This window comes from Mesorhizobium sp. CAU 1741 (genome assembly GCF_039839275.1).
In the GTDB taxonomy this organism is placed as follows: Bacteria; Pseudomonadota; Alphaproteobacteria; order Rhizobiales; family Rhizobiaceae; genus Aerobium.
Window position 1 is genome coordinate 1,016,188 of record NZ_JBDOQP010000001.1, and the last position, 112,754, is coordinate 1,128,941.

At 63.1% G+C, this 112,754-nt stretch carries 112 protein-coding genes (1 of these 112 running past the window's edge); 63 read left to right on the plus strand and 49 right to left on the minus strand.

Annotation, left to right across the window (positions count from 1 at the left end; all coding sequences use genetic code 11):
- From AAFN84_RS04840 to AAFN84_RS04865, 6 genes are all read right to left on the minus strand, one after another.
- Positions 1-589, minus strand: partial view of an alpha/beta hydrolase gene (locus AAFN84_RS04840; protein WP_347513367.1) — the 5' portion only. The gene continues 296 nt to the left of window position 1, outside the view; 589 of the gene's 885 nt are visible here — the first part of the coding sequence; it begins with the start codon at positions 587-589; the stop codon falls past the left edge of the window.
- 49 nt (positions 590-638) lie between these two features.
- Complete coding sequence (locus AAFN84_RS04845) at positions 639-2,708, minus strand: ASKHA domain-containing protein (RefSeq protein WP_347513368.1); 2,070 nt, start codon at positions 2,706-2,708, stop codon at positions 639-641.
- A gap of 18 nt (positions 2,709-2,726) precedes the next feature.
- On the minus strand, positions 2,727-3,692 hold the full coding sequence (locus AAFN84_RS04850; RefSeq protein ID WP_347513369.1) for a methyltetrahydrofolate cobalamin methyltransferase: 966 nt from the start codon (positions 3,690-3,692) through the stop codon (positions 2,727-2,729).
- A gap of 78 nt (positions 3,693-3,770) precedes the next feature.
- Positions 3,771-4,073, minus strand: a complete 303-nt coding sequence (locus AAFN84_RS04855; RefSeq protein ID WP_347513370.1) for a virulence factor — start codon at positions 4,071-4,073, stop codon at positions 3,771-3,773.
- A gap of 92 nt (positions 4,074-4,165) precedes the next feature.
- Positions 4,166-4,687 carry a DUF4893 domain-containing protein gene (locus AAFN84_RS04860; RefSeq protein WP_347513793.1) on the minus strand — a complete coding sequence of 174 codons (522 nt, stop codon included), beginning with the start codon at positions 4,685-4,687 and terminating at the stop codon, positions 4,166-4,168.
- A 100-nt stretch (positions 4,688-4,787) separates the two neighbouring features.
- Positions 4,788-5,414, minus strand: coding sequence for a DUF1638 domain-containing protein (locus AAFN84_RS04865; protein WP_347513371.1), 627 nt, complete (start codon positions 5,412-5,414; stop codon positions 4,788-4,790).
- 42 nt (positions 5,415-5,456) lie between these two features.
- Here AAFN84_RS04865 and AAFN84_RS04870 point away from each other — a divergent pair, with 42 nt between their 5' ends.
- Complete coding sequence (locus tag AAFN84_RS04870) at positions 5,457-5,615, plus strand: entericidin (protein ID WP_347513372.1); 159 nt, start codon at positions 5,457-5,459, stop codon at positions 5,613-5,615.
- Between the two features lie 22 nt (positions 5,616-5,637).
- Here AAFN84_RS04870 and AAFN84_RS04875 read toward each other — a convergent pair whose 3' ends face one another.
- The gene (locus tag AAFN84_RS04875; RefSeq protein WP_347513373.1) at positions 5,638-6,336 is read right to left on the minus strand and encodes a B12-binding domain-containing protein; all 699 of its coding nucleotides are present in this window, start codon (positions 6,334-6,336) and stop codon (positions 5,638-5,640) included.
- Positions 6,337-6,601: 265 nt separating this feature from the next.
- On the opposite strand from AAFN84_RS04875, the gene AAFN84_RS04880 reads away from it, so the two are divergent.
- The 3 genes from AAFN84_RS04880 to AAFN84_RS04890 all read left to right on the plus strand — a co-directional run bounded on the left by AAFN84_RS04880 (position 6,602) and on the right by AAFN84_RS04890 (position 9,717).
- A complete protein-coding gene (locus AAFN84_RS04880; RefSeq protein ID WP_347513374.1) occupies positions 6,602-8,176 on the plus strand; it encodes a trimethylamine methyltransferase family protein in 1,575 nt (524 codons plus the stop codon).
- A 154-nt stretch (positions 8,177-8,330) separates the two neighbouring features.
- The gene (locus AAFN84_RS04885) at positions 8,331-9,074 is read left to right on the plus strand and encodes a dienelactone hydrolase family protein (RefSeq protein WP_347513375.1); all 744 of its coding nucleotides are present in this window, start codon (positions 8,331-8,333) and stop codon (positions 9,072-9,074) included.
- On the plus strand, positions 9,049-9,717 hold the full coding sequence (locus tag AAFN84_RS04890) for a hypothetical protein (RefSeq protein WP_347513376.1): 669 nt from the start codon (positions 9,049-9,051) through the stop codon (positions 9,715-9,717). Before AAFN84_RS04885 ends, AAFN84_RS04890 begins: the two co-directional genes overlap by 26 nt.
- A 2-nt stretch (positions 9,718-9,719) precedes the next feature.
- On the opposite strand, the gene AAFN84_RS04895 is transcribed toward AAFN84_RS04890, so the two are convergent.
- Positions 9,720-10,814 carry a GGDEF domain-containing protein gene (locus tag AAFN84_RS04895; RefSeq protein WP_347513377.1) on the minus strand — a complete coding sequence of 365 codons (1,095 nt, stop codon included), beginning with the start codon at positions 10,812-10,814 and terminating at the stop codon, positions 9,720-9,722.
- 218 nt (positions 10,815-11,032) lie between these two features.
- Between AAFN84_RS04895 and AAFN84_RS04900 the strand changes: the two genes are divergently transcribed.
- Both AAFN84_RS04900 and AAFN84_RS04905 read left to right on the plus strand, forming a co-directional pair.
- The gene (locus AAFN84_RS04900; protein WP_347513378.1) at positions 11,033-11,593 is read left to right on the plus strand and encodes an RNA polymerase sigma factor; all 561 of its coding nucleotides are present in this window, start codon (positions 11,033-11,035) and stop codon (positions 11,591-11,593) included.
- A 2-nt stretch (positions 11,594-11,595) separates the two neighbouring features.
- Entirely contained in the window at positions 11,596-13,593 is a 1,998-nt protein-coding gene (locus AAFN84_RS04905) for a von Willebrand factor type A domain-containing protein (protein WP_347513379.1), read from the plus strand.
- Positions 13,594-13,611: 18 nt separating this feature from the next.
- Here AAFN84_RS04905 and bmt read toward each other — a convergent pair whose 3' ends face one another.
- Both bmt and AAFN84_RS04915 read right to left on the minus strand, forming a co-directional pair.
- Complete coding sequence (gene bmt / locus AAFN84_RS04910) at positions 13,612-14,625, minus strand: betaine--homocysteine S-methyltransferase (RefSeq protein ID WP_347513380.1); 1,014 nt, start codon at positions 14,623-14,625, stop codon at positions 13,612-13,614.
- Positions 14,626-14,687: 62 nt separating this feature from the next.
- The gene (locus AAFN84_RS04915; protein WP_347513381.1) at positions 14,688-15,539 is read right to left on the minus strand and encodes a helix-turn-helix transcriptional regulator; all 852 of its coding nucleotides are present in this window, start codon (positions 15,537-15,539) and stop codon (positions 14,688-14,690) included.
- A gap of 142 nt (positions 15,540-15,681) precedes the next feature.
- Between AAFN84_RS04915 and AAFN84_RS04920 the strand changes: the two genes are divergently transcribed.
- The 3 genes from AAFN84_RS04920 to AAFN84_RS04930 are packed head-to-tail and all read left to right on the plus strand — an operon-like array spanning position 15,682 to position 17,755.
- Positions 15,682-16,692 (plus strand): fatty acid desaturase, encoded by a 1,011-nt coding sequence (locus AAFN84_RS04920; protein WP_347513382.1) that lies wholly within the window; start codon positions 15,682-15,684, stop codon positions 16,690-16,692.
- On the plus strand, positions 16,689-17,477 hold the full coding sequence (locus AAFN84_RS04925) for a PhnD/SsuA/transferrin family substrate-binding protein (RefSeq protein WP_347513383.1): 789 nt from the start codon (positions 16,689-16,691) through the stop codon (positions 17,475-17,477). Before AAFN84_RS04920 ends, AAFN84_RS04925 begins: the two co-directional genes overlap by 4 nt.
- Positions 17,478-17,533: 56 nt before the next feature.
- On the plus strand, positions 17,534-17,755 hold the full coding sequence (locus AAFN84_RS04930) for a hypothetical protein (RefSeq protein WP_347513384.1): 222 nt from the start codon (positions 17,534-17,536) through the stop codon (positions 17,753-17,755).
- A 9-nt stretch (positions 17,756-17,764) separates the two neighbouring features.
- Here the strand turns inward: AAFN84_RS04930 and AAFN84_RS04935 are convergent, their stop codons facing one another.
- On the minus strand, positions 17,765-20,338 hold the full coding sequence (locus tag AAFN84_RS04935; RefSeq protein WP_347513385.1) for an FAD-dependent oxidoreductase: 2,574 nt from the start codon (positions 20,336-20,338) through the stop codon (positions 17,765-17,767).
- Between the two features lie 30 nt (positions 20,339-20,368).
- On the minus strand, positions 20,369-21,946 hold the full coding sequence (locus tag AAFN84_RS04940; protein WP_347513386.1) for a trimethylamine methyltransferase family protein: 1,578 nt from the start codon (positions 21,944-21,946) through the stop codon (positions 20,369-20,371).
- Between the two features lie 189 nt (positions 21,947-22,135).
- Between AAFN84_RS04940 and AAFN84_RS04945 the strand changes: the two genes are divergently transcribed.
- From AAFN84_RS04945 to AAFN84_RS04955, 3 genes are all read left to right on the plus strand, one after another.
- The gene (locus AAFN84_RS04945; RefSeq protein WP_347513387.1) at positions 22,136-23,302 is read left to right on the plus strand and encodes an MFS transporter; all 1,167 of its coding nucleotides are present in this window, start codon (positions 22,136-22,138) and stop codon (positions 23,300-23,302) included.
- A 209-nt stretch (positions 23,303-23,511) separates the two neighbouring features.
- Positions 23,512-24,888: an aspartate aminotransferase family protein gene (locus tag AAFN84_RS04950; protein WP_347513388.1), complete on the plus strand. Its 1,377-nt coding sequence runs from the start codon at positions 23,512-23,514 to the stop codon at positions 24,886-24,888.
- Between the two features lie 95 nt (positions 24,889-24,983).
- Positions 24,984-25,391 carry a carboxymuconolactone decarboxylase family protein gene (locus AAFN84_RS04955; protein ID WP_347513389.1) on the plus strand — a complete coding sequence of 136 codons (408 nt, stop codon included), beginning with the start codon at positions 24,984-24,986 and terminating at the stop codon, positions 25,389-25,391.
- 301 nt (positions 25,392-25,692) lie between these two features.
- On the opposite strand, the gene mmsB is transcribed toward AAFN84_RS04955, so the two are convergent.
- Together mmsB and AAFN84_RS04965 are read right to left on the minus strand one after the other, a co-directional pair.
- Complete coding sequence (mmsB, locus tag AAFN84_RS04960; protein ID WP_347513390.1) at positions 25,693-26,577, minus strand: 3-hydroxyisobutyrate dehydrogenase; 885 nt, start codon at positions 26,575-26,577, stop codon at positions 25,693-25,695.
- Positions 26,578-26,581: 4 nt separating this feature from the next.
- Positions 26,582-27,751, minus strand: coding sequence for an isobutyryl-CoA dehydrogenase (locus tag AAFN84_RS04965; RefSeq protein ID WP_347513391.1), 1,170 nt, complete (start codon positions 27,749-27,751; stop codon positions 26,582-26,584).
- Positions 27,752-27,868: 117 nt separating this feature from the next.
- Here AAFN84_RS04965 and AAFN84_RS04970 point away from each other — a divergent pair, with 117 nt between their 5' ends.
- Complete coding sequence (locus AAFN84_RS04970) at positions 27,869-29,350, plus strand: cobyric acid synthase (RefSeq protein ID WP_347513392.1); 1,482 nt, start codon at positions 27,869-27,871, stop codon at positions 29,348-29,350.
- A gap of 2 nt (positions 29,351-29,352) precedes the next feature.
- On the opposite strand, the gene AAFN84_RS04975 is transcribed toward AAFN84_RS04970, so the two are convergent.
- The 3 genes from AAFN84_RS04975 to AAFN84_RS04985 form a co-directional block, all read right to left on the minus strand.
- Entirely contained in the window at positions 29,353-29,781 is a 429-nt protein-coding gene (locus AAFN84_RS04975) for a VOC family protein (RefSeq protein ID WP_347513393.1), read from the minus strand.
- An 81-nt stretch (positions 29,782-29,862) separates the two neighbouring features.
- Positions 29,863-30,720 (minus strand): AraC family transcriptional regulator, encoded by an 858-nt coding sequence (locus tag AAFN84_RS04980; RefSeq protein WP_347513394.1) that lies wholly within the window; start codon positions 30,718-30,720, stop codon positions 29,863-29,865.
- Between the two features lie 40 nt (positions 30,721-30,760).
- Positions 30,761-31,516, minus strand: coding sequence for a TSUP family transporter (locus tag AAFN84_RS04985; RefSeq protein WP_347513395.1), 756 nt, complete (start codon positions 31,514-31,516; stop codon positions 30,761-30,763).
- Positions 31,517-31,626: 110 nt separating this feature from the next.
- On the opposite strand from AAFN84_RS04985, the gene AAFN84_RS04990 reads away from it, so the two are divergent.
- On the plus strand, positions 31,627-32,064 hold the full coding sequence (locus AAFN84_RS04990) for a TerB family tellurite resistance protein (protein ID WP_347513396.1): 438 nt from the start codon (positions 31,627-31,629) through the stop codon (positions 32,062-32,064).
- A gap of 26 nt (positions 32,065-32,090) precedes the next feature.
- Here the strand turns inward: AAFN84_RS04990 and AAFN84_RS04995 are convergent, their stop codons facing one another.
- From AAFN84_RS04995 to AAFN84_RS05015, 5 genes are all read right to left on the minus strand, one after another.
- Positions 32,091-33,719 (minus strand): dipeptide ABC transporter ATP-binding protein, encoded by a 1,629-nt coding sequence (locus AAFN84_RS04995; RefSeq protein WP_347513397.1) that lies wholly within the window; start codon positions 33,717-33,719, stop codon positions 32,091-32,093.
- On the minus strand, positions 33,716-34,567 hold the full coding sequence (locus AAFN84_RS05000) for an ABC transporter permease (RefSeq protein WP_347513794.1): 852 nt from the start codon (positions 34,565-34,567) through the stop codon (positions 33,716-33,718). The genes AAFN84_RS04995 and AAFN84_RS05000 overlap by 4 nt, the downstream gene beginning before the upstream one ends.
- 17 nt (positions 34,568-34,584) lie before the next feature.
- The gene (locus AAFN84_RS05005; protein WP_347513398.1) at positions 34,585-35,532 is read right to left on the minus strand and encodes an ABC transporter permease; all 948 of its coding nucleotides are present in this window, start codon (positions 35,530-35,532) and stop codon (positions 34,585-34,587) included.
- 52 nt (positions 35,533-35,584) lie between these two features.
- Entirely contained in the window at positions 35,585-37,066 is a 1,482-nt protein-coding gene (locus AAFN84_RS05010) for an ABC transporter substrate-binding protein (protein WP_347513399.1), read from the minus strand.
- 138 nt (positions 37,067-37,204) lie between these two features.
- The gene (locus tag AAFN84_RS05015) at positions 37,205-38,476 is read right to left on the minus strand and encodes an acetylornithine deacetylase/succinyl-diaminopimelate desuccinylase family protein (RefSeq protein ID WP_347513795.1); all 1,272 of its coding nucleotides are present in this window, start codon (positions 38,474-38,476) and stop codon (positions 37,205-37,207) included.
- A gap of 169 nt (positions 38,477-38,645) precedes the next feature.
- Between AAFN84_RS05015 and AAFN84_RS05020 the strand changes: the two genes are divergently transcribed.
- From AAFN84_RS05020 to AAFN84_RS05035, 4 genes are all read left to right on the plus strand, one after another.
- Entirely contained in the window at positions 38,646-39,071 is a 426-nt protein-coding gene (locus AAFN84_RS05020; protein ID WP_347513400.1) for a L,D-transpeptidase, read from the plus strand.
- Positions 39,072-39,172: 101 nt separating this feature from the next.
- Positions 39,173-42,010, plus strand: a complete 2,838-nt coding sequence (locus tag AAFN84_RS05025; protein ID WP_347513401.1) for a molybdopterin oxidoreductase family protein — start codon at positions 39,173-39,175, stop codon at positions 42,008-42,010.
- Between the two features lie 247 nt (positions 42,011-42,257).
- Positions 42,258-43,019 carry a 4Fe-4S dicluster domain-containing protein gene (locus tag AAFN84_RS05030; protein ID WP_347513402.1) on the plus strand — a complete coding sequence of 254 codons (762 nt, stop codon included), beginning with the start codon at positions 42,258-42,260 and terminating at the stop codon, positions 43,017-43,019.
- Positions 43,020-43,025: 6 nt separating this feature from the next.
- Complete coding sequence (locus AAFN84_RS05035) at positions 43,026-43,949, plus strand: DmsC/YnfH family molybdoenzyme membrane anchor subunit (RefSeq protein WP_347513403.1); 924 nt, start codon at positions 43,026-43,028, stop codon at positions 43,947-43,949.
- Positions 43,950-43,952: 3 nt separating this feature from the next.
- On the opposite strand, the gene AAFN84_RS05040 is transcribed toward AAFN84_RS05035, so the two are convergent.
- The 6 genes from AAFN84_RS05040 to AAFN84_RS05065 all read right to left on the minus strand — a co-directional run bounded on the left by AAFN84_RS05040 (position 43,953) and on the right by AAFN84_RS05065 (position 49,427).
- Positions 43,953-44,894 carry a lipid A biosynthesis lauroyl acyltransferase gene (locus tag AAFN84_RS05040; RefSeq protein ID WP_347513404.1) on the minus strand — a complete coding sequence of 314 codons (942 nt, stop codon included), beginning with the start codon at positions 44,892-44,894 and terminating at the stop codon, positions 43,953-43,955.
- Positions 44,894-45,922 (minus strand): zinc-binding dehydrogenase, encoded by a 1,029-nt coding sequence (locus AAFN84_RS05045; RefSeq protein ID WP_347513405.1) that lies wholly within the window; start codon positions 45,920-45,922, stop codon positions 44,894-44,896. Before AAFN84_RS05045 ends, AAFN84_RS05040 begins: the two co-directional genes overlap by 1 nt.
- A 40-nt stretch (positions 45,923-45,962) precedes the next feature.
- A complete protein-coding gene (locus AAFN84_RS05050) occupies positions 45,963-47,237 on the minus strand; it encodes a beta-ketoacyl-ACP synthase (RefSeq protein WP_347513406.1) in 1,275 nt (424 codons plus the stop codon).
- 16 nt (positions 47,238-47,253) lie between these two features.
- Positions 47,254-48,444, minus strand: coding sequence for a beta-ketoacyl-ACP synthase (locus tag AAFN84_RS05055; RefSeq protein ID WP_347513407.1), 1,191 nt, complete (start codon positions 48,442-48,444; stop codon positions 47,254-47,256).
- 33 nt (positions 48,445-48,477) lie between these two features.
- Positions 48,478-48,759: an acyl carrier protein gene (locus AAFN84_RS05060; protein WP_347513408.1), complete on the minus strand. Its 282-nt coding sequence runs from the start codon at positions 48,757-48,759 to the stop codon at positions 48,478-48,480.
- A 107-nt stretch (positions 48,760-48,866) separates the two neighbouring features.
- On the minus strand, positions 48,867-49,427 hold the full coding sequence (locus AAFN84_RS05065) for a histidine phosphatase family protein (protein ID WP_347513409.1): 561 nt from the start codon (positions 49,425-49,427) through the stop codon (positions 48,867-48,869).
- 123 nt (positions 49,428-49,550) lie between these two features.
- Here AAFN84_RS05065 and AAFN84_RS05070 point away from each other — a divergent pair, with 123 nt between their 5' ends.
- The 3 genes from AAFN84_RS05070 (at position 49,551) to AAFN84_RS05080 (ending at position 53,143) form a co-directional block, all read left to right on the plus strand.
- Positions 49,551-50,501, plus strand: coding sequence for an AEC family transporter (locus AAFN84_RS05070; protein ID WP_347513410.1), 951 nt, complete (start codon positions 49,551-49,553; stop codon positions 50,499-50,501).
- 130 nt (positions 50,502-50,631) lie between these two features.
- The gene (locus tag AAFN84_RS05075) at positions 50,632-52,089 is read left to right on the plus strand and encodes an NAD-dependent succinate-semialdehyde dehydrogenase (protein WP_347513411.1); all 1,458 of its coding nucleotides are present in this window, start codon (positions 50,632-50,634) and stop codon (positions 52,087-52,089) included.
- 34 nt (positions 52,090-52,123) lie between these two features.
- A complete protein-coding gene (locus tag AAFN84_RS05080) occupies positions 52,124-53,143 on the plus strand; it encodes an aldose epimerase family protein (protein WP_347513412.1) in 1,020 nt (339 codons plus the stop codon).
- A 2-nt stretch (positions 53,144-53,145) separates the two neighbouring features.
- Here the strand turns inward: AAFN84_RS05080 and AAFN84_RS05085 are convergent, their stop codons facing one another.
- A complete protein-coding gene (locus AAFN84_RS05085) occupies positions 53,146-54,063 on the minus strand; it encodes a sugar kinase (protein ID WP_347513413.1) in 918 nt (305 codons plus the stop codon).
- 112 nt (positions 54,064-54,175) lie between these two features.
- On the opposite strand from AAFN84_RS05085, the gene AAFN84_RS05090 reads away from it, so the two are divergent.
- Entirely contained in the window at positions 54,176-54,607 is a 432-nt protein-coding gene (locus AAFN84_RS05090) for a FixH family protein (protein ID WP_347513414.1), read from the plus strand.
- 6 nt (positions 54,608-54,613) lie between these two features.
- Positions 54,614-55,810, plus strand: coding sequence for a cytochrome c peroxidase (locus AAFN84_RS05095; RefSeq protein ID WP_347513415.1), 1,197 nt, complete (start codon positions 54,614-54,616; stop codon positions 55,808-55,810).
- A gap of 9 nt (positions 55,811-55,819) precedes the next feature.
- Here AAFN84_RS05095 and AAFN84_RS05100 read toward each other — a convergent pair whose 3' ends face one another.
- Positions 55,820-56,272 carry an Lrp/AsnC ligand binding domain-containing protein gene (locus tag AAFN84_RS05100; RefSeq protein WP_347513416.1) on the minus strand — a complete coding sequence of 151 codons (453 nt, stop codon included), beginning with the start codon at positions 56,270-56,272 and terminating at the stop codon, positions 55,820-55,822.
- A gap of 142 nt (positions 56,273-56,414) precedes the next feature.
- Between AAFN84_RS05100 and putA the strand changes: the two genes are divergently transcribed.
- Complete coding sequence (putA, locus tag AAFN84_RS05105; protein WP_347513417.1) at positions 56,415-60,017, plus strand: bifunctional proline dehydrogenase/L-glutamate gamma-semialdehyde dehydrogenase PutA; 3,603 nt, start codon at positions 56,415-56,417, stop codon at positions 60,015-60,017.
- Between the two features lie 34 nt (positions 60,018-60,051).
- Here the strand turns inward: putA and AAFN84_RS05110 are convergent, their stop codons facing one another.
- From AAFN84_RS05110 to AAFN84_RS05140, 7 genes are all read right to left on the minus strand, one after another.
- Positions 60,052-60,366, minus strand: coding sequence for an antibiotic biosynthesis monooxygenase (locus tag AAFN84_RS05110; RefSeq protein ID WP_347513418.1), 315 nt, complete (start codon positions 60,364-60,366; stop codon positions 60,052-60,054).
- Positions 60,351-60,641 carry a hypothetical protein gene (locus AAFN84_RS05115; RefSeq protein ID WP_347513419.1) on the minus strand — a complete coding sequence of 97 codons (291 nt, stop codon included), beginning with the start codon at positions 60,639-60,641 and terminating at the stop codon, positions 60,351-60,353. Before AAFN84_RS05115 ends, AAFN84_RS05110 begins: the two co-directional genes overlap by 16 nt.
- Positions 60,642-60,651: 10 nt before the next feature.
- Positions 60,652-61,857: a TonB family protein gene (locus AAFN84_RS05120; RefSeq protein WP_347513420.1), complete on the minus strand. Its 1,206-nt coding sequence runs from the start codon at positions 61,855-61,857 to the stop codon at positions 60,652-60,654.
- Positions 61,854-62,345 (minus strand): TonB system transport protein ExbD, encoded by a 492-nt coding sequence (exbD, locus tag AAFN84_RS05125; RefSeq protein ID WP_347513421.1) that lies wholly within the window; start codon positions 62,343-62,345, stop codon positions 61,854-61,856. The genes AAFN84_RS05120 and exbD overlap by 4 nt, the downstream gene beginning before the upstream one ends.
- Before the next feature lie 11 nt (positions 62,346-62,356).
- Positions 62,357-63,349, minus strand: a complete 993-nt coding sequence (gene exbB / locus AAFN84_RS05130; protein WP_347513422.1) for a tonB-system energizer ExbB — start codon at positions 63,347-63,349, stop codon at positions 62,357-62,359.
- Positions 63,350-63,486: 137 nt separating this feature from the next.
- Positions 63,487-63,939 carry a hypothetical protein gene (locus AAFN84_RS05135; protein WP_347513423.1) on the minus strand — a complete coding sequence of 151 codons (453 nt, stop codon included), beginning with the start codon at positions 63,937-63,939 and terminating at the stop codon, positions 63,487-63,489.
- A 2-nt stretch (positions 63,940-63,941) separates the two neighbouring features.
- The gene (locus AAFN84_RS05140; RefSeq protein WP_347513424.1) at positions 63,942-66,128 is read right to left on the minus strand and encodes a TonB-dependent receptor; all 2,187 of its coding nucleotides are present in this window, start codon (positions 66,126-66,128) and stop codon (positions 63,942-63,944) included.
- 207 nt (positions 66,129-66,335) lie between these two features.
- Between AAFN84_RS05140 and AAFN84_RS05145 the strand changes: the two genes are divergently transcribed.
- From AAFN84_RS05145 to AAFN84_RS05165, 5 genes are read left to right on the plus strand one after another with little or no spacing between them, the layout of a single operon-like run.
- Complete coding sequence (locus tag AAFN84_RS05145; RefSeq protein WP_347513425.1) at positions 66,336-66,551, plus strand: hemin uptake protein HemP; 216 nt, start codon at positions 66,336-66,338, stop codon at positions 66,549-66,551.
- A gap of 19 nt (positions 66,552-66,570) precedes the next feature.
- A complete protein-coding gene (locus AAFN84_RS05150; protein WP_347513426.1) occupies positions 66,571-67,626 on the plus strand; it encodes a ChuX/HutX family heme-like substrate-binding protein in 1,056 nt (351 codons plus the stop codon).
- Positions 67,627-67,639: 13 nt separating this feature from the next.
- Positions 67,640-68,518, plus strand: coding sequence for an ABC transporter substrate-binding protein (locus AAFN84_RS05155; protein WP_347513427.1), 879 nt, complete (start codon positions 67,640-67,642; stop codon positions 68,516-68,518).
- 8 nt (positions 68,519-68,526) lie between these two features.
- On the plus strand, positions 68,527-69,630 hold the full coding sequence (locus AAFN84_RS05160) for an iron ABC transporter permease (RefSeq protein ID WP_347513428.1): 1,104 nt from the start codon (positions 68,527-68,529) through the stop codon (positions 69,628-69,630).
- 12 nt (positions 69,631-69,642) lie between these two features.
- On the plus strand, positions 69,643-70,434 hold the full coding sequence (locus tag AAFN84_RS05165; RefSeq protein WP_347513429.1) for a heme ABC transporter ATP-binding protein: 792 nt from the start codon (positions 69,643-69,645) through the stop codon (positions 70,432-70,434).
- Positions 70,435-70,737: 303 nt separating this feature from the next.
- Here the strand turns inward: AAFN84_RS05165 and gloA are convergent, their stop codons facing one another.
- The gene (gene gloA / locus AAFN84_RS05170; RefSeq protein ID WP_347513430.1) at positions 70,738-71,178 is read right to left on the minus strand and encodes a lactoylglutathione lyase; all 441 of its coding nucleotides are present in this window, start codon (positions 71,176-71,178) and stop codon (positions 70,738-70,740) included.
- Positions 71,179-71,402: 224 nt separating this feature from the next.
- On the opposite strand from gloA, the gene AAFN84_RS05175 reads away from it, so the two are divergent.
- Genes AAFN84_RS05175 through AAFN84_RS05190 form a run of 4 tightly spaced genes read left to right on the plus strand, consistent with a single transcriptional unit; the run spans position 71,403 to position 74,195 of the window.
- Positions 71,403-71,996, plus strand: a complete 594-nt coding sequence (locus AAFN84_RS05175; protein ID WP_347513431.1) for a cold-shock protein — start codon at positions 71,403-71,405, stop codon at positions 71,994-71,996.
- A 30-nt stretch (positions 71,997-72,026) separates the two neighbouring features.
- Positions 72,027-72,530 (plus strand): DUF192 domain-containing protein, encoded by a 504-nt coding sequence (locus AAFN84_RS05180; RefSeq protein WP_347513432.1) that lies wholly within the window; start codon positions 72,027-72,029, stop codon positions 72,528-72,530.
- A gap of 31 nt (positions 72,531-72,561) precedes the next feature.
- Positions 72,562-73,332, plus strand: coding sequence for an alpha/beta hydrolase (locus AAFN84_RS05185; protein ID WP_347513433.1), 771 nt, complete (start codon positions 72,562-72,564; stop codon positions 73,330-73,332).
- Positions 73,329-74,195 (plus strand): alpha/beta hydrolase, encoded by an 867-nt coding sequence (locus AAFN84_RS05190; protein ID WP_347513434.1) that lies wholly within the window; start codon positions 73,329-73,331, stop codon positions 74,193-74,195. Before AAFN84_RS05185 ends, AAFN84_RS05190 begins: the two co-directional genes overlap by 4 nt.
- Positions 74,196-74,202: 7 nt before the next feature.
- On the opposite strand, the gene AAFN84_RS05195 is transcribed toward AAFN84_RS05190, so the two are convergent.
- Together AAFN84_RS05195 and AAFN84_RS05200 are read right to left on the minus strand one after the other, a co-directional pair.
- Positions 74,203-75,393: a crosslink repair DNA glycosylase YcaQ family protein gene (locus tag AAFN84_RS05195; protein WP_347513435.1), complete on the minus strand. Its 1,191-nt coding sequence runs from the start codon at positions 75,391-75,393 to the stop codon at positions 74,203-74,205.
- 104 nt (positions 75,394-75,497) lie between these two features.
- On the minus strand, positions 75,498-76,292 hold the full coding sequence (locus AAFN84_RS05200) for an enoyl-CoA hydratase-related protein (protein WP_347513436.1): 795 nt from the start codon (positions 76,290-76,292) through the stop codon (positions 75,498-75,500).
- A gap of 116 nt (positions 76,293-76,408) precedes the next feature.
- Between AAFN84_RS05200 and cysE the strand changes: the two genes are divergently transcribed.
- Together cysE and AAFN84_RS05210 are read left to right on the plus strand one after the other, a co-directional pair.
- Positions 76,409-77,230: a serine O-acetyltransferase gene (gene cysE / locus AAFN84_RS05205; protein WP_347513437.1), complete on the plus strand. Its 822-nt coding sequence runs from the start codon at positions 76,409-76,411 to the stop codon at positions 77,228-77,230.
- 103 nt (positions 77,231-77,333) lie between these two features.
- Positions 77,334-77,543, plus strand: coding sequence for a DUF3126 family protein (locus AAFN84_RS05210; RefSeq protein WP_347513438.1), 210 nt, complete (start codon positions 77,334-77,336; stop codon positions 77,541-77,543).
- A 5-nt stretch (positions 77,544-77,548) separates the two neighbouring features.
- Here AAFN84_RS05210 and AAFN84_RS05215 read toward each other — a convergent pair whose 3' ends face one another.
- Positions 77,549-78,226 (minus strand): hypothetical protein, encoded by a 678-nt coding sequence (locus tag AAFN84_RS05215; RefSeq protein WP_347513439.1) that lies wholly within the window; start codon positions 78,224-78,226, stop codon positions 77,549-77,551.
- A 192-nt stretch (positions 78,227-78,418) separates the two neighbouring features.
- Between AAFN84_RS05215 and AAFN84_RS05220 the strand changes: the two genes are divergently transcribed.
- The 3 genes from AAFN84_RS05220 (at position 78,419) to AAFN84_RS05230 (ending at position 81,024) form a co-directional block, all read left to right on the plus strand.
- Positions 78,419-78,946, plus strand: coding sequence for a gamma carbonic anhydrase family protein (locus AAFN84_RS05220; protein WP_347513440.1), 528 nt, complete (start codon positions 78,419-78,421; stop codon positions 78,944-78,946).
- A gap of 144 nt (positions 78,947-79,090) precedes the next feature.
- Positions 79,091-80,509 (plus strand): magnesium transporter, encoded by a 1,419-nt coding sequence (gene mgtE, locus AAFN84_RS05225; protein ID WP_347513441.1) that lies wholly within the window; start codon positions 79,091-79,093, stop codon positions 80,507-80,509.
- Between the two features lie 128 nt (positions 80,510-80,637).
- Positions 80,638-81,024, plus strand: coding sequence for a MerR family DNA-binding transcriptional regulator (locus tag AAFN84_RS05230; protein ID WP_347513442.1), 387 nt, complete (start codon positions 80,638-80,640; stop codon positions 81,022-81,024).
- A gap of 15 nt (positions 81,025-81,039) precedes the next feature.
- Here the strand turns inward: AAFN84_RS05230 and AAFN84_RS05235 are convergent, their stop codons facing one another.
- Entirely contained in the window at positions 81,040-81,516 is a 477-nt protein-coding gene (locus AAFN84_RS05235; protein WP_347513443.1) for an isoprenylcysteine carboxylmethyltransferase family protein, read from the minus strand.
- Complete coding sequence (locus AAFN84_RS05240) at positions 81,513-82,493, minus strand: DUF1624 domain-containing protein (RefSeq protein WP_347513444.1); 981 nt, start codon at positions 82,491-82,493, stop codon at positions 81,513-81,515. Before AAFN84_RS05240 ends, AAFN84_RS05235 begins: the two co-directional genes overlap by 4 nt.
- An 88-nt stretch (positions 82,494-82,581) precedes the next feature.
- Between AAFN84_RS05240 and AAFN84_RS05245 the strand changes: the two genes are divergently transcribed.
- A complete protein-coding gene (locus AAFN84_RS05245) occupies positions 82,582-83,412 on the plus strand; it encodes an aldo/keto reductase (protein WP_347513445.1) in 831 nt (276 codons plus the stop codon).
- A gap of 2 nt (positions 83,413-83,414) precedes the next feature.
- Here AAFN84_RS05245 and AAFN84_RS05250 read toward each other — a convergent pair whose 3' ends face one another.
- From AAFN84_RS05250 to pncB, 6 genes are all read right to left on the minus strand, one after another.
- Positions 83,415-84,353: an ABC transporter permease gene (locus AAFN84_RS05250; RefSeq protein WP_347513446.1), complete on the minus strand. Its 939-nt coding sequence runs from the start codon at positions 84,351-84,353 to the stop codon at positions 83,415-83,417.
- Positions 84,354-84,360: 7 nt separating this feature from the next.
- Complete coding sequence (locus AAFN84_RS05255; RefSeq protein WP_347513447.1) at positions 84,361-85,374, minus strand: ABC transporter permease; 1,014 nt, start codon at positions 85,372-85,374, stop codon at positions 84,361-84,363.
- Between the two features lie 102 nt (positions 85,375-85,476).
- Positions 85,477-87,183, minus strand: a complete 1,707-nt coding sequence (locus tag AAFN84_RS05260; protein WP_347513448.1) for a peptide ABC transporter substrate-binding protein — start codon at positions 87,181-87,183, stop codon at positions 85,477-85,479.
- Positions 87,184-87,388: 205 nt separating this feature from the next.
- Complete coding sequence (locus tag AAFN84_RS05265) at positions 87,389-88,399, minus strand: oligopeptide/dipeptide ABC transporter ATP-binding protein (RefSeq protein ID WP_347513796.1); 1,011 nt, start codon at positions 88,397-88,399, stop codon at positions 87,389-87,391.
- 1 nt (position 88,400) lies between these two features.
- Complete coding sequence (locus AAFN84_RS05270) at positions 88,401-89,384, minus strand: ABC transporter ATP-binding protein (protein WP_347513449.1); 984 nt, start codon at positions 89,382-89,384, stop codon at positions 88,401-88,403.
- A 154-nt stretch (positions 89,385-89,538) separates the two neighbouring features.
- Positions 89,539-90,843: a nicotinate phosphoribosyltransferase gene (gene pncB, locus AAFN84_RS05275; protein WP_347513450.1), complete on the minus strand. Its 1,305-nt coding sequence runs from the start codon at positions 90,841-90,843 to the stop codon at positions 89,539-89,541.
- Between the two features lie 162 nt (positions 90,844-91,005).
- Between pncB and AAFN84_RS05280 the strand changes: the two genes are divergently transcribed.
- The 24 genes from AAFN84_RS05280 to AAFN84_RS05395 all read left to right on the plus strand — a co-directional run bounded on the left by AAFN84_RS05280 (position 91,006) and on the right by AAFN84_RS05395 (position 112,619).
- Positions 91,006-92,058 (plus strand): aldo/keto reductase, encoded by a 1,053-nt coding sequence (locus AAFN84_RS05280; protein WP_347513451.1) that lies wholly within the window; start codon positions 91,006-91,008, stop codon positions 92,056-92,058.
- A 139-nt stretch (positions 92,059-92,197) separates the two neighbouring features.
- A complete protein-coding gene (locus AAFN84_RS05285) occupies positions 92,198-92,476 on the plus strand; it encodes a hypothetical protein (RefSeq protein WP_347513797.1) in 279 nt (92 codons plus the stop codon).
- Positions 92,477-92,559: 83 nt separating this feature from the next.
- Positions 92,560-92,808 carry a ParB N-terminal domain-containing protein gene (locus AAFN84_RS05290; protein WP_347513452.1) on the plus strand — a complete coding sequence of 83 codons (249 nt, stop codon included), beginning with the start codon at positions 92,560-92,562 and terminating at the stop codon, positions 92,806-92,808.
- A 36-nt stretch (positions 92,809-92,844) separates the two neighbouring features.
- Entirely contained in the window at positions 92,845-93,354 is a 510-nt protein-coding gene (locus AAFN84_RS05295) for a tyrosine phosphatase family protein (RefSeq protein ID WP_347513798.1), read from the plus strand.
- A 247-nt stretch (positions 93,355-93,601) separates the two neighbouring features.
- Entirely contained in the window at positions 93,602-93,967 is a 366-nt protein-coding gene (locus tag AAFN84_RS05300; protein ID WP_347513453.1) for an NADH-quinone oxidoreductase subunit A, read from the plus strand.
- On the plus strand, positions 93,958-94,539 hold the full coding sequence (locus tag AAFN84_RS05305) for an NADH-quinone oxidoreductase subunit B (protein ID WP_347513454.1): 582 nt from the start codon (positions 93,958-93,960) through the stop codon (positions 94,537-94,539). The genes AAFN84_RS05300 and AAFN84_RS05305 overlap by 10 nt, the downstream gene beginning before the upstream one ends.
- 9 nt (positions 94,540-94,548) lie before the next feature.
- The gene (locus tag AAFN84_RS05310) at positions 94,549-95,154 is read left to right on the plus strand and encodes an NADH-quinone oxidoreductase subunit C (RefSeq protein ID WP_347513455.1); all 606 of its coding nucleotides are present in this window, start codon (positions 94,549-94,551) and stop codon (positions 95,152-95,154) included.
- Positions 95,155-95,162: 8 nt separating this feature from the next.
- Positions 95,163-96,353, plus strand: coding sequence for an NADH-quinone oxidoreductase subunit D (locus tag AAFN84_RS05315; RefSeq protein ID WP_347513456.1), 1,191 nt, complete (start codon positions 95,163-95,165; stop codon positions 96,351-96,353).
- Positions 96,354-97,604 (plus strand): NADH-quinone oxidoreductase subunit E, encoded by a 1,251-nt coding sequence (locus AAFN84_RS05320; protein WP_347513457.1) that lies wholly within the window; start codon positions 96,354-96,356, stop codon positions 97,602-97,604. It begins immediately after the preceding gene.
- A gap of 9 nt (positions 97,605-97,613) precedes the next feature.
- On the plus strand, positions 97,614-98,918 hold the full coding sequence (gene nuoF, locus AAFN84_RS05325; protein WP_347513458.1) for an NADH-quinone oxidoreductase subunit NuoF: 1,305 nt from the start codon (positions 97,614-97,616) through the stop codon (positions 98,916-98,918).
- Between the two features lie 63 nt (positions 98,919-98,981).
- On the plus strand, positions 98,982-99,524 hold the full coding sequence (locus AAFN84_RS05330; RefSeq protein ID WP_347513459.1) for an NADH-ubiquinone dehydrogenase: 543 nt from the start codon (positions 98,982-98,984) through the stop codon (positions 99,522-99,524).
- A gap of 61 nt (positions 99,525-99,585) precedes the next feature.
- A complete protein-coding gene (nuoG, locus tag AAFN84_RS05335; protein WP_347513460.1) occupies positions 99,586-101,667 on the plus strand; it encodes an NADH-quinone oxidoreductase subunit NuoG in 2,082 nt (693 codons plus the stop codon).
- Between the two features lie 10 nt (positions 101,668-101,677).
- A complete protein-coding gene (nuoH, locus tag AAFN84_RS05340; RefSeq protein WP_347513461.1) occupies positions 101,678-102,727 on the plus strand; it encodes an NADH-quinone oxidoreductase subunit NuoH in 1,050 nt (349 codons plus the stop codon).
- On the plus strand, positions 102,724-102,915 hold the full coding sequence (locus AAFN84_RS05345) for a hypothetical protein (RefSeq protein WP_347513462.1): 192 nt from the start codon (positions 102,724-102,726) through the stop codon (positions 102,913-102,915). Before nuoH ends, AAFN84_RS05345 begins: the two co-directional genes overlap by 4 nt.
- A gap of 2 nt (positions 102,916-102,917) precedes the next feature.
- The gene (gene nuoI, locus AAFN84_RS05350; protein WP_347513463.1) at positions 102,918-103,409 is read left to right on the plus strand and encodes an NADH-quinone oxidoreductase subunit NuoI; all 492 of its coding nucleotides are present in this window, start codon (positions 102,918-102,920) and stop codon (positions 103,407-103,409) included.
- A gap of 134 nt (positions 103,410-103,543) precedes the next feature.
- Positions 103,544-104,164: an NADH-quinone oxidoreductase subunit J gene (locus tag AAFN84_RS05355; RefSeq protein ID WP_347513464.1), complete on the plus strand. Its 621-nt coding sequence runs from the start codon at positions 103,544-103,546 to the stop codon at positions 104,162-104,164.
- Between the two features lie 2 nt (positions 104,165-104,166).
- The gene (gene nuoK, locus AAFN84_RS05360) at positions 104,167-104,475 is read left to right on the plus strand and encodes an NADH-quinone oxidoreductase subunit NuoK (protein ID WP_347513465.1); all 309 of its coding nucleotides are present in this window, start codon (positions 104,167-104,169) and stop codon (positions 104,473-104,475) included.
- A gap of 7 nt (positions 104,476-104,482) precedes the next feature.
- The gene (nuoL, locus tag AAFN84_RS05365) at positions 104,483-106,465 is read left to right on the plus strand and encodes an NADH-quinone oxidoreductase subunit L (protein ID WP_347513466.1); all 1,983 of its coding nucleotides are present in this window, start codon (positions 104,483-104,485) and stop codon (positions 106,463-106,465) included.
- Positions 106,465-107,973 (plus strand): NADH-quinone oxidoreductase subunit M, encoded by a 1,509-nt coding sequence (locus tag AAFN84_RS05370; RefSeq protein ID WP_347513467.1) that lies wholly within the window; start codon positions 106,465-106,467, stop codon positions 107,971-107,973. The genes nuoL and AAFN84_RS05370 overlap by 1 nt, the downstream gene beginning before the upstream one ends.
- Positions 107,974-107,988: 15 nt before the next feature.
- The gene (gene nuoN, locus AAFN84_RS05375; protein WP_347513468.1) at positions 107,989-109,425 is read left to right on the plus strand and encodes an NADH-quinone oxidoreductase subunit NuoN; all 1,437 of its coding nucleotides are present in this window, start codon (positions 107,989-107,991) and stop codon (positions 109,423-109,425) included.
- Positions 109,426-110,244, plus strand: coding sequence for a biotin--[acetyl-CoA-carboxylase] ligase (locus AAFN84_RS05380; RefSeq protein ID WP_347513469.1), 819 nt, complete (start codon positions 109,426-109,428; stop codon positions 110,242-110,244).
- Positions 110,245-110,256: 12 nt separating this feature from the next.
- Positions 110,257-111,924, plus strand: coding sequence for a ribonuclease J (locus AAFN84_RS05385; protein ID WP_347513470.1), 1,668 nt, complete (start codon positions 110,257-110,259; stop codon positions 111,922-111,924).
- A gap of 13 nt (positions 111,925-111,937) precedes the next feature.
- Positions 111,938-112,342, plus strand: coding sequence for a methylmalonyl-CoA epimerase (mce, locus tag AAFN84_RS05390; protein WP_347513471.1), 405 nt, complete (start codon positions 111,938-111,940; stop codon positions 112,340-112,342).
- Positions 112,343-112,349: 7 nt separating this feature from the next.
- A complete protein-coding gene (locus AAFN84_RS05395) occupies positions 112,350-112,619 on the plus strand; it encodes a DUF1467 family protein (RefSeq protein WP_347513472.1) in 270 nt (89 codons plus the stop codon).
- Positions 112,620-112,754 lie beyond the last annotated feature (135 nt).

Below are 112,754 nucleotides of genomic sequence, written 5' to 3' on the forward strand. Positions count from 1 at the left end.
GCCAAGGATCGATTCGTGCGACTGCGTGGGTTTCCTCGTCTTGCAGCGTCATGTCGACCCCCGGCGAGATCAGCGCGAGCCGTCGTGGCAGGGGCCAGCCTTCTTCGGCCGCCATCATGGTCAGCACGAGCGCCATATTGCCGCCAGCCGAGTCGCCTGCCAACGCTACCTCGCTTCCCTCTGCCATCACGTCCCGGTAGACGGCGCGCACCATGCCGTAGATCGCGTTGAACTGATGCTCCGGCGCTAGCGGATAGATCGGAACGGTGACATGCGCGTCGAGACGCTCGACCAGTTCGGCGACGAGCCTCCAGTGAAACGACGTCATCTCGAAGCAGTAGGCGCCGCCGTGCAGGTAGAGCATCCGGCGGGTGCCTTCGCCGGATTTCGGGCGCACCTCGTAGACGGGGCAACCTTCGACCGTCCTGACGGTGATCCGCAGCCGTGCTGCGACCTTGATCGGCGGGCGATGGTCCTGTGTGGGGCGTGACTTCGCGATCCAGGCATGCAGCCCTTCAGCGCTGGCGAAAGCCTTCTTGCGCGTGTGCTTGAGCACGAAGGCATAGAGGTGGCTCTTGAAGCTCGGCATGGCGTCTCCTGGTGATCGGCCGGGAGATGAATGTCTTTGTCTACCGACGTCAAGAACGGCTTCGCCGTGCCGCACGCTCCTCGCGCGAGCGCCGCCGTGGTGCCCCGTCACTCGTGCCGGGTTCGTCGGGGCTCGTCTTGCGAGCCGGTAGTGTCACGGATCTGGCAAGCTCGGGAAATGCATCGACCTTGTTGGGCAACGCCATCGCGTCGATGAAGAGCTGCTGGAAATGCGGCTCCAGTGCAGTCTCGATCTTCTCGATCCTGCGCACCGTGTCCTCGATCTCGCGTCTATAATCGCGGTTGAGCAGCGCCATCAGCGCTCCTTGGCCGGCCGCGTTGCCCACGGCGGACACCTCTTTGAGGTCGCAGTCCGGGATCAGGCCGAGAACCATTGCGTATTTCGGATCAATGAAGGAGCCGAACGCGCCGGCGAAGCGGATCGTGTCGACGCGCTGCACGCCAAGCTTTTCCATGAGCAGCTTGATGCCTGCGTAGAGCGCGGATTTGGCGAGCTGGATGGCGCGCACGTCGTTCTGCGTGACGGTGATGCGTTGCTTTCCGTCATGGAGCAGGTACGACCACGTTCGCCCGCTCTGCAGGATGCGCGGGCTGCGCGTTGCAAGGCTGCCATCGACGACACCATCTTCCGAGATGATGCCGGCAAGATACATCTCGGCAACCACCTCGATGATTGCGGATCCGCAGATGCCGGTGACGCCGAGGGCGCTCGATTCTTCAGCGAAGCCTTCCTCGTCGGACCATTTCTCGGAGCCGATGATACGGAAACGCGGTTCAAGGGTTTCGGGATCAATGCGCACGCGTTCTATCGCGCCGGGCGCCGCCCGCTGGCCGGAGGAAATCTCAGCACCTTCGAAAGCCGGGCCGGTGGGAGACGAGGCAGCGACCACGCGCTCCCTGTTGCCCAGCACGATCTCCGCGTTGGTGCCGACATCGACCAGCAGCATCATGCGGTCCTGCCTGTGCGGCCCCTCCGACAGGGTCGCGGCCGCAGCGTCGGCGCCGACATGGCCCGCGATGCATGGCAGAACATAGACGCGCGCACCGTGATTGATCTTGAGGCCGAGTTCGCTGCCCCAGGTGTGTACGGCGCCGGAGACGGCCAGGGCAAACGGAGCTTGCCCGAGTTCCGTCGGATCGATGCCAAGGAACAGGTGGTGCATGATCGGGTTGCCGACGAATACCGCGTCCAGGATGTCATCGGCCGACACGCCGCCTTCCGCGCAGACCTTGCTGACCAGCCCGTTGATCGCCTCGCGCACTGCCGTTGTCATCGCCTGGCGACCCTCCGGATTCATCATCACGTAGGAGACGCGGCTCATCAGATCTTCGCCAAAGCGGATCTGCGGATTGGACGTGCCCGACGTCGCGACCACGCGTCCCGACAGCAGCGACACGAGATGCATCGCGATGGTGGTGGAGCCGATATCGCAGGCGATGCCGTAGGCTTCGTTGTGCAGGCCGGGCCACAGGGCGATGATCGAAGGGCGTGAACTTTCCAGATCCCTGTGGATCGCCGCCGTAACCCCCCACTGGCCCTTGCGCAGGATCGACTGGGTTTGCGGCAGAAGGTGCTGCGAGACCAGCAGGTCCTGCCAGCCCCAGTCCTTCTCCAGCATCACCTTCAGCCGGTCGAGATCGCCCAGCGGCTTGTGCATGTCGGGCTGGTCGACCTCGACGTAGCAGAGCTGGAGTGCCGGACTGCGCTCGATGACGCGGTCGAGAGCCGCCTTGCGGACCACCTGCGCGTTGATGACCGTGTCCTGCGGCACGTCGATGACGAGGTCGCCCTCGATGGTCGAGGAACAGGACAGCCGGCGGCCGTCTGCCAGCCCGCGGATGCGCTCATAGCGCTCTTCTTTGGCGCCCTTGGCCGATATGTGGTCGTTCGACGAGACGATCTTGTGCTTGGCGAAGCTGCCTTCCTGCACGATCACCTGACAGCGCCCGCATGTGGCGCGGCCGCCGCACACGCTCTCGACATAGACCCCGAGCTCGCGTGCCGCGTCGAGCACGGTCGTGCCTTTCGGGAACCGTCCGCGCTTGCCGGACGGCATGAAAAGGACGAGTGGGTCCGTGTGATTCAGGGGAGCGTTCATCGACCGCGCAATCAGCCTCTATCCCCGTGCCAGCCTGGCTTCGCGGCCGCCGCGGCGCCGCCCTCCGGCCGCGCTTTCGCCCGGTGCGCTCACTGCGACCGGGGCCGCGGTGGCGTGTTCGCCTGGCTTGTGGTCCTTGTACGTCCTGATCCAGGTCGCGCAGTCCCTGTCGGTGCCGTTGAGCACGTTTGCGCCACGCACCGCTTCCATCTCCTGCGGCCGGCATGGATTCATGATGGCGCTCGTCATGCCAGCGCCGATGACCATCGGAATGAAGGCCGCATTGATGCCGTGGCGGTGCGGCAGGCCAAAGGAAATGTTGGAAAGGCCGCAGGTGGTGTTGACCTTGAGTTCCTCGCGCAGCCGCCGCAGCAGCGCGAAGACCTGCCGGCCAGCGTCACCCAGGGCACCGATCGGCATCACCAGCGGATCGACGACGATATCTTCCGGACTGATGCCGTGATCCATCGCGCGTTCCACAATCTTCTTGGCGACGGCGAAGCGCACGTCAGGGTCCATGGAGATGCCGGTCTCGTCATTCGAGATGGCGACGACCGGGACATTGTATTTCTTGACCAGCGGCAGGATTGCCTCAAGCTTCTCCTCTTCGCCGGTGACGGAATTGACCAGCGGGCGCCCCTTGGCGACCTTCAGCGCCGCTTCGATGGCGGCGGTGACCGACGAATCGATCGACAGCGGCACGTCGACCAGGCCCTGCACGATCTCCAGCGTCTGTACCAGCAGGGCCGGTTCCGTTGCGTTGGGATCGACGGCGGTGACGCCGGCATTGACGTCGAGCATCGTCGCGCCGGCCTGGACCTGCTCGATGGCGTCCTTTCGCACCGTGTCGAAATTGCCTTCGACCATCTCGGCGGCGAGCTTCTTGCGGCCGGTCGGGTTGATGCGTTCGCCGATGACGCAGAAGGGTTGGTCGAAGCCGATCACGATTTCCCTTGTCGCGGACGCGACGATGGTGCGGGTCATGCAGGTGTCTCCGTTCTCAGATCGGGTGATTTCCCGAATGTCAGGGGCGCTGGTGCGCGAATTTTCGTCGAAAGAGCCTTAGCTGCCCGTCCGCCCGCCCGCTTTCACGAGTGCGACGAGGCTGTCCCGGTCGAACTGGGCATCGAGATCGGCGGCAGCCTTGTCTGCTTCCGCTTCGAGATCGTCAGAGACCCCGATCGGCTCGCCCTTGCGCCACTCCGCGAGGTAGGCATCGGTTTCGCCCGCACCGGTGCGCATGGCGCACATGTCGATGGCTTCGGTGAAGCGCAGCGGCAATTCGCGCTTGGCGCTCTGCCGGCCCTTCTTGACAATCACCTGCGCGGGGATGTCGCGCCAGTACACCACGATGAGATCGGCCATCGGTTCAATTCCTCATTCTGTACGAGGAATGCCGGAACGGCCACCATCCTGCTTGTTGCCGGACGACGCGCGTGCATTCAAAAGCGACGCGATCAACGCCGCAATTCAAGTATGTCGAGCTTCGATTCGTAGGTCTGCGCCGGAAACTCGATATGCCACCGGTCTTCACCGGTTCGGTAGGCATATCCGACCTGGTCGGAGGCCGGTCCCGCGCCATAGGGCGGGGAAGGTTGGTCATTGACGCTGCCGACGCCCAGATAGGTGAGCCTGGTATCGGAATCGGTGAAGAAGCGCCCGGTGGTCCGTTGCGATCCGCTCAGCTTTTCGAGCCGCCAGCCGGAGCCGTCGTCGGTCACACGGCAACGGAACCAGGAATAGATCACGAGTTCGGAAAGTCCGCCGAGCTTGGCGGTGCGACACTGCCAGTCGCCGGTCATGTCGAAGCCTTCGAATGAAAGCTGCGGCGCGGAGAGGATGCTGTCGACGATGGCGACGTCCTCTTTCGTGCCACCGGTGCGTGCGGCTTCGGCAGCCTCCCTCCGCGTCGCGTCATAACCGTCGAGACGCTGCTGGTCCGCATCGGTGATCAGGCTGAGTATCTCGCCGGTCGCCATTGCCGGGCTTGCAAGCAGGAGTGCGAACAGGAGAAAGCATATGCGGGTCACGGGCGGGCTCCATCTGTCTGTCCGACCCGACCGCGCAATTCCGGCCATTTCAAGGTTTGGCCGCTGTGGCCTGGCGGAGCGCTGTGGCGAGGTCGCCGTATCCGGTCAGGCGCTTTTCATAGGCAAGGCCCAACATCGATGCCGCAGCCTTGGCGACGTCTTCCAGGTCCGATTCGTCGGTCTGCGCCAGGTAGATGACCCTTTCGTAGTTGCCGAAGAAATCCTTCGCCAGTTCGGGATGTCTGTCGAGGCCCAGCGGCTTCATGAAAAAAGCGTTGAACTGCCTGCAGAGGAAATCGGTCATGTAGAAGGCGGTCATGTCGCGCTCTTCGGTCTGCGCGAAGGCATCGAGCCCTTGATAGAAGGCAAAGCAGTGGGGACCAGCGAGCCGTTCGACGCTGTGTTTCTCGCAGACGCGGTCGAGTTGGCCGCCGGTCCCGCAATCCGCGTAACCCACCAGGATGTTCTCGTAGCCTTCGGCTTTCGCCTTCTCGATTGCCACATCCATCGCAGGTGCGATCCGGTCGGGGCGGTAATGGTAATCGGCCGGAAGGCACCTAAGCTCAAGATGTGTAAGGCCGTGAATCTCTCTCACGGCCAGAATCTCTCGCGCCAGCATTCCGCACGCGATCACGAGAACCTTTTCGGGCTCCGCGCGTTGCACATGCGTTACCATGTCGCGCGCCGTTCCGGCGCGGCGAAGAAGCGGAGAGCCAAGATGACTTCAAAGACCTTTACCAAGATTGCCGCCATCGTCCTTATTGCGGGCTTTACCGCTGGCTGCGCCAACACAATCCGTGGTGCGGGGCGGGATACCGCCAATGCCGTAGATGCGACACAGGATGCAGGTCGCACCGTAGAGCGCGCAACTTACTGATCCCGCTTCGAGCGTCCGCGTCTCACACCGAGGCGCGGACGTTATGCTTCCTTTTCATGAAGTCCTTGGCGGTCTCGACGGCCACTGCGGCATCCCGGCAATAGGCATCCGCGCCGACAGCCTTGCCGAATTCTTCATTCAGCGGCGCGCCGCCGACAAGCACGACGTAATCGTCGCGGATGCCCTTTTCCTTCATCGTGTCGATGACGACCTTCATGTAGGGCATCGTCGTCGTCAGCAGTGCTGACATGCCGACGATATCGGGCTGGTGCTCTTCGATCGCCGCGAGATAGTTCTCGACCGGATTGTTGATTCCCAGGTCGATCACGTCGAAACCGGCACCCTCCATCATCATGCCGACAAGGTTCTTGCCGATGTCGTGGATGTCGCCCTTGACGGTGCCGATCACCATCTTGCCCTGCTTGGGCGCGCCGGTCGCCGCGAGCAGCGGTCGCAGGATGAACATGCCGGCCTTCATCGCGTTGGCCGAGAGAAGCACCTCGGGCACAAACAGGATACCGTCGCGGAAATCCTCTCCGACGATACGCATGCCTTCCACGAGTGCTTGGGTCAGTACATCGTAAGGAACCCAGCCGCGGTCCAGCAGGATGCGCGTGCCTTCCTCGATTTCTTCCTTGAGCCCGTCATAGAGGTCGTCGTGCATCTGCTGCACCAGCTCCTCGTCGGACAGTTCGGACAGGATGATTTCGTCGTCGGACATTTCGGGCTCCTGAAAGGCCATGGCGCGGGACGATGATGCCCGCAATTTCTTGCCCATTCATAATCTGCGGCGCTTGCATTTGCTTAGCTGATTTGCGACGCGCCACGATGGGAATACGACTGCGCAAGCCTGGGGCCAGACTGCAGTTTTTTCTGTCGATTTTGCGACACGGGCTGGCGCTGGCGGGCCGCTCTTGCAACTGTGCGCGGATACGATCCGCCGAAACGGCGCAAATTGCGTCAAGCAGAGACGTAGGGAAACGGTCATGGAAGACGATCTGGCTGTCGAGCAGGAGCCCAGCGGCGGTCGCCGGGGGCGCGGTGAGCGCGGCGGGGCCGCGGCAAGGCGCGCGGCACGCACGGGCGGCGGGCCCGGGACGCAGCTTACTTATGTGAAGCGCCAGATCCCTCTTTACGAGGTGCTGAACGAGGAGGGGATTGCGCTGATCGAAGCCAATGCCGACACGATCCTCGAGGAAGTCGGCATCGAGTTTCGTGACGACGCCGAAGCGCTGGCGATGTGGAAGGACGCCGGCGCCGATGTGAAAGGCGAGCGGGTCCATTTCCCCAAGGGCCTGCCGAGATCGCTGCTGAAGACAGCGCCTTCCGTTTTCACCCAGCACGCCCGCAACCCGGAGCGCTCGGTGCAGATCGGCGGCGATGCGACGGTGTTTGCCCCGGTCTACGGACCGCCCTTCGTGCGCGACCTCGACGGCAACCGGCGCTACGCCACGATCGAGGACTTTCGCAACTTCGTGAAACTGGCCTACATGGCGCCCTCGATCCACCATTCCGGCGGCACCGTTTGCGAACCCGTGGACGTTCCCGTCAACAAGCGCCATCTCGACATGGTGCTGGCGCACATGACGCTTTCAGACAAGCCGTTCATGGGCTCGGTCACAGCGCCGGAACGCGCCGAGGACACGGTCGCGATGGCGAAGATCCTGTTCGGCGATGAATTCGTCGACCAGAACACGGTCATCATCAACCTCATCAACGCGAACTCGCCGATGGTCTTCGACGAGACCATGCTGGGCGCCGCGAAGGTCTACGCGCGCAACAACCAGGCGACGATCATTACGCCCTTCATCCTGGCGGGCGCGATGAGCCCGGTGACGGTGGCCGGCACGCTGACCCAGGTGCTGGCCGAAGTTCTGGCAGGCGCGGCGTTCACCCAGCTCGTGAGGCCCGGCGCGCCGGTTCTCTTCGGCACATTTGCGTCGTCGATCTCGATGCAGTCGGGTGCGCCCACCTTCGGAACGCCGGAGCCGTCGCTGGTTTCTTATGGAGCGGCCCAGCTCGCCCGGCGGCTCGGGCTGCCGTTTCGTACCGGCGGCTCGCTGTGCGCGTCGAAGGTTCCCGATGCGCAGGCAGCCTACGAGAGCGCCAATACGCTCAACTCGACATTGCTTGCCGGCACCAATTTCGTGCTTCACTCGGCCGGGTGGCTCGAGGGCGGGCTGGCGTCGTGCTACGAGAAATTCATGATGGACGTCGACCAGCTCGGCATGGCGCAAAAGTTTGCCGCAGGTGTCGACTTGTCGGAGAACGGCCAGGCGATGGATGCGATCCGCGAAGTGGGACCGGGAAGCCACTATCTCGGCTGTTCGCACACGCAGGCGAATTTCCAGACGGCCTTCTATCGCTCATCCATCGCCGACAACAATTCCTTCGAGCAATGGCAGGCGGAGGGCGAGAAGACGGCGCCGCAGCGCGCCAACGATCTCGCCCGGCGCTGGCTGGAGACGTACGAGGCGCCCTATCTCGATCCTGGCATCGCCGACGGGCTGCGGGACTTCGTCGAGAAGAAGAAGGAGTCGATGCCCGACGCCTTCACTTGAAAGGAGCCCGTTTCAGGCCGGGCTAAAGTGGCCGACATCATCTACGAGGAAGTCTGGCGAAACACCGTACGTTCGCCGGATACGGGAAAGAGTTGAGCCCGGCAGCCGGGATGGTCTATCACTCTGCTGGCTCCAACAAGGTCAGGCAGGAATAATGGACGGAAACCTCATCGAGTTTGCCGCGCCCGGCGGGCTCGCAACGGCGCGGCTTTTCAAGCCCGCTACAGCGACCTCCAAGGCCGGCATCATCCTCTACATGGACGTCTTCGGCCTGCGCGCGTCGCTCGCCTCCATGGCGGCGCGACTGGCGGGCGAGGGCTACACCGTTCTGCTCCCAGACCTTTATTACCGCCAACCGGACCATGGCAGTTTCGATCCGAACACCGCCTTCAAGGAAGAAGCGAGCAACGACCGCCTGCGCAAGCTGCGCGCGGAGACACCGATATCCGCCACACAGGCCGATACGGATGCGTTCATAGAAGCCCTGACGGAAAACGGCGCGACTGGGCCGGTCGGGACAGTCGGCTATTGCATGGGCGGTGCCCGCGCGCTGGTGGCGGCGGCCACCGCTCCAGGGCGCATCAGGGCGGCGGCAAGTTTTCACGGCGGCAATCTTGCCAATGATGACGCTGACAGCCCGCATCTGCTGGCCAGCCATATCAAGGCCCGCGTCTATGTCGGGTCGGCGAGCGTCGACAAGTCGTTTCCACCGGAGCAGGTCGCAAGACTCGCCGGTGCCTTGACCGAAGCACAGGTCGACTATGCCATGGAGAACTATGTCGGTATGGCACATGGATGGACGGTGCCCGACCACAGCGTCTACGACCCCGCGGGGGCTGAGCGCCACTGGACACGACTGACAGGACTGTTTCGTGAAACGCTCGGGACTTCCCACTGAGCAGGAGGTTGCCGCAGAACTGGCCGTTTACGGCCTGATCCTGCGTGGCGGCGTGGTCCTGGCGGAGGATGGCGGAGCCGCAAGAACCGTCTTGCTGGTCGGCAATGCCGGTGCAGCGTACTGGACGACCTTCCTGCGCTGGCGCGAGCAGCAGATTTCCGATCCTGCAAATCCGCTCGATAGCTGGTCGCGGAACGTCATCGACGCGGTGGCGCGGAGATTCGGTGCGCGGGTGGTGATGCCGAGCGATCGGCCTTTTGCTCCTTTCCAGCAATGGGCGATGAAGGCGGAACGGCTCAGGCCATCGCCGCTCGGCTTGTTGATGCACCCACGCTACGGACCCTGGCATGCCTATCGCGGCGCGCTCGTCTTCGATCGAGAGCTTCCGCTGCTGCCTGTACAAGCGCCGCATCACCCTTGCGATACATGCGAAGCGAAACCCTGCCTCAGTGCATGTCCCGTGGACGCTTATTCGCCGCTGGGGTTCGCCTATTCGCGCTGCGTGTCGCATGTCGCCGGTGATGGGGGCCAACCCTGCAGGACCATTGGCTGCCTGGCGCGCAACGCCTGTCCGGTGGGAAGCGCGTATCGATATCCAAGTGCCGTCCAGGCGTTCCACCAGAAGGCGTTTGCCGCTTTGTGACCTCAGGCCGCGATCGTCTCTATGCGGTTGCGGCCCTTGTTCTTGGCGTCATAGAGGAAGGCGTCGGCATCGCGCATCAGTTCGTCGAAATTGCCGCGTCCGGTCGCGTTGTGGCACAGGCCGCCGCTGATCGTGATGCTGAAGCGTTGTCCGCTGGAGTGCATCGGCGTTGCAGCGACAAGGCGGCGAACATGCTCGATCGTGGCCGTGGCGGCATCGACAGACTTGCCTTTCAGGACGATGGCGAATTCTTCGCCTCCGACACGCGCGACGAGATCGCCCTTGTCGGTGCAGGACCGGCAGATTTCAGCGCATCGGCGCAGCGCTTCGTCACCGGCCGCGTGACCGAATCGGTCATTGACGCTCTTGAAGTGGTCGACGTCGAAGAGCGCAAGCGTGAAGGGGGTCGCAGGCTCATCGTCGAGTGCCGCGCGTAATTCGGTTTCAAACGCGCCACGATTCATCAGCCCTGTCAGCGCATCGTGGCTCGCCGCATGGCGAAGCTTGGTGTTGCTGCGTTCGAAAGCCAGTGAAAGACTGAACGTTCCTGATGCCACTGTGTAGATCAACGCGACGACCAGGTGAATGATGAGCGGCGTATCGAGAGGCAGATGCGGCGGCATGGTCGCGCTGCTGGCCAAGCCAAGCCATATGCGCCAGAAGAAGGACGACGTAATCAGAAGGTAGGCTGCCACCAGGGCGTAGCGAGACGCCAGTCCGTCGGAGCGATCACGCCAGAACTCCCAGGCGATTGCGGTGGCCAGGATTGTCAGGATGACGTTGGCAACCGTGAATGCCGGCGCATACGATACCTGGGAAAGCGGCGCGGCGAACGCGACGAACACGACCAGCGGTATCCACAGGCGGCTCAGCGGCACCTCCCTGCCTCCAAACTGCCGTGCGGCACGCCAGCTCAGGCCGAAACCGAGAATCAGCATGCCGTTCGGCAGCGTTGCGATGAGCAGGCGGGGCAAATGGGTTTCGACGATGTAGATCACGAGAGCGGCGCCGAGAACGAGGTTGGCCAGCGTCCAAGACTTCCAGAACGCATCCTCGCGGCGCCCGTGGCCGGCGATGCCGAAAGCCAGAGCCGTCACCCACAAGATGATCGCATTCGCGGCAAGCAGTGTGGTCGTATCCAGAGTTTCGTTCCCCCACGCTCCAGTCCGCCCGCATAGAGCAGTTGACGCAAGGAAAGCACGGCGCGACTACGATCCGGTTAGCGCGTGTGGTTGCCAACGGGTTAACAGAACCGTCTACGAAATAATCGCGCGGCGTACCAAAGGATCGGCAGCCTCGTGGCGTCCAAGGATCGATGACAGCATTGATGACCGACGAACAGCACGATTCCGACGCCAGACTTGCCAGCCGTGCTGCTGCCGGCGAGCGCGTCTGCCTGGAGCGCCTGGTCGAACGGCATTATGACTTCGTGTTCCGGATCGCATGGCGTCTCACGGGGCATCGCGCGGATGCCGAAGACGTGGCGCAGGATGTCTGCGCGCGCCTTGGCCGCGCCATCAGGGGGTATCGTGGTGGCGCCGCCTTTTCGACCTGGCTGTACGCGATCGTCCTGAACGCGGTACGCGACCGAGCCAGGCAAACGGCGCGGGAGGCGGTGAGGCGGGAGGCCTACGGCAAGCATCAGTTGATGGATCAAGATGAAGCTGATCCAGTCGAGGATAGCGCGGATGCGCTTTGGGATGCCGTGAGGCTGCTGCCGCCGAAACAGTGCCAGGCCGTGACGCTGGTCTATGGGGAGGAAATGTCCCACGCCAGCGCTGCCATGCTGATGGGCTGCACCGAAACAACGGTCTCCTGGCACATCCACGAGGCAAAGAAGCGGCTGAAGACGATTGTCTCGGCCGGGGAAGTGTGACGATGGCGAAGAACAAATTCGACGAGCTTGATCGCCTGCGCGGCACCGCCGCGCCAGTCACCTCCGATTCCGCCCGGCGCCGCGGCGTCGACGCCGCACTCCGTGCCTACGACCTGGCCGAAAATCCTTCGGCCGCGACCCAAGGACACGCTGACGGTCGACGTCTCATTGACAGAACGATGATGTTCTGGAGAGAGATCATGCAGAAAAAGCTCATTGCAGTTCCAGCCCTGACCGGGCTTGTCGCTCTGCCGGTGGCGGGGCTCGTCGGATGGCAGATTGTGGATGACTATCGCGCCGGTGCAAGGCCCGACGATGCGGTGGTCGAAACCCGCGCGCCGGCCCGTGAGCGCATGCAGGCGCCGGGCGAGGCGGCGGACAGTGAGGTGCCTTCGCCTGAAGCGGATGCGGCCGACAAGGCGGTGCAGCCCGCTCCCTTGCAGGAGGCAGCGCCGCCACCTCCGATCGCCGGGCTGCAGCGTGACACGTCGGCCTATCACCAGCAGTCGATGTCGCAGAACCGGATGACCCTGTCGGCGCCCGCAATGGCCGTACCGGAACCAATGCCGATGCCTCCACAGGCGCGCGATCGGCTGGAGGGTTTCGACGGCAATCCCGTCCGGGCCGTGGTGGACGATCCGGTATCGACATTCTCGATCGATGTGGACACGGCGTCATATGCATTCGTTCGCCGCTCCCTTAAGGAAGGACGCCTGCCGCAGCCCGACACGGTGCGTGTCGAGGAGATGATCAATTATTTCCCCTATGGGTGGCCGGCGCCGCGCGACGCCGAGATTCCGTTTAACACCACGGTGACGGTCATGCCGACGCCATGGAACGACCAGACGCAGCTCATGCATGTCGCGATCAAGGGTTTTGACCTCCAGCCCGCGGCCAAGCCACGTTCCAACCTGGTCTTTCTCATCGACACGTCGGGCTCCATGAGCGAGCCGGACAAGCTGCCGCTGCTGACGAATTCCTTCCGGTTGCTCGTCGATCGGCTCGGTCCCGACGATACCGTCTCGATCGTCACCTATGCGGGCAATGCCGGTACCGTGCTGCAGCCGACCCAAGTCTCGGAGAAAGCGACCATTCTCGCCGCGCTCGACAGGCTGGAGGCGGGCGGCAGCACGGCCGGCGAGGCGGGGCTTCGCGAGGCCTACCGACTGGCCGAGACGTCGTTCGTGGAGGGCGGCGTCAATCGTGTCATGCTGGCCACTGACGGTGACTTCAATGTCGGGCAGACGAGTGACGACGATCTCGAGCGGCTGATCGAGGATAAGCGGGAGACAGGGGTCTATCTGTCGGTGCTTGGTTTCGGACGCGGCAATCTCAACGACCAGATGATGCAGGCGATCGCCCAGAGCGGCAACGGCACGGCGGCGTATATCGACACACTCGCGGAGGCAGAGAAGGTGCTCGTCGAGGAGGCTTCCTCGACACTGTTCCCGATTGCCGACGACGTGAAGATTCAGGTGGAGTTCAATCCGGTGCACATCGCGGAATATCGGCTGATCGGCTACGAGACGCGGGCGCTCGCACGCGAGGATTTCAACAACGACCGGGTCGATGCCGGCGAAATCGGGTCGGGTCACAGCGTCACCGCGATCTACGAACTGACGCCTGTTGGCAGTCCCGCGCGGTTGGTCGACGATCTGCGCTACGGAGCGCCGCCTGCGGCGCCGACGACGACCACGAGCGACGAACTCGCCTTTGTGAAAGTCCGATACAAGACTCCGGGAGAAGACGAGAGCCGGCTCCTTGAAACGCCGGTGACGGGTGCGAACATGGTGCCATCGTTTGACGCCGCGGGCGAGGATCAGCGTTTTTCCGTGGCGGTTGCCGCACTTGGCCAGAAGCTGCGTGGCCAGGATGCACTCTCGGGCTTTGGCTACGACCAGGTGCTGGAGATCGCCAGTGCCGCGCGCGGCGCCGATCCGTTCGGCTACCGGGCGGAATTCCTGTCTCTGGTCAGGTTGGCGGCGGCGTTGGATCGGTAGCGCCGGGCGCTTCGATGCCTAGCCCCTGCGGCGGCGTTCTCGACGGGCGCCGCCGGAGCCTTCCCCGCTCTCGGCCGCCTGCTTGTTGCGCAGCGGGCCGATGCGGGAAACGATCTCGCCGACGCTCGGGCGCTCTGCCCTTGCGTGACTGTCAAGGGCGACGCGCATCGCCTTCAGATGTTCGAACGACGTGCCGCAGCAGCCCCCGACGATCATCGCGCCACCATCCACGGCCAGGCGGACGTAATCGGCCATCAGTTCAGGGGTGCCCGAGTAATGGATTTCGGTCCCTCGGAATTCGGGAATACCGCAATTTCCCTTGACGATGATTGTGGCGTCCGGTCTCGCCGCGCTCATGTCGAGCAGCGAGGCAAGGATGTCGGAAGCGCCGACGCCGCAATTGGCGCCGACTCCGACCGGCTGTTGAGAAAGACTGTCGGTGACGACGTGTATGTCGCTTGGCGGCAGGCCCATCATCGTGCGGCCGGCGGTGTCGAACGAACCGGTATAGGTGTAGGGGAGGCCGACACGGATCGCGGCCTCGGCGGCTGCTCGAATCTCGTCCGGGGCCGACATCGTTTCTATCCAGGCGACGTCAGCGCCGCCGGCCTGCAGCCCTTCGATCTGCTCGGCAAAGGCCTCGACGGCCTCATCATAGGTCATGGCGCCGAGAGGCTGCAGCAGCTCGCCGGTCGGCCCGACCGAGCCTGCGACGATGACCTTGCGCCCGGCCTTGTCCGCAACGTCCCGCGCGATCTCGGCCGCGCGCCTGTTCAGGGCGTGAACGCGATCCTGTGCATTGTGCAGTTTGAGGCGGTGGCGCGTGCCGCCGAACGAGTTGGTCAGGATGATGTCGGCGCCCGCATCGACGAAGCCTTGATGGAGGGCGGCAATCCGGTCCGGGTGATCTTCGTTCCACAGTTCCGGCGCTTCACCTGATTCCAGTCCCATGGCGAACAGGTTGGTGCCTGTCGCGCCATCGGCGAGTAGGACGCCCTTTTCGGCAATCAACGCGTCGATCGGATTGGTCATTGGAGGCGCCCCGCGCAATCTGGAAAAGACAGATAACAATATAAAGAAATCTTTATGTCTGGTCAATCCGCGGGCACGGTTACGTCGTGAAGGTGGCGCGCGAAGCCGGCCGTTTCATGGGCATTGATCTCAGCTGCGCGGATGAGGTCATCGAAATGGCGTGTCAGCGTCCTGACCGCCTCGGTCGCGTTCAGCACCACATACATGTTCCCCATGAAGATCGCCGCCCTGATCTGGCCGAAGATGGTGTAGGGCACCGAATAGCGCTTGCGACCGTCATACAGATAGAGCCGGAAGCTGGGATAGAGGTCGTCGAGCAACCGTGCCATATGGGCCAGCTGCCTTGCGCGCGCCTCGGGTGGGAAGCCCGACCAGATGCCCAATCCGCGTGCGAAGATTTCAAGCATATGGCGCGGCATGCAGACCTCCATGTCTGTCTCGGGCCGGCGGTTGTAGTCGATGCGGTACTGGGCTTCGCCGAGTTGTGCCCCCGGATCCCGCATCGTGATTCCCGCCTCGTAATCTATGAGTTCCTCGGTGCGCAGCAGGTCGGGAATGCCAGCCGGCACATAGCGAATCTTGGTGCCTGCGGCTTCCGTGTGCCATTTGCCAAGCAGTGTCCGATCAAAGCCGCCGGGCGCTTCCTCGATTTCCAGGCTCTGGCGGATTTCGCTCGCCAGGCCCTCGTCCTGGCTGAGGCCCAAAAGCCAGTCGAGCGAGACGTTATGTTGCGATGCAATGTTCATCAGCGTCTCGGCGCGTGGCAGTCGCGTTGCCGAACCAGCCAGCAACTGCGAAAGCGCCGAGCGATCGATGCCGATTCGCGTCGCGAACGTCGACTGATTGACCCCGGAACGCGCCACCAGCGTCGCCAGCCTCAGCCTGAATGTCTCCGCTATGTCGCGCTTGTCCATATCGAGGTCCGCTTGTTGATAATAATGAACATCTGTCGTATTTGGGTTTCATAATCAACATTTACCGCGCATTGTCGCATTGCAGCATTCTGTCCCTGCTGACAACATCCTGTCAGGAATCAGGTGATTGGGGCACCAAAACATGAGCATTGGAAGGAACGGATCAACGCGAACGCGCTTGCGGGTCGAATGGCCGACAGTGGCACTGATAGCGGCGTGCTATTGCGCATGGGCGCTGGCGGGAATCGCCCTTTGGCCCCAGTGGCCGTTGGCGGCACTGGCTGTCATGACGCTGGCTGTCGCTCTGCACTCCTCCCTGATGCACGAAGCCTCGCATGGCCACCCCACGCGCAGTTCCCGTCTCAACGAACTTCTGGTGGCGCTGCCTATCGGTCTGATCTATCCGTACCGGCGGTTCAAAGCGCTGCACCTGCGCCACCACGCGGATGAACGGCTGACCGATCCTTTCGATGATCCCGAGAGCTATTATCGCGCGTTGTGGCATCACGACGATCTTCCGGCGTGGCTCAAGGCGTTGCTGAAACTCAACAACACGATGGCGGGGCGATTTGTCATCGGGCCGGCGATCGCCAATGTCGGTTTCGTACTGACCGACGCCAGACTGCTTACAGCGGGCGACAGCGCGGTTCGACGTGCATGGGTGCATCACTTGGCTGGGCTGGTGCTGTTACTGCCCATCGTGACGCTCGCCTTCGACATGACCGTGTTAGTCTACGTCATTCCGGTTTATCTTGGTCAATCGCTGATTGCGATCCGCACCTTTGCGGAACATCAATGGTCGGAACGTCCCGACGGGCGCACAATCATCGTGGAGCGTTCTCCGCTGGCATTTCTGTTCCTCAACAACAACCTGCATCTCGTGCATCACAAGATGCCCAGCATCGCCTGGTATCAATTGCCAGCGGCATTCCGCGCTCGACGAGCCGACTGGCTGGCGATGAACGAGGGCTATGCGTATCCGAACTACCTGGCGCTGCTTAAAGACTATGCCTTCAAGGCAAAGGAGCCGGTGGTTCATCCTGTGTTGCGTCGCGCGCCGGAGCAGGGGCGGGCATTCACGCCACGCATCAGGGTCCGCAATGTCGGTGGGCTCGGCACCGCGACCGTGCCTGCGGAGCCGCCGAAAGAGTGAGCGCCTATTTCGCAGCACTTCCGATGTATGACTGGCCCGAGGAGCAGGCCGAGACAGACGGCACATGGGCCGGTGTGCGCGCAAAACTGCACGCCGCTGGTATCGACGTGCGTGACGAGCTGGTGCGAAGGAACGCGGACATGCCTGCCGTTCCCGGCGGAATACACGATGAGGCCGGCAGGCTCATCGCGCCGGACCCTGCAATTCTCCCGCCAGACGATTTTGACCTCTTCACCCTTTGGCGCCACCCCGGGCTGGTCTTTTCACAGACATGCTGGGGGCCGCTCAGCGCCACCGGCCTGGACGCGCATGTGACGATCATCGCACAGCCGGATTATTCCAACGTTGAGGGCGGACACGGTCCTCTCTACTCCAGCGCAATCGTCATGCGGGGAGAGGGCGACATCGCGCCCGTGCCGGACGGTTCTGCGCATCTGCCGCTCGAACGCATGCGGGGGCAGCGCTTCGCCTTCAACAATCCAGATTCAATGTCCGGATTGCTGGGCATTGCAGCGGACCTGGAGGCATCGGGGGAGGGGCTCGATATCTTTGCCGACCGGATCGAGACCGGCGGTCATCGTGCCTCGGCTCTCGCGGTTGCGAACGGGGAGGGCGATGTCGCGGCGATCGATTGTCGTTCATGGGCGCTGTTCAAACGGCTGGAACCAGCCGCCGCAGGAAGCCTGCGTGTCGCCGGCTGGACCGCGCGCCGGAAGGGCCTGCCCTATGTCCGCGCGCGCGCCCTGCCTCAGCAGATTATCAAATGTTATCCGACGCTTGCCTAAGGGAACAAAAACTCGTTCCGGGTGTTTCAGGCCCGCAAGTGCAGGAGACGACCCCGTTGAAGAACACATCCGTCGCGGCTTTCGTCGAGCAGGCGATCGCAAAGCGAGGCAAGCGCCTGATCTCGGTTCCGGCTCTGGTGTCTGAACTGCGATCGGCGAAGCCGGATTGCGAACATACCGATGATGAGCTGTCTCATCTCATCACCGTGATCGCGATCAGCAAGGGCTGCAATCTCTCCTTCATGCGCCCGAAAGGCTTCGACGCCGTGGACTGGTAATCGGGGGCCCTAGCCCCGCATCTTTTCACCTGACGGATCGAATGGCGGCTCGATATTGATGCGCGCCGGACGGCGGTGGCCGAGGATCTCGATCTCGAACAGCTTTTCGCTCTCGTCTTCGGCAAGTGCGGCGGGCACGTAGCCTTGCGCCATCGACTTGCCGACGAAATGCGCATAGCCGCCCGATGTCACCCAGCCGACGACGGACCATTCTCCGTCATGGATGCCGCGTACCGACGAGGCGCCGTGATCGGCCTCCGACGTCCGCGTCTCCTTCCCCTGGGCATCGAAACGCGGCGCGCCGTAGCCATGCGGCTTCTCGATCGTGCCATAATCGGTGCCGTTCACCTTCGCCCAGATCGGTTCGTCGCCCATCACGTCGGCGTCCAGCGCATCGACGATGAACGACACGCGGCGCAGCTTCGCGCCGTCTGCGTGCTCCTTGGCTGCCGCCTCGCGGCCGATGAAATCGTTCTTCTCGAGCTTGACGAAGCGATCCATCGCGCCCTCGAACGGGCCGTAGATGGGACGCAGCTCGCGGAACCAGGTCGGAAAGTTCTTTTCGAGCCGCATCGCCAGCAGCGCGCGCATGCCGAAATCGACGATACCGAACTCCGCGCCGGCGTCCTTGATCGCCTGGTAGACGAGGCGCTCATAGGCCGGCTCCATCCAGATCTCGTAGCCGAGATCGCCGGTATAGGTGATGCGGTTGACCATGCAGGGCGCGCCACCGACCGCCATCTCGCGGAAATCCATGAAGCGGAATGCCTTGGACGAGACATCGTCGTCGACGAGCTTCTGCAGCAGGGCCTGGGACTTCGGACCAGCGATGGACAATCCGACGAGCGTCTGGTCATAGCGATGGATGCGCACCGAACCATCCTTCGGCACATGCTGCTCGAACCAGCGCATGTGATATTTCTGTGCGGCCGACGAACCCCAGATGATGAACCTGTCCTCGCCTGCCTTGGCGATGGTGAAGTCGCCGATCAACTTGCCGAACTCGTTCAGCATCGGCGTCAGCACGATGCGTCCGGCCTTCGGCATGCGATTGGTCATCAGCCGGTTGAGGAAATCTTCGGCGCCGCTGCCGCTGACCTCGTATTTGGCGAAATTGGCGATCTCGGTGACGCCAACGCGTTCGCGCACGGCCCGCACCTCGTTGCCGACATGCTCGAAATCGTTGGAGCGGTGGAAGGAAACGATGTCCTTCGGCTCCGTGCCTTCCGGGGCAAACCACAGCGGTGTTTCCAGGCCCCAGCTATCGCCCATCACGGCGTTTTGCCCGACCATCGTATCGTAGAGCGGCGTCGTCTGCGCCGGCCGCGCTGCCGGCAGCTCCTCGTTGGGGAAGCGGATAGAAAAGCGGCGCGAATAGTTCTCGCGGACCTTGGCATTGGTATAGCGCAGCGTCGCCCATTCGCCGAAGCGGGCGACGTCCATGCCCCATACGTCGAAGCCCGGATCGCCATTGACCATCCAGTTGGACAGTGCCAGGCCGACGCCGCCGCCCTGGCTGAAGCCGGCCATGACCGCGCAGGCGCACCAGAAATTGGTCAGCCCCTGCACCGGGCCGACCAGCGGATTGCCATCAGGCGCGAAGGTGAAGGGGCCGTTGATGATCTGCTTGATGCCGGCCTTCTCGATGCCGGGGAAGTGGCGGAAGCCGACCTCCAGCGATGGCGCGATGCGGTCGAGATCGGGGGCCAGCAGCTCGTGGCCGAACTCCCACGGGGTGTTGACCGGCGACCACGGCTTGCATGCCTTTTCATACGTGCCTAGCAGCACGCCGTTGCGCTCCTGCCGGGTGTAGATTTCGCCCTTGAAGTCGAGCACGCCCACCATCTCGCGGCCGGTGCGGGCGTTGAACTCCTCCACTTCCGGCATCGGCTCGGTCAGCAGGTACATATGCTCCATGGCAAGCAGCGGCAGCTCGAGGCCGACCATGCGGCCAACTTCACGCGCCCACAGGCCGCCGCAATTGACGACGTGCTCGGCCTTCACGGTGCCTTGTTCGGTGACCACATTCCAGGTGCCGTCGACTTCCTGAGTCAATTCGATCACGCGATTGCGCAGCACGATTTCGGCGCCGAGCTTGCGCGCGGCCTTGGCATAGGCATGCGTCGTTCCAGAAGGGTCCAGATGGCCTTCGACCGGGTCCCACATCGCGCCGACGAAATGGCTTTCGTCCATCAGCGGAAACATCGCCTTGGCCTCGGACGGCGTGATCAGTTCGGTGTCCATGCCCAGATAGCGGCCCTTGGCGTGCGCCAGGCGCAGGAAATCCATGCGCTCCGGGCTGTCGGCCAGCATCACGCCGCCAGTCAGGTGAAGAGAACACGACTGGCCGGAGAGCTCCTCCAGTTCCTTGTAGAGCTGGACCGTATAGGCCTGCAGCTTGGCGACGTTCGGATCGCCGTTCAGCGTGTGAAAGCCGCCCGCCGCGTGCCAGGACGAGCCGGACGTCAGCTCCGACCGCTCGATCAGCATCACGTCGGTCCAGCCGGCACGGGCCAGATGATAGAGGACCGAGCAGCCGACGACACCGCCGCCGATGACAACCGCTTTGACGTGAGATTTCATGGTGTTGTGTCCGTGTGTAGAGAAACTGATTCAAAAATCCGTCGGGGCGCCGCCTTCGGCGATGCGCCTGTCGACGAACTCGTCGAGCGCTTCGCGGATGGCGGGGTCCATCTCCGGTTGCTCGTAGGTGGCCAACCGTTCCTTCCAGACGCGATTTGCCTTCTCCATCGCCGTTGGCGATCCGGCCTCGCTCCAGCTTTCGAAATTGCGCCAGTCCGAAAGGATCGGCGAGTAGAAGGCGGTCTTGTAGCGTTCCTGGGTGTGTGGCGTGCCGAAGAAATGTCCGCCCGGGCCGACATCGCGTATGGCGTCTACCGCGAGCGCATCGTCCGACAGGTCGAGCGGGGTCAGAAATTCGGCTACCATCTGGAGAAGGTCGAAATCGAGGATGCTCTTTTCGAACGAGCAGCGAAGACCACCTTCGAGCCAGCCGGCGCCATGCATCATCATGTTGCCGCCGCCCTGGATCGCGCCCCACAGCGAGAACACGCTCTCATAGGCCGCCTGGGCGTCGACGGTGTTGGCTGCGCAGGTGTTGGAGGTGCGGTAGGGCAGCTTGTAGCGGCGCGCGAGCTGCCCGCCGACGAGCTGTGCCTTCATGTATTCCGGCGTCCCGAAAGCGGGCGCGCCGGATTTCATGTCGACGTTGGACGTGAAGCCGCCATAAGCCACCGGCGCGCCCTTGCGCACCATTTGGGCGAAGGCGACGCCTGACAGCGCCTCGGCATTCTGCTGCACCAGCGCGCCGCCGATCGTCACCGGGGCCATAGCGCCCGAAAGCGTGAACGGGGTGATGACGACGACCTGGCCGGCCGACGCCATCTGGATGATGCCCTCCATCATCGGCACGTCCAGCTTGAGCGGCGAGTTGGTGTTGATGATGGTGAAGACGGACGGTTCTTCCAGAAGCTGTTCCCGCGAGACGCCACGCGCCAGGCGCGCGATCTCGATGCCGTCGACGTTGCGTTCCTTTCCGAGCGAATAGATATGGAAGATCTTGTCGGTCAGTACCGCGAGGTCCCGGACGCATTCCAGGTGGCGGATCGACGGATGGATATCGATCGGCTCGACGGGATAGCCGCCGGTACAGTTGATGATGTTGTGCATCTGGGCGAGCCGCAGGAAGTTTCGGTAATCCTCCTGGTTGCCCGGCCGCCGGCCGCGGTCCATGTCGGAGCAGTTCGGCGCCGATGCCATCATCGAGAGGATGAGGTTGTCGCCGCCAAAGACCATGTTGTGGGCCGGGTTGCGCGCATGCAGCGTGAACTGCGCCGGCGCATGGGAAATCAGCTCGAGGATCAGGTCGGGGTCGAAGCGCACGCGCTCGGTACCTTCCAGCACGTCGGCGCCGTGCTCCTTCATGATCTGGCGCGCGCCATCGTGCAGCACGTCGACGCCGATCTCCGACAGCACGCGCAGCGAGGCGAGATGAATCGACTCCAGTTGATCGTCTGAAACGATGCGTGTCGGCTCGAACGGAACGCGTAGCTGACGGAACGCGGGTTGCTCGAAGGATGCACCGCCGCCGGCGCGTTTACCCGCACGGCCGCCGCGCCTTGCTCTTTCTGGAGCTGCCAGACTGTCAGACGGCAGTGCTGCATCGATCATGGCGTTCACCCTTGTCACGTTCGTCGAGCATATTGGACGTGCGGCGACGGTCTCGTTGATGAGGCGGCGACAACAAGAGCGACAGAAGCGACCTACATTTTCTGCATGCTATGCCAGTACGGCCGAATGGCCGGACCAGCCCTCCGACGCCGCTGGCTTGCGCCTTGTGGTTGTCCCATATGGGCCAGCATGGAGAGCCCCACCGCGACCGTCATAGCGCCCGTTCAATGGCTGGCAATCGGGGCCGTCACCGCGACGGTCACGGTGTTCGCCGTCGCCCAGGGGCTGTCATATCCGCTGCTGAGCTTCATCCTCGAGCGCCAGGGGCACTCGCCTACCTTGATCGGGCTTTCGGCCGCAATGTCGCCCCTGGGCATGATGATCGCCGCTTCGATGGTGCCGTCGGTCGTCAAGCGGCTGGGCGGTGTCGCCACCGTGCTGACCTGCGCCGGACTGTGCGCGACGCTGCTGTTTCTGCTTGGGGCTACGCAGAATGTCTGGCTCTGGTTTCCCCTGCGCTTCTTTGTCGGCGTATGCGTGATTCCGCTCTATGTGCTGAGCGAAACGTGGATGATTGCGCTTGCGCCAGCAAGGGCGCGCGGACGTTTCATGGGTGTCTACACCTCGGTCATCTCGCTCGGCTTCGCGGCCGGTCCGACCACGCTGGTTCTGGTCGGCTCTCAGGGGTGGCCGCCGTTCCTCGTCGGCATTTGCGCCTTCCTCATCTGCGGCAGTTTTGTGTTCTTCGCTGCATCGCGGCTGCCGCGTTTCGAGGATGACGAGCAGCAAGGCACGGTCCGACGTTTCCTGCCGGTTGCGCCGACCCTGCTTCTGGCCGTCGTCGTTGCCTCCGCGTTCGAAACGGCAATGCTTTCCATGCTCCCGTCCTATGGGCGTGCGAACGCGATCGAGGAGGCGGTGATGGCACAACTCCTGACCGTCTTCATCATCGGCAATGTCGCACTGCAGGTGCCGCTGGGCATGATCGCCGATCGCTGGAGCGCCAGGGGCGTGATGATGCTGTGCGCGCTGATGACCGTTGCCGGTTGTGCGCTGCTGCCGTTGGCGCTGGCGACACCATGGCAATGGCCGATGGCGTTCTTCTGGGGTGCGTTCGCCTACGGAATTTATACCATGGCGATCGTGGAGCTTGGACAGCGTTTTTCCGGCTCCATGCTCGTCGCAGGCAATGCCGCCTTCGCGGTCATGTGGGGCATCGGCGGCGTGTCCGGGCCGCCCAGCGCCGGTGGCGCAATGCAGGTGCTTGGCCCGAACGGACTTCCCGTTCTGCTCGCCTTTCTCTGCGGCGTGCTTCTGGTCGTCGGCCTGTGGCGCGCAAGGGTAAGAGCCGCTTGAACCCCAGGTGAAGTCTCGGCTAAACTCAACCCATGCACGACGCTCACGACCAGCAGACCGGCATGCGCTTTTCAGCCATCACCGCCTCGCCGCGTACGCGGCATGCGGAGTTGCTGCGCTTGTGCGCGCGCATCGGATATTCTCCGCCGCCTGCCGCTTGAATCCGCTACGGCGCCACGCCGATCGATTCAACCGGAGACATTATCCCCATGACTTATCAGAATTTTTCGCTGAAGCAGCTTCAGGAGATGGATGCCGCCCATCATCTCCATCCGTTCACCGACCACAAGGATCTTCGCGCGGCGGGCAGCCGCATGATCACCCATGCCGACGGGCCGTTTATCTACGATTCCGATGGCAACGAGATCCTCGATGGCATGGCCGGGCTGTGGTGCGTCAATGTCGGCTACGGACGCCACGAACTGGCTGAGGCGGCCTATGCCCAGATGAAGGAACTGCCATACTACAACTCGTTCTTTCGCTGCTCGACGCCGACGCCGGTCCTTTTGGCGAAGAAGCTCGCGGAGATCGCCCCGGCTGGTATCAACCAGGTCTTCTACGGTTCCTCCGGCTCGGAAGCCAACGACACCGCGCTGCGGCTTGTGCGTCATTACTGGGCGCTGGAGGGCAAGCCGAAGAAGAACATGATCATCTCGCGCAAGAACGCGTATCACGGCTCGACCGTGGCGGGCACGTCGCTCGGCGGCATGGCGGGAATGCACGGCCAGCTTGGCGGTGCCGTACCGAACATCGTGCACGTAATGATGCCCTATGCCTACGAACTGGCGTTGCCCGGCGAGAGCGAGCATGATTTCGGCCTGCGGGCGGCAAAGGCGATCGAGGATGCCATCCTTGAAGCCGGGCCGGACAATGTCGCTGCCTTCATCGGCGAGCCGGTGATGGGCGCGGGCGGCGTGAAGATCCCACCCGAAAGCTACTGGCCCGAAGTGCAGCGGATCTGTCGCAAGTATGACGTGCTGCTGATGCTCGACGAAGTGATAACCGGCTATGGGCGCACCGGCGCCTGGTTTGCGGCGCAGTCGATGGGCATCGAGCCGGACATGATCACCACGGCCAAGGCGCTGACATCAGGCTATCAGCCGCTCTCTGCGCTTCTGGTGGGTGACCGCGTTGCCGGTACGGTCGTCGAAAAGGGCGGCGAGTTCTATCACGGCTACACCTATGCGGGGCATCCGGTCGCCTGCGCGGTCGCGCTGGCCAACCTCGACATCATCGAGCGGGAAGGGCTGATCGAGCGCGTGCGCGACGAGACTGGGCCCTATTTCCGCAAGGCGCTGAGCGACCGGCTCGCCGGCCACGATATTGTCGGCCAAGTGCGCACCATCGGCCTGATGGGCGCGATCGAGATCGTCAAGGACAAGGAGACCCGCGAGCGGTTTCCCGGGGACGGCGCCGCGGCGGTGATCGTCCGCGACCATGCCATCGCAAACGGCATGATGATGCGCGCGACGGGGGACACGATGATCCTGTCGCCGCCGCTTATCTGGACAAGAGACACCATCGACATGGCGGTGGAGAGGATCGAAAGAGCACTGGACTCGGCCAGCCTCGACCTTAGAAAATAGCCGACAAACCATCTATTGCATCCGTCCCGAAAGCGCCCAGGAACTATGGGGGCCGCTTTCGGAGGCGGGAGCCCCAGGGTCATGGAGTGAGACCGATGGCTGAAGAACCGCTCGTGGCGCCGATCGAGTACGAAGATGCGAATGAAGACGTGCGTGCCGTCTATGACGACATCATGCAGACGCGCAGCACCGATTGGGTCAACAATTTCTGGAAGGTGCTGGCGCACGATCCGGCGCTGCTCAAATCGACCTGGGAGGACATCAAGCAGGTGATGAGCCCTGGCTCGCTCGATTCTTTCACCAAGGAACTGATCTACATCGCCGTGTCGGCTACCAATGGCTGCGAGTATTGCACCTATTCGCATACCGCGGCAGCGCGCGCCAAGGGAATGACCGACCAGCAACTCATGGAGCTTCTCGCCGTCGTCGGCATGGCTAACGAGACGAACAGGCTTTCGAACGGATTGCGCCCGTCAGTGGACGTGCAATTCAAGCCGCGCTGAGAGAAAGGCCTTACAGCAAAAACCGCGTTCTCCGGGCGGGGAGATACGCGGTCTTGCCAAATCAACGCATGGCGCTTCGCAAACTCGATACGCGGCGAAACTTACGGCTCCGGTACGCGAGACCTGATCCGGAGCGCGGGCGGATGCGATAACCGCCTCGAGAACCGTTCTACAGGGACATCGTTACCGGTCGGTTAGCGAGAGCTTAAGCAAATCTAAATCCGGCATTTTTTCGACGAAAGCGGGTGTTCAGCGCCTGTCCACAGGCCAATTCCCAATTGAACGCACTTGCTGCCGATGTTCAGGCGTGCCCGTCACGCAGGAAGCGGATTATTCCGGAGAAATCCGTACCGGCGTTGCCGGCCGCCTCGAACCGGGCATAGAGGTCGGCGGCATGGGCACCGAGCGGGGTGGAAGCACCGGCCGATTGTGCGGCCTCCTGCGACAGCTTCAGATCCTTGAGCATGAGCGCAGCGGCAAAGCCGGGCTTGTAGTCGCGATTGGCTGGCGAGGTTGGTACCGGGCCAGGGACGGGGCAATAGGTGGTCAGCGACCAGCATTGCCCGGAAGAGGTGGAGGCGACATCGTACAGCGCCTGATGGGACAGGCCGAGCTTCTCTGCCAGCACGAACGCTTCGCCAACGCCGATCATCGAGATGCCGAGGATCATGTTGTTGCATATCTTGGCGGCCTGACCGGCACCCGCGTCGCCGCAATGCACGATCTTTCCGGCCATCGCAGTGAGTATCGGCTCCGCTTTCGCGAACGCGTCGGTGGAGCCGCCCGCCATGAAGGTGAGGGTGCCTGCTTCAGCACCGCCGACACCGCCAGAAACCGGCGCGTCTACCGACAGCATGCCGGCCTTTGCGGCGATCCCATGGGCCTGCCTTGCTGAATCGACGTCGATCGTGGAGGAGTCGATGAACACCGTGCCTTCGCGCGCGGCCGGTACGATGTCGCCATAGACGCTCAGCACATGCTTGCCGGCGGGCAGCATTGTGATGACGATGTCCGCCGCCTTGACGGCCTCCACGGCGCTTCCGGCAACCGAAACGCCGTTGTCGCGCGCGGTGGCCAGATTGTCCTCGAGGAGGTCGAACCCGTGCACCGTGTGGCCGGCCTTGACGAGATTTGCGGCCATGGGGTTGCCCATGTTGCCGAGGCCGATGAATGCAATGGTGGTCATTTCGTCAGTTCCTCCCGATCAGGTGACGGGCGATGATGACCCGCATAATCTCGTTGGTGCCTTCCAGGATCTGGTGCACGCGCAGGTCACGCACCAGCTTCTCGACGCCATATTCATGCAGGTAGCCGTAGCCGCCGTGGATCTGCAGCGCATCGTTTGCGATGTCGAAGCAGGTATCGGTGACGAACCGCTTGGCCATCGCCGACCATTTGCTTGCGTCGGGCGCCTTTCGGTCCAGCTTGGCGGCAGCCGCATACAGGAGCACGCGAGAGGCCTGAAGGTCCGTCTCCATGTCGGCGAGCTTGAACTGCAGCGCCTGGAACTGGTCGATCGTCCGGCCGAAGGCCTGACGCTCGCCTGCATAGGCCAGCGCCTTGTCGAGCGCGGCCTGCGCGCCGCCCAGCGAGCAGGCAGCGATGTTGAGACGGCCGCCGTCGAGACCGGCCATGGCGATGCCGAAGCCGGCGCCTTCGCCCGACAGGAGGTTTGCTGCCGGCACGCGGCAATCCTCGAGGATCACCTGCCGTGTCGGCTGCATGTGCCAGCCCATCTTGCTTTCGCTGGGGCCGAACGACAGACCAGGCGCGTCCTTGGGCACGACGAAGGTCGAGATGCCCTTCGGGCCGTCCTCGCCGGTGCGGACCATGACGACGTAGAGATCGGAATCGCCGGCGCCGGAGATGAACTGCTTGGCGCCGTTGAGGATATACTCGTCACCGTCCTTCACGGCGCGCGTCCGCAAAGCGGCCGCATCTGACCCGGAGCCGGGTTCCGTCAGGCAGTAGCTTGCCAGCCACTCCATCGACGTCATCTTGGGGAGAAAGCGCTGCCGCTGTTCGTCGGAGCCGAACAGGTCGACCATCCAGGCCGCCATGTTGTGGATCGAGATCATCGAGGAGAAGCCGGGACAGGCTGCGGCCAGAGCTTCGAAGATGAGCACGGCGTCCAAGCGGCCGAGGCCGGATCCGCCGACATCCTCGCGGATGTAGATTCCGCCGAAGCCGAGCGCGCCGGTCTCGCGGATCACGGCGGATGGAAAAAAGCGCTCGCGGTCCCAGTCGAGCGCATAGGGCGCGACCCTGTCGGCGGCGAAGCCCGCCGTCATCTCCTGAATGGCGCGCTGGTCCGGGTTGAGTTCAAACTGATTGGCTGTCGCGTCGAGTGCGGCGTCCATGACGTCCTCCCTGGAGTCGATTGTGGACTTGACCTCCAATCTAGCCCATTGGGAAACCTGCGCAACGTGCCACCCCGCAAAGGCGCTGTGCGCCAAAGCGACAACGGAGAGTGCAAAATGTCGACTGCCCGCAAGGCCCGCGGCATCATGCTTCAGGGAACGGGATCGGACGTCGGCAAGACGGTGCTCGTCGCGGGCCTGTGCCGCGCGGCGCGCAACAGGGGCCTTTCCGTGCGACCCTTCAAGCCACAGAACATGTCGAACAATGCCGCCGTGGCGGATATCCCCGGGTCGGCCATGGGCGGCGAGATAGGGCGCGCGCAGTGGCTCCAGGCACTGGCCTGTGGCGCTCCCGCCAGCGTGGACATGAATCCCGTCCTTCTCAAGCCGCAGAGCGATGTCGGCGCTCAGGTGGTGGTGCACGGGAAAATGATCGGTGACGCCGTCGCGCGCGACTATCAGACCCTCAAGGCCTCGCTGATGGCGGCGGTGTTGGAGTCGTGGACGAGGCTGTCCCGTGATGCAGACCTCGTGGTGGTGGAGGGGGCAGGCTCTCCGGCGGAAATCAACCTGCGGGACAACGACATCGCCAATATGGGTTTCGCCACGCGCGCGGACGTGCCAGTGGTGCTCGTGGGCGACATCGACCGGGGCGGCGTCATTGCGTCGATCGCCGGGACGCATCTCATCCTTCCCGACGAGGACCGGCGCATGATCGTCGGTTACCTGATCAACAAGTTTCGCGGTGACGTGACGCTGTTCGATGACGGCCTCAAGGCGATTGGCGGCTACACCGGTTGGCGTTCGTTCGGTGTGGTGCCGTGGCTGCGCGAGGCGGCACTTCTGCCTTCGGAAGATGCGGTGGTGCTGGAGCGCGCGGCGAGGGGCGATGGACCGGCCTGCAAGGTGGCGGTGCCGATGCTGTCACGAATCGCCAATTTCGACGATCTCGATCCACTGAAGGCGGAGCCCGAGGTGGAAGTCGTGTTTGTGCCGCCAGGCCAACGATTGCCTCGCGACGCGGCGCTGGTGGTCCTGCCGGGGTCCAAGGCGACGATTGCCGATCTGGCGATGGTGCGTGACAATGGCTGGGACGACGACCTTGCGGCCCACAGAAGGCGTGGCGGACGCATCATTGGCCTGTGCGGCGGCTACCAGATGCTCGGCCGCCTGGTTTCGGATCCCCACGGTATTGAAGGTGGCGGCAGCGTCGCGGGGCTGGGGCTTCTGGATGTCGAAACCGTGCTGGAGCCGGAAAAGACGGTACGCAACGTAGAGGCGCGTTCGGTCATCCATGACGAACCATTGTCCGGCTACGAAATCCATCTCGGCCGCACTGTAGGGCCGGATACTCTTCGGCCGGCTGTGACGATCGACGGAGTGCCAGATGGCGCCGTGTCGGCCGACGGGCGCGTCTGGGGCACGTATCTCCACGGCATCTTCGGCGCAGACCGGTTCCGGCGCAAAGTTCTGGCCGAGCTTGGTGTGCGTGGCAACGGTGTCGACTACCGCGCAGGCATCGAGCAGGCGCTCGATGCCTTGGCCGCCCATCTCGAGCGGCATGTCGATGTGGATGGGCTGCTCGCCGCGGCGCGGTGAGTTCAGGCCTTTTCGATCGCCTTTGGCCAATAGGTTCCGAAACACCAGACGTTGCCTTCCGGATCGCGGCAGATGAATTCGCGGCTGCCGTAATCGCGATCCGTCGGGCCCTGCTCGATCGTCGCGCCAGCCTTGCTGACGCGTTCAAACAGCGCGTCGAGGTCGTCTACCGCGATATAGAGAGATTTGCCGCCCTGATCGCCGGCACGGCCGACCATCTCGCCATAGGTATCCGTCTTGTCGTCGCCGCACATGATCATGGACGAGCCGAAGGCGAGTTCGGCATGATCAACCTTACCGTCTGCCCCGTCGTAGCGCGCATGCACTTCGAAACCGACGACACTCGTCAGCCAGTCGATCATTCGCGCCGCGTCGCGAAAGCGAAACGTGGGGAAGATGCGTGGCGGTTCGGAAGGCGAATAGGTGGACATCACTTGCTCCTTGTCCTTGCGTGAAGACAAGCATGATGTGTCACGTCGGTTCCAATAGCTTGAAGGAATGTAACCTGTCGCTCAACGTGCCGCTGCAGACAGCCATGCGGAAGGCGTGGTGCCGGAGAAGGCCCGGAATTCGCGCGTCAGATGTGCCTGGTCGGCGTAGCCGCAGGCGGCGGCAATCTCGGCCCAGCCGTTTTCCTCGCCGCCGGACGCAAGCCTCTGCGCGTTCATGAACCGGGCGATACGCGCGACCTGCTTTGGCGGCAGGCCGAATTCATCATGAAAGCGCGAGGCCAGATGCTTGCGGCTCCAACCAAGGTGATCGGCAAGGTTTCCGATCGTGGCACGCCCTGCCGACGCGACAATTCGATCATAGGCCCAACCAGTCGGCGATGGCCGGGCCGACGGCATTCCCAATCTCGCCTGCAAGAACGCTTCGGCAAGCTCCAGACGTCGGTCCCAATCGTCTTCCTCACCCAGTTGATGGCGCAAGCGATCGAGGGATTTGTCGCCGAGATCGCCGAGGCCAACCATGCGCTCCGTCAGTTCGCTCATCGGCATTCCGAAGAAGCGCCTGGCGCCGCGCGGCGTCAATGTGATCTCGAGGCATGAACACGCGCCCGCCGAGATGATGTTTGCCGGCGCAAGGCACAGGCCGGCGGTGAAGCTGTGAAAACCGTCATCTCGCGTCGGTGCTCGGCCCAGCGCAATCTCGAACGGATCGGAAAAGCCGATAAGCAGGGGCACAACGAGCGATGCGGTCTCGACCTGACGGATCGACGTGCCGGAAAGCTCGCGATAGAGTGCGATGTCGAGCACCAGGCCTTCCAGTTCGCGCGGCGGCGGTACCTTGAGCAACGTGAACGTGTCGGTCGAGACTACGGTCGCGTCCGGTCGCCTGGAAATCGCTGCAAGAAGCGGTTCTTTTGTCATTGCCTTCAATCGTAGCGCAAAGACCGAACGTGCGCGAGGCTCAGTCGAGCAGCAGCCTTATCGCCAGCACCACGCAGGTTATCACCAGCAGGGGCTTGATCAGCCTGGCGCCGTTTTTCATCGCCAGGCCCGCGCCGACCCGTGCGCCGAGAAACTGGCATGCGCCCATCATGATGCCGATTTGCCAGGAAACCACGCCGGCATACGCGAAGAACGCAAAGCCGCCGAGGTTCGACGCGAGGTTGAGCAGTTTGGTGTGCGCGGTCGCCTTGAGCACGCCGTATCCGGCAAGCGCCACGAACGACAGCATGAAGAAGGAGCCGGTGCCCGGGCCAAAGACGCCGTCGTAGAAGCCGATGACCGGCACGATCATCAGTCCGAACAGGAACGGCGACAGGCGCTCCGCGCGGTCGACGTCGTCCATGTTGGGCTTGAAGGCGAAGTAGACCGCGATCACGATCAGCATCGGAGGCAGCGCGGCATGCAGCCATTCGCCTGGCAACACGGTCGCCAAAGCCGCGCCGCAGAAGGCGCCCAGGAACGACATTACCGCAGCCGGTAGCTGCTTGCGCAGGTCGACATGTCCCTTGGAGGCGTAGGCGATGGTAGCCGAGGCCGCGCCAAACAGACCCTGCAGCTTGTTTGTACCCAGCGCCTGGACGGGCGAGAACCCAGCCAGCAACAGCGCCGGCACGGTGATGAGGCCGCCACCTCCGGCAATCGAATCGATGAAGCCGCCAAGGAAAGCGGCAACCGCGAGAAGCAGGATGAGTTCGGTTGCGAGATCGGAGAACATGTGGGCTGCCGCGCGAGATGGTAAGCCGCTTGCAACATAACGCGGTGCTATCCGCAAGCCCGATTACGCGGTAGCGTCGCAGTCAGGCGATTCCGTTGAGGAAGGCAGATATGGCTTTTGAGTTGTTTTCCAGAATAACCGAGCTGTTCGAAGGCGACCCCGCAGTGCGCCGGGTTGCGGAGGACCCGGCCCTGTCCGCCGAAATCCTGCTGCTGTTTCGCATGGTGCTTGCGGATGGGGCCGTCGAGCAAGCGGAACTCGACACGCTGAAGCGGATTTGCGCCGATGCGTTCGGCATCGGCGAGGAGAGTTTCTCCAAGGTGATGCGCTACCTTCAGGACTATGGCTACGAGACCGATACCGCGCAGGCGCTATCGACGTTCCGTGGCTATCCCCGTGAACGGCGCGTAGAGCTTGCACGGCATCTTGCCGAGATCGCCAAGGCGGATCGGCAACTGAACGAGCGTGAGGTGCGGCTGCTTGCCCGGACGCTCGAGGTGCTGCAACTCGATCCAAATGAACTGGCAATAGGCCTGCCTACGGTCTGAAGGCGCTCGAGCAGCTTCGCCAAGCGTCAGCCCTGTTCGACAAGCCGCTTGCGCAGGGCGCGTTGCAGGTCTGGCGCCGCGGCGACGAGCGCCTTGGCCGCATCCGACTGCGGATGATCCAGCACGTCTCCGGTCTTGCCTTCCTCGACGATCCTTCCGTCGTGCATCACCATGACGTCGTCGGTGATGGCGCGCGCCACCGTCAGGTCATGGGTGATGAACAGGTAGGAGACGCCCAGCCGCTGGTTCAGGTCGGCGAACAGATCTAGAACCTGGGCGCGGATGGAGACATCGAGCGCGGATACCGGCTCGTCCGCCACGATCAGCTTCGGCCGTGTGATGATGGCGCGTGCGATCGAGATGCGCTGCCGCTGGCCGCCGGAAAATTCATGCGGATACTTGTCCATGTCGGCAGGTTGCAGGCCGACCTCGTGAAGCGCCTGCGAAACCATTTCGCGACGCTCAGCGGGTGAGGGCGCCTTTTCCAGGAGATGCAGCGGTTCGGCCACCAGCCGCTCGACCTTGTGGCGAGGATTGAACGATCCGTACGGGTCCTGGAAGACCACCTGCATCTTGCGGCGATGGGGTTTCAGCTCGGCCTCATCGAGGCTGCTCACGTCTGCGCCGTCGAGGCGGATGCTGCCTGCCGTCGGCTTGTCCAGGGCCAGGATCAGGCGTGCGAGGGTGGACTTGCCGCAGCCTGAACGCCCGACGAGCGCGACCGACTGGCCCTCAATGATCGAAAACGAAACGCCGTCGACGGCGCGGAAAGGCTCTGCCTTGCGCAACAGCGAGGCACGGCGGCCGGGATAGTCGCGGACCACATTGTCGACGGACAGAAGCGGTGCGGCCGTGGATGGTCCTGCCGCTTCATGTGTGCGACGCTGCGGCACGTGCATTGAGGCCAGCGCGAGCTGGCGCGTATAGGGATGCGCCTGCTCGGTCAGCGTGCGGGCTGTCTCGCCATCTTCCATCACCTCGCCGTGGCGCATGATGGTGATGCGATCGGCCATGTCGGCGACGACCGCGAGGTCGTGCGAGATCAGCAGCAGGCCCATCCGGCGCTCATCGACCAGGTCGCGCAGCAATTCGAGGATCTGCTTCTGGAGCACGACATCGAGCGCCGTAGTCGGTTCGTCGGCGATCAGAAGTTTCGGCTTGAGGGCGCAGGCGATCGCGATGACGACCCGCTGGCGCTGGCCGCCGGACAATTGATGGGGAAAGCGGTTCAGCGGAAATTTCGTCTGCGGCAAGCCCACCCGGTCGAGAATTTCGCGGGCGGTCGCTTCGGCATCGGCACGGTTGGCTCCCGTATGCCAGCGGATGCCCTCGGCCACCTGCTCGCCGATCGTCTTGACGGGATTGAGCGCGGTCATCGGCTCCTGGAACACCATGCCGATTTCGTTGCCGCGCAGCCGGTTCATCGCCGTTTCGGGCGCGGCAAGCAGGTCGATGCCGTCGAAGGTGACGCGTCCCTTTGCAGATGCCGCATGCGGCAGCAACTGCATCACGGTTAGCGCGGTCATCGACTTGCCCGAGCCGGATTCGCCCACCAGGCCGAGCACCTCGCCCTGGCCAAGAGTCAGGTCGATATCCTTCAGGATCGGCGTGCCGCCGATGTCGAGGCGCAGGTTTTCGATCTCGAGCAGGCTCATCGCTGGCGCCTCAGCTTCGGGTCGAGTACGTCGCGCAGCCCGTCGCCGAGCAGGTTCAGCCCGAGCACGGTGATGACGATGGCGAGGCCGGGAAAGATCGCCAGATGCGGGGCGACCATCATGCGGGTCTGCGCGTCGAACAGCATGCGGCCCCATGACGGCATGGGTGGCTGGGCGCCGAGGCCAAGATAGGACAGGCCCGCTTCGGCAAGGATGCCGAGTGCGAACTGGATCGTTCCCTGGACCAGCAGGATGGAGACGATGTTCGGCAGGATGTGCTCGATGGTGATCAACGCCCTGCCTTTTCCGGAGGCTCGCGCCGCCAGCACATATTCGCGCGGCCACAACGATAGCGCGCCCGCACGCGCCACGCGGGCGAACACCGGAACGTTGAAGATGCCGATCGCGATGATCGCGTTGACGGCGCCCGGGCCGAAGATCGCGGTGATCATCACCGCGGAAAGCAGTGCTGGAAAGGCGAAGACGACGTCATTGAAGCGCATCAGCACTTCATCGACCCAGCCGCCGCGCGCGGCAGCCCAGCAGCCGAGCGGCACGCCCAGGCCCATGCCGATGCCGACGGCAACCACCGCGACAGCGATCGAATTCCTGGCACCGATCATGATCATCGACAGGATGTCACGGCCAAAATGGTCGGTGCCGAACAAGTGCTGGCCCGACAGCCCCTTCATCCGGTCGGCGACGATGAGGTTGGTGATGTCGTACGGCGTCCAGACGAAGGAGGCGAGCGCCATGGCGGCGATCAGCGCCGTGATGACGAAGCCGACGAGGAACGAGCGATTGGCAAAGGCCTGCCGGATCACCGTGCGCCAGCCCGTTGGCTCCATTGGCAGAGGCTCGGCGCTCACGTGCGCACCCGCAGGCGCGGATCGACCACCGCGTAGAGGATGTCGACGATGATGTTGACGACCACCACGCTTGCCACGAGCAGCATGATGACACCTTCGACGACGATCAGGTCTCGCTGGGTGATTGCCTGGAACACCAGACGGCCGAGGCCAGGCAGGTAGAACACGTTCTCGATGATGATCGTGCCGGCGAGAAGGAACGAGAATTGAAGTCCCATGATGGTGAGCACCGGGATCATCGCATTGCGCAGCGCATGGCGCCACAGCACGTATTGGCGCGGCATGCCCTTAGCGCGTGCGGTACGGATGTAATCCTCGCCAAGTACCTCCAGCATGGCCGACCGGGTCACGCGGGCGAGGATGGCCGCTTGCGGCAGCGCCAGCGCCAGCGATGGCAGTAGGAGCGATTTGAGCGCGGGCCAGATGCCATTGCCCCAGCCGGGAAATCCACCGGCAGGCACCATGCGCAGCCACACTGCGAAGACGTAGATCATCAGCAGCGCGAACCAGAAATTCGGCACCGCGACTCCCACTTGCGCAAGGCCCATGGAGGCTGTGTCGCCAACCCTGCCACGGCGCGCCGCAGCAAAAATGCCGACGGGGATCGCGATCGCGGTCGACAGGATGAGTGAAATGATAGCCAGAGGCAGCGAGACGATCACGCGTTCGGTAATCAGTTCGATGACGGGGGACGAGTAGGTGAAGGATCGACCAAAATCGCCGACCAGCATCCCGCCGATCCAGGAAAAATAGCGCAGCAGCACGGGATCGCCGAGCCCCATCTGCTCGCGCATGGCGGCAAGCGCCTCGGGCGTCGCGTTCATGCCCAGCATCAGCAGCGCCGGGTCGCCAGGGAGGATTTCCAGCACCGAGAACACCACGACCGAGGCGATGAGCAGCGTCAGGAAACCGATGCCGATACGTTTGAGGAGAAAGGCGGTCATGAGTTGCCGGATGGGTTTCCCTCCCCCTCGAAAGGGGGAGGGATGAGCGTTGCTATTCGGTCCAGTGAACCTTGGTCAGGTCAGCGACCGAAAGTGGCCAGTTTTCCCACATGCCCTCGAGCTTGGCGTCCCAGACGCCGATCTTGGGCAACTGGAAGAGGAAGCCGACGGCCGCGTCCTCGGCGAGGATGCGCTGCGCCTGGCCGTAGAGTTCATTGCGCTTGGCCTCGTCAGCGGTCACGTCGAGTTCTTCCATCACGGCGTTGAACTCTGGGTTCTCGTACTGGAAGTAATAGTCGGGCCGGGCATAGATGCCGATGTCGTTCGGCTCGACATGGCTGACGATCGAGAGATCGTAGTTCTTCTCCGTGAACACCTGGGTCAGCCAGTCAGCCCATTCGAGGGGAATGATCTCGAGATTGATACCGACCTGGCGTAGCTGCGAAGCGATGATCTGGCCACCGTCGCGGGCGTAGCCGGGAGGCGGCAGCTTGAGCGTCGCGGAAAACCCGTCCGGATAGCCTGCCTCTGCCAGCAGTTCCTTCGCCTTCTCCGGATCATAGGGATAGGTGCCGGTGAGGTCGACATAGGCCGGATTGTGGGGCGCAAAGTGCGAGCCGATCGGCGTGCCGAGGCCGGGCGGGATGCCCTGGATAATCTCGTCGCGGTTGAGCGCGTGGGCGATGGCCTGGCGTACTTCCAGCTTGTCGAAGGGTTCCTTCTTGTTGTTGGTCGAAAGCACTGTCTCGCCCTCGGTCGAGCCTATAACCACCTCGAAGCGCGGATCGGCCTCGATCATCGGCAGTGAATCGCCGACCGGCATGTTGGAGAAGGCGTGAACGTCGCCGGACAGCAGGGCAGGGACCGCGGCTGCCGCGTCCGGGATGATCCGGAACTCGGCGCGCTCCAGTGCGACTTCTTCACCCCAGTAGTCCGGGTTCTTCACCAACGTGATCGACGATCCCTTTGCCCAGTTGTCGAACTTGAAAGGGCCGGTGCCGATCGGCGTTTCCTTGTTGCCATCGGCGGAGGCCGGCGAGACAATCGCCGCTTCTCCCCAGCCCATGTTCCAGAGGAAACCGCCCTGCGGGTTCTTCAGGTTGATCACGACGGTCGCGGGATCGATGACTTCAACGCTCTCGATGGCCGAATAGAGACCCTTTTGAGGGTTGACCGAATCTTCGGCCATGGCACGATCGATGGAGAACTTCACGTCATCGGCGCTGAAGTCGGCGCCATCGTGGAATTTGACGCCGGTGTGCAGCTTGAAGGTATAGACCTTGCCGTCGTCTGAAATTTCCCAGCTCTCGGCGAGGCCGGGCTGCACCGCGCCGTCCGGGCCGATCCGGGTGAGGCCTTCAAAGATATTGGCGTAACCCACTTCCTTGATCGCGGCGGCGGCGCCGGCGGTCGGATCGAGGTGCGGCGGCTCCAACACCATGCCGATGATGACATCGGTGCGCTGGGCCATCGCCGATGTCGATGCTGCCAGCGCCAGCGCGGCGGCAAGAACGACGGACTTAAGAAGCTTCATGACTGTCTCCCATTGAAATCCTGTTGGCGGCGATCAAAGCGCGAATCCGCCGGTGAGTAAATCGGCTTTATTTCGCCAACGCCGCTGAAAAGCATTGCGATTTTCGCCGCTCCGTTGCGGCGCTGAGCCTGCATCACGTCATGTGCCGCGAAGCAGGGTGTTCAGGCTAAGCGCCATCACCTTTGCCGATTCAACCATGTCCTCGATACCGACCCATTCGTCGGGACGATGGGCGAGATCGAGGATGCCTGGACCATAGGCGATGCATTCGAACAGATGGCCGATGCGGGCGATGTGCTTCTGGTCGTAGGTGCCCGGCGAGATGACATATTCAGGCTCGCGATCAAAGATCGCGCGGATGCCGTCTGCGACAGCCGTCACGACGGGGGCGTCGCGGTCGGTCATTGTCGGCTGCACTTCCATCACGTCACGGATCGAATAGTCGAATTTCGGGCGTTCCCGCTTCAGCCGGTCGAGGATCGTCGTCACCTCTCCCTTCACCTCGTCGATCTTTTCCTCGAGCAGGAAACGACGATCGATCACCGTGCGGCACGAATCGGCGACATTCGGCGAGGGCAGGCCTGGGAAGAAGTCTTCGGTCTGGCCACCATGAATCGAGTTGATGTTCATCGTCGAGCGCCGCGCGCCTTCCGGCACAACCGGCATCACGGTCTGCTTGCGGTCCAGCGCGGGGAAGAGTTCTTCCTCGAACGCGTCGAGCACGGCACCCATGTGGCGGATGGCGGAGTCGCCAAGGAACGGCATCGAGCCGTGGGCGATGGAGCCCTTTGTCTCGATCTCGGCCCACCAGACGCCGCGATGGCCGAGACAAATCCGATCCTTGTTCAGCGGTTCGGGAATGATCACGTGGTCGACGCGCGGTTTCGAAAAGAAGCCTTTCGATGCGAGATAGGCAACGCCGCCGAAACCGCCCGATTCCTCGTCGACCGTGCCTGAAATCTCGATCGCACCGGGAAAATCGGGGAATACTTCCATGAAGGCTTCAGCCGAGATGATGGAGGCGGCGAGCCCGCCCTTCATGTCGCAGGCGCCGCGCCCGTAGACGCGGCCATCCTTCACGTCGCCTCCGAACGGATCGACCGTCCAGCCGTCACCTGCCTCGACGACGTCGATGTGCGAATTGAAATGCACCGTCTTGCCCGGCGTACGCCCATCGAAGCGCGCGACGACGTTGGTGCGCGGATATCTGTCGCTGTCGCCGGGCGTGCCTTCGCCGCGTATGAGTTCGGTCTCGAAGCCGCTCTTCCTAAGCCGCTGCGCGATATATTCGGCGCAGGGCGTATATGCCTCGCCCGGCGGGTTGATCGTCGGAAAGCGAATGAGTTCTGCGGTGAGTGCCACGAGATCATCGCGGCGGCGTTCGATCGCCTGGAAAAGCTTGTCGTTCATCGCCGCAATTGAGCAGGTGGAGAGCAGGCCTGACAAGGTGCTCATTTTGGTCCAGGCGGATTCTTTGTATCGATTTAGATGACGCGTCGGTGGCCGGCCAAACTTTGTTAGGAAATTGAAGCGAGACTGCCGTCCGGACGATTAAGGATGACGGACGGGGCTGCGTGTCATGAATTGGGTGTTGGGTCTGTCTTGCGGGCTGGTGCTGCTGTGCTCATCAGCTTCTGCCCAGGCGTCGAGTCTCGTCGCACGGGTCGACGTCGCGGCGCAGAAAATGGTCGTGCTGCAACATGGCAAGGTGCTGTATGAATGGCCGGTCTCGACCGCGCGCACAGGCTACGCGACGCCGCGCGGCGAGTTCAGGCCGCAGCGCATTCACAAGATGTGGCATTCGCGCACATACGACAACGCCCCGATGCCCTACGCGGTCTTCTATGATCGCGGCTGGGCTGTGCACGGGACCAACGCCGTGAGCCGTCTTGGAACGCCTGCCTCGCATGGATGCGTGCGGCTGGAAACGACCAATGCCGAAATCTTCTATTCTCTGGTCCGCAAGGTGGGTGCCGGCAATACGCGGATCATCGTGGAGAACTGATCCCGGCAGTCGGCGGCAAAATATTCCACTGATTGTCCGACTGAAGGCATTTCAATCCAAGCCCGTCTTGCATAGACCTGATGCTTGAGGAGCATTCAGGCATGGCGCAGCATCAGCTCGATCTGTCCAGACCCATTTCGGACGAGGTCCGCAAGACGACTTGCTACATGTGCGCGTGCCGCTGCGGCATCGACGTGCACCTCAAGGACGGCAAGATCCGCTACATCGAGGGTAACCGCGATCATCCGGTCAATCGTGGCGTGCTATGTGCCAAGGGGTCGGCCGGCATCATGCAGCATTACGCGCCGGCGCGCCTTGACTCGCCATTGCTGCGCACAGGCCCGCGCGGATCGGGACAGTTCAGGAAGATATCCTGGGACGAGGCGCTTGCGCTTGCCACGTCATGGCTGGGCGAGGTGCGCGACAGAGACCCGAAGAAACTCGCCTTCTTCACGGGTCGCGACCAGTCGCAGTCGCTGACGGGCTACTGGGCACAGCAGTTCGGTACGCCCAACTACGCAGCACATGGCGGCTTCTGCTCGGTCAACATGGCCGCGGGTGGGATCATGACCATCGGCGGCGCATTCTGGGAGTTCGGGGCGCCCGATTGGGACCGCACCAAGCTGTTCGTGATGTTCGGCGTGGCAGAAGACCATGATTCCAACCCGATCAAGATGGGAATCTCGAAGCTCAAGACGCGCGGCGCACGCTTCGTCTCGGTCAATCCGGTACGAACCGGCTATTCGGCGGTTGCCGACAACTGGATCGGCGTGCGGCCGGGGACGGACGGGCTGCTGATCCTGGCCGTCGTGCACGAACTCCTGAAGGCGCGCCGTATCGATATCGATTACCTCATGCGCTATTCCAACGCGCCATGGCTGGTGGTGGACGCGCCAGGCACAGCCGATCACGGCCTGTTCGCGCGCGACAAGGACGGCAAGCCGCTTGTGTGGGAGACCGTCACCGAACGGACCGTGCCGGCGGCAAGTCGTGGTGCGCGAGCAGCCCTGTCGGGGCGGTACGAACTGCCGGACGGCAGGGCGGCCGTTCCGGTGTTCCAGTTGCTGGCTGAGGAATATCTCGACCCCAAGCATGCGCCCGAGGCGGTGGCCGAAACGATTGGTGTATCGTCCGACGTCATTCGAGGCCTGGCCAGCGAGATCGGACGCGTTGCATTCGAGGAAACGATCGAGATCCATCAGCCGTGGACCGACATCCATGGCGAGCGGCACCAGAGTTTTTTTGGCAGGCCGGTCTCCTTTCACGCGATGCGCGGTATTTCTGCCCATTCCAATGGGTTCCAGACCGCGCGTGCGCTTCACATGCTGCAGGTGCTGATCGGTGCGGTGGACTGCCCGGGCGGGTTCAGGTTCGAGCCGCCTTATCCGAAGCCCGTTTCCGCGCATCCGCGCCCGCACGGCAAGGCGGAGCATTTCGGTTCGAACCAGCCGCTTTCAGGCCCGCATCTTGGCTTTCCGCTCGGCCCCGAAGACCTGCTCGTTGACGAGGAAGGCCGACCGTCGCGCATCGACAAGGCGTTTTCCTGGGAAGCTCCGCTTTCCGCGCATGGGCTGATGCACATGGTGATCGCCAATGCCCATGCCGGCGATCCCTATCCGATCGATGTGCTGTTCCTCTACATGGCGAACATGGCGTGGAACTCGTCGATGAACACGGCCGGCGTCATCCGGATGCTGGAAGACAAGGACGAGGCGACCGGGGAATACCGCATTCCGAAGATCATCTATTCAGACGCGTATTCGTCGGAAATGGTCGCCTATGCCGACCTCGTGTTGCCCGACACGACCTATCTGGAGCGCCACGACTGTATCTCGCTGCTCGATCGACCGATCAGCGAGCCTGACAGCGTCAACGACGCGATACGCTGGCCGGTGCTCGAACCTGACCGCGACGTGCGCGCCTTCCAGAGCGTGTTGATCGATCTGGGCGCGCGACTGCGGCTGCCCGGTTTCGCCGACAATCGCGGCAATGCAATCTACAAGAATTATGCCGACTACATCGTCCGCCACGAGCGGCGGCCGGGCATCGGTCCGCTCGCCGGGTTCCGCGGCAGCGACGGGACACGAACGGGCAGGGGGGCGAGCAATCCTGAGCAATTGAAGCGCTACATCGAGAATGGCTCGTTCTTCTCGGCCCACATTCCGCCGGAGGCGCAGTTCTTCAAGCATGCAAATGCCGCCTATCAGGACTTCGCCGTCAGGATGGGATTTTTCGACACGCCGCAGCCGGTGACGTTCCAGCTCTATTCCGAAGAACTGCAGAAGTTCAGGCTTTCCGCAGAAGGTGTTCGGGAACCGGTTGCCCCCGAGCAGCATCGCGACCGGATACTCGCGGCGTTCACGCCGCTTCCCATGTGGTATCAGCCGCTTGAAGAAGCAGGCGTCGATGCCGAGGCGTTTCCCTATCATGCCATCACCCAGCGGCCGATGGCGATGTATCACTCATGGGGCTCGATGAATGCGTGGCTGAGGCAGATTCACACAAAGAACCGGCTCTATGTGCCTGGAGAGATTTGCGAAAGATATGATCTGAAAGACGATGACTGGGTATGGCTCACGTCGCATCATGGGCGCATCAAGGTCCAGATCGCCCGCACGGAAACGTCAAATCGCGATACCATGTGGACCTGGAATGCGATCGGCAAGCGTGGACGGGCGTGGGGGCTGGATGGCGACGCGCCAGAGGCGACGAAGGGATTCCTGCTGAACCACCTTATCCATGAGCTTCTTCCGCCGAAGGCCGACGGCATGCGCTGGTCCAACTCGGATCCGGTGACCGGGCAGGCAGCATGGTATGACCTGCGGGTGCGGATAGAGAAGGCCGAGGCGGGCGAACTGAGCGAACCGCAATTCCAGCCGGTCGAAGGCCGCGTCGAGACGCCGGAAGAACTCCGCTACGGGCAGGAGTGGGGCGAATGAGGGAGATGACTGTGCTCGACGTTGCCCCCCTCTGTCCTGCCGGACATCTCCCCCACAAGGGGGGAGATCAGCTTTCACCATGCGTTGCATCCGTTCTGCGGTGCCGTGGATTGGCGGAAACAGGCGCGACAGCCAATCTCCCCCCTCGTGGGGGAGATGTCCGGCAGGACAGAGGGGGGCAACGTCGAGCACTGCAATCTGCATCCTCACCCTGCCGCGTCCCTGCCTTACGGGGGATCCCGCGGCCATGACCTCGCTTCCAACCCAGCCGAGCCCCAAGAAACTCGGGCTCGTCATCGACCTCGATGTCTGCGTCGGCTGCCACGCGTGCGTGGTTTCCTGCAAGGAATGGAACACAGGCGGCTATGGCGCAGCGTTGTCCGATCAGGACCCTTACGGCGCAGACGTATCCGGCACGTTCCTCAACCGCGTTCACTCCTTCGAGGTGGTGCCGGAGGGCGGCGAGGTGGTCGGGGAGGTGGGGCTGGCCCGCATCGTGCATTTCCCCAAATCCTGCCTGCATTGCGAGGATGCGCCCTGCGTCACCGTCTGTCCGACGGGGGCCTCATACAAGCGCGGCGAGGACGGCATCGTGCTCGTCGACGAGGACATGTGCATCGGCTGCGGGCTGTGCGCCTGGGCGTGTCCATACGGCGCACGCGAGATGGACCTGGCCGCCGGCGTGATGAAGAAGTGCACGCTTTGCGTCGACCGGATCTACAACGAGACCATCGACGAGATCGATCGTGTGCCGTCCTGCGTGCGCACCTGCCCCACAAACGCGCGGCATTTCGGCGACCTGGCCGACCCCGCGTCCGAGGTTTCGCGCATGGTGGCGGCGCGTGGCGGCATGGACCTGATGCCGGAGCAGGGCACGAAGCCGGTCAACAAATACCTTCCGCCGCGCCCCAAGCCGTCTTTGGCCTCCTCGCCGCGGCCTGCTTCGCAGGATACCTCCGGCGCCACTGGCTTCTTCGCCTGGGTCGACCAGATGCTGGACCGGATCTGAACCTGAATGCATCCGGCACTGTCGATCATCGTCTTCACGACCGTTTCGGGCCTCGGCTATGGTCTCGCTGCCGCCTTGGGCGCCGGCTTTCTCGACCCGGCTCATGTGTCGACCAAGCTGGCGCATCTGCTTGCTCTTGCGCTCATCGGCGGCGGCCTCATGTCGTCGACGCTGCACCTGCGCAATCCGCAGCGCGCCTGGCGGGCATTCTCACAATGGCGTTCGAGCTGGCTGTCACGTGAAGGCGTGATGGCGGTGGCGACATTCGCGCCGCTATGCATTTCGGCCGCCGCAGCGATCTTCCAGTCGCGGTATCTGCCGGTCATCGGCATGCTGGGAGTCGTTGGATCCGTGATCACCGTCTACTGCACCTCCATGATCTACGCATCGCTGAAGGCGGTGCAGACATGGCATACGCCGCTGACACCTGCCTGCTATCTGCTGTTTTCGGCTGCGGGCGGCAGCCTGCTTGGTGCGTTCTTCCGGTTGGTGTCGGGTACGAGCGCACCGCTGCTTTTGGTGCTGGCTGCTCTGTTCCTCGCACTCGCGTGGGGTGTGAAATGGCTGTGGCGAAAAAATTCGCGCGAGGCAGTGCCGCTTTCGACGGCCGAGAGCGCCACGGGCCTTGGTACGATAGGGCAGGTCCGCCTGTTCGAAAGCCCGCACGTCAACGACAACTACCTCACCAGCGAGATGGGGTTTCGCGTCGCGCGCAAGCATGCCGACAAGCTGTTCGTGATTGCGGTTCTGGCCGGTGGCGCGCTCCCCGTGGCGCTCGCGCTGATCGTGCTCGCAACGGGTGCTACCGGTGCACTCGCGGCGATTGCGTTAGGCATCGCGGTGCTGAGCCATGGTCTCGGCATGCTGGTCGAGCGCTGGCTGTTCTTTGCCGAAGCGCGCCACGCGGTCATGAATTATTACGGCAGATAGGCTCTACATCTTCCAGCGCTTGTGGAACCACATCCATTGGCCAGGATGCTCGCGCACCCATCCCTCGACCGTGTCGTTGAGAAGCTGGGCTGTTCCTGGCACGTCGATCGTGCCTTTGTCGGTGCGCGGCAGTTCGAGCCTGTCGTAGATCTCCAGCCTGTAGCGGTTGCCTGGCAGGCGGATGGCGCGGGCAGGATAGACGTCGCAATCATACTGACGCGCCAGCTTGGCGACGAGCGGGCTGGTGTAGCACGGTCTGCCAAAGAACGTCGTCGGCACGCCCTTGTGGAATTTCTGGTCGACGAGCACGCCGATGTTTCCACCGCGTTCGAGAATGCGCGCCAGCGCGAAGGCGACGCCAGCACGTGACGCGAGAAGCTCGCCCATCGCGTCTGCTCGCGTCGAGAAGATGTATTTGGCGATATAGGGGTTGTTGGGCGCCCGGAAGAGGGCCGTGACCGGGAGGTCGAAGGCGGCGGCGGCAACGGGGAGCAGTTCGAAGTTGCCGGTATGGGCGGTGAAGAAGATGTGCGGTTTCTTGCTGTCGCGCACCCGGATGAAGGTTTCCTCGCCCACCACCTCGACGCGGCCGGTCTCGGCCGAACCGGGGACGAAATCGAACAGGCGGTCGAGGAAGACATATTCGCCGGCGAGCCGTGCCATGTTGCCCCACATGTCGGAGGCGATCGCCTGCAGTTCCTGTTCACTCTTTTCCGGGTAGGCGTGGCGAAGATTGTCCATCGCGACGCGATGGCGGCCAACCAAGGGGCCCAGCCGTCTGGCGACCCGGTCGGCAAAATCTAGCGCTCTGTCCGGGGGGAGGAGGCGCAAAAGCCAAAGCAGCCCCAGCGCCACCTGAGCGATCAGCCAGTATTCCACCTGCTTGAGGACGCGCAGGGTGCGCGCGACCAGAGGCCTGAGCAACGGCCGGCCTCTCTCGCTCATCAGCCGACCCGCAGGATGATCTTGCCGAAGACGTCGCGGCCTTCCATGCGCTCCAGCGCCTTGCCGATGCCGTCGAAACCAACCTCGGTATCGATGACGGGATGGACGATGCCTGCCGCCATCTTCTGCATCGCGTTTTGCATGTTTTCCATGCGACAGCCGAACGAACCGAAGATCTTGAGCTGCTGCTGAAAGAGCTGCATCAAATTCATGCTGGTCGAGACACCTGAAGTCGAGCCGCAGGTGACGAGCCTTGCGCCGCGCTTCATGCACAGCATGGAGCCGGCCCATGTATCGGCGCCGACATGCTCGAAGACGACGTCGACGCCCTTCTTCTTCGTCAGCTTGCGGGTTACGCCTTCGAAGCGATCCTCGCGATAATTGATGACGTGATCGGCGCCGAGGGCCTTGGCCTTCTCGATCTTTTCGTTGGAACCGACCGTGGTGATGACGGTGCAGCCCATCTTCTTGGCGAGCTGGATCGCGGCCGAGCCGATACCGGAACCGCCGGCGTGAACGAGAATCGTCTCGCCTGGCTGCAGCTTGGCGTTGTCGAACAGCATGTGCTCGACGGTGCCAAAGGTAACTGGGGCGACGGCGGCACCCACCGCATCGACGCCGGGAGGCGCCGGCACGAGCAGGCGCGCGGGCAGGTTGACCTTCTCCTGCGCGAAGCCATCAAGATGGAAGCCGTGGACCCCGGAGACATGCTCGCAGAGATTGTCGCGTTTCTCGCGGCAGTTCTTGCACAGGCCGCAGGTGCGCGCGCCGTAGATCGAGACAAGTTGACCAAGCGCCAGGCCCGATACGCCGTCGCCGATCGCGTCGATCTCGCCGGAAGCTTCCGCGCCGATGACCAGAGGCATCTTGCGTTTGGCGAACGCCATGCCGCGCCAGCCCCAGACATCGATATGGTTCAACGCCACCGCCTTGATTCGGACGGTGACCTCGCCATGGGCGGGTGGGGGAGGTGGAGGAAGATCGACGGCTTCGAGCCGCCGGTCTTCGACGAGTTGCAGTGCACGCATGAAATCTTATCCGCTGGCGGTCTTCAGTGTCGTGAGCGGACTAGACCGGTTCCCGCGTCATGACAAGGCATGCGTTCTGCCCGCCAAAGCCGAACGAGTTGGAAAGCACGCTGGAAACCTTCGCCTGCCGCCCGACATTCGGCACCACGTCCAGCTCGATCGCCGGGTCGGGGTTGTCGTAATTGATGGTCGGCGGAATGACGCCTTCCGACATCGTCAGCAGCGAAAACACGGCCTCGATCGCGCCGGCGGCCGACAGGGTGTGGCCGATCATCGACTTGTTGGACGAGATGGGTATCTGCTTCATCCGCTCGCCGAACACGGTGGAAAGCGACAGGTGTTCCATCTTGTCGTTTTCCGGCGTCGACGTGCCGTGGGCGTTGACGTAGTCGATCTCGCCATCGTCCAGCCCGGCGTCGGCCAGCGCCGCCTTCACCGCGGCAATCGCCGGCGAGCCGTCGGGCTTCGAACGGGTGCGGTGGAAGTCGTCGGCTTTCTCGCCGCAGCCTTTCAGCACGCCGAGAATGGTCGCGCCCCGCGCCTGCGCGCTTTCGAGCGATTCCAGCACGAGCGCTGCACCGCCTTCAGCCAGCACGAACCCGTCGCGATCCTTGGAAAACGGCTTGGATGCCTTTTCAGGACGTTCGTTCTGGGTGGACAGGGCCGAGAGCAGCGAGAAGCGGATGAGTGCTTCGGCGGTGGCCGATCCATCGGCACCGATCGACAGGGCGCGGTCGGCCTCGCCCCGGCGAATAGCCTCGACACCGAGCTGGATCGCAGTTGCTCCGGACGCGCATGCCGTCGACAGCGTCACGGGCAGGCCGCGCGTTCCGAAGCGATCCGCAAGCCGGTCCGCGATCGCACCGAACTGGGACGCCTCGAAGGTCTCCAGGCGCAATTGCTCGCGCGCCGCAGCCAGAAGCCGTTCATATACCGGCAATTCGAGGTCAGCGGTCTCGTAGAGTGCCAGGCGATCGTGCCAGTCCATCTCGACGGGCGGCGAGGCAAGGAAAAGCGGTCCGGTGAAGTCGCCGGTGTCGAAACCGGCACCGACGATCGCTTCGTCCGCCGCGAGTTCGGCCAGTTCATAGGTGAGGGCGCTGGCGCCCTTGTTGCTGGACGACAGGAAATCGACGGTGCCGGCTATCGTGGTGTTGAGATGGTCGGTCGGAAAGCGGGTAATAGGGTGGATACCCGATTTGCCAGCGGTGAGCGCCGCCCAGTTTTCCGATACGCCTCGGCCCAGAGACGTGACGACACCGACGCCGGTGACAACCACGATAGGCCTGCCCAAATGATCGGTGGTCGTGGCCATCAGGTACGTCTCCCGTTCAAGCAGGCACGACGAGGGCCGCGCCCTCATAACGGTGGTAGCCAATCGTCGTCGCTACCACTGCACTGGGCGCACCGCTCTCCATCACCGTTTCGTTTTCGGGATCGAATGGCGGATAGGCAGCGCCCTCGTGAACGGCCAGCGCGGCGAGCGCGATCGCGAAAGGAAACTGCGCTTCCTTCATGTGACCGGTGAGCGACGAGAAGCCCCTGACGGCAAAGTCACCCGCTCCCGACAACGCGCCACGCTCCGCGCCGGTGGCGGCGTGCGCTCCGGATGCGCCGGAAATGACCAGAACGGGCTCCTGCGGCAGCGGCAGGACGCGCAGCAGGCCGGATATGGCCTCGCTGAGATTGCCCTCGGCACGCCGTGCGCGGCCTGAGGCGACGCTCGACAGCGTAGCATAGGCCCTGGCTCCACGCGATTGCGCATGCTGGCGCGATTCCAGGATGAGAAATGCCGCGCCCGACCCGGAGATCACCCCGCCGCCGTCATTCGCGGCGCGCTGCCAAACCGGCTTCCAGCGCCTGCGATGCAGGAATCCGCCGAGTTCGTAGCCTAGAAGCATGTCGGGATGCTGGGTCTGGAAGGCGCCGCCAACGAGCACCTGCTCCGACTGACCCGACGCAATGCGCGCAGCCGCAGTCTCGACGGCAGAAACGCCCGCGCCCTCTTCACCCATGAAGGTCCGCGAGGAGCCGGTGACCTTGTGCACGATCGAGATGTTGCCGGCGAGAAGGTTGGAAAGCTGCGCCAGGAAAAGCGTCGGACGCAGTTCGGTGGTCAGTTTTTCATTGAGCAGGATGTCGCGGTCGTTGCGGTCGCGCGCTGCATCGAGAATGGCCTGGTCGACATTGACGTCGCGCTCGCCGCCGCCGGCTGCGACGATCATGTCCATCGCCGCCAGCAGCCCTTCATTGTCCTTCACACCGGCGTCGTCCAGCGCGAGGCCGGCCGTATAGGTGCCAAGGCGCTGCCACGTCTCCATCTGCCGCTGGTCGCCGCGCTTGGCGATCTGCTGGCCCCAGTCGATCTCGGGCAGGGGGTGGACCGTATAGGGCTGGAATGTTTCAGCGTCGAGCACCGGTCGTGGGTCCGGCGCAGCCAGAGCCTGCCAATGACGGCTTGCTCCCTCACCCAGGGATGAGACGAGGCCGATGCCCGTTATGACGACGTCGCGTGCGCTCATAGGCTGATCATGTGCGGTGCGCGCCGCGCGCCGTCAAGCGTTCTTGGCCGCGACGAGCGCGTCGATCTTGGCGCACAGGTTCTCCATAACGAAGTATTCCTCCGCCGGAGCCTTGCCGTCATTGACTTCCTGCGTCCACTTCTCAAGCGGCACCTTGATGCCGAACTCCTTGTCGATGGCGAATACGATGTCGAGAAAATCGAGGCTGTCGATGCCCAGATCGTCAATCGTGTGGCTCTTGGGCGTGATCGTGTCGCGGTCAATCTCGCTGGTCTCCGCGATGATGTCGGCAACCTTGTCAAATGTCGATGTCACTGTGATTCCCTCTGGATTCAGGGCGCGTTGCGTCTTGTATCGCGGCTCTCTAATCGGTTTTTGTGGGCAGGAAAAGGCCGCACAGGCAAAAAGGCGGCCAGAGTGGCTCAGTTGAACACGATGCTGCCGATCTTGTGGAAGCGGTCTTCGCCGGGCGCAACGATAACCGCTTCGCCTTCGCGGGCACGGGTGCCGACCATGGCCATGATGTTTTCGGGATGCGTCACGAGGATGAGATTGCCGGACCCCGTGTAGCTGCGAATCATGTCGAGGACCTGTCGCGTCGCATCCGCCGCGCGTTGTTCATCGTCAGGCAACGAGTCCAGCGCCTCGAATATTTCGACCTCGTCATCACCGAACGCCAGTCTCGCCGTTTCAAGCGCGCGGCAGTATCGGCTGGAGTAAACCTGTTCGACGGGTCCGGCACGAGCTGCCATCAACGCCCCGATACGTCGCGCCTGCTGGCGGCCGCGGTCGGACAGGTTTCGCTGCGTGCGGCAGTTCTCGATGTCGAAATTCGACGGGTCGCCGCTTCCCGGCGCATTGGCGTTTGCGAGAAATACTACCTGCCCACCGTTGCGCATGAGCGCCCAGCCTGCCTCGGTGGCAGCGCCTGGATATGTCATGAGGAGAAAGAACGCGGCGAGCGCGGCGGCGAGACGGAGCATCAGGTTCCCTTCGTGCTGCTTCGCATATAGGGACGGGATCGGCGCATGAAAGGCAAGGCGCGGGTTTGTTGCGCCGCAACATGCTCGCTTGCCGTAATCCCGCTATTGCGGTACCGCGACATCATGTCTCCCGTTGCAGAAACCATCGTCTTCGTCTTCGGGCTGGTCGGCCTGGGATATGCCACGGGTTGGGCCGGCCTGCTGCGGCCGCAGGTCGGAGAGGCGCTGACGGATTTCGCGATCGTCGTCGCCGTGCCCGCTCTGCTGTTTCGCACGGTAAGCTCGGCCGACCTCGCGGGCGCAGATCCATGGTCCCTCTGGCTCGCCTACTTCAGCGGCATACCGGTCGTATGGGCGGCGGGTCACCTGTTGATGACGCGCCTTTTCGGGCGCGAGGCACCGGCGGCGGTAGTCGGCGGCATCGCCGCCTCCTTTTCCAACCTTCTCCTGCTCGGCATTCCATTCATGATGGGCGTCTTCGGACAATCCGGAATCGAGGTGCTGTCGCTGCTGCTCGCCGTCCACCTGCCGACGATGATGGCGGCGTCGATGATCATGTTCGAGTGGGCGCGGCATGGAAGCGGCGAGACAACATCGCCGCTGAAGGTGTTGGTCGCATTCCTGCACAATCTGCTGACCAACCCGCTGATCATCGGCATCCTGGCGGGCCTGCTTTGGCGCGCGACCGGGCTGCAAATGCCGGCGCTAGGCAGCCGCTTCATCGACACTTTCGCCACGATCGGCGGGCCAGTCGCGCTGTTTGCCATGGGTCTAAGCCTGCGCAAGTTCGGAATTTCCGGCGATGTGCGTCCGGCCTTCATGATGGCGGCGCTGAAACTGTTCCTGCTGCCTGCCGCCGTCCTTGCCTCCGCATGGCTGATCGGACTCCCACCGCTGACGGCGAAGGTTGCGGTCATCGCGGCGTCGTTTCCGACCGGGGTCAACCCTTACCTCATCGCCACCCGCTTCGGCATCGGCCAGCGGCTGGCTTCCAGCACGATGACCATTTCCACGGCGCTGGCCGTGCTGACGACGGGCTTCTGGCTGGCCGTGGCACAATGGGTTTTCGGATGACGCGCTTGGCTTGGGAGCCAAAGCGCCTAGGTTCTTCGTTGATGCGTGTCCACTCGGCACGCCAACCTAAATGATTGCCTGCGGGCCAGCACCATGAGACGCGGCAACAGCCGCGCGGGAAGGGAGAAAGATGCTCCAGAAGACCAGCCATTACATGCGCGACGCCAACCTGATCGGCGGCGAGTGGGTCCAGGCCGATTCCGGCGCCACGATCGACGTCACCAATCCGGCGAACGGGCAGAAACTCGGAACCGTGCCCAAATCTGGCAAGGCGGAAACCCGTCGTGCCATCGAGGCGGCGGACGAGGCGTTCAAGACCTTCCGCAAGACCACGGCGAACGAGCGGTCCAAGCTGCTGCGCAAGCTGCATGACGCGATCATGGACAACCAGGACGCGCTTGCGGAACTGCTGACGCTGGAGCAGGGAAAGTCGCTGACCGAGGCGAAGGGAGAGGTCGGTGCGTCCGCCGCCTATGTGCTGTGGTTCGCGGAGGAAGCGCGCCGCACCTATGGCGACGTCGTGCCAAGCCCCTGGGCGGACCGGCGCGTGCTGGTGACGCGGGAGCCTGTCGGCGTGATCGCGGCCATTACGCCGTGGAATTTCCCCTCGTCGATGCTCGCACGGAAGATCGGCCCCGCGATCGCCGCCGGTTGTACCAGCGTCGTGAAGCCGGCCTCGCAGACGCCTTACTCGGGGCTTGCATGGGGAGCGCTGTGCGAGGAGGTCGGCATACCGAAGGGCGTCATCAACATCGTCACCGGCTCCGCCGGCGAAATCGGCGACGAAATCTGCGCCAATCCGCTGGTCAAGAAAATCACCTTCACGGGATCGACCGAGGTCGGCAAGATCCTGATCGAGAAGTCGGCTGCCACCGTCAAGAAGGTCTCGATGGAGCTGGGTGGCAACGCGCCGTTCCTGGTGTTCGACGATGCCGACATCGACCGCGCGGTCGAAGGGTCGATTGCCGCGAAATACCGCAATTCTGGCCAGACCTGCGTGTGCACCAACCGTTTCATCGTGCAGGCGGGCATCCATGACCAGTTCGTGGAGAAGCTTGCAGCGGCATCGAAGAAACTGAAGGTCGGGCCAGGCGTCGACGACGGCGTGCAGCAGGGGCCGCTCATTGATGACAAGGCTGTCGAGAAGGTCGAGGAATTCATAGCAGATGCCAAGGCGAAGGGCGGCAGAGTAGAAACCGGCGGCAAGCGGCATGAACTTGGCGGCACCTTCTTCGAGCCGACGGTGATCTCAGGCGCGACCCCGCAGATGAAGTTCATGAAAGAGGAAATCTTCGGCCCTGTGGCGCCTGTCTTCAAGTTCGAGACCGAGGAAGAAGCGATCGCGCTCGCCAACGACACCGAGTTCGGCCTCGCCTGCTATTTCTATACCGGCAATCTCGGCCGGGCGTTCCGGGTGATGGAAGGGCTCAAATACGGCATGGTCGGCGTCAACGAAGGCATCATCACGACGCCGGAAGCGCCGTTCGGGGGCGTCAAGGAGTCGGGTCTCGGCCGCGAGGGCGGCCACCAGGGCATCGAGGATTATCTCGACACGAAGTATGTCTGCATCGGCGGGCTGGGCCTCTGACGACACGGTCCACGCTGCGCTGACCGGGGGTGCCATGACTGGCGATACGTTTGGCCATACACGCGATGGCGATCCGGTCCACGAAATGCGGATTGCGGGCGGGCGGCTTTCCGCCCGCATCCTGACGTATGGCGCCGTCGTCCGGGACCTGCGGCTGGCAGGACATGATTCGCCGCTGGTGCTCGGGTTCGAGACACTCGATCACTATCTCGATCATTCGCTGTTTTTCGGTGCGATCGTCGGGCGCTATGCGAACCGGATTACGGGCGGCAAGTTCATCATCGATGGTGAGCGCTACCAGGCCGATACCAACGACAATGGCAACACGCTGCATGGTGGCTCGGTTGGCCTTCACCGCCGCCTATGGTCGCTGAAGGAGCATGGCGAGGATTTCGTCACTCTCGGCATCAGCGACCTGTCCGGCGACATGGGGTTCCCAGGGACGCTGGACATAAGCTGCACCTATCGGATCACGCCTGCTTCGGCGCTTGCCGTCGAACTGACTGCGCAGACGGATCGGGCGACGCTATGCAACCTTGCCCATCACTCCTATTTCAACCTCGACGATGGCGGGCGAGGCGACATTCTCTCCCATCGCATGCGGATTGCCGCGCAGGCCTACCTGCCGGTGAACGAAAGGGCGTTGCCGACGGGCGCGGTCATGCCGGTCGAGGGAACCGCGTTCGACTTCGTTTTGCCGCGAACCATCCGCCACGAGCGTGACGGTTTCACCGACTACGATTATAATTTCTGCTTGGCATCTGCACGCCAGCCAATGCGCCAGGTCGCCTGGGTGCAGGGTGGGCGCTCCGGCGTCGAGATGGAAGTGTGGACGACGGAACCAGGGCTGCAGCTCTATGCCGGGCAATTTCCCGCTAGAACTGTGCCGGGGCTTGATGGCATCACGTACCGATCCCATGCGGGTTTGTGTCTCGAACCCCAGATCTGGCCGGACGCGCCCAATCGTCCGTATTTTCCGCAGGCGCTGCTCAGGCCCGGCGAGCAATACAGGCAGGTCAGCGAATATCGCTTTCGCGCGCCTGAAGACATCTGATTTCAGGCCGCAAACGCTCGCCTGAGCGTCTCGAATGGCGCGAGTGCGCCATGGACCTGCACCACTGACGCAGCCACCTTGTGCGCGCGGCGCGCTGCCTCGACAGGCGCATGGCCATGCAGCCGCGCGGCGAGATAGCCTCCATTGAACGAATCGCCCGCGCCGGTGGTATCGACGGGGTGTTCGACATGCATGGCGGGGATCGATTCAGTGTGGCCGCCAGCGGCGATGAGCGCCGGCTCGGTTCCGTCCTTGACGACGATCTCGCCGATTCCGGCCTGCCTCAGCCTGTCGACCGTCGCCAGCGGTTCCGCGTCGCCATACAGCATATGCTCGTCCGGGAAGGTCGGAAGCGCAATGTCCGTGATCGCAAGTGCGCTCTCGATCGTGGTGCGCGCTTCGTCCATGGATGACCACAAGCGCGGACGATAGTTGGGGTCGAAGGCGACGAGGCTGCCCGCTTTGCGTACGGCTTTCAGTGCAGAGAGCAAGGCGCCGCGCGCATTGGCATCGAGAATTGCCAGGGTGATTCCGGAAAAGTAGACAAGATCCCGGTCCGCAAGGCTTTTTGCCAGTTCGGAAGGATCGTCGGCGAGCCGTCGCGCTGCCGCATCGGCGCGCCAGTAGGTGAAGGAACGTTCCGCGCCGTCGAGGGTGATCGCATAGAGGCCTGGCCGCGCACCCGCAATTTTCGGGCTGTGAGCGGTGCCTATCCCATGCTCGGCGAAAAAGGCGAGTTGCTGCGCCGAGAACGGATCGTCCCCGAATGCGCTGACATAGTCGACCCAATGATCCGGAGGCATCAGCGCCTTGATTGCCCAAAGCGTGTTGAAAGTGTCTCCGGCATGGCCCATTCGCCAATTGCTGCCAGCGCCGGAAAGCTCCAGCATGCACTCGCCGATCGACGCGATTTTCTTCATGTGGCGGTCCTCCCTTGCGCAGCCTTCTATACGGGCCGTGCTCGGGCGCAAAGGGGCTTGACCTTACCGCTGCTGGAAGCCGCAATGGGAGGCAGACAACGGGATCAAGACGATGAAGAAATGGACATTCGCCGGTTTGGTCGTGGCGGTGCTGGCCGTCATCACTTTCATCGCGGTGCGGATGATGATGCCGCCACCCGCCGATCTCGACCTCGTCCGATCCAAGGCATCTGCGGGCGGGACCTACATGGTCACGATCGCCCCGGAGGCCGAGCCGATCGAGCAAGGGGCGCTGCATTCCTGGCTAGCTACGGTGACAACGGCTGATGGCGACCCGGTCGAGGATGCCCAATTGACGGTCGATGGCGGCATGCCGCAGCATGGCCATGGACTGCCTACTGCCCCGCAATCCTCCGCCCATCTGGGCGAGGGGCGCTACAGAATTGACGGCGTGCGCTTCAACATGGGTGGATGGTGGGTTCTGTCACTCGATGTATCCTCCGCGTCCGGCTCCGACACCGTCGAATTCAACATCATGCTTTGATTACTGATGTCGCGCTGGTTCATACCCTTCGTATTGGCGGTGCTTCTGGGCGCGCATGGCTGCACGGGCGAGGATTTCTCCGCCGAAGAAAAGCGCCTGATCAGCCAGTTGCGCCTGTCGCAGCTTGGACCGTTGCCGGCCGATCCCGGCAACCGAGTCGCGGACGATCCTGTTGCGGCCGCATTAGGCGAGGCGCTGTTCTTCGACGCCAGACTGTCGGGCGACGGGGTTTTCGCATGTGCGACATGCCACCTGCCGGGCCGGCAGTTTCAGGACGACAGGCCGCTTGGCCGCGCCGCCGGCATCACCAATCGGCGCACGATGCCGCTGGCTGGCGTGGGCCACAGCCAGTGGTTCTTCTGGGACGGGCGCAAGGACAGCCTTTGGTCGCAGGCGCTCGGACCCATGGAGGATGTGCGCGAGCAGGCCGGCAACCGCACTGCTTTCGCCCATCTGGTCGCGGCATCCTACCGCGAGGACTACGAAGCGCTGTTTGGCGCCGTTCCCGATCTGTCGGGGCTGCCGCAGGATGCATCACCGCTCGGCCCGCCCGAGCAACGGGCGGCGTGGTCTGCCATTTCCGCGAGCCGACGCGAGGACGTGGATCGCCTCTTCGCCAATCTCGGCAAGGCGCTGGCCGCGTTCGTGCGCACGATCAACCACACCGAAACCCGCTTCGACCGCTTTGCCGAAGCGATCGTCGCCGGTCGCGAGCCGGAGGACGCCGCCGCGTTCAATTCGCTGGAGATCGAAGGGTTGAAGCTCTTCATCGGCAAGGCGAATTGCATCGACTGCCATAACGGCCCGCGCTTCACCGACGAGTTCTTTCACAATACCGGTGTGGCGCCCGTCACCGGTCTGCCGAAGGACCGTGGGCGCGCCCAGGCGGTAGCGCAGGTGTTGGCCGATCCCTTCAATTGCATGGGGCCGTACAGCGACGCAGGCGAGGACGGATGTTCCGAACTCCGCTTCATGGTGCGGGACGCGCCGGAATTCGAGCGCGCCTACAAGACGCCCTCGCTTCGCGGTGCGGCGGGGCGCCCGCCCTACATGCATTCTGGACAGATCGCGACGCTCGAGGACGTCATCGCGCACTACTCGGAAGCGCCTGTTGCCGTTTCGGGACGAAGCGAACTCGAGGGCGTGATCTTCACCGATCGCGGCAAGGCGGCGCTGATCGCATTTCTGAAGACGCTTGAGTGACCATCGCGCTCAACGATCCTTCACCGTCTCCATCGCCACGTATGTGGATGTCTGGGCCACATGGGGCAGGGCGGATATGCGCTCGCCCAGCACGCGGCGATAGGATGCGATGTCCTTCGTGCGCACCTTGAGCAAATAGTCGAAGCTCGCCGCGATCATGTGGCACTGTTCGATCTCCGGTACGCCGAGCACCGCCCTGTTGAAGGCGTCAAGCGCGGCGGAGCGCGTGTCGGAAAGCTTGACCTGCACGAAAGCGACGTGACCTTCGCCCATCCGCTCGCGGTCGATGATGGCGGCATAGCCCCGAATGTAGCCGTCGCGTTCCAGTCGTCTGACCCGTGCCTGCACCGGCGTCTTTGAAAGCCCCACCCGCACCGCCAGTTCTGCCATGGATTGCCGGCCATCGGCCGCCAGCGCCTGGAGGATATTGCGATCGATCCGGTCCAGATGATCTTCCAACACAATTTTCCCGGTTCAAAACGGCCATTTGACCGTCCAAAATTAGTTGCTTTGACCTGCCGCGTCCAGATGTTTGGAAGTCGTCGCGATTCCGGTGCATGCTATGGTGATGAAATCGATCACACCTCGTTTCCAACGGTCTCCCATGACATCGCACGCGCTCGAGAAAATCAGGGCATCCATTCGCCAGAACACGCTTCCGGACGAAGCCGAAGCTCTCTCGCGGCTCGTTGCGCTGGCGGACCTTTCCACCGAGCAGCGGGGCGCGATTTCGGCACGCGCCGCAGAGCTAGTCCGGTCGGTGCGCGGCGCATCGAATCCACAGATGATGGAGGTATTTCTCGCCGAATACGGGCTTTCCACCAAGGAGGGCGTCGCCCTGATGTGCTTGGCGGAAGCCTTGCTACGGGTGCCCGACGCGGAGACGATGGACGACCTGATCCGCGACAAGATCGCGCCGCATGACTGGGCGGCACACTCGGGCGAATCGACCTCCATCTTCGTCAACGCATCGACATGGGCGCTGATGCTGACCGGCCGCGTCCTTGAGGAGGATGACAGCGGCATAGAGGGTACGCTGCGTTCCATGGTGCGGCGGCTCGGAGAGCCGGTCATCCGCAGGGCGGTGTCGGCGGCGATGCGCGAGATGGGCGAGCAATTCGTGCTGGGGCGCACCATCGAGGAGGCGGTCAAGCGCGGCCGCGACAATATCCGCCGCGGCTATACCTATTCGTTCGACATGCTTGGCGAGGCGGCGCGCACCGAAGCGGATGCCGTGCGCTACCATCGAGCCTATTCCCAGGCGATCTCCGCGCTGAACGCCGGTGCCAACGACGCCGACATCGCCAAGAACCACGGCATCTCCGTGAAGCTGTCGGCGCTTCATCCGCGCTATGAGACGAGCCAGAAGGAGACGATGCTGCCGGTGCTCGCCAAGCGTCTGTTCACGCTGGCTCTTGCCGCGCGCCACGCCCGCATGGGGCTCAACATCGATGCGGAGGAGGCCGACCGGCTCGACTTGTCGCTCGACGTGATCGAGCGCGTGCTGGCGGAGCCCGAACTGCGCGGCTGGGATGGCTTCGGCGTGGTCGTGCAGGCCTACGGTCCCCGTGCCGCGTTCGTCATCGACTGGCTGCACGCGCTGGCAAAGCGGCTCGATCGCAGGATCATGGTGCGGCTCGTCAAGGGCGCCTACTGGGACACGGAGATCAAGCGCGCGCAGGTGCTGGGCCTCGATGGCTATCCGGTCTTCACCCGCAAGCCGAACACCGACGTGTCGTACATCGCCTGCGCGCGCAAATTGCTGGGCATGACCGATCGCATCTATCCGCAATTTGCGACGCACAATGCGCACACCGTCGCTGCGATCCTCGCCATGGCGGGCGACAAGGAGAGCTTTGAGTTCCAGCGGTTGCACGGCATGGGCGAGGCGTTGCACGAGGCGGTGCGCAAGGCCGAAGGCACGCGTTGCCGGATCTATGCGCCCGTCGGCGCCCATTCCGACCTGCTCGCCTATCTGGTGCGGAGACTGCTGGAGAACGGCGCGAACTCGTCCTTCGTGCACCAGATCGTCGACAAGTCGGTCAGCCCGGAGACCATAGCGCAGGACCCGTTCGACGTCATCGCCAGCCAGGGACCGGCATCCAATCCGACGATCCCGCGACCTGCCGACATTTTTGGAGAGGTCCGGGCGAATTCGAAGGGGTGGGACATAACCGACCCGGTGACACTGGCTGACATCGAGGCGCGCAGAGCCGCTTTTGCCGCGCCGTATCAGTGGTCGGCGGGCGACGGCCCGATCCCGCGCGGCGTCGTCAATCCGGCGCAACCGCAGGAAATCGTCGGCGAGGTGGCCGAGGCGAATGCGGAGACGGTCACGGCTGCCGTCGATGCGGCCGTAAAAGCTCAGGCCGGCTGGGAAAGCACGCCGGTCGCGCAGCGCTCCGCCATGCTTCTCAGGGCGGCGGACCTCTACGAGGAACACGCCATCGAATTCTTCGCGCTGTGTGCACGCGAAGCAGGGAAGACACTGGCCGATGGTGTCGCGGAGGTGCGCGAAGCAGCCGACTTCCTGCGTTATTATGCCGGCAATGCGGCCAGCGTGGAGCGCCACACCTCCGCGCGTGGCGTCATCGCCTGCATCTCGCCCTGGAACTTCCCGCTGGCGATCTTCACCGGCCAGGTCGCCGCCGCGCTGGTCACCGGCAATGCCGTCGTGGCCAAGCCGGCAGAACAGACACCGCTGATCGCCGCGCGCGCCGTCGCACTCCTGCATGAGGCCGGCGTGCCGCGCGATGTCCTGCAACTCGTGCCGGGTGACGGTCCGTCGGTCGGCGCGCCGCTGACCGCTGATCCGCGCATCGCCGGCGTCTGCTTTACCGGCTCGACCGACGTGGCGCGCGTGATCGAGCGCCAGCTCGCACAGACGGCGGAGCCGGAGGCGATGCTGATCGCCGAGACCGGCGGTCTCAACGCGATGATCGTCGATTCGACGGCACTGCCGGAACAGGCGGTTCGAGACATCGTCGCCTCGGCGTTCCAGAGTGCCGGCCAGAGGTGCTCTGCCTTGCGGGTTCTCTACGTCCAGAAGGACGTCGAGGCCAAGATCCTCGAAATGCTGCAAGGCGCGATGGAGGCGCTTCGGCTGGACGATCCATCGCTCATCTCGACCGATGTCGGGCCCGTCATCGACGACGAGGCGCGCGACACGCTTCTGGCTTATTGCCGCGAGATGGAAGCCAAGGGGCGGTTGATTGCGAAGCTGGAAGCGCCGGCTGGCGGACGCTTCGTTGCGCCGCATATCTTCAGGGTCTCTGGCATCGGCGAGATGCAGCGCGAGATGTTCGGGCCGATCCTGCATGTCGCCACCTTCGAGGCCGATGGCATCGACAAGGTCATCGCCGACATCAACGCCAGGGGTTACGGCCTTACCTTCGGCCTGCACACGCGTATCGACGCGCGCGTCCAGCACGTCGTCGACGAAATCCACGTCGGAAACATCTATGTGAACCGCAACCAGATCGGCGCCGTCGTCGGCTCGCAGCCGTTTGGCGGCGAGGGGCTCTCCGGCACCGGGCCGAAGGCCGGTGGTCCGTCCTATCTTCGCCGCTTCCGCAAGGGCGAGGTTACCGCGCTCGAGCCCGCCAACGGCGAGATCATTCCGGCGCTCGTGCTCATGGACCACATGCCCGACGCGAATCGTGGCGGATGGTCGACACGGCCCGATCGGGTCGCCATTCTTCGCAAGCATTTGCGAGGCAAGGGCGCGGACGCGATCGGCGCTGCTGCTGCGGTCGATTTCGGCCCTGTCGACCTGCCCGGCCCAACCGGTGAATCAAACACGCTCGTGCTTGCGCCGCGCGGGCGCACCCTATGCCTCGGCCCGAGCCCGGATACGGTGTTCGCCCAGGCGATACAGGCGCTGGCTGCCGGGAACGCAGTCCTCGCCGTGGCGCCCGGCGCGCGGCGTGCCCTAGCCCCGCTGATCGGGACCGGCTTGCCCGTTGAAGTTCTCGAAGGGGTGGTCGATCCATCCGATCTCGAAAGCCTTGGCGTCGAGGTCGTGGCGTGTTCGGCCGATGCGGCGACGTTGCGGGCCATCCGCACCGCGCTTGCCTCGCGCGAGGGGCCAATCGTGCGGCTTGTCGCGGCGGTGATCAATCCCACCGCCTATGTGCATGAGCGCGCCATCTGCGTCGACACCACGGCTGCCGGCGGCAATGCGAGCCTGCTCGCGGCCGCCGAGTAGACGCGACGCGCGAGCTGGAGGGTGAGGGAGGGACTTACGCTCCCTCGACGACCGAAAAACCCTCGAACTGCGGATGGCCGAGATAAGCCGGCTTGTGGTCGCCGGCGTTGCGATGCGCGTCTCGGAAATTCTGCGATTTCGTCCACGCGACGAAATCGTCGTGGCTTTCCCAGACTGTATGCGAGGCAAACAGGGTGTAGCCCTCGTCCTCGTTCACGGGTCCGCGAAGCAGGTGAAACTCCCGAAAGCCCTTCATCTCCTTGAGGCGCGAATCGCGTCCCTTCCAGACATTCTCGAAATCCTCTTCCGAGCCGTTCTTGACCTTGAAGCGGTTCATGGCGATGTACACGAGGTTCTTCCTTCCTGAGATGCGTTTCCGGCAGTGGCGTTGGTTCTCGCCGCGGGCCTGAAGCTGACCACGTTGCCGGGCAGGAATTCCGGCACGGCGGGCTTGGGCGAGGGGCCTGCCTGGGTGAAGGCGCCTTCCTGCAACGGGCCGAGGTCGACGACATTGCCGTTCGACGCTTCGATGGCGGCGCGCCGACGAAAAAGCTCCAGCAGTTTCGGATGAAGACCATCGCCGCGCGGCGCGGCAAGGGCATGCAGGTTCATAAGACCGGTCACGTCAGACCTCTCAGCGGGTGAACGCAATGGGAAGGTTGAAGGTCCAGGACGACCGGCCAGCGGCCGGCGGAATCGGCGGGAACGGCGCGGCACGCCGCACGGTGTCGACAGCCGCCTGGTCGAGGTTCGGCGACCCGGAACCACGCGCGATGCGAACACTGTTGACGCCACCCGAACTGCTCACCGTAAAACTCACGACTACCTGACCGCGCTCGCGGCCGCGAACCGGCCGCACGGCGCGCCGCAGTTTGCGGACGATCTGGCCGGGATAGTTCGAGACGGCGGCATTGCCAGCCTCGCGGCTGCGCTGGTTGCCGGCCGACTGGCTGGCAGACCGGCCTTGGGCCGAACCCTGCGAGGTGCCGCGGCGGGCATCGGCCTGGTTCTGGCCGCTGGCGCCTGCCGCAGGGCGCGCCTGCTGCCGAGGCTGCTCGCGCCGCGGACGTTCGGTGCGCTGCGGCGGGGGAGGCGGCGTGTAGTCCGGCCTGGGCGTCGGCAACGGTACGTCGGCGATCGCGGAAATCTGTTCCTGCTCGACGGGTTCTACCGTTTCGGCCTCGGTCGGCTCGATCGGAGTCGCTTCGAGTGGTGCAGCCGCCTGCGGCTCTGCCGGTTCGGCCATTTCTGGTTCGGCGGGCCGTGCCGCCTCGGGCACGATCGTTGCCTCGTTGTCGACCGGCGGCGCGGCTGCTATCTCGACGTCGGACGCAGCCTCGGCAAGCCTCGATACAGGTGAAGGTGCCGTCTCCGTCGTTACCGGTTCCTCCGGCTCGACAACTGGCTGCCGCGTCGGCTCGACCTCGTCGACCGGTTGCGCTTGCTCGATTGTCGGCTGCTGGGTGGGCTGTGCGTCTTCTACCGGCTGCGTGCGCTCTACCGGCTGCGCCTGAGACGTTTCCACCGGCGTCTCGCGTGGGGTCTCCGGCGTATCGACCGTTTCCACGGGTTGACTCTGGACAGGCTCGACCGCTTCCGCCGTCTCGCCGGCCGACACCTGGTCGACCTCGCTGAAACCGAGAGCCGCCAGGTCGACCTCGATGGCCGTGGAGCCGGCGATCTGCGCCAGCGGTTCGGCCGGCGTGCGCATGACCCACCAGGCCGCGCCCGCATGCGCACCCAGCATCACCAGGGCGGCAAAGGTCCAGACGGCCAATTGGCCGCGGGACGTCCCGGTGAGATGCCGGGACCAGGCTATGTCGGCATAGGCTGCAGTCATGGCTGTGCGCTGTTCGCCTCCGGCGCTTCGCTTGCCGGTGTCGGCGTTGCCGAGGCCGCTGCACCCGGCGCGGCATCCAGGCCAACCAACGCAATCTTAGTGTAGCCGGCCATACGCACGAGGTTCATCACGTTCATCAGGTCGCCGTAGGGCACTGCCTTGTCGGCACGCAGAAAGATGCGGGCCTGGGTGTCGCCGTCGGTTGCGGTGCGAAGCGCGTCCCTGAGCTGGATGTGGGTCACCTCGTCATTACCCACCGAGACGGCGAGATCCTCCTGGACCGTGACGTAGAGCGGCTCGTCGGGACGCGGCTGTGCCTGCGCGTTGGAGGCCGGCAGGTCGACATTGATGTCGACCGTGGCGAGTGGCGCGGCCACCATGAAGATGATCAGCAGCACCAGCATCACGTCGATGAATGGCGTGACGTTGATCTCGTGGTTCTCGGCGAGTTCGTCGTTCTCGGCGCCCGAGTTGAGGCTTCCTGCCATGATCCAGGTTCCTATTCGGCCGCGCGGGGCGACAGTTGGCCATCGGCATGAACGGGCAAGCCCGCCGCGCGGCGGTCGAGGTCGCGGCTGACCAGTCGCTCGACGGCAGCCGAGGTATCACCGAGCAGCAGCTTGTAGCCGGCGATCGAACGGGCGAAGACGTTGTAGATCACGACGGCGGGGATGGCTGCCACGAGGCCGAGCGCAGTAGCCAGCAACGCCTCGGCGATGCCGGGGGCGACAATGGCGAGGTTCGTCGTCTGCGCCTGGCTGATGCCGATGAACGAATTCATGATGCCCCAGACAGTGCCGAAGAGGCCAACGAAGGGGGCGGTGGAACCGATGGTGGCGAGCACGCCGGTGCCGCGTGTCATGCGCCGCGCCGCTTGTGCCTCGACGCGTCCGAGATGGGACGCAACGCGTTCCTTGAGCCCGGCTGCTGCGTTCGGACCGGTGGCACTTGCAAACATCGGCGCGGAGAGCGCTGCTTCGTGGCCGGCGGCGCGCACCAACAAGGCGGCCGGTCCGCCACGCCGGCGTTCGAACGCGCGTCCGGCCTCTTCCAGGTTCTTCGCCGCAATGATGCGGTCCAGCGCGCTGGAGACACGCCGTCGTGCCGTGGCCAGCTCCAGCGTCTTGGCGAGCCAGATGGTCCAGGTCACGAGGGAGGCGAAGGCCAACCCGATCATCACGGCTTTGACGACCCAGTCGGCGGCCATGAACATGCCCCACGGGGACAGGTCATGCGGGAGGGTCGACGGCTCGATCGACACCGGCTCAGCCTGATCGAGATCGACCGGCTCTTCTGCCGGGAGTGCGCCGCCAGGCGCGGTATCGGCGCCGTCCGGCCCGGTATCGGCGGGCGTCGTCGTTGCTTCGTCCTCCACCGATGGTGCCTGTGACTGCGCCTGCGCGCCGGTGGCCAGCATCGGGCCGGCGGCCATGGCGGCCGCAATCAGGAGAATGGCGGCCTGCCGCGCGAAGGTGGAGAGAAAAAGCTTCATGTCAGCGATACTTCAACCGATACCAGGAAATCGAAGGGCGGGACGTCGTTCGATCACGATGACCATCCCGCCAGCCATTTCTGTCAAAGTTTTGTCTTCACGGCACCGAGCGGATTGGCCCGGCGCCGCAGCGAAGTTCAGATGCCCAGCTCGGCATCGGTACGGCTTTCCGTCTTGAGCGAGCGGATGCAGTCACCCGGTTCGATGCCCGTGCCCTTGCACTCGGTGGCGTCGTTGATGAGCACACGGCCCAGCTTGGTGCAGTCGACATTGGTGAAATCGAACTGCCGCACCTTGGTCTTTCCTTGCGGCAGATCGTTGAAGTCGACGATGGTCAGCCGGCTGACCATGCCCTCCGTGTCGAAGAGAACCAGTTCGAACGCGGCACTCTCCAGCTCGCCACCCAACTCGTTCGTCACCACGAAGGTGAATCTGCATCCGTTGTCGGTGGGTTGCAGCGCGTTGAGTTCCACAAGGAGGCCGGGAGCGGAGGAGGTCTCTTCCGCTCCCTGCGCTGCCGCGCCGGAGAAGGGCACGGCAACGGCCAGCGCAGCCGCCGCCAGGAAACGAACAATGGCTGCGTGTCTCATGATTACCATCCAAACTGTTTTGCTAGGGAAACCTTGAACGTCCGACCCTTGCCGGCGTCGTTGTGAAGGAATTCCTTGTACTGCGAGTTGAAAATATTGTCGATTCCGCCGGTGATTTCCCAGCCGCGAAGCTGGCCTTCCTGCGGCTTCCAGGTGACGAAGACATCGTGCAGGTCGAAGGATTTGGCGAACCGCGTCGAGGTGCCCGTCCAGTCCGCTTCCGAGGACCGGAGCGCGGAATCCTGCGGCGCAGCGACGAAGCGCGAGCGCCAGCCGAAGCTGAGGCCGTGCTCGGGTAGGCGACCGCCAAGTGTCAGTGCCAGTTCGTGCGGCGCGACCGATGTGAGGTAGGCGTCGGTGACGTCGTTCTTGCCGATGACATGTGTATAGCTCGCGCTGGCGAAGACGTAGTCCGCCTCATAGGCGAGTTCCAGTTCGGCGCCATAGATGGTTGCCGCGTTGAGGTTGATGTATTGCGCTGAATATCCGCCATTGTTGCACGCCGTGACGCTCGAGCACTGGCGAAAGATCAGGTCGGAAATGTCGTTGTAGAAACCCGTGGCCTTGAACTGCAGGCCGTCGCCCGGCTGGACGAGGTCGAATGCGGACACGGAGAAGCCGGCCTCGTAGTTATTCGACCTTTCCTTGTCCAGTCCGTAGCTTGGAAATGGCGTCGAGAACATTTCGTCGATCGTCGGGAACCGTTCGGTATGGGCGATCGATCCGAAGACGGCGAAGGTATCGTTGAACCGGTAGTGTGCGGCAAGCTTGGGCGAGAAGGCCCAGTCGTCGGCCGAGCCGCTCAGACCGGTTGATTCATCGGGCGAGAGCGTGCGCCAGTCGACGCGCATGCCGGGGATGAGCGTCAGCCTGTCGTCCCAGATGTACTCGTTCTGTATGAAGGCGCCGGTCTTGAGGTCGGTTCCTTCGGGATGGTGTGCGAAATAGTAGGGATCGCCATTCGGCAGGAACGATTCCGACGTGCGCGTCTGGTGCGACAATTGCAGGCCGTAGCTCAGATAGTTCTCCCAAGTGTCACCCGCCCACATGCTGGTGTTCTCGGCCTTGAGCTGCAGCGTTCGGTAGCCGTAGTCGGTGTCGCAGAACATGTTCGCGGTCGCATTGGCGCCGCAGACGAAATTCTGGCCGGGAATGCCGCTCGCATTTTCCTGCGCCACGCTGGTGTTGGAAACCGAGGCGGACAGCTTCAAGTCCAGCATGTCGTTGTCGGAGAACGGGTTTTCGTAGGAAATGACGCCTGTCCGGTCGATCACGTGCCGGTCGACGGTGCCGAAGCCGGAGACCGTGCCATCCGACAGCGCGCCGCCGATCTGTGCATAGTCCTGATCGGCTGCGTCGGAATCCCACTGTTGGTAGGAGACCCGCAGCGTGCCTTCATCGCCGACGCGTGCCGTCATCTTGCCGAGACCCGACCATGCGGAAAAGTCTGAGCTGTTGATGACGGTGCCATTGCCGGTCTTGTAGGAATCGGAGGTGCGGTAGTTGCCGGCGAGCAGGAAGTCGAAATCCTCCGCGAAGCGCTGGGCAAAGACGAACGAGCCGAGATAACCGTCGCGATTGGAATTGTAGCCTCCCTTGAGGCGCAGCGCTCCCGTCTCTCCATCGGCGATGAAGTCGGCCGCGTCCTTCGTCGTGAAGTTGATGACGCCACCGAGTGCACCGGACCCGTAGAGGGTCGAGGAGGCAGGCCCGCGCAGCACCTCGACGCGCTTGAATAGTTCCGGGTCGTTGAAGAACCCGCCCATGCGGTACTGCTCGTAGAATTTCGTCGCACCGTCGACATTGACGATGATGCGGCCTTCTTCGCCCGCCGATTCGGGCGCACCGATACCGCGGATGTTGAAGCCCTGGCCGAAGGTCCGATCGGAGCCGGCGGTGTTGACGCCGGGAATGTTGCGCAGGATTTCACCGACATTGGTTGCCTGCATGACGTCGATGTCTTCCTGTTCGATGACGGTCACCGACTGCGGTGTATCGATGGCGACCTTCTCGGCGCCGGCGCCGACCACCAGGCGCTGAAGAAGGGTCACGCGGCCCTGCCGCTCCGCCTCGTTGGTGACGACGTCGTTGCCTGCACTTTCCTGTGCCGAAACTTGTAGAACGCCTCCGACAATGGCCAAAGCCGCTCCGCCGAGCAGAACGGTCGTCTTGCGAGCCACCAGCCCCATTCTCAATACTCCTGAATTGTTCAGTTTCCTGCTGGCTGGCACGGCGCTCGCTCGCTCCTTTCGTCGCGGAAGGTCTAAAATGTTGACTCTCTTACTCCGGTATTGCGCTTCCTATTAAACCTGATAATTAGTGTCAAGAATTCAAACACGTTTTGTGCAACCGCCCAGCCAGCATCCGCGAGCCCGGACATCGAAAGGAACGGTATCGTGAACAGCTACACTCCTCTCAATCATCCCTCCTTCCGTCGCTCTACCGTTGCCGAGAACGGCCATGCCCCGGCACCCCGTCCGATCGACCGCATGTCGCGCGTGGTGACCAGCGATTCGCTCTTCCGCGGCTCGCACGAGATCGGGATCGAGCATGAGGGATCGATGTACCGCCTCAAGATCACGCGTCAGGGGAAGCTGATCCTCAACAAGTGACATGGCATCGGGTGGCATCATGAATTCAGCAGCCAAGCCCACGCCGAAAGAGATTCGGCAGGCGCGCGTCGACAATCCGAAGCTGCGCGAACGCGATCTGGCGGCTCAGTTGGGCGTATCGGAAGGCGATCTCGTCGCGGCGCAGGTCGCACAGGGTGCGCAGCGCATCGAACCGCGGGTCAATGACATCCTGCAGGGGCTCGAAGCAGTCGGCGAAGTCATGGCGCTGACGCGCAATGAAAGCGCCGTGCACGAGAAGATCGGCATCTACGACAAGGTGGTTCCAGGCCAGCACGCATCGATGGTGCTCGGCGCCGACATCGATCTGCGGGTTTTCCCCAATGCGTGGACCTACGGTTTCGCGGTGGAGAAACGTGATGGCGACAGCGTCCGCCACAGCCTGCAATTCTTCGACCAGGCGGGCGATGCTGTGCACAAGGTGCATTTGCGACCGACATCCAGCCTCTATGCGTACCAGAAGCTCGTGGCGTCGCTGGCAAGCGCGGACCAGTCGCAGGCGATCGACACAAAACCCCTGAAAAGGTCGTCATTCGCGCCTGACGAAGCAGGGAGCGCAGACGAATTGCGCGAGCGCTGGGGAGCGATGACCGACGTGCATCAGTTCTTCGGCATGCTGCGTGCGCTCAAGCTGGAGCGCCGTCAGGCGCTCGACATGGTCGGCGACGACTATGCCTGGCTTCTCGATCGCGAATGCCTGTCGGCGATGTTCCATCACGTCGCCCGGGAAGAGATCCCGATCATGTGTTTCGTCGGCAACCATGGCTGCATCCAGATCCATGCCGGCCCGGTGACGACGATCAAACCGATGGGGCCATGGATCAACGTTCTCGACGAGACGTTTCATCTGCACTTGCGTCTCGACCATGTCCGTGAAGTGTGGGCGGTTCGCAAGCCGACCAAGGACGGTCACGTCACCTCGCTTGAAGCCTACGACGCCGACAACCAACTGATCATCCAGTTCTTCGGCAAGCGCCATGAAGGACACGCCGAGCGGGACGACTGGCGCAAGATCGCAGAGCACCTGCCGCGCATCCCTCGCTCGACAGCGGCCTGAGGAGAAGATTTAGATGATGTCCAGACTTGCCACTCACGTCGCCGCAATTGGCGTGGCGATGACGACGGTGCTTGCGCCGGCATATTCCCAGGAGAGCGAATACGACACGTCTCGCGTGGTGGCGATCGGTGGCTCAATCACCGAGATCGTCTATGCGCTCGGCCAGGAGGACAAGCTCATCGCACGCGATTCGACGAGCGTTTTCCCGGCCAAGGCACTGGCATTGCCCGATGTCGGCTATATGCGTGCGCTTTCCCCCGAGGGTGTGCTCTCGGTCGATCCGAGCGTGATCATCACGCTCGAAGGTAGCGGTCCTCCCGAGGCGCTCGAGGTTCTGGAAAAGGCGAGCGTCCCGATGGTGACGATCCCGGACGGCTTCGATCGTGAAGGCATACTCGAAAAGGTGCGGATCGTCGGCGAAGTCTTGGGCGTCCCGGAAGAGGCGACCGCACTGGCCGAGCAAATCGGCGAGGAGATCGATGCTGCGCTGAAAGCGACAGCCGGTATCGAGACCCGAAAGAAAGTGCTGTTCGTTCTGTCTTTGCAGGGCGGCCGCATCCTGGCATCCGGGACGGGAACGGCGGCCGATGGCATCATCGCGATGGCGGGCGGCGTCAACGCCGTCACCGACTATCCCGGCTACAAGCAATTGACCGACGAAGCGGTGATCGAAGCCGCGCCGGACGTCATCTTGTCGATGAGCCGTGGTGGAGATCACGAGGCCCAGGTGGATCAGTTGCTCGGCAATCCCGCCATCGCGGCCACTCCGGCGGCGGTGACGAAAAGCATCGTGCGCATGGACGGCGCCTATCTGCTCGGCTTCGGTCCCAGGACCGCGGCGGCAGCGCGCGAGCTTGCTGTGTCGCTCTACGGCGACTTGGCAAAGGACTGAGCCAAGTCATGGCGTTGCTTGAAAGGATGCGCATCAGCGGCCTGACGGAGGGTGCACCGGAGGGAGACCGGTCGACACGTGCCAGGTTGACCGTCGTCATGCTCGGGCTGTTATTGCTGGTCGTTGCGCTGTTCAGCCTCACCGCCGGTGCTTCGGATGCTTCGGCATGGGACGTGGTTTTCGGATGGACGCCGGGTGCCACCACTGTCGAGACAGCTCTGTCGGCCCGCGACCACATCATCGTCTACGATATCAGGCTGCCGCGCGTGATCCTCGGCATCCTGATTGGCGCGGCGCTGGCCGTTTCAGGCGCCGTGATGCAGGGGCTGTTCCGCAATCCGCTGGCTGATCCGGGTCTTGTCGGCGTCTCCGCCGGCGCTGGACTTGGCGCCATCACGATGATCGTCCTCGGCGCAGGCGTGCTTGCGCCCGTCACCGCGTTGCTCGGCATCTATGCGTTGCCCCTGGCCGCATTCGGCGGCGGACTGGCGACCACCATGCTGCTTTACCGGGTTGCGACGCGCCGCGGTCAGACCTCGATCGCCACGATGCTGCTCGCCGGCATCGCGCTTGGCGCCATGGCAGGTGCATTCTCGGGCCTGCTCGTCTTCATGGCCGACGATCGGCAATTGCGCGACCTGACTTTCTGGGGCCTTGGCTCGCTGGCGGGCGCGACATGGACCAAGATCGCCGCCGCCGGCCCGGTGATCGTGCTGGTGCTCGTCTCCGCGCCATTTCTGGCGCGCTCGCTCAACGCTCTGGCGCTTGGGGAGGCGACGGCCAACCACCTCGGCATACCGGTGCAGCGGTTCAAGAACATTGCGATCGTGGGTGTGGCCGCCGCGACCGGCGCGTCAGTGGCTGTCTCGGGCGGCATTGGTTTCGTCGGCATTGTCGTGCCGCATCTCCTGCGCCTGCTGATCGGCCCGGACCACCGCTACCTGCTTCCTGCCTCCGCGCTGCTTGGCGCATCACTGCTGCTGCTTGCCGACGCCGTCAGCCGGACGATCGTCGCGCCGGCGGAACTGCCTATCGGGATCGTCACGGCAGCGGTGGGCGCCCCATTCTTCCTATGGATCCTGCTGCGCAAGCGGGGCCTGCTCGACCTCTGAGGGAGCGATCCGATGATTGAAGCCAATGACGTCTCGGTGTCGATCGGCGGCAAGGCGATCCTTCACGGCGTCGATTTCGCGGCGCGGACGGGGGACGTGACGGCGATCGTCGGCCCCAACGGATCTGGAAAAACCACTTTCCTGAAGGCGCTTTCCGGCGACCTTCCGGCAGATGGCACCATACGGATCAACGGCCGTGACCTTCGCGAGACGAAGTCGTGGCAGCTTGCCGGCCTGCGCGCCGTGCTGCCACAGTCGACCACGCTGTCCTTTCCGTTCACAGTGCGCGAGATTGTCAAGCTGGGTATCGTCGGCGGCCGCTCGGGCGCGCTGGCTGGAGAGGACCAGCGCCTGCCGGAGAGGGCGCTCGCGCGGGTCGATCTCGACGGTTTCGCGGGCCGCTTCTACCAGGAACTGTCCGGCGGCGAACAGCAGCGCGTCCAGCTTGCCCGGGTGCTGTGCCAGGTCTGGGCCCCGGTGCTGGACGGTGAGCCGCGCTGGCTCTTTCTGGACGAGCCGGTGTCCAGCCTCGACATCAGGCACCAGCTCGTCATCATGCGGATCGCGCACGAATTTGCCGAGCGAGGCGGCGGCGTCATCGCCATACTTCACGACCTCAACCTCGCCTCGATGTTCGCCGACAAGGTCGCGGTCATGAGCGCCGGGCGGCTGGCTGCTTCCGGGTCGCCGGGCGAGGTGTTTACCGACGACCTCATCTACCGCGTCTTCGAGTGCCGGCTGAAGGTCGGCGCACTGCCCGCAGGCGATGCGCCGTTTGTCCTGCCGCAATCGGCTGTTTTTTAGGAATAGTTGCCCGAAGCCATACCGTAGCCTGTGCGAGGCGTGTCGTGAAAACTTGTGACCCGGCAGCGAGTGCTCGATGGGTCCCGGCTCCCTCTGCGCTTCGCTCCGGTCGGCCGGGATGACGACGGAAAGGGAGAGGGCAATTGCGAACGCCGCTGGCTTTCACAAACCTCTCCACGTCGTCATCCCGGAAGCCGAAGCGAAGCGGAGGTTATCCGGGAGCCATTGGCCTGAATGTCGTCGCGTACGGCCCGGTCCTCGTTGAGGCAGACGTCGCGTCGGTCCAAAGCTCTTATTCCGGTGTTACCAGGCGCCAGTATTCGCCATCGACGCCCATGGCTCGGCCTTCGGCTTTGCCGAACCCTTCTGCAGTAGTTCGAAGGAAATACCGTCCGGCGAACGCACGAACGCCATGTGACCGTCGCGCGGCGGGCGGTTGATCGTCACGCCATTGTCCATCAGGTGCTGGCACAGCGCATATATGTCGTCCACTTCATAGGCGAGGTGGCCGAAATTACGCCCGCCCTGATAGTCCTCGGGCTCCCAGTTGTATGTCAGTTCGAGCAACGGCGCCTTCTTGGTCTTTCCCGCTTCTTCGTCTTCAGGGGCGGCAAGGAACACGAGCGTGAATTTGCCCTGTTCGTTTTCGATCCGGTTCACCTCCGTGAGGCCGAGCTTGTTGCAATAGAAATCAAGAGACTGGTCGAGGTCCTTCACGCGGACCATTGTGTGGAGATAGCGCATCGCGGCTCCTGTCGTCGTTTGGTTGAAGGTGGCCCTGATATGGCGCAAGCCGATGGCGGCGGCAACCGTGGCGGGATCGTGTTCGCGACGCAGGGAGAGATTATGGCGGATTGTAGTCGGGGAAATGTTGAAAAATGGCACACGGCTCTTGCTAACCCATGAACGCACAGTGTTATCCTGACGATCAGAATCAGTGGGTTTGATCGAAGGAAAGGTACGTCGGGATGGGGGACAAGGCCTCTTCTGAGAGGCGCTACGCGACCAATGACGAAGCCTTGGGACCGGATAGCGGCGACGAGGCGGCGCTCGCCGAAATCTCGGGCGCAATCAAGTGGTTCGACGTCGCCAAGGGTTACGGGTTCATACTTCCCGACGATGAGGTCATGGGCGATGTGCTTCTGCACGTCACCTGCCTGCGCAAGGACGGCTTCCAGACCGCGCTCGAGGGCGCGCGGATCGTATGCCTGGTGCGCAGGGGCGAGCGGGGGCTCCAGGCGTTCAAGATCATTTCCATGGACAACACGACGGCGGTACATCCAGCCGAGCAGCCACTGCAGCGCACGCATGTGGCAGTCACCGCCGAGAGCGGGCTGGAGCGGGCGCTGGTCAAGTGGTTCAACCGCACGAAAGGCTTCGGATTTCTGACGCGGGGCGAGGGCACCGAGGACATTTTCGTCCACATGGAAACGCTGCGTCGTTACGGGCTTGCGGAGTTGCGGCCCGGCCAGGTCGTGCTCGTGCGCTTCGGGCGTGGCGACAAGGGCCTTATGGCTGCCGAAATTCATCCCGATATGGGAACGCTGCCGATCTCGCACTGACGCGATACAAGCCCGGCAGGCAGGATGGTCATGTCACGCTTTGTCTGGGTACTGTCGATTTTTCTCGCGGCGATGTCTGCGCATGTCACGCAATCCGCGTTCAGCCAGCCGGCCGAGCGGGGCCAGCCGATGCTGCTGCCGGACGACCCGCACCCCCTGCTGGTCGAGACAGCCAGCGGCACCCACGAATTCACCATCGAAGTTGCGGCTTCGCCGGATCAGCGTGCCGCCGGCCTGATGTTTCGCACCGACATGGCAGACGACAAGGGCATGCTGTTCGTCTTCGAGCGCACCCAGCGGCTGTCGTTCTGGATGCAGAACACACCGATGCCGCTCGATCTGATCTTCATCGACGCGGACGGCCGCATCGTCGCAATCCGCTGGGGCGAGCCGTTCTCCACCGCCTCGATTTCCTCGCTGACGCCGGCGCGCTTTGTGCTTGAACTCAAGGCGGGAACCGCGCAAGAAGCGGGCATGAAAGAGGGCGATCTCGTCCGCCATCCACGAATCGAGGAGACCGCGGGAGCCGACTGAACCCGGCTCCTCACGGAGTTGCCGCCGCAGCATGCAGAAATTCAGCCATCAGGGCTTCGACATCGCCTATCTCGATCGTGCGCCGGAAACAGGGGGTGGAGAGCCCGTCCTTCTCGTGCACGGATTTGCATCCAGCATGCAGGTCAACTGGGTCGGGCCGGGCTGGGTGAAGACGCTCACCGAAGCCGGCTATCGCGCCATCGCGTTCGACCACCGCGGCCATGGCCTTTCGGCCAAAAGCTACGATCCGAACGACTACACCCCATCGCTGATGGCGGGTGATGCCGCAGCACTGCTCGATCACCTCGGCATCCAGAAGGCGCATGTCTTCGGCTACTCGATGGGCGCTCGCGTTGCGGCGTTTATGGCGCTTGCCAATCCCGACCTCGTTGCCTCGGTCATCTTTGGCGGACTCGGCTACGGCATGGTCGACGGCGTCGGTGACTGGGATCCGATAGCCGAAGCATTGATCGCGCCGGATCCCGCTACCGTGACGCATCCGCGCGGCAAGATGTTTCGCACCTTTGCCGACCAGACCAAGAGCGACCGCAGGGCGCTGGCAGCCTGCATTGCCAAGTCGCGGGAAGAGCTCAGTGAAGCCGATATCGGACGTATCCGCCAGCCGGCGCTGATCGGGGTCGGCACGACGGACGACATCGCCGGATCGGCACAAGCGCTTGCCGGGCTGATGCCGCATGCCAAGGCGTTCGACATCGTCGGCCGCGACCACATGCTTTCGGTCGGCGACCGCACCTTCAAGGCGGCGGTTCTCGATTTTCTCAGGGAACACCCGCTTTCATGACACCGACGCCGATCGAATTCTCCGGAGCCGAAGGCAACCGGCTTGCCGCTGATCTTTGGGACGGACGCGGCCATCCCGTCGTTTTCCTGCACGGAGGCGGGCAGACGCGGCACGCCTGGACCAGCACTGCGCGACGCGTTGCCGAAAGCGGCATGCGGGCGATCACGGTCGACCTGCGCGGCCATGGCGACAGCGCTTGGGTAGTCAGCGGGAACTATGCGTTCGCGGATTATGGCGATGATGCCGTTGCGATCTTTCGGCAGGTCAAAGAACGGTTCCATGCCCACCCATCGTCCGTCGGCGCCTCGCTTGGCGGCCTGTCGTCTTTGATCGCCCAGACCCGCCATCCCGACTTGCTGGATTCGCTGGTGCTCGTCGACATCACCCCGCGCATGGACCCGGAAGGTGTATCGAAAATCCAGGGTTTCATGGGCGAACGCATGGAGGAGGGGTTCTCCTCACTCGAAGAAGCCGCCGCTGCAGTTTCCGCCTACCTTCCCAACCGGACACGGCCGCGTTCACTCGACGGGTTGCGAAAGAACCTGAGGCTTGGCGACGATGGCCGCTTTCGCTGGCACTGGGATCCTGCGTTCATGACCAGTACCCGCAACATCAACGAGGGCGCGCGTGAAACCATGGAAGGGCTCATGGCAGCTCTGCCTGATCTGCGCCTGCCGATCCTTCTGGTGCGCGGCATGCAGTCGGAACTCGTTCATGAAGAGTTCGCCCGCGAATTCGTCTCGTTGGCGCCCTCGGCCAGTTATGTGGACGTCGGCGGTGCCGGCCATATGGTTGCGGGCGACAAGAACGACGTCTTCAGCAAGGCTGTGCTGAATTTCCTCACCGACCGTCAGGCGGCCTGAGGCACGCTCAGCGCTGCCAGCCGTCTTCGAACTCGACACCGCTGACACCGGCGAAGCGACGCAGGCGCTCGAGTTCCGCTTCCAGCTTGCCTGTGAGAACACGCGATACCCGCACGCCGGGCTCGGGCCAAAAGGCGCGGACGACGAGCGCGTCGCGGTCACGTTCGGCCTTCACGTCGATGCGGCCGACGGCGCGATCGCCGCGCAGCACTGGATAGACGTAGTAGCCATATTGCCGCTTTGCCTCGGGCACGAAAATCTCGATTCGGTAGAAGAAGCCGAAGAGCCGTTCCGTTCGCGCGCGGTCGCGCAGCAGCGGGTCGAAAGGGCTGAGAATGCGCACCCGGTCGGCGGGTTCGGCCGCGTGCATCGCCGCCTCCGCTGCCTCGGGAAAGGCGAAACACGCCCTTGGCTTTCCACCATCGATGGCTTGGACCTGCACCGGAACGAGCTCGTCGCGGTTCTCGGCAATCCACCCCTCCACCTCCGCTGGCGTCAGCAATGCCCAGAAGGCGGCGATCTCGCCGCGCGTGGCGAAGCCAAGCCGGGTCAGCGCCTGACGGCATGCCCAGTCGATGAAGGCATGGTGGTCGACTTCGGCGTCGTGATGGTTTGTGGGGATGACGCGTTGCGTCAGGTCGTAGACCTTCTGGAAGCCGTCCCGGCGAGCGATGGCGAGTTCGCCGGTGCGCCAGAGATATTCCAGCGCGGCCTTGGACGGATGCCAATCCCACCAACCGGTCGAAGGTTTGTCGCCTTCGAAGTGACGCGCCAGAGTCGGGCCGTTGCTGGCGACATGGTCACGAACCCGGGCAATGTCGTCGTCGAACCCCTCAGAGCCGAAATGACCCTTCCAGCGTGTCCGCAAGCGCTGCTTCTCGCGGACAAAGCGATGTTTCCAGTAGGGAAAGAATGCGCTGGGGATGATCGACGCGTCATGCGTCCAGTTCTCGAACAAGGCGCCGTCGCGCTCCATGAGCTGCTGCAGGTCGCGGCGGCGGTAGGTTTGGCTGCGCGAATGCAGGATATGGTGATGTGCGCGCTCCAGCACGTTGACGCTGTCGACCTGGACGAAACCGAGCCGGTCGATGGCGGCCTCGAGTTCGGCCTTTCGCATCTGTCCGGACTGCCGGCCGTCGAGCCCGTAGAGCGAGAGCAGGTGGCGGCGGGCGCGCTGATTGTCGAGAAGTGTGGTCATCATCCGAGTCTAGTGAACATCGCCCTCTCATCCACCCGAAAAGCCGCTTCACGGCAAGCCCGGCGGCCATCGCATCCTGACAGCAGTGTGGCAGCAATGGCGGTCTAGCGGCCCGTGAAGATTGCCGGCCTCTTTTCGCGAAAAGCAGCGCGACCTTCCGCATAGTCGGCGCTTTCGAAGGTCGCGTCTCCGAGCGTCGTCGCCGTATCGATGTCCTGCCTTGTCTGCGTCAGGCTGGCGCGTATCGATGCCTTCGAGGCCTTGATCGAGAGGGGGGCGTTTGTGGCAATCGCTGCCGCCAGTTCAGACGCACGCCGCTCCAGGCCGGTTGGTTCAACGATCTCCAGCAGAAATCCCGCATCCAGCGCTGCGTCTGCGTCGATCCGGGCGGCCGTATAGGACAGATAGCGTGCCATTTGCGGGCCTACCGCGTGCACGATGTCGGACATCGCATCGACCGGATAGGCAAGGCCGAGCCGGGCAGGCGGCACGCAGAACAGGGCGGTGGCCGAACCGAGACGCAGATCGCATGCGGCCGCCAGGCCGAAGCCGCCGCCAAAGCAAATACCCCTTATTGCTGCGATGGTCGGCACGGGACAATTGCGTATCGCCGAAAAAGCTGCCGAGTTCTCCGCTTCGTAAAGGCGGGCGCTGTGCGCGTTGCCGCGCACGGTGTCGAACTCGCCGATGTCTGCGCCGGCGCAGAAATCGTTCCCTTGGCCCGTGAGCACGACGGCGCGAACGGTCGCGTCCGCGGCCAGTTGCCCCATCAGGCTGGTCAACTCGCGCCACATCGCCTGGGTCATGGCGTTCTTGCGCTCCGGCCTGTCGATGGCGATCGTGGCGACGTTGTCCTCTACGGTGAGGCGTATGGAACCTGATTGCGCGTTTTCTTGCATTTGCGTGACACCAATCCGTTTGAACCTGCGTTAAGGAAATTGCGGTTCATTTGACATGCCAAAGGGATTATGGTTCGCACCACGCCGTGGCAAGACGTTTGACAGGAGAGACCACGATGAGCAGCGCAAGTGCAGTCAGGTCCGAAACGATCCAGCCAATCGATCCGATCTGGAGTTCAGTCAGGCGCGAGGCCGCCGAGGCGGTCGAAAAGGACCCGCTGCTTGCGGCCTTCCTCTACTCCACCATACTGAATCACGAGAATTTGGAGGCGGCGGTGGTTCACCGCCTGTCAGAGCGCCTCGATCATCCTGATCTTGGTGCCGATCTCATCCGTCAGACCTATCACGCCATGGTCCGCGAGACGCCCGACTGGAGCGCGGCGGTGCGCGTTGACATCCAGGCCTATTACGACCGCGACCCCGCCTGCGACCGGTTCCTGATGCCGGTGCTGTACTTCAAGGGGTTTCATGCCATCCAGACCCACCGGCTGGCCCACTGGCTGTGGAACACGGGGCGCCGGGATTTCGCGCTCTACCTGCAGAGCCGTTCCTCGGCCGTTTTCCAGACCGACATCCATCCCGCATCGAAGATGGGCAAGGGCATCTTCATCGACCATGCGACGGGTCTCGTCGTCGGTGAAACGGCGGTGGTCGAGGACGACGTTTCCATGCTGCATGGGGTCACGCTCGGTGGCACTGGCAAGGCTGGCGGCGACAGGCATCCGAAGATTCGCCACGGCGTGCTGATCGGAGCCGGGGCCAAGATTCTCGGCAACATCGAGATCGGCCACTGCTCGAAGGTCGCGGCCGGCTCGGTGGTGCTTCGCTCCGTGCCCAACAACAAGACGGTTGCCGGCGTTCCGGCTCGCATCGTCGGCGAAGCGGGGTGCGACGAACCTTCGCGGGCGATGGACCAGCTTCTTTCAGGCGGCGACTGAGACGTAGCGGCAGGCATGCCTTGAAACCGGCGGCGCGGGGTTTACATGGCCGTGCAGCGCGTGCCAGAAGCGCGAGCGTCAACACCGCCAGCGGAGAACAGGTTTGAAACCCGAAGAGATCAGGAAGCTCGACAGCTACTTCAAGCGCACGTTCCAGAACCAGCAACTGCAGGTCAAGGCACGTCCGCGCAAAGACGATTCGTGCGAGCTCTATCTCGGCGACGAATTCCTCGGCATCATCTTCAAGGACGATGACGACGGCGACCTGTCCTACAATTTCTCGATGGCGATCCTCGACGTCGACCTGGACTGAATGTCTCAGCGCGCCGTCTGCAGAAAGCTCTCCGCCACGGCGCGGACAGCGGCGTCCACGTCGCGCCAGGAGCCCGCGAGTTCGGCCGGCATGCGATAGGTGAGGGTTAGGCCCTCGCCGATGTGAAGGTCGCGCTCGCATGGCGCCAGCGACTGTTTTGATTGGTCACCGGCCAGGCATCGTGCGACGAAGGGTGGCGAGATTTCGCCCTGCCCACCGACGATCAGCACCTCATCCATATACCCCGACGCTGTGGTGAACGGGTAGGCCGTCAAGCCGCCGGGGCCAACTCGGCCGCTGGGCTCGACGAGTGCGCGATAGATCGGCTCGTAGCGGCCGCTCATGTCCCGCGACATCATGCGCTCCTCGAACGAGAGGAAAAGGATGCGGCGGGAATCGTCGAGGTGATTGAAGTCGTCGCGGGCGACATCGCTGTAGCCATCCATCTGCGGCCACCGCAGATAGACATCCAGCCGCGCCGCCACGCCATCGCGACGCGAGCCTTCGAAGCGGATCATGTTGGCAGGCACGACGAGAACGTCGTTGCCGATAACGATCTCGTGCAGCGTGCGGTCGTCGGTGTGTCCGGCCATGGCGATCGTCTTTCCGGCCCACTTGCCGACCAGACTGACGCCGACGGACAACAGTGCCAGCACGACGAAGCCGATAAACACGCGGATCATGAATCCGGAGCGGATCGGTCTGGGTTCCGTTGCCTCCGGGCCTTGAGCAGCTCCTGCGTACACGTTGCGATCCTTCGACAACCCGTTCCGTTCCGGCCGACACTGGCGCCATCATGGTAAACGGAGCGTAAACGGCGTCCTATCGAAGCGGATCGCGAGCTTCTAGAGTGCCGAAAATGCAAGGAGAGAATCATGCCGGTCTATGCACTCGACGGAATCCAGCCGCAGTTCGACGAAGAGGCCAGCAACTGGATCGCGCCGGATGCAAACGTCATCGGCAAAGTCCGGCTTGGCAGCAAGGCGAGCATATGGTTCGGCGCGGTGCTGCGCGGAGACAACGAAACGATCACGATAGGCGCGCGCTCCAACATACAGGAGCACTCGATGCTCCACACCGATCCAGGCTTTCCATTGACGGTCGGCGACGGCTGTACTGTCGGCCACCGGGCGATCCTGCATGGTTGCAGCATCGGCGACAACAGCCTGGTCGGGATGGGGGCGATCATCCTCAATGGCGCGCGTATCGGCAGGAACAGCCTGGTCGGCGCGGGCGCGCTCGTCACCGAGGGCAAGGAATTTCCCGACAACTCACTGATCATGGGCGCGCCCGCGAAAGCCGTGCGCACGCTCGACGACGCCGCGGTAGAGCGCCTCAAGATGTCGGCGCAGATATACGTCGCCAACGGTGCGCGGTTCCGGGCCGGGCTTGCCGGCACTTGATTTCTTTGGCGACATTGTCCCGCAACCGCGTCGCGAGTGGGGCGTTTCATGTTGCAGCGCCTCCAACGGCCGAAATCGTTTTGTGTTTGCCGCGGTGGCACGCTAGACGACACATGACTCACACAGCCAAGGCGGGAGGCGTTGTTGGAAAATCCACATGAGCGGCCACCCGAAGCGGAAGCCGGTAGCGGGGCAGGTGACGACATCTACGACGAGAATGGCGTGCTGCGCGCGTCGTTCCTGGCGCATATCGGCGCTGCGATTGCAGACCGCGATACGCTGACGCTCAAACAGGACGTCGCGTCGCTGCACCAGTCCGAGATCGGCGATCTCATCGAAGCGCTGATGCCCGAGCAGCGCCGCGCGCTCGTCGAACTGATGGGCGCCGACTTCGACTTCACGGCTCTCACCGAAGTCGACGATGCCATTCGTATGGACATCGTCGACAGCCTGCCGAACGAGCAGATCGCGCAGGCGGTGCAGGAACTGGATTCGGATGACGCCGTCTACATTCTCGAGGACCTCGACCAGGAAGACCGCGACGAGATTCTCGCCCAGCTTCCGTTTACCGAACGCATCAGGCTGCGGCGGGCGCTCGACTACCCGGAGGAGACAGCCGGCCGGCGCATGCAGACGGAGTTCGTCGCGGTGCCGCCGTTCTGGACCGTGGGACAGACGATCGACTACATGCGCGAAGACCGCAACCTACCGGATTCGTTCAGCCAGATCTTCGTCATCGACCCAACTTTCCGTCTGCTCGGCGCCGTCGACCTCGACCGCATCCTGCGCACCAAGCGTACGGTGCGCATCGAGGAGATCATGCACGAGACGCGCCATGCCATCCCGGCCACGATGGACCAGGAAGAGGCCGCGCAGGTCTTCGAGCAGTACGATCTTCTGTCCGCCGCGGTGGTGGATGAAAACGAGCGGCTTGTCGGCGTCCTGACCATCGACGATGTCGTCGACGTCATCCAGGAAGAAGCCGAGGAAGATCTTATGCGCCTCGGTGGCGTCGGCGACGAGGAGCTCTCCGACACGGTCCTGGCGATTTCGCGCTCGCGCGTGCCGTGGCTGATGGTCAATCTCGTGATGGCGTTTGTCGCGGCGTCCGTAATCGGGCTGTTCGATGCGACCATCCAGCAGATTGTGGCGCTCGCGATTCTGATGCCGATCGTTGCCGGCATGGGCGGCAATGCCGGTTCCCAGACGATGACGGTCACCGTGCGCGCCCTCGCGACAAAGGACATCGACATCTATAATGCCGGCCGCATCATCCGCCGCGAGATCGGCGTGGGCCTGCTCAATGGCGCGATCTTCGCGACGCTGATCGGGCTGGTTGCCGGCTTCTGGTTTTCCGACGTCGACCTCGGAGTCATCATCGCGACCGCCATGGTGCTGAACCTGCTCGTCGCTGCGCTTGCCGGCATCCTCGTGCCACTGCTGCTCGACAGGTTCGGCGCGGATCCCGCCGTCGCGTCCTCCGTGTTCGTCACCACGATTACCGATGTGGTTGGGTTCTTCGCCTTTCTCGGCCTCGCAACTTGGTGGTTTGGGGTGCAGTAGCGGCGCCTGCGGAACCGCGGTGTTGCACGCTTTGCGCCATCGGTTTGCCGCACACAGGCTTGCGAATTGACTTTTACGTAAATGCCGTGGCAAATTCTGCAACGGATTCATGACAGGATGCCGCGCGCATGCGGGAATACTACACGATCACCGAACTGACCCGCGAGTTCGATGTCTCGACCAGAACGTTGCGGTTCTATGAGGATGAGGGACTGATCGCGCCGGTGCGGCGCGGTCGCACGCGTCTGTTCCGCCCCTCGGACCGGCATCTCATCAAGCAGATCATGCGTGGCAAGCGTCTGGGCTTCTCCATCAACGAGATCCGCGAGATCATACAGATGTACCGTGAGCCGCCCGGCGAGGTGGGGCAGCTCAAGCTGATGATCAAGCGCATCGAGGAGAAACGCGAGGAGCTGCGCCAGAAACGCCGCGACCTCGAAGAAACGCTCGCCGAACTCGACAATGCTGAGGAGGCGTGCGTGGAGCGGCTCGTCGAACTCGGCGTCACCACCTGAGCGTTTCCGGATCGTTCAGATCCAGCGACGGACCTTCTTGGTGTAGTCGCGATATTTCTTGCCGAAGCGCATTTCCAGATGCCGTTCCTCGCGTTCTATCGCCAGCTTCTGGGTGATGAATGCCGCGATCGGCGCGAGCAAGATAAACCACAAGATACCGCCGATCAGCCCGACGCCGATCATCAGCATGGTGTTGCCGAGATAGATCGGATTGCGGCTGAAGGAGAACGGCCCGTTCGTAACCAGATGGTCGCTGGCGTGATGCGGCATGATCGTCGTCTTGGCGCGCGCGAGCGTGCGCATTGCCGAGATGTCGATGAACAGCGCGCCCGCCACCAGGATCCAGCCGACAGCGAACAGGAACTCGGCCAACTGAAGTGGCAGCCAGGGCAAGGGTGCGAGCCAGTGCGCGATAATGGCCAGCGCGACGGCCGCTATATAGATGATCGGTGGCCATGGCAGCGTGTTCGGCCGGTCCTGCAGCGTCGTCATGGCATGTCCTCCCCGTCGCCCGAAGGCTCAGCCTCGAAACTGCACGCTGACACGATCTCCTGCAAGCGCTGCGATGTCTGAGGAGACGGCGCGCCGCCATACACTTCGTCAAAGCGGTTCTCGGTTTCGAGTTTTTCCAGCACGCATACGCAATAGACCGAGCAGAATTCGGCGCCCTCCGTCTGTTCGCATTGAGCGGTGCAGGCGCGGGTAAACTCGATGTCGCGCGGTACCTCGGCCGCTGGAAAGACCTGCGAGAACAACCACACGCTGGCGATGAGCAGCGGCTGGTGGATAAGGTAGAATGCCAGGCTGTGTCGGCCGGCTGCCTGGATTGGCCGCGTCGCCGCGGGCAGGGTGATGGGGCGCAGGCGCCCGAACAAACCCCTTGCCTCTGCAACGCGCGTGGCAGCCATGCCGAGCAGAACGGCGCCGAACCATGGAAACAGCGGCACGTAGTCGTTCGATCGTGGATTGGCGCTGGACAATCCGACCCACCATAGCGCCGGATGGTCGAAGACCGCAGAACGCAGAAATTGCGGTGCGGCGATCACGGCCACTGCGGCCAAGACCACGAGCCAGACGGGCAAACGCAGGAAGGCCATGCCCAGCAGGCTGGCCAGTGCGATCTGGTGCAGGATGCCGAAGAAGATGAAGCCTCCGGGAACCGCCAGCCAGGTGACGAGCGAAATCGCACCGGCCGCAAGAGCTACCATCGCCAGTCGCTTGAGGAACGGCCGCCAGCGCACGCCGCGTGCGTGGGCGAGAACCAGGCTCACGCCGACGAGGAAGAGGAAGGATGACGCGATCGACCGGGCGAACAGGCGCCATCCCCCGGTTGCCGTCATTCCAGGGTCGGCGTAGCCGAAGAATTCCAGGTCCCAGGCGAGATGATAGATCGCCATGGCCACGAGCGCGATGCCGCGCGCGAAATCGATCGTTTCCAGGCGGGGTTTGTCGTTTGCGGACCGCTGCACTAGTTTGCCTCTACTCGACTCCAAACACCGCCCGCCGATGCGATAGCACAAGATGCGGGGGATACGCCAAACAGGAAAGGGGTTTGCCATGCACAGCGTGGAAGCGAACGGCGCTGCCATCCCGGCACTCGGGCTCGGTACATGGACGCTGAAAGGACGAGACTGTTCGGCGCTCGTCGAACAGGCGCTGGCGCTCGGCTACCGCCATCTCGACACGGCCGCCAGCTATGGCAACGAGGCCGATGTCGGTGCAGGCCTGCGCGCCTCCGGTGTGGATCGCGATGCTGTCTTCGTGACCACCAAGGTGTGGTGGACCGAACTTGCAGCCGAGGACTTCCGGCGATCGGCGGAAGCGAGCCTGACGCGGCTGGGCGTCGACCAGGTCGACCTGCTGCTTGTTCACTGGCCCAATGCCGACATTCCGCTCGAGGAGACGATCACCGCGCTGAACATGGTGCGTGCCGACGGCCTCACGCGCCATATCGGGGTGTCGAATTTCCCGACCGGGTTGCTGTCGCAGGCGATCATGGCCTCGGAAGCGCCGCTCGTAGCGAACCAGGTCGAGAACCATCCCTATCTCGACCAACGGAAGGTCCACGCCGCCTGCCGTTCCGCCGGCATGGCCATGGTGTCTTATTGTCCGCTGTATCGGGGCGGCCCGCTGTTCGAAGAAGCGGCCGTGCGCGATGCCGCCGATGCGCATGGCAAGACGCCCGCGCAAATCGTGCTGCGCTGGCATGTGCAGCAGGACGGCGTGGTGGCCATCCCGCGCACCACGCGCGCGGAGCGCCTGAGCGAAAACGCGAATATCTTCGATTTTGCGCTCAGTGCCCCCGAGATGGCGAAGATTTCGTCTTTGCGCCAGGCAGGACGGCGAATCTGCGATTACGACTTTTCGCCTGACTGGGACGCGCCGTAGCCCTACCTCCCGCGAATCCTGGGGTCGAGCGCATCGCGCAGCCCGTCGCCGACATAATTGATGCTGAGCACCGTCAGCGAGATCGCCAGGCCTGGCCAGATGACCCGCGAGGGATTGATCTGGATGAAGTTGACGCCGTCGTAGAGGAGGCGGCCCCAGGTCGGAAAATCGGACGGAAAACCCAGGCCAAGGAATGATAGAGCGGACTCCGTAATGATTGCGGTCGCAATGCCGAGCGTCGCCGAGACCATGATCGGCGACAGGACGTTGGGCAGGATGTGGCGGGTGACGATGCGTCGTTCGCGCGTGCCGATAGACTTGGCCGCGAGCACGAACTCCTGCTCCTTTACCGAAAGCACGGCGCCGCGCACGATGCGTGCCGTCTGCATCCAGCTCGTCACGCCGATCACGAACACAATCAGCAGGAAGATGCCGGTCTCCGGCCCGAAGGCGGCGCGTAGAGTGTCACGAAACAACATGATGATGACGAGCAGCAGGGGCAACAGCGGCAGCGCGAGGAACAGATCCGTCAGCCGCATCAGCAGCCCTTCGAGACGCTTGAAATAGCCGGCGATGATGCCGATCGTGGTTCCGACGAACAGAGAGAGCAGCATCGCGGTGACGCCCACCGACAGCGACGTCCTGCCACCAGCAAGCACCTGGGCGAACATGTCCCGTCCCAGGTTGTCGGTGCCCATCGGATGCGCGAACGAGATTCCCTGGTTGCGCGCACGGACATTCAGCGCGCCGGGGTCGACGCCGTGGATGTAGGGACCGAACACCACCAGAAGGATGATCGAGATGAAGATGATGGCGCCCATCACGCCGCCGCGATGCTGGCGGAACTGGCGCCAGACGTCGGCTATCAGAGTGCGCTGCTTGCGGGCAGTCTCTGGCTGCGGTCCCGGGGCAGGGCTGGTCGTGCCCGCGGTCGAAGTCATGGCCGCGTCAGTCATAGCGAATTCTCGGGTCGAGGATGCCGTAGAGAAGATCGGCAATCAGGTTGAAGAACACGATCAGGACGGCAAAGATGAAGGTCAGGGTCTGAACCAGCGGTATGTCGGCGCCCTGGATCGCTATGATGAGAAGCTGTCCGAGGCCGTTCACGCGGAAAATCTGCTCGGTGATGATGGCGCCGGAGAAAATAGTCGGAATACCCAGGGCAATCACCGTGACGACCGGGATGAGGCTGTTGCGCAGCACATGGATCAAGACGACCACACGCTCCTTCATGCCTTTGGCCCGAGCCGTACGCACATAATCCTGGTTGAGATTGTCCAGCATCGAGGCGCGGACGAAGCGGCTGAGCTGTGCCGCATTGTAGAGCGCCAGCACCATCACCGGCAGCACCATCTGCCGGACCTGGACCCAGAAGCTTGACCAGTCCGTGATGACATGGGTGGTGTCGTAGATCGACGGAAACCACTGAAGTTGCACGCTGAAGATGACGATGAGTACCACGCCGGTAAAGAAGGTCGGCACGGAAAAGCCGATCATCGAGACGAAGGTGCCGATCTGGTCGAACCACGAATACTGGCGATAGGCGGAGATGATGCCGACCGGAAGCGCGATCATGATCCCGACGATATAGGACATGCCGACGACAAGCAGCGTTTGCGGGAGACGCTCGGCAATCAGGTCGACGACGGGGCTGCGGGTCGCCCAGGAGCGGATTCGCAGGCGCTCGGCGGAGTTGCCGATCTCGATGCCGAACAGGCGTTCGATGATGTTGAGCGGTTCGTTGATGAAGAACTGGTTCAGCCAGTAGATGTAGCGGATGTAGAATGGCTCGCCCAAACCCAGTGACTGACGGATCTGCTCGCGCACCTCCGGTGGAATCGTCAGCGGCAGGTTGCCGGTCGGATCGTTCGGCGCAAGGTCGAGCAGGGCGAAGATGATGAAGCTGATGACGAGCAGTGTCGGCACAGCGAACATCAGTCGCCGAAGCGTATAGTTCAGCATCGAAGGGCTCCGGGCGCGGCCCGCGCGCTGGTCGCACGGGATGCCATTGTGATGACAACCGGCTCCGCAGGACGCGAAGCCGGCTACGTCACGTTCTGGCTGTTACTGCAAGCGTGTCCAGTCGGCCACGTTCCAGAGTTCCGAGTCCCACGAGTTCATCCGCACGCCGTCGATGGTGACGGAATGGGCCGACACGTCGCCGCGGTGGATCAGCGGGATGAGAGCCCCTTCATTCGAAAGGATGTCGTTCAGCTGCTTGGCGATATCGCCGCGTGCTTCCAGTTCGGCAGTCGTTGAAAGTTCGGCAACGAGCGCATCATACTCCTCGGAGCAGAAGCGCGGCACGTTTGCACCGAGCCAGCCGTTTTCGGGGCTCGGGATGTCGCTGCACAGCCAACCTGCCATGTAGCCCTGCGGGTCGGTGCCGGGGAAGTTGTTGGTATACATCTCAACGTCCGCATAGAACTTCTGGAACGTGTCCGGGCTGGCCGGATCTCCGCCGAAGAACACCGCAGCGTCGACGTTGCGCAGCTCGCTCTCGACGCCAATCTGTTCCCACATGTCCTTTACGAGTGCCTGTGTCGCTTGCCGAACCGAGTTCGTGGACGTCTGATAGAGGATGGAAATTCGAACACCATCCTTGGCGCGGACGCCGTCGGAACCGCGTTCCCAACCGGCTTCATCGAGAAGACGGTTTGCTTCGTCGATGTCCTGGGTCAGGCACCAGTCGACGTTGGTCGATGCGTAATTTTCCGGAGCGGGCAAGATATTGCAGGTCGATTGACCGCTGGCGCCGTAGCCGGCCTCGACGAGAAGGTCCCGGTCGATCGCGATGGACAGCGCCCTTCGTACTGCCGGATCACTGAGGAACGGATGCGGCCCGGCTTCCTTTGTGGACCGTGCGTCTCCCTTGTCGGGAGAAGGATCATAGGCGTTGACCTCGATGCGTTCCACCGACGTGCCGAAGGACGTCACCAGCTTGCCGCGTCCGGCGGCCGACATCTGGTCGAGGATTTCGGGTTCGACCTGCAGGTTCCAGGCATAGTCGAATTCGCCGGTCTCAAGCACCGAGCGCGCGGCAGAGGCAGCGTCGCCGCCACCCTTCAGTGTCAGGGTCGCGAATGCGGGCTTTGCCGGATCGCGATAATGCTCGTTCGCCTCGAAGGTGACGACGTCATTGGCGCGGAACTCGGCGACCTTGAACGGGCCAGTGCCGTGCGGACCGAAATTCTGTTCGGTGCATTCGGGCGCGCGTGGGCCCATGCAGTTTTCGAACTGCGCCTTCTGGATAATCGGCGACTCTGCCCCCACGAATGCAGTGTAGGGGAAGGGCTTCGCGACGCTGAAATTGACCTTGACGGTCAAGTCGTCGACGACTTCGACGGACTCGACGTCTTGGAACTTCGCGATCTGCTGGCAGCCGCCATCGGGCGCCATGCAGTAGTCGGCCGTGAACTTAACGTCGTTCGCCGTGAAGGGCGTGCCGTCGGACCACATCAGGCCTTCCGAAATCTTCCAGGTGATCGACTTCAGGTCCTCCGAGACGCCGCCGTTTTCGACCGTCGGGATTTCATCGACGAGCGCAGGGACCATGGTGCCGGTCTCGTCGTATTTGGCCAGCGGCTCGATGACGACGGACGAGCCTTCGACGTCCTTGGTGCCGCCCGAAAGATAAGGATTGAGGATCGAAACGGCCTGCCAGTACAGGATGTTGAGATTGCCGTCGCTGCCTCGCTCGGCCTGCGCGGCGGCCGCGCTGAACGCCAGCGCTGCCGCCGTTCCAGTTAGGATTGTCGTGAACTTCTTCATTTGAGCTTCCCCTTTGATCTTGTTGTTCCCATCGAAGCACCTGTTGCGGCCCGCCGCTCCCATTGGCCGACTGCAACATCCGGTGCATTCATATCCGCACAAGAATGCGGTGTTGGCAAATCGATTCAGATAAGTTTACCGGGCCTCCTTTCCCGCGTTTACTACCTGCTGGTTCCTTGCAACCTTCCTTGTCTGCTTCATCATCTCAGGCGAAGTGACAGGCTGCCTTGTGATTGTCTCCTACGTCGCGCCAAAGCGGTTCCTCCACGAAGCAGAGCTCCTGTGCTTGCGGACAGCGTGTGCAAAAGCGGCAGCCGTGCGGCGGGTTCGCCGGGTCCGGAATCTCGCCGGTGAGAATGATGCGCTGGCGGTCGGTCTCGATCTTGGGATCGGGCATCGGCACCGCCGACAGCAGTGCCTTGGTATAGGGATGTCGTGGTGCCTGGAAGAGCGTCCCGACATCGGTGAGTTCGACCATCTTGCCGAGATACATCACGGCGACGCGGTCAGCGATGTGCTTGACCATCGACAGATCGTGGCTGATGAAAAGATACGTCAGCCCGAGCTTTTTCTGCAGATCTTCCAGGAGATTGACCACCTGGGCCTGGATCGAGACGTCCAGCGCTGCGATCGGCTCGTCGCAGACGATGAAATCCGGGTCCAGTGCAAGGGCACGGGCGATACCGATGCGCTGGCGCTGACCGCCGGAGAACTCGTGCGGGTAGCGATTGATGTAATCGGGATTGAGACCAACGGCATCGAGCAGTTCGCGGACCCGGTCGCGCCGCGCCTGGCCCTTGTGCTGGGCATGTTCCAGCAAAGGCTCGCCAATGATGGCCCCGACCGTCATGCGCGGATTGAGCGACGCCTGGGGATCCTGGAAAATCATTTGCATGCGCGGGCGCATGCGCCGCAAAGACTCGCCTTCCATGGACGCGATATCGTTGCCCTCGAACAGGATGCGGCCGCCGGTCGCGCGATACAGTCTCAGCAGGGCGCGTCCGGTGGTCGACTTGCCGCAACCGCTCTCGCCCACGAGACCAAGGGTCTCGCCCTTCCTGATGTCGAACGAAACGCCGTCTACCGCACGCACGGCGCCGATCCGTCGGCGCAGCATGCCGCCATAAACCGGAAAGTGCATCTTTAGGTTCTCGACCGTGACGAGCGCAGGAGGAGGGGGAGGTGTGGCGACCGCGGACGCCTGTTGCCCGGTCATATCAAGCGACATCGCGCGGCATCCTTGTTTCAGGGTTCCACCAGCAAGCGACGTCGTGACGTCCACCGAGATCGATCAGGGGCGGGTTTTGCGCCAGGCAACGGTCGAACGCGTGCGTACAGCGTGGCGCGAACGGGCATGAGGACGGTTCCGCCAGCAAGAGAGGCGGCTGTCCGTTGATGGAACGCAGCCGCTCGCCCGGAGCGTGGCGTCCGGGAAGGGACTCAAGCAGTGCGCGCGTATAGGGGTGTTGCGGGTTTTCGAACAGGTCTCCGACCAGCGCGTGCTCGACTACCTGGCCGCCATACATGACGATGACGCGGTCGGCGATGCCGGCGGCGACACCCAGATCGTGGGTGATCCAGATGATCGCCATGCCAAGCTTCTGGCGAAGGTCGCGCACCAGTTCGAGGATCTGGGCCTGGACCGTGACGTCGAGCGCCGTCGTCGGTTCGTCCGCGATCAGCACCTTGGGATCGCAGGCCAGTGCGATCGCGATCACGACGCGCTGGCGCATGCCGCCGGAGAACTGGTGAGGATAGTCGTCGATCCGATTGGATGCTGCCGGTATGCCGACGAGTTCGAGCAACTCGATCGCCCGTTTCCGGGCGTTCCTGCGGCTCAGTCCCATGTGCTCGCGCAACGGCTCCATGATCTGGTAGCCCACGGTGAACACCGGGTTGAGCGAGGTCATCGGATCCTGAAACACGAAGCCGATCTGGGCGCCGCGCACATGGCGTATCCCGGAAGCCGTCAGCTTCACGAGATCCTGATCCTGGAACAGAACCCGGCCATCGGCAATGCGAGCCGGAGGCATCGGCAGGAGCTGCATCAGCGACATCATCGCAACGCTCTTGCCGGAGCCGCTTTCACCGACGACAGCAAGAAGTTCGCCTTCGTCGAGACTGAAACTGATCCCGTTTACCGCGTGAATCACACCATCATGGGTGTGGAATACGGTCTTGAGATCGGAGACTTCCAACACCTGAACGATGGGAACACCCCATACTCTTTGCGTCGTCGTTGCGACGCGTTCCCCTTGTTATGGATGTATCTGAACATCTGATTCTGGACTTGGCAAGCCATGAAATGTGCAGCGCGGCGAAATGCGCAAAACGTGCACACATCTTACACATCGGCTAAACGAAAACCGGCTGACTTACACGAGCTTCTTCGCCGAAGATTTTGATATATTTGTTTATTTCAGATCTGTCGCCAGTTGCTTTTTCGGGGTTGTCCGAAAGCTTCACTGCCGGACGACCGTTGGCGCTCGTGACCTTGCAGACGAGCGAAATCGCCTGCAGCGCGTCATTGTGCGCCGGCGCGCAATCCTGGAAATCATTGGTCAGGTTGGTGCCCCAGCCGAACGCCATGCGCACACGGCCGCGAAAGTGCTGATAGGCTTCGATGATCGTTTCGACGTCGAGGCCATCCGAGAAGATGAGCAGTTTGTCCTCGGGATTGCGGCCGCGTTCCTGCCACCAGCGTATGATGCGTTCGCCGCCTTCGATGGCGGGCGCGCTGTCCGGACGGAAGCCGGTCCAATCGGCTACCCAATCGGGTGCGTCGCGCAGGAAGGAAGCCGTGCCGAACGCATCAGGCAGGACGATCAGAAGATTTCCGCCATAATAGGTCTGCCATGCCTGAAGCACCTTGTAGGGTGACGCCCTGAGTTCTTCTTCGTTGGTGGTGAGGGCGGCCAGCACCATCGGCAGTTCGTGCGCGTTGGTGCCAAGGGCTTCCAGGTCGGTGTCCATGGCGAGCAGGACGTTGGACGTGCCGGTGAAGCCCTCTCCAATGCCTTCCTTCAGCGCTTCCACGCACCAGCGTTGCCACAGGAAGGAGTGCCGGCGCCTGGTGCCGAAATCGGAGATGCGCAGTTCCGGATACTTCTTCAGCCGCTCGACCTTCTCCCACACCTTGGCTTTCGCCCGCGCATAGGTCACGTCGAGAGCGAACGGCCCCATGCTGCGGAGAGCGGAGCGCGAACGCAGTTCGTTGATGATTGCCAGCGCAGGAATCTCCCACATCGTCGTGTCATGCCAGCGGCCATGGAAATGAAGCTCGTACTGGCCGTCGCGCTTGGACAGTTCGTATTCCGGCAGGCGGAAATTCTCCAGCCAGGCCAGGAAATCATGCTCGAAGATCTGCTTGCGGCCGTAGAAGCTGTTGCCGGCCAGCCAGATCATCTCCTTCTTGGAAAAACGCAGCGTGCGCGCATGGTCCAGTTGGGCGCGCAATTCCTGCTCGTCTATCTCGTCGGCCAGCCGCACCGACCTGGACCTGTTGATCAGCGAGAAGGTCGCGTCGACGTCGCGGTAGAGCCCCCAGATCATCTGCAGCATGAGCAGCTTGTAGAAATCGGTGTCGAGCAGGCTGCGCACGATCGGATCGAGCTTCCAAGTGTGGTTGTACACCCTGCGGGCGATATCGGTCTTGGGCATGCTTGACCTCATTTGTCTTCGCGCAAGCGGAGCGGAAGACGATGGCGGCGTCAATGTCAATGTGCGGTCCTTCTGCAATTGCACTGGCATCCTGTTTTGGCCTAATCTGTCTTCTCCCACCTCAGGCGCCCACGCGCCCAATCCCCCTAGCGGAGCATCTCCATGGAAAAGCGCAGGCTTGGCCGCACCGATATTTTTGTCTCCCGGATCTGCCTGGGTACCATGACCTTCGGAGAACAGAACACCGAGCAGGAAGGGCATGAACAGCTCGACCTGGCGCTGGAGCGCGGCGTGAACTTCATCGACACTGCGGAACTCTACCCCATACCGCCGAAAGCGGAGACCCAGGGCCGCACGGAACAGACCATCGGCACCTGGATGAAGAGCCGCGCGGCGCGCGACAAGATCGTGCTGGCCACGAAGGTCGTCGGCCGCACCGCGAACGAATGGTTCCGGGGAGGGCGCCCATCCAGGCTGGTACGGGCCGACATCACGGATGCGATCGACAAGTCGCTCGCCAGGCTCCAGACCGACTATGTCGACGTCTACCAGATGCATTTCCCCGACCGGCTGGTGCCGTGGGGTGCAAATCCCGTTCGCGTGGGCGAGTGGCCGGCAAAGCGTGCCGAGGACGAGACATCCATCGCCGAGACCCTGGCGGTCTTCGACGATCTGGTGAAGGCCGGCAAGATCCGGCATGTGGGCCTGTCCAACGAGAGTTCGTGGGGCGTGATGAAGTTCGTCGCCGAGGCCGACAAGGGGGTCGGTCCACGGGTCGCAACGCTGCAGAACGCCTATAATCTCGTCAACCGCACGTTCGAAGTGAACCTCGCGGAAGTCTGCGACCGTGAGGAGGTCAGCCTTCTGGCGTATTCGCCACTGGCGCAAGGCTATCTGACCGGGAAATACGACGACGGCGCGCTGCCAACAGGATCGCGCAAGCAGTTGTTCGATCGGCTCCAGCGCTACGAGACGCCGGGCGCTGCAGAGGCGCACAAGGCCTACAATACGCTTGCGCGCGACTTCGGCCTGGAGCCGGCCCTGTTTGCCAACGCTTTCGTCACGCATCGCTCGTTCGTCACCTCCAACATCATTGGCGCCACGAGCATCGATCAACTGAAGCTGGCGCTCGACTCAGCCGATGTCGCATGGACCCCCGAGATGCAGAACGCCGTCGACGCGCTTCACCAGCGCTTCGGCAACCCGTGCCCATAAGGGATGTTCGGCGGCTAAGTTGTCGTTAACCCTTCGTTAACCATGCGGGCGCAGCATTTCTCCTGGGAGGACCAACCTCAGGAGAACAGCCATGTTTGTCTCCCGCCTGCCCATGCCGCGGCTCAGCGCCGCCGTATCCATGCTGAGTGTTTGCGTCCTTCCTGCTGCCGCCCATGACGCTCCGAGCGGCTGGACTTATCCGCTGGCCTGCTGTTCGGACTACGACTGCCGCGAGGTCGCTGATGCGGACGTCGTGGAGGGACCCCAGGGCTATGTCATCAAGGTCACAGGGGAAGTCATCCCGATGACGTCACGCAAGGTGAAGCCGTCGCCTGATGGCGTGTTTCACTGGTGCTCGGTGGCAGGCAAGAATGACGGCAAGACGATTTGCCTGTTCGTGCCGCCACGGGCCTTCTGAGCGTAGGCCTCACGGCATCACTCGGTTCTTGTTTTGATTGGCATCGAGCGCATATCCTTCGCGTGCGAAGCGGAAGGAACCCGATGCTCAGGATAGAGAAGATCGCGATTGCCGATATCTACGTGCCGACCGAGCGCCGTAAGACGCTGCATCCGGAAACCGTCAGGCTTCTGGCAGAAGACATTCTGGAGAAGGGCATGACGACGCCCATTCAGGTGCGCAAGGATGCCAAGCGCTTCGTGCTCGTTGAGGGGCTGCATCGACTGGAGGCGGCGAAGTGGCTTGGTGAGACCACGATCGAGAGCTATCTGGTCCAGGCACGCCGGCACTGACGCGGCGAAGGGAATCGGTGCGTGACGACTGGAGCGATGATCCATGTGTGTTCGATCACCAAGGTCGCTCAGGCCGTGGAGCAGTCTGGTGGCTCCCGTCTGGTGACGTTGCTGACGGCCGGGACCCCGTTCGAGCGGCCGGCTGCCATCGATCCGGCGAATCATCTGTTCCTTTCGATGAACGACATCGTCCAGGAGCAGGATGGAATGGTTCTGCCGGGCCGGGAACATGTCGAGACGATGCTGGAATTCGCGCGGGCATGGGATCGCACGACGCCGCTCGTGATCCATTGTTTTGCCGGCATCAGCCGCTCCACTGCGGCCGCCTATATCTGCGCTGCCGCTCTTGCTCCGGGCCGGGACGAGGCGGAACTGGCCCGTACCCTTCGCCGATTGTCCCCCTCGGCGACGCCGAATGCCCGCCTCGTGCGTCACGGCGATGCGATACTCGGTCGCAATGGCCGCATGGTCGCGGCGATCGAGTCGATCGGGCGGGGCGCGGACGCCTTCGAGGGCGCGCCGTTTTTCCTGCCGATAGATGCCTGAGGCGCAAGGGTTGCCGGCCCCGGCGGGCGACGTAGCGTAACCTCGAAGGGCGGCCTCAAACGGGCGCCTGTGACAGTGGCCGCATGGAAATCCGGCCAATGTTTGACTTGCTTCGCAATGACGCCTGCGCTAACCCTCGCCGCGTTGCAACAAGCCTTGCCGCGTCGGACCCAACCGGGGTTATCGTTGCGGTTCCGCCTCCTCTCTGGGGCCACGGCTCAGCCGGGGGCGGCCAACGGAAAAGACAATGAGCGAACTTCTCAGTTCATATCTGCCGATCGTGATTTTCATTGGAGTGGCACTCGTCGTCGGGCTGGCGCTGATTGTCGCGCCGTTCCTCGTCGCGTACCGCAATCCGGATCCGGAAAAGCTCTCGGCCTACGAGTGCGGCTTCAACGCTTTCGACGACGCGCGCATGAAGTTCGACATCCGGTTCTACCTGGTGGCGATCCTGTTCATCATCTTCGACCTTGAAGTGGCCTTTCTGTTCCCCTGGGCGGTATCGTTCGGTGCGATCGGCTGGCTCGGGTTCGGATCGATGATGGTGTTTCTCGGCGTGCTGACCATCGGCTTCATCTACGAATGGAAGAAGGGAGCGCTGGAATGGGATTGAACGACGGCTCATCCACCCTCGTGGCGCCCAAGCCCAAGGGCATCGTGGACCCGAACACCGGCAAGCCGGTCGGTTCGGACGATCCGTTCTTCGGCGAGATCAATTCTGAGCTTTCCGACAAGGGTTTTCTGGTCACCTCGTCGGAGGCGCTGATTACCTGGGCACGCACGGGTTCGCTGATGTACATGACGTTCGGCCTCGCCTGCTGCGCGGTCGAGATGATCCACTCAGCGATGCCGCGCTATGACAGCGAGCGCTTCGGCATCGCTCCGCGCGCCTCACCGCGGCAGTCGGACGTGATGATCGTGGCGGGAACGCTGACCAACAAGATGGCGCCGGCCCTGCGCAAGGTCTACGACCAGATGCCGGAGCCACGCTACGTCATCTCGATGGGCTCGTGCGCCAATGGCGGCGGCTATTACCACTATTCCTATTCGGTGGTGCGCGGCTGCGACCGCGTGGTCCCGGTGGATATCTACGTGCCCGGTTGTCCGCCTTCGGCGGAAGCGCTGCTCTACGGCATTCTTCTCCTGCAGAAGAAGATCCGCCGCACCGGCACGATCGAGCGCTAGGAGGTCGTGATGAGCGAAGCCCTCAACGATCTGGCCGGACATATAACCGAGCGTCTCGGCGCGGCGGTGAATAGCGCGACGATCTCCTACGGAGAGTTGACCCTCCAAGTGGCCGGTGATGACATCGTCCCGGTGCTGACCTTCCTGCGCGACGATGCACGCTGCCGGTTCGTATCCTTCATCGACATCAGCGGTGCCGACTATCCGATGCGCGAGAAACGCTTCGATGTCGTCTACCATCTGCTGTCGCCGACGAAGAACCTCCGGGTGCGCATCAAGGTACAGACGGACGAGGACACGCCCGTGCCGTCCGCGACCGCCGTGTACTCGGGGGCGGACTGGTTCGAGCGCGAGGCCTACGACCTTTACGGCATCCTTTTCTCCGGCCATCCGGAGTTGCGCCGCATCCTGACCGATTACGGCTTCGAAGGGCATCCGCTACGCAAGGACTTTCCGCTCACCGGCTTCGTGGAAGTGCGCTATGACGACGAGGTCAAGCGAGTCGTCTACGAGCCTGTCGAATTGAAGCAGGAATTCCGGAATTTCGACTTCCTGTCGCCTTGGGAGGGCACGGACTACGTGCTGCCTGGCGACGAGAAAGCCAAGCCGAACTGAGGCGTCCAATGGCTGAGACATCCGTCAGAAATTTCAACATCAACTTCGGCCCGCAGCATCCCGCGGCGCACGGCGTGCTGCGCCTGGTGCTCGAGCTGGACGGGGAGGTCGTCGATCGCGCGGATCCGCATATCGGCCTGCTGCATCGCGGCACCGAAAAGCTGATGGAGACCAAGACCTATCTCCAGGCCGTGCCGTATCTCGACCGGCTCGACTATTGCGCGCCGATGAACCAGGAGCATGCCTTCGCGCTTGCCGTCGAGCGCCTGCTCGGCATCGAGGTGCCGAGGCGTGGCCAGATCATCCGGGTGCTCTACAGCGAGCTTGGGCGGCTGATGTCGCACATGCTCAACGTGACGACGCAGGCCATGGACGTCGGCGCACTGACGCCGCCGCTGTGGGGGTTCGTCGAGCGCGAGAAGATGATGGTCTTCTACGAGCGCGCTTCCGGGTCGCGGATGCACGCGGCCTATTTTCGTCCAGGCGGCGTGCACCAGGACCTGCCGGACGAACTTGTCGAGGACATCGGCAACTGGCTCGATCCGCTGCTCAAGACGATCGATGATCTCGACAACCTGCTGACGGGCAACCGCATCTTCAAGCAGCGAAACGTCGATATCGCCGTCGTGTCGCTCGAAGATGCCTGGGCGCTCGGCTTTTCGGGAGTGATGGTGCGCGGTTCGGGTGCGGCCTGGGACCTGCGCAAGTCGCAACCCTACGAGTGCTATGCCGAAATGGACTTCGACATCCCGATCGGGAAGAACGGCGACTGTTTCGACCGCTATCTCATCCGCATGGAAGAGATGCGCCAGTCGGCGCGCATCATGCGCCAGTGCGTCGATCTGCTGCTCGGCAAGGAGAGAGTTGGGCCGGTCTCGTCCATCGACGGCAAGATCGTTCCGCCGAAGCGCGCGGCGATGAAGCGTTCGATGGAAGCGCTGATCCATCACTTCAAGCTCTATACCGAGGGCTATCGCGTGCCCGCCGGCGAGGTCTACGCCGCCGTCGAGGCACCGAAAGGCGAGTTTGGCGTCTATCTCGTCTCCGACGGTACCAACAAGCCCTATCGCTGCAAGCTGCGCGCGCCCGGTTTCGCGCATCTGCAGGCGATGGATTTCCTCTGCAAGGGGCACATGCTGGCTGACGTCTCCGCCATCCTGGGCTCCCTCGACATCGTGTTTGGTGAGGTCGATCGCTAAATGTCCGTTCGCCGTCTCGCAGAAGCCAGCGTCCAGCCAGCAAGCTTCGCCTTCAACAAGGCGAATACGGCATGGGCCCGGCAGACCATCAAGAAGTATCCCAAGGGACGCGAGCAGTCGGCCGTGATTCCGCTGCTCATGCGTGCGCAGGAACAGGATGGCTGGGTGACGAAATCGGCCATTGAGCACGTCGCCGACATGCTCGACATGCCGTACATCCGCGTGCTCGAAGTCGCGACCTTCTACACCCAGTTCCAGCTCAAGCCGGTCGGAACCAAGGCCCATATCCAGGTCTGTGGAACGACACCGTGCATGCTGCGCGGCTCCGAAGCGCTGATGGACGTGTGCCGTTCGAAGATCCATCACGACCAGTTCCACACCAACGATAACGGGACGCTGTCGTGGGAAGAGGTCGAGTGCCAGGGTGCATGCGTGAACGCGCCGATGGTCATCATCTTCAAGGATGCCTATGAGGACCTGACGCCGGAACGGCTGGCGGAAGTCATCGATGAATTCGAGGCTGGCAGGGGCGATTCGGTCCCCACCGGCCCGCAAAACGGACGTACGTTCTCGGCGCCCGAATCGGGCCTGACGGCGCTCACCGACGAAAAGGCGGTCCTCAAGACGACCCGCGACAAGGAGACGAAGGCGGCAGCCAGGGCCGCCAAGGCTCCCGCCGCACCGGAAGTCGCGCCGACGCAGGCCGGCAAGCCAAAGACGGATGCGATCGAGACCAGTCCGGCGATCAAGTCTCCGTCGAAGGTGAAAGCGGACCCGGCGGTTGAAAAGGCGGCAAGTGCTTCCGCGCCGCAGGGCGACAAGCAGGCGGCCGACAAGGTCGACCCGTTCGTCGAAAAGACGGACGAACCGCGCGTTCATCCAGACAAGCATGCCGCTCCTGCGAAGGCATTCCAGGCGCCGGAGACCGAAAAGGCCACGGCTGCCGAAGTGGCCGAAAAGCCGTCGCTGGACGACGCGAACCGCCCGGCCGGAGTCGAGAAGCCTGACCAGCCTGACGACCTGAAGCTGATTTCCGGTGTCGGCCCGAAGCTGGAAGGCGTGCTTAACGGTCTGGGCATATACAGCTATGCGCAGGTTGCATCGTGGAACCAGGCGGAGCGCGACTGGGTCGACAGATACCTCAAGTTCAGGGGTCGCATCGACCGCGACGACTGGGTCAGGCAGGCCGAGGCGCTCGCCAAGGGCGGCGAAGCAGAATACATCCGCGTCTTCGGCAAGAAGCCGCGCTAGGAGATCGGGATGCTTCAGGACAAGGATCGCATCTTCACCAACATCTACGGCCGCTTCGACAAGTCGCTGGCGGGCGCGATGCGTCGCGGCCACTGGGACGACACGGCAGGGCTGATCGCCAAGGGCCGAGACTGGATCGTCAACGAGATGAAGGCGTCCGGCCTGCGTGGCCGCGGCGGCGCCGGCTTTCCGACCGGGCTCAAGTGGTCCTTCATGCCGAAGGAAAGCGACGGGCGGCCGCATTATCTCGTCGTCAACGCCGACGAGTCGGAACCGGGTACCTGCAAGGACCGCGAAATCTTGCGTCACGATCCGCACACGCTGGTCGAGGGATGCCTGATCGCTGGGTTCGCGATGGGTGCGCATGCGGCTTACATCTATGTGCGCGGCGAGTTCATGCGCGAGCGTGAGGCGCTGCAGCGGGCCATTGATGAAGCCTATGATGCCGGACTGCTCGGCAAGGGCAACAAGAACGGCTGGGATTTCGACGTCTACGTCCATCACGGCGCGGGCGCCTATATCTGCGGCGAAGAGACCGCGCTGCTCGAAAGCCTCGAAGGCAAGAAGGGCCAGCCGCGCCTGAAGCCGCCATTCCCTGCCAATGTCGGGCTCTATGGCTGCCCGACGACGGTGAACAACGTCGAATCGATCGCCGTCGCGCCGACCATCTTGCGCCGCGGCGCCGGCTGGTTTTCGTCCTTCGGGCGGCCCAACAATGTCGGCACCAAGCTGTTCTGCATCTCCGGCCACGTGAACAACCCGTGCACGGTGGAGGAGGCGATGTCGATTCCGTTCCGCGAGCTGATCGACACCCATTGCGGCGGCATCCGGGGCGGTTGGGACAATCTGCTTGCGGTGATCCCCGGCGGGTCTTCGGTGCCGCTGGTGCCGGCCGAGCAGATCATCGATACGCCGATGGATTTTGATGCATTGCGTGACCTGAAATCGGGCCTCGGCACGGCGGCGGTCATCGTGATGGACAAGTCGACCGACATCGTGAAGGCGATCGCGCGGCTTTCGTATTTCTACAAGCACGAGAGCTGCGGCCAGTGCACGCCGTGCCGCGAAGGGACAGGCTGGATGTGGCGGGTGATGGAGAGGCTCGTGCGTGGCGAAGCGCAGAAGCGCGAGATCGACATGCTGCTCGATGTCACCAAGCAGGTGGAAGGCCACACGATCTGCGCGCTGGGCGATGCGGCTGCGTGGCCCATCCAGGGGCTGATCCGGCATTTCCGCCCGGAGATCGAGCGGCGCATCGACGAATTCACCCGCAATGCCCATCGCGCCGAGCCGGCGCTGGTCGCGGCGGAATGAGAGAAAAGGCCTGACGCAGGGCGGCGCGGCGACAGCCTGCCGTCCAACGGAAAGATGCCAGAGATGAGCACGAGCGAACGGATCAGCAAGGGCGAGGACGCCGTGGTGCCGCAGGATGCTGCCAGCACGGTGAACCTGCTTGCGCACCCTGTGGCGGGCCTTGCGGCCGCCGGGGCGATCGGTTTCGGTCTGGCAAGCCACGCACTCGGATTGTGGGCCGGCGCAGTGGTGGGTGCCGCGGAGGCCTCTCAGCGCCTCTTTGCCGCGGCGCAGCCGGCCTTCCAGCCTGCCAACGCTGCTCCGGTGGCACTCAAGCTTGTCGTTTCGCGTTCCGTTCCCGAGGCACAGGCTGCCACGACCACGCGATCGGTCGATCCTGCGCCGGCTAGTCCTGCCGGTGAGCAGGATGATCTCAAGGCGATCTCGGGTGTCGGACCGAAGCTGGAGAAAGTGCTCAACGGTCTGGGTATCTGGAGTTATCGCCAGATCGCGGCTTTGGGCGAAAACGACATTGCCTGGCTGGACGATCATCTCGGTTTTTCCGGGCGGATCGGCCGCGACGACTGGATCGGTCAGGCAAAGGCGCTTCTGGCAAGCGCGAAGTGAATGTGTCGGGCAGGGATGCTCGAGAGCAAGGAATGCGGGTTATCCGCGGGGTTGAGGCGATATGGCTAGACTGAAGGTAGACGGCACGGAGATCGAAGTCCCCGATCACTACACGCTGTTGCAGGCGGCGGAGGAGGCGGGCGCCGAGGTGCCGCGCTTCTGCTTCCACGAACGGCTTTCGATCGCCGGCAATTGCCGCATGTGCCTCGTCGAAGTGAAGGGCGGGCCGCCCAAGCCCGCCGCTTCCTGCGCCATGGGCGTGCGCGACCTGCGCCCCGGCCCCAACGGCGAAGCGCCGGAAATCTTCACCAACACGCCCATGGTCAAGAAGGCCCGCGAAGGCGTGATGGAGTTCCTGCTCATCAACCATCCGCTCGACTGCCCGATTTGCGATCAGGGCGGAGAGTGCGACCTCCAGGACCAGGCGATGGCGTTCGGCGTCGACGCCTCGCGCTACCATGAGAACAAGCGCGCCGTCGAAGACAAGTATATCGGGCCGCTGGTCAAGACGATCATGACGCGCTGCATCCATTGCACACGCTGCGTCCGCTTCACCACGGAGGTCGCCGGCATTTCCGAGCTCGGCCTGATCGGTCGAGGCGAGGATGCCGAAATCACGACTTATCTGGAACAGGCGATGACGTCGGAGCTGCAGGGCAACGTCATCGACCTTTGCCCGGTCGGTGCGCTGACCTCCAAGCCCTATGCCTTCCAGGCGCGCCCGTGGGAATTGACCAAGACCGAATCCATCGACGTGATGGATGCGGTCGGTTCCGCGATCCGCGTCGACACGCGCGGCCGCGAAGTGATGCGCATCCTGCCGCGCGTCAACGAGGTCGTGAACGAGGAGTGGATTTCGGACAAGACCCGCTTCATCTGGGATGGCCTTCGTTCGCAGCGGCTCGACCGCCCGTACATCCGCAGGGATGGACGATTGCAGCCGGCGAGCTGGGCGGAGGCATTCGCGGCCGTGAAGGACGCCGTGTCCAAGACCAGCGGCGACAGGATCGGCGCGATCGCCGGCGACCTTGCCACCGTCGAGGAGATGTACGCGCTGAAGTCGCTGATGGGGTCGCTCGGCTCCGCGAATATCGATTGCCGCCAGGATGGCGCCGCGCTCGACCCGGCGGCGGGCCGCGCAAGCTACATCTTCAATCCGACGATCGATGGCATCGAGGATGCCGATGCGGTTCTGATCATCGGCTCGAACCCGCGCTTCGAAGCGTCGGTCCTGAACGCGCGGATCCGCAAGCGCTGGCGCATGGGCAACCTGCCTGTCGGCGTCATCGGCGATGTCGGCGACCTGCGCTACGACTACGAGATGCTGGGCGCCGGCGCGGAATCGCTGTCGCAACTGGCTGATGGTGCGATCAAGTTCCTGTCGGTGCTGAAGAAGGCCAAGCGGCCACTCATCATCGTTGGCCAGGGTGCGTTGGCGCGTCCGGACGGCGCCTCTATCCTGTCGATGGCGGCCAGGATCGCCGGCGACGTCAACGCCGTGACTGGCGATTGGAACGGCTTCGCCGTGCTGCACACGGCGGCATCGCGCGTCGGCGGTCTCGACGTCGGCTTCGTGCCGGGCGAAGGCGGCAAGTCCGTCGCCGCCATGATGGGCGCGCTCGACGTCATGTTCCTGCTCGGCGCGGACGAACTCGAGATGAGCGCGATCGGTTCGGCGTTCACCGTTTACATTGGGAGCCACGGCGATGCCGGTGCGCATCGTGCGGACGTGATCTTGCCGGGTGCGACCTACACCGAGAAGTCCGGTACCTTCGTCAACACCGAAGGTCGCGTGCAGATGGCCAACCGTGCCGGTTTTGCCCCCGGAGACGCCAAGGAAGACTGGGCGATCCTGCGCGCGCTGTCCGACGTGCTTGGTCACAAGTTGCCGTTCGATTCGCTGCCGCAGCTTCGTGCGACGCTCTATGCCGAGTTTCCCCATTTCGCGGCGATCGACGAGATCGCCGCTGGCGGGGCAGGTGACGTGGCAGCGCTGGTCAAGAAGCCGGGCAAGCTTTCGAAGGCGCCGTTCGCCTCTCCGGTGAAGGATTTTTACCTGACGAACCCGATCGCGCGGGCTTCTGCCGTCATGGCCGAGTGTTCCGCACTCGCCAGGGGCGGGTTCAAGCAGGCGGCAGAGTAGGGCGGAGCACATGGATTCCTTTTTCGCATATTACGTGCTGCCGGCACTGATCATCCTGGGCAAGTCCGTCCTGCTGATCGTCGTCCTGCTGATCCTCGTCGCCTATCTGCTCTACGCGGATCGCAAGATCTGGGCGGCCGTCCAGCTTCGTCGCGGTCCGAACGTGGTCGGGCCGTGGGGCCTGCTGCAGGCGTTCGCCGATCTGTTGAAGTTCGTCTTCAAGGAGCCGGTGATACCCGCCGGCGCCAACAAGGGCGTGTTCCTGCTCGCACCCCTGGTCTCCGCAGTGCTGGCCATCGGCGCATGGGCGGTGATTCCGGTCAGCGAAGGCTGGGCGATCGCCACCATCAATGTCGGCATCCTCTACGTCTTCGCGATCTCGTCGCTCGAGGTCTACGGCGTGATCATGGGCGGCTGGGCGTCGAACTCGAAATATCCATTCCTTGGCGCGCTTCGGTCGGCGGCACAGATGGTCTCCTACGAGGTCTCCATCGGCTTCGTAATCGTGACCGTCCTGTTGTGCGTCGGATCGCTGAGCCTCACCGACATCGTGCTGTCGCAGCGCGACGGCCTGGGCACGATCCTCGGCCTGCCCAACACCTTCCTCGACTGGCACTGGCTCGGCCTGTTCCCGATGTTCATCATCTTCTTCATCTCGGCGCTGGCAGAGACGAACAGGCCGCCCTTCGACCTGGTGGAGGCCGAATCGGAGCTCGTCGCGGGCCACATGATCGAGTATTCCTCGACGCCGTTCCTGCTGTTCTTCCTCGGTGAATATGTGGCGATCGTGCTGATGTGCGCGCTCACCACCATCCTGTTCCTGGGGGGCTGGCTGCCGCCATTCGACTTCGTCCCGTTCACCTGGGTGCCGGGCGTCATCTGGTTCGTGCTCAAGGTATGCATGGTGTTCTTCATGTTCGCCATGGTGAAGGCGTTCGTGCCGCGCTATCGCTACGACCAGCTCATGCGCCTCGGCTGGAAGGTCTTCCTGCCGATCTCACTGTTCATGGTCGTTGCCACCGCCACATTCCTCAAGGTCTGGGAGTTGATGGTCGCATGAGTGTTGGCCTCATCGGAGCGCTGATCGGTCTCGTGGTGGCCATTCTCGACTTCGCCTTCCTGCGCCTGTTGGCCAGCCGGGTCGACCTGGCGGACACGAAGCGCGCACTCAACGTCGCCGGCGTCGCCCAATTGGTGCTGCTGCCGGTCATGGGCTGGTTCCTCGGCCCCGTAATCGCTGGAGAATGACGATGTTCGCTCTCGCCCACGCTGCAAAATCACTGCTTCTGACTGAGTTCGTCGGGGCATTCGTGCTGTCGATGCGCCAGTTCTTCGCGCCGAAAGCAACGCTGAACTATCCCCACGAGAAGGGGAGGCTCAGCCCGCGCTTTCGTGGCGAGCACGCGTTGCGGCGCTACCCGAATGGCGAGGAACGCTGCATCGCCTGCAAGCTGTGCGAGGCCATCTGCCCGGCGCAGGCGATCACCATCGAGGCCGGACCGCGCCGCAACGACGGCACGCGGCGCACGGTGCGCTACGACATCGACATGGTGAAGTGCATCTATTGCGGCTTCTGCCAGGAGGCCTGCCCGGTCGACGCGATCGTCGAGGGGCCGAATTTCGAGTTCGCGACGGAAACGCGCGAGGAACTCTACTACGACAAGGAAAAGCTGCTCGCCAACGGCGACCGGTGGGAGCGCGAGATCGTGCGCAACCTCGAAATGGACGCCCCCTACCGCTGAGCGGGGGCAATGGTGGACGGGCAGGCAAGCCTCGTCTAAGAGACACGCGGACTCGGAAGCCCGGAGGCGGGCACGGGCCGGAGAAGGGACACGAGACCATCGGTCTCCTCCCTTGAAAGGAACCGGGGGAACCCATGCTGACAGGACTAGAGGCGATATTCTTCTATCTGTTCGCCTTCATCGCGGTGGCGGCGGCCTTCATGGTCATATCCGCCCGCAATCCGGTACATTCGGTGCTGTACCTGATCCTGACCTTCTTCAACGCCGCGGCACTCTTCCTGCTGACAGGCGCCGAGTTCCTGGCGATGATTCTGCTGGTGGTCTATGTCGGCGCCGTGGCGGTGCTGTTCCTGTTCGTGGTGATGATGCTCGACGTCGACTTCGCGGAGTTGAAGCAGGGCGCGCTTCAATACGCACCGATCGGCGCGCTGGTGGGGCTCATCCTCGCAGCCGAACTCATCGTCGTCGTCGGTGGCTACACCTTCGCGCCTGAACTGGCGAGCGAAGTGGCACGTCCCACGCCGGCGATCACAGAGCGGCAGAACACGGCCGCGCTCGGCGACATTCTTTACACGGACTATCTCTATTTCTTCCAGATCGGCGGGCTGATCCTGCTGGTGGCGATGATCGGCGCGATCGTGCTGACCCTGCATCACAAGCCGGGCGTAAAGCGCCAGGACATCGGTGCGCAGGTTCGGCGCACGCCGAAGACGTCGATCGAGGTCAAGAAGGTCGAGACGGGCAAGGGCATCTGAATATGGAAGTCGGCATCTCGCATTTTCTCACGGTCTCGGCGATCCTGTTCACGCTCGGCGTGTTCGGCATCTTCCTCAACCGGAAGAACGTCATCGTCATCCTCATGTCGGTCGAGCTCATCCTGCTTGCCGTCAACATCAATTTCGTCGCCTTCTCCGCCGCGCTCGGCGATCTGGTCGGCCAGGTCTTCGCTCTGTTCATCCTGACGGTGGCGGCGGCTGAGGCGGCTATTGGCCTTGCAATACTCGTCGTCTTCTATCGAAACCGCGGATCGATCGCGGTCGAAGACGTCAACATGATGAAGGGCTGAGCGGATCATGTATCAAGCCATCGTCTTCCTTCCGCTCATCGGCTTCCTGATCGCCGGACTTGCCGGCCGCTCGATCGGCGCCAAGGCATCGGAGTTCGTCACCAGCGGACTGCTGATCGTTTCGGCCGCACTCTCGTGGGTGGCGTTCTTCCAGGTTGGTCTGGGAGATACGCAGTCCTTCACCGTGCCTGTCATGGCGTTCATTCAGGCCGGCGGCCTCGACGTCTCGTGGGCGTTCCGCATCGACACGCTGACGGTGGTGATGCTCGTGGTCGTGAACACGGTCTCGGCGCTGGTCCACGTCTATTCGATCGGCTACATGCATCACGACCCGCATCGGCCGCGCTTTTTTGCCTATCTGTCGCTGTTCACCTTTGCGATGCTGATGCTCGTGACGTCGGACAACCTCGTGCAGATGTTCTTCGGCTGGGAAGGCGTCGGACTGGCGTCGTATCTGCTGATCGGCTTCTGGTTCAAGAAACCCTCGGCCAATGCCGCCGCCATGAAGGCCTTTATCGTCAACCGCGTCGGTGACTTCGGCTTCCTGCTGGGCCTTTTCGGCGTGTTCGTCCTGTTCGGTTCTGTGAACTTCGACACGATTTTCGCCAGTGCGGCGACAATCGCCGAGAACCATGAGGCGACCGGTGGCGAGATGTTCAATTTCCTCGGCTGGTCCCTGACGCAGGGCGGCGCCCTGACGGCGATCTGTCTTCTTCTGTTCATGGGTGCGATGGGCAAGTCGGCCCAAGTGCCGCTGCATACCTGGCTGCCTGACGCCATGGAGGGCCCGACGCCGGTCTCCGCGCTGATTCATGCGGCCACCATGGTCACGGCCGGCGTCTTCATGCTGGCGCGGCTGTCGCCGATCTTCGAACTCTCACATACGGCGCTGCTCGTGGTCACCATCGTCGGCGCGATCACCGCATTCTTTGCCGCGACGGTCGGTCTGGTGCAGAACGACATCAAGCGCGTGATCGCCTATTCGACGTGCTCGCAGCTCGGCTACATGTTCGTGGCGCTCGGCCTCGGCTTCTATTCGGCAGCGATCTTCCACCTGTTCACGCATGCCTTCTTCAAGGCGCTGCTGTTCCTGGGTTCCGGCTCGGTGATCCACGCCGTCTCCGACGAGCAGGACATGCGCAACATGGGCGGCCTTCGCAAGCTCATCCCGACCACCTACTGGATGATGGTGATCGGCACGATCGCGCTGACGGGCGTGGGACTGCCGGCGACCTATATCGGAACCGCGGGCTTCTTCTCGAAGGATGCCATCATCGAAGGCGCGTTCGTCGGCCACAATGCGGCCGCCGGATTTGCCTTCGTCATGCTCGTGATCGCCGCCGTCTTCACCAGCTTCTACTCATGGCGGCTGATCTTCCTGACCTTCCATGGAAAGCCCCGTGCCTCGGAAGACGTGATGCATCACGTGCATGAATCGCCGCCGGTCATGCTCATCCCGCTCTACATCCTGGCGGTCGGCGCGCTGTTTGCCGGGTTCCTGTTCTACGGCACGTTCCTGGGAGCCGGCTATGACGGCTTCTGGAGCGGCGCGTTGTACACGCTGCCCGACAACCACATCCTGCACGACTATCACGAGGTTCCGTTCTGGGTGAAACTGTCGCCATTCGTCGCGATGATCATCGGCTTCCTGACGGCGTACCAGTTCTACATCCGTTCGCCGGAGACGCCGAAGCGTCTGGCCCAGCAGCACCACGGCCTCTATCAGTTCCTGCTCAACAAGTGGTACTTCGACGAACTGTACGATTTCCTGTTCGTGCGGCCCGCCAAGCGCCTCGGGCACTTCCTCTGGAAGAGGGGTGACGGCACGGTCATCGACGGCTTTGGGCCTGACGGCATCGCGGCCCGGGTAAACGACATCACCGACCGGGTGGTGAAGCTGCAGACCGGCTATCTCTACCATTACGCATTCGCAATGCTCATCGGCGTCGCCGCACTCGTGACGTGGATGATGCTCGGGGGTTCCTACTGATGACCGACTGGCCGATCCTTTCCACGGTCACCTTCCTGCCGCTGGTCGGTGTATTCCTCATCCTGCTGATCCGGGACGAGGGCACGGCCGCGCGTCGCAACATCCGCATGATCGCGTTGATGACGACGGTCTTCACCTTCCTGCTCTCGCTGCTGATCTGGGCGGGATTCGACACGTCCTATGCCGGTTTCCAGATGGTCGAGAAGGCCGCCTGGCTCGACTCCGGAATCTCCTATCATATGGGCGTCGACGGCATCTCGATGCTGTTCGTCATTTTGACGACCTTCCTGATGCCGCTGTGCATCCTGGCGTCCTGGGGATCGGTGGAGAACCGCGTCAAGGAATACATGATCGCGTTCCTGATCCTGGAAACGCTCATGATCGGCGTGTTCTCGGCACTCGACCTCGTGCTGTTCTACGTCTTCTTCGAGGCAAGCCTGATCCCGATGTTCATCATCATCGGCGTGTGGGGCGGCAAGCGCCGCGTCTACGCCTCGTTCAAGTTCTTCCTCTATACGCTTCTGGGTTCCGTCCTGATGCTGCTCGCCATGATGGCGATGTTCTGGCAGTCCGGAACGACCGACATCCCGACGCTGCTGACGCATGACTTTCCCGAAAACATGCAGACATGGCTGTGGCTCGCATTCTTCGCGTCCTTCGCAGTCAAGATGCCGATGTGGCCGGTGCATACATGGCTACCTGACGCTCACGTCGAGGCGCCGACTGCGGGCTCGGTCATCCTGGCGGCGATTCTGCTGAAGATGGGCGGTTATGGCTTCCTGCGCTTCTCGCTGCCGATGTTCCCGGACGCGTCGCTCTATTTCCAGCCCTTCATCTTCACGCTGTCCGTCGTCGCGATCATCTACACGTCGCTGGTCGCGCTGATGCAGGAGGACATCAAGAAGCTCATCGCCTATTCATCCGTGGCGCATATGGGCTACGTCACGATGGGCATCTTCGCGCTGAACATCGAAGGCATCCAGGGCTCGATCTTCCAGATGCTGTCCCACGGCCTCGTCTCCGGCGCGCTCTTCTTGTGCGTCGGCGTCGTCTATGACCGCATGCACACCCGCGAGATCGCCGCCTATGGCGGCCTCGTGAACAACATGCCGAAATATGCCGTGGTGTTCCTGATCCTGACGATGGCGAATGTCGGGTTGCCCGGCACCAGCGGTTTCGTCGGCGAATTCCTGACGCTGATGGGCGTGTTCAAGGTCAACACCTGGGTGGCGCTGTTTGCCGCCACTGGCGTGATCCTGTCGGCTGCCTATGCGCTGTGGCTCTACCGGCGCGTGGTTTTCGGCGCGCTGACCAAGGAAAGCCTCAAGGGCCTGCTGGACATGTCCACGCGCGAGAAGGCGATCATCTACCCGCTTGTGCTGCTGGTGATCTTCTTTGGCGTCTACCCGATGCCGGTCTTCGAGGTCACCTCGGCTTCCGTCGACGCGCTCGTCAATACCGTAACCCTTTCGATCGAGGCCACGCAGGCCGCGGCGATCAATCAGTAAGACCCGGACAGCACCATGACGGCAGACCTATCCATGAGCCTGACCCTCGCCACGCCGGAGCTTATCCTGGCTGTGGGCGCGATGGCGCTTCTGATGATCGGCGTGTTTTCCGGCGAGCGCTCTGCCAGCACGGTCACGGGACTTGCGATCGCGCTGATGATCGGTGCCTGTGGGTGGATGCTGCTTTTCACCGGGGACGGCGAGGCGTTCGGTGGTGCGTTCGTCAGTGATCCGTTCGCACGGTTCATGAAGCTGCTGACGCTTGTCGGATCGATCGTCACGCTGGCCATGTCGGTCGGCTTTGCGCGGCGGGAAGGTTTCGACAAGTTCGAGTTTCCGGTCCTGATCGTACTCGCGACGCTCGGCATGCTGCTGATGGTGTCGGCCAACGACATGATCTCGCTTTATATGGGCCTCGAACTGCAGTCGCTTTCGCTTTACGTCATCGCCGCGATCAACCGCGAAAACCTGCGCTCGACCGAAGCGGGTCTCAAATATTTCGTTCTCGGCGCGCTGTCGTCCGGCATGCTGCTCTATGGCATTTCGCTCGTCTACGGCTACACCGGCAACACCGGCTTCGAAGCCATCGCGGCGGCGCTGTCCGGAGAAGAGCGTCAGCTCGGCCTGGTTTTCGGTCTCGTCTTTGTCCTTGCCGGCCTTGCGTTCAAGATTTCCGCCGTGCCGTTCCACATGTGGACGCCGGACGTATACGAGGGCGCCCCGACGCCTGTCACCGCATTCTTCGCCGCTGCGCCGAAGATGGCGGCGATGGCGCTTCTGGTGCGCGTGACGGTTGGCGCGTTCGAGCCGGTCGCGCCCGACTGGCAGCAGATCATCGTGTTCGTCTCGATTGCCTCGATGGTGCTCGGTGCATTTGCGGCGATCGGACAGACCAACATCAAGCGGCTGATGGCCTATTCGTCGATCGCGCATATGGGCTTCGCGCTTGTCGGCCTGGCAGCCAATACGCCGGAAGGCGTGCGCGGCGTCGCGATCTACATGCTGATCTACCTGGTGATGACGCTGGGATCCTTCGCGTTCATACTGGCGATGCGGCGCGGCGGCAGCAATGTCGAACATATCAAGGATCTCGGTGGCCTGGCATCGACCAACCCCGTCATGGCGACGATCCTGACGATTCTCATGTTCTCGCTGGCGGGAATCCCTCCGCTCGCGGGCTTTTGGGGAAAGTGGTACGTCTTCCTGGCCGCGATGAACGCGGAGCTCTATGCGCTGTCGATCATCGGTGTGCTGGCTTCCGTGGTCGGTGCCTTCTATTACTTGCGGATCATCAAGATCATGTGGTTCGACGAGTCGGTCGGCGGATTTGAACCGATGGCTGGAGAGCTGAGGCTGGTGCTCGGCGTCTCGGGCGCGTTCCTGCTCTTCTACGTGCTGATCGGCGGTCCGATCGGACAGGTGGCGGAAGCCGCGGCAAGGACCTTCTTCTGAGTGCGGTTCGCGCTCGCGCCGACCGCGACGTCCGCTGGCTATCGCGTCGAAGCCTTCGAAACCGTAGGGTCGACCAATGCTCTGGCCATGGACAGGGCACGGGCAGGCGATGCCGGGCGGCTCTGGCTCGTTTCGAAGCGCCAGGAGGCAGGCAGGGGACGACGCGGCCGCGTCTGGGAAACGCCGGAAGGCAATCTTGCGGCAACGCTGCTGTTGGTGCCTGATTTCGAGCTGAAGGCGGCCGCGACGCTTGGCTTCGTTGCCGGTCTTGCACTTGCCGATGCGCTCGACGCGGTATTGCCTGCGGGGAAAGTTGGTATTGGCGTCGATGGCGGAACGTCGCGATCTCGCGACCGCTTCGAACTGAAATGGCCGAATGACGTGCTCGCCGATGGAGCGAAACTGTCGGGCATACTGCTGGAATCGGCGATGCTGAGTGATGGCCGTTTTGCCTTGGCGATCGGCATCGGCGTGAATGTCGTGGCCGCTCCGGTGGACGTGCCATACCCGGCAACCTCGCTGGCGGCGCTGGGTGCCGCTTGTGACGCGGAAACCCTGTTTCTTGCCCTATCGGATGCATGGGTAGACAACATTCGGATATGGGACGCGGGACGGGGTCTGGCGGCCATTCGCTCGCGTTGGCTGCAACGGGCGGCAGGCCTTGGAAGCCAGGTCGCCGTAAAGGTCGAAGGGCGCGTCGTGCGCGGTATATTCGAGACAATTGACGATGAATGTCGTTTCGTGATCCGCACCGACGACGACAGTATTGTGGCGATAGCCGCCGGTGACGTGCATTTCGGCGCGGTGGCATCGGCCTAGAAAGGAACTGGAATGGCAAGGAATAACGAGGCCGAGCTGGTGTTCTGCCCGCTGGGCGGCGTCGGCGAGATCGGAATGAACTTCGCGCTCTACGGCTTCGGGCCGGCGCAGAAACGCGAATGGATCGTCGTCGATGTCGGCGTGACGTTCCCCGACCTCAACCTGCCGGGTGTCGACCTCGTGCTGCCGGATACGCGCTTCATCGAAAGCGAAGTGAAGAACCTTGCGGGCATCATCATCACGCATGCGCATGAAGACCACTATGGTGCTCTGCTCGACATCTGGCCGCGGCTCAAGAAGCCGGTATGGATGACGCCATTCACGGCGGGCCTGCTGGCGGCAAAGCGCCAGATGGATGGGGGCCCTGAAATTCCCGTCCAGATCTACAATGCCGGGGAACGCTTTACCGTCGGTGCGTTCGACATCGAGACGATCGCGGTGACGCACTCCATCCCCGAGCCCGTCTCGCTTGCCATTCGCACGCCCGTCGGCCTGGTGATCCACACTGGAGACTGGAAGATCGATCCTGCTCCGACGATCGGCCCCAAGACCGACGAAGCGAAGTTCCGGGCGCTGGGCGCTGAGGGCGTGACAGCGCTCATCTGCGATTCGACCAATGCGCTTCGCGAAGGCGAGTCGCCGTCGGAGGAGGCGGTCGGCGAAGGTCTCAGGGGGGTGATCGAGGCCGCGCCGGGCCGCGTTGCGATCACCACTTTCTCTTCCAATGTCGGGCGCATCCGCTCGGTGATGGAGGCCGCGCGCGACGCTGGCCGCCAGGTTCTGGTTCTGGGTTCGTCGCTCAAGCGCGTCATTAACGTCGCAACGGAACTCGGCTACCTCGAAGGCCTGCCCGAGGTGATCGAGGAGCAGGACTATGGCTTCATCCCGCGCGAGAATCTGGTGATCCTGTGCACCGGCAGCCAGGGCGAATCGCGGGCTGCGCTGGCCAAGCTCGCGCGCGACGAGATGCGCAATGTCGCTCTGTCACCGGGCGATACGGTGGTCTATTCCTCGCGCGTCATTCCGGGTAACGAAAAGCCGATTCTCGAAACCAAGAACCTGCTCATCGAGCAGGGCATCCGGATCATCGAAGACAGCGATGCGCTCGTCCACGTCTCAGGCCACCCGCGCCGCAACGAACTGCGCAAGATGTACGAGTGGACCAAACCGCGCGTCCTCGTGCCGGTCCACGGCGAGGCGGCGCATCTGGTCGCGCACGGCGCGCTTGGCGCGGAGGCCGGTATCCCCGAGGTTGCGCAGGTCCGCAATGGCGACATGATCCGGCTTGCGCCGGGACCGGCGGAGATCATCGACAAGGTTCACTCTGGCCGGATGTTCAAGGATGGGCGCCTGATCGGTTCAGAGGAAGCGATGGGCATACGCGACCGGCGAAAGCTCTCATTCGCCGGCCATGTAGCGGTGAATGTCGTGCTCGACGAACGCCACGAGATCGCCGGCGATCCCGATCTCGTTGCAATCGGCGTCGCAGACGCGGATGCGCGTGGCGATGACCTGGAAGACCTGATGCTGGATGCGGCGATCGGCGCGGTTGAAAGCATCCCCCGGGTCAGGCGAAAAGACCTCGATCTCGTAGCCGAGTCGGTACGGCGTGCCGTTCGGGCGGCAGCCAACGAGGCCTGGGGCAAGAAGCCGATCGTGACGGTCTTCGTCACGCGATGAAGCGGAGTTTGCAATGCTCGGACGCCTGAACCACGTTGCGCTGGCAGTGCCGGACATTGCAGCCGCCAGCACGCACTACCGCGACGTCCTCGGCGCGACGGTTTCCGCGCCGCAGGCTCTGCCTGAGCACGGCGTCACGGTGGCGTTCATCGAGGTTGGAAACACCAAGATCGAACTGCTCGAGCCGCTCGGCGAGAACTCGACCATCCGGCCGTTCCTGGAAAAGAACCCAGCCGGGGGCATGCATCACCTGTGCTACGAGGTCGACGACATCCTTGCGGCCCGCGATCGGCTCAAGGCGGAAGGCGCGCGCGTGCTGGGCGATGGCGAGCCGCGGATCGGCGCACATGGCAAGCCCGTGCTGTTCCTGCATCCCAAGGACTTCTTCGGCACGCTCGTCGAACTCGAACAGGTATGAGGCCGCGATGAGCTGGATTTCGATCGCCGCGATCTACTTCATCCTATGGTGGGTGGTGCTGTTCGCGATGCTGCCGTTCGGTCTCAAGACGCAGGAAGAAAATGGCGACGTGACACTGGGGACGGAGCCGAGCGCTCCGGGCGGGTCACATATGCTGGGCGCCGTCATTCGCACGACGATCGTGTCGGGAGTGATCTTCGGGATCTTTTATGTGGCCGTCGTCTATTACGGATTTTCCTTCGACGACGTTCCGCGCATCGGTCCTTCGCAAGGCTGATTTTGCCCTGCGGACACTGCGTCTGCTTTGCCGATGCAGATCCCACGATTAATTTCGGTGCACAAAAAAAATGCAAGGCCGAAGCCTTGCAATTTAAACGCGTCCGATCTGTTTCCGTTTGACGGCGGCTGCGGA

Bases quoted from the DNA above. Each gene is read 5' to 3' on its own strand.
- AAFN84_RS04845 (WP_347513368.1), bottom strand. From the start codon at position 2,708: ATGAACGCTCCCCTGAATCACACGGACCCACTCGTCCTTTTCATGCCG.
- AAFN84_RS04850 (WP_347513369.1), bottom strand. From the start codon at position 3,692: ATGACCCGCACCATCGTCGCGTCCGCGACAAGGGAAATCGTGATCGGC.
- AAFN84_RS04855 (WP_347513370.1), bottom strand. From the start codon at position 4,073: ATGGCCGATCTCATCGTGGTGTACTGGCGCGACATCCCCGCGCAGGTG.
- AAFN84_RS04860 (WP_347513793.1), bottom strand. From the start codon at position 4,687: ATGGCGACCGGCGAGATACTCAGCCTGATCACCGATGCGGACCAGCAG.
- AAFN84_RS04865 (WP_347513371.1), bottom strand. From the start codon at position 5,414: ATGGTAACGCATGTGCAACGCGCGGAGCCCGAAAAGGTTCTCGTGATC.
- AAFN84_RS04870 (WP_347513372.1), top strand. From the start codon at position 5,457: ATGACTTCAAAGACCTTTACCAAGATTGCCGCCATCGTCCTTATTGCG.
- AAFN84_RS04875 (WP_347513373.1), bottom strand. From the start codon at position 6,336: ATGTCCGACGACGAAATCATCCTGTCCGAACTGTCCGACGAGGAGCTG.
- AAFN84_RS04880 (WP_347513374.1), top strand. From the start codon at position 6,602: ATGGAAGACGATCTGGCTGTCGAGCAGGAGCCCAGCGGCGGTCGCCGG.
- AAFN84_RS04885 (WP_347513375.1), top strand. From the start codon at position 8,331: ATGGACGGAAACCTCATCGAGTTTGCCGCGCCCGGCGGGCTCGCAACG.
- AAFN84_RS04900 (WP_347513378.1), top strand. From the start codon at position 11,033: ATGACAGCATTGATGACCGACGAACAGCACGATTCCGACGCCAGACTT.
- AAFN84_RS04905 (WP_347513379.1), top strand. From the start codon at position 11,596: ATGGCGAAGAACAAATTCGACGAGCTTGATCGCCTGCGCGGCACCGCC.
- bmt (WP_347513380.1), bottom strand. From the start codon at position 14,625: ATGACCAATCCGATCGACGCGTTGATTGCCGAAAAGGGCGTCCTACTC.
- AAFN84_RS04915 (WP_347513381.1), bottom strand. From the start codon at position 15,539: ATGGACAAGCGCGACATAGCGGAGACATTCAGGCTGAGGCTGGCGACG.
- AAFN84_RS04920 (WP_347513382.1), top strand. From the start codon at position 15,682: ATGAGCATTGGAAGGAACGGATCAACGCGAACGCGCTTGCGGGTCGAA.
- AAFN84_RS04935 (WP_347513385.1), bottom strand. From the start codon at position 20,338: ATGAAATCTCACGTCAAAGCGGTTGTCATCGGCGGCGGTGTCGTCGGC.
- AAFN84_RS04940 (WP_347513386.1), bottom strand. From the start codon at position 21,946: ATGATCGATGCAGCACTGCCGTCTGACAGTCTGGCAGCTCCAGAAAGA.
- AAFN84_RS04945 (WP_347513387.1), top strand. From the start codon at position 22,136: ATGGAGAGCCCCACCGCGACCGTCATAGCGCCCGTTCAATGGCTGGCA.
- AAFN84_RS04950 (WP_347513388.1), top strand. From the start codon at position 23,512: ATGACTTATCAGAATTTTTCGCTGAAGCAGCTTCAGGAGATGGATGCC.
- AAFN84_RS04955 (WP_347513389.1), top strand. From the start codon at position 24,984: ATGGCTGAAGAACCGCTCGTGGCGCCGATCGAGTACGAAGATGCGAAT.
- mmsB (WP_347513390.1), bottom strand. From the start codon at position 26,577: ATGACCACCATTGCATTCATCGGCCTCGGCAACATGGGCAACCCCATG.
- AAFN84_RS04965 (WP_347513391.1), bottom strand. From the start codon at position 27,751: ATGGACGCCGCACTCGACGCGACAGCCAATCAGTTTGAACTCAACCCG.
- AAFN84_RS04970 (WP_347513392.1), top strand. From the start codon at position 27,869: ATGTCGACTGCCCGCAAGGCCCGCGGCATCATGCTTCAGGGAACGGGA.
- AAFN84_RS04975 (WP_347513393.1), bottom strand. From the start codon at position 29,781: ATGTCCACCTATTCGCCTTCCGAACCGCCACGCATCTTCCCCACGTTT.
- AAFN84_RS04980 (WP_347513394.1), bottom strand. From the start codon at position 30,720: ATGACAAAAGAACCGCTTCTTGCAGCGATTTCCAGGCGACCGGACGCG.
- AAFN84_RS04985 (WP_347513395.1), bottom strand. From the start codon at position 31,516: ATGTTCTCCGATCTCGCAACCGAACTCATCCTGCTTCTCGCGGTTGCC.
- AAFN84_RS04990 (WP_347513396.1), top strand. From the start codon at position 31,627: ATGGCTTTTGAGTTGTTTTCCAGAATAACCGAGCTGTTCGAAGGCGAC.
- AAFN84_RS04995 (WP_347513397.1), bottom strand. From the start codon at position 33,719: ATGAGCCTGCTCGAGATCGAAAACCTGCGCCTCGACATCGGCGGCACG.
- AAFN84_RS05000 (WP_347513794.1), bottom strand. From the start codon at position 34,567: ATGGAGCCAACGGGCTGGCGCACGGTGATCCGGCAGGCCTTTGCCAAT.
- AAFN84_RS05005 (WP_347513398.1), bottom strand. From the start codon at position 35,532: ATGACCGCCTTTCTCCTCAAACGTATCGGCATCGGTTTCCTGACGCTG.
- AAFN84_RS05010 (WP_347513399.1), bottom strand. From the start codon at position 37,066: ATGAAGCTTCTTAAGTCCGTCGTTCTTGCCGCCGCGCTGGCGCTGGCA.
- AAFN84_RS05015 (WP_347513795.1), bottom strand. From the start codon at position 38,476: ATGAACGACAAGCTTTTCCAGGCGATCGAACGCCGCCGCGATGATCTC.
- AAFN84_RS05020 (WP_347513400.1), top strand. From the start codon at position 38,646: ATGAATTGGGTGTTGGGTCTGTCTTGCGGGCTGGTGCTGCTGTGCTCA.
- AAFN84_RS05025 (WP_347513401.1), top strand. From the start codon at position 39,173: ATGGCGCAGCATCAGCTCGATCTGTCCAGACCCATTTCGGACGAGGTC.
- AAFN84_RS05030 (WP_347513402.1), top strand. From the start codon at position 42,258: ATGACCTCGCTTCCAACCCAGCCGAGCCCCAAGAAACTCGGGCTCGTC.
- AAFN84_RS05035 (WP_347513403.1), top strand. From the start codon at position 43,026: ATGCATCCGGCACTGTCGATCATCGTCTTCACGACCGTTTCGGGCCTC.
- AAFN84_RS05040 (WP_347513404.1), bottom strand. From the start codon at position 44,894: ATGAGCGAGAGAGGCCGGCCGTTGCTCAGGCCTCTGGTCGCGCGCACC.
- AAFN84_RS05045 (WP_347513405.1), bottom strand. From the start codon at position 45,922: ATGCGTGCACTGCAACTCGTCGAAGACCGGCGGCTCGAAGCCGTCGAT.
- AAFN84_RS05050 (WP_347513406.1), bottom strand. From the start codon at position 47,237: ATGGCCACGACCACCGATCATTTGGGCAGGCCTATCGTGGTTGTCACC.
- AAFN84_RS05055 (WP_347513407.1), bottom strand. From the start codon at position 48,444: ATGAGCGCACGCGACGTCGTCATAACGGGCATCGGCCTCGTCTCATCC.
- AAFN84_RS05065 (WP_347513409.1), bottom strand. From the start codon at position 49,427: ATGCTCCGTCTCGCCGCCGCGCTCGCCGCGTTCTTTCTCCTCATGACA.
- AAFN84_RS05070 (WP_347513410.1), top strand. From the start codon at position 49,551: ATGTCTCCCGTTGCAGAAACCATCGTCTTCGTCTTCGGGCTGGTCGGC.
- AAFN84_RS05075 (WP_347513411.1), top strand. From the start codon at position 50,632: ATGCTCCAGAAGACCAGCCATTACATGCGCGACGCCAACCTGATCGGC.
- AAFN84_RS05080 (WP_347513412.1), top strand. From the start codon at position 52,124: ATGACTGGCGATACGTTTGGCCATACACGCGATGGCGATCCGGTCCAC.
- AAFN84_RS05085 (WP_347513413.1), bottom strand. From the start codon at position 54,063: ATGAAGAAAATCGCGTCGATCGGCGAGTGCATGCTGGAGCTTTCCGGC.
- AAFN84_RS05090 (WP_347513414.1), top strand. From the start codon at position 54,176: ATGAAGAAATGGACATTCGCCGGTTTGGTCGTGGCGGTGCTGGCCGTC.
- AAFN84_RS05095 (WP_347513415.1), top strand. From the start codon at position 54,614: ATGTCGCGCTGGTTCATACCCTTCGTATTGGCGGTGCTTCTGGGCGCG.
- putA (WP_347513417.1), top strand. From the start codon at position 56,415: ATGACATCGCACGCGCTCGAGAAAATCAGGGCATCCATTCGCCAGAAC.
- AAFN84_RS05120 (WP_347513420.1), bottom strand. From the start codon at position 61,857: ATGACTGCAGCCTATGCCGACATAGCCTGGTCCCGGCATCTCACCGGG.
- exbD (WP_347513421.1), bottom strand. From the start codon at position 62,345: ATGGCAGGAAGCCTCAACTCGGGCGCCGAGAACGACGAACTCGCCGAG.
- exbB (WP_347513422.1), bottom strand. From the start codon at position 63,349: ATGAAGCTTTTTCTCTCCACCTTCGCGCGGCAGGCCGCCATTCTCCTG.
- AAFN84_RS05135 (WP_347513423.1), bottom strand. From the start codon at position 63,939: ATGAGACACGCAGCCATTGTTCGTTTCCTGGCGGCGGCTGCGCTGGCC.
- AAFN84_RS05140 (WP_347513424.1), bottom strand. From the start codon at position 66,128: ATGGGGCTGGTGGCTCGCAAGACGACCGTTCTGCTCGGCGGAGCGGCT.
- AAFN84_RS05150 (WP_347513426.1), top strand. From the start codon at position 66,571: ATGAATTCAGCAGCCAAGCCCACGCCGAAAGAGATTCGGCAGGCGCGC.
- AAFN84_RS05155 (WP_347513427.1), top strand. From the start codon at position 67,640: ATGATGTCCAGACTTGCCACTCACGTCGCCGCAATTGGCGTGGCGATG.
- AAFN84_RS05160 (WP_347513428.1), top strand. From the start codon at position 68,527: ATGGCGTTGCTTGAAAGGATGCGCATCAGCGGCCTGACGGAGGGTGCA.
- AAFN84_RS05165 (WP_347513429.1), top strand. From the start codon at position 69,643: ATGATTGAAGCCAATGACGTCTCGGTGTCGATCGGCGGCAAGGCGATC.
- gloA (WP_347513430.1), bottom strand. From the start codon at position 71,178: ATGCGCTATCTCCACACAATGGTCCGCGTGAAGGACCTCGACCAGTCT.
- AAFN84_RS05175 (WP_347513431.1), top strand. From the start codon at position 71,403: ATGGGGGACAAGGCCTCTTCTGAGAGGCGCTACGCGACCAATGACGAA.
- AAFN84_RS05180 (WP_347513432.1), top strand. From the start codon at position 72,027: ATGTCACGCTTTGTCTGGGTACTGTCGATTTTTCTCGCGGCGATGTCT.
- AAFN84_RS05185 (WP_347513433.1), top strand. From the start codon at position 72,562: ATGCAGAAATTCAGCCATCAGGGCTTCGACATCGCCTATCTCGATCGT.
- AAFN84_RS05190 (WP_347513434.1), top strand. From the start codon at position 73,329: ATGACACCGACGCCGATCGAATTCTCCGGAGCCGAAGGCAACCGGCTT.
- AAFN84_RS05195 (WP_347513435.1), bottom strand. From the start codon at position 75,393: ATGACCACACTTCTCGACAATCAGCGCGCCCGCCGCCACCTGCTCTCG.
- AAFN84_RS05200 (WP_347513436.1), bottom strand. From the start codon at position 76,292: ATGCAAGAAAACGCGCAATCAGGTTCCATACGCCTCACCGTAGAGGAC.
- cysE (WP_347513437.1), top strand. From the start codon at position 76,409: ATGAGCAGCGCAAGTGCAGTCAGGTCCGAAACGATCCAGCCAATCGAT.
- AAFN84_RS05215 (WP_347513439.1), bottom strand. From the start codon at position 78,226: ATGATCCGCGTGTTTATCGGCTTCGTCGTGCTGGCACTGTTGTCCGTC.
- AAFN84_RS05220 (WP_347513440.1), top strand. From the start codon at position 78,419: ATGCCGGTCTATGCACTCGACGGAATCCAGCCGCAGTTCGACGAAGAG.
- AAFN84_RS05230 (WP_347513442.1), top strand. From the start codon at position 80,638: ATGCGGGAATACTACACGATCACCGAACTGACCCGCGAGTTCGATGTC.
- AAFN84_RS05235 (WP_347513443.1), bottom strand. From the start codon at position 81,516: ATGACGACGCTGCAGGACCGGCCGAACACGCTGCCATGGCCACCGATC.
- AAFN84_RS05245 (WP_347513445.1), top strand. From the start codon at position 82,582: ATGCACAGCGTGGAAGCGAACGGCGCTGCCATCCCGGCACTCGGGCTC.
- AAFN84_RS05250 (WP_347513446.1), bottom strand. From the start codon at position 84,353: ATGACTTCGACCGCGGGCACGACCAGCCCTGCCCCGGGACCGCAGCCA.
- AAFN84_RS05255 (WP_347513447.1), bottom strand. From the start codon at position 85,374: ATGCTGAACTATACGCTTCGGCGACTGATGTTCGCTGTGCCGACACTG.
- AAFN84_RS05260 (WP_347513448.1), bottom strand. From the start codon at position 87,183: ATGAAGAAGTTCACGACAATCCTAACTGGAACGGCGGCAGCGCTGGCG.
- AAFN84_RS05265 (WP_347513796.1), bottom strand. From the start codon at position 88,399: ATGACCGGGCAACAGGCGTCCGCGGTCGCCACACCTCCCCCTCCTCCT.
- pncB (WP_347513450.1), bottom strand. From the start codon at position 90,843: ATGCCCAAGACCGATATCGCCCGCAGGGTGTACAACCACACTTGGAAG.
- AAFN84_RS05280 (WP_347513451.1), top strand. From the start codon at position 91,006: ATGGAAAAGCGCAGGCTTGGCCGCACCGATATTTTTGTCTCCCGGATC.
- AAFN84_RS05285 (WP_347513797.1), top strand. From the start codon at position 92,198: ATGCTGAGTGTTTGCGTCCTTCCTGCTGCCGCCCATGACGCTCCGAGC.
- AAFN84_RS05290 (WP_347513452.1), top strand. From the start codon at position 92,560: ATGCTCAGGATAGAGAAGATCGCGATTGCCGATATCTACGTGCCGACC.
- AAFN84_RS05295 (WP_347513798.1), top strand. From the start codon at position 92,845: ATGATCCATGTGTGTTCGATCACCAAGGTCGCTCAGGCCGTGGAGCAG.
- AAFN84_RS05300 (WP_347513453.1), top strand. From the start codon at position 93,602: ATGAGCGAACTTCTCAGTTCATATCTGCCGATCGTGATTTTCATTGGA.
- AAFN84_RS05305 (WP_347513454.1), top strand. From the start codon at position 93,958: ATGGGATTGAACGACGGCTCATCCACCCTCGTGGCGCCCAAGCCCAAG.
- AAFN84_RS05310 (WP_347513455.1), top strand. From the start codon at position 94,549: ATGAGCGAAGCCCTCAACGATCTGGCCGGACATATAACCGAGCGTCTC.
- AAFN84_RS05315 (WP_347513456.1), top strand. From the start codon at position 95,163: ATGGCTGAGACATCCGTCAGAAATTTCAACATCAACTTCGGCCCGCAG.
- AAFN84_RS05320 (WP_347513457.1), top strand. From the start codon at position 96,354: ATGTCCGTTCGCCGTCTCGCAGAAGCCAGCGTCCAGCCAGCAAGCTTC.
- nuoF (WP_347513458.1), top strand. From the start codon at position 97,614: ATGCTTCAGGACAAGGATCGCATCTTCACCAACATCTACGGCCGCTTC.
- AAFN84_RS05330 (WP_347513459.1), top strand. From the start codon at position 98,982: ATGAGCACGAGCGAACGGATCAGCAAGGGCGAGGACGCCGTGGTGCCG.
- nuoG (WP_347513460.1), top strand. From the start codon at position 99,586: ATGGCTAGACTGAAGGTAGACGGCACGGAGATCGAAGTCCCCGATCAC.
- nuoH (WP_347513461.1), top strand. From the start codon at position 101,678: ATGGATTCCTTTTTCGCATATTACGTGCTGCCGGCACTGATCATCCTG.
- AAFN84_RS05345 (WP_347513462.1), top strand. From the start codon at position 102,724: ATGAGTGTTGGCCTCATCGGAGCGCTGATCGGTCTCGTGGTGGCCATT.
- nuoI (WP_347513463.1), top strand. From the start codon at position 102,918: ATGTTCGCTCTCGCCCACGCTGCAAAATCACTGCTTCTGACTGAGTTC.
- AAFN84_RS05355 (WP_347513464.1), top strand. From the start codon at position 103,544: ATGCTGACAGGACTAGAGGCGATATTCTTCTATCTGTTCGCCTTCATC.
- nuoK (WP_347513465.1), top strand. From the start codon at position 104,167: ATGGAAGTCGGCATCTCGCATTTTCTCACGGTCTCGGCGATCCTGTTC.
- nuoL (WP_347513466.1), top strand. From the start codon at position 104,483: ATGTATCAAGCCATCGTCTTCCTTCCGCTCATCGGCTTCCTGATCGCC.
- AAFN84_RS05370 (WP_347513467.1), top strand. From the start codon at position 106,465: ATGACCGACTGGCCGATCCTTTCCACGGTCACCTTCCTGCCGCTGGTC.
- nuoN (WP_347513468.1), top strand. From the start codon at position 107,989: ATGACGGCAGACCTATCCATGAGCCTGACCCTCGCCACGCCGGAGCTT.
- AAFN84_RS05385 (WP_347513470.1), top strand. From the start codon at position 110,257: ATGGCAAGGAATAACGAGGCCGAGCTGGTGTTCTGCCCGCTGGGCGGC.
- mce (WP_347513471.1), top strand. From the start codon at position 111,938: ATGCTCGGACGCCTGAACCACGTTGCGCTGGCAGTGCCGGACATTGCA.
- AAFN84_RS05395 (WP_347513472.1), top strand. From the start codon at position 112,350: ATGAGCTGGATTTCGATCGCCGCGATCTACTTCATCCTATGGTGGGTG.